73 protein-coding genes, 3 rRNA genes and 2 pseudogenes (1 of these 78 cut by a window edge) are annotated in these 82,500 nt (G+C 51.2%); 57 read left to right on the top strand and 21 right to left on the bottom strand.

Features of this window, described 5'->3' with window-relative positions; all coding sequences use genetic code 11:
* Positions 1 to 536 precede the first annotated feature (536 nt).
* The 7 genes from rpmH to RIN67_RS12630 all read left to right on the top strand — a co-directional run bounded on the left by rpmH (position 537) and on the right by RIN67_RS12630 (position 7,812).
* Complete coding sequence (gene rpmH, locus RIN67_RS12660; RefSeq protein WP_081624573.1) at positions 537 to 671, top strand: 50S ribosomal protein L34; 135 nt, start codon at positions 537 to 539, stop codon at positions 669 to 671.
* 134 nt (positions 672 to 805) lie between these two features.
* Entirely contained in the window at positions 806 to 1,162 is a 357-nt protein-coding gene (rnpA, locus tag RIN67_RS12655) for a ribonuclease P protein component (protein ID WP_024747843.1), read from the top strand.
* 2 nt (positions 1,163 to 1,164) lie between these two features.
* Complete coding sequence (gene yidC, locus RIN67_RS12650; protein WP_024747844.1) at positions 1,165 to 1,998, top strand: membrane protein insertase YidC; 834 nt, start codon at positions 1,165 to 1,167, stop codon at positions 1,996 to 1,998.
* A 789-nt stretch (positions 1,999 to 2,787) separates the two neighbouring features.
* Positions 2,788 to 3,576, top strand: coding sequence for an RNA-binding cell elongation regulator Jag/EloR (gene jag, locus RIN67_RS12645; RefSeq protein ID WP_265000031.1), 789 nt, complete (start codon positions 2,788 to 2,790; stop codon positions 3,574 to 3,576).
* A 239-nt stretch (positions 3,577 to 3,815) separates the two neighbouring features.
* On the top strand, positions 3,816 to 5,207 hold the full coding sequence (gene mnmE / locus RIN67_RS12640; RefSeq protein ID WP_265000030.1) for a tRNA uridine-5-carboxymethylaminomethyl(34) synthesis GTPase MnmE: 1,392 nt from the start codon (positions 3,816 to 3,818) through the stop codon (positions 5,205 to 5,207).
* A gap of 137 nt (positions 5,208 to 5,344) precedes the next feature.
* Positions 5,345 to 7,255, top strand: a complete 1,911-nt coding sequence (gene mnmG / locus RIN67_RS12635; RefSeq protein ID WP_313826118.1) for a tRNA uridine-5-carboxymethylaminomethyl(34) synthesis enzyme MnmG — start codon at positions 5,345 to 5,347, stop codon at positions 7,253 to 7,255.
* A 134-nt stretch (positions 7,256 to 7,389) separates the two neighbouring features.
* Entirely contained in the window at positions 7,390 to 7,812 is a 423-nt protein-coding gene (locus RIN67_RS12630; protein ID WP_265000028.1) for a hypothetical protein, read from the top strand.
* 224 nt (positions 7,813 to 8,036) lie between these two features.
* Here the strand turns inward: RIN67_RS12630 and brnQ are convergent, their stop codons facing one another.
* The 3 genes from brnQ to RIN67_RS12615 form a co-directional block, all read right to left on the bottom strand.
* The gene (gene brnQ / locus RIN67_RS12625; protein WP_265000027.1) at positions 8,037 to 9,383 is read right to left on the bottom strand and encodes a branched-chain amino acid transport system II carrier protein; all 1,347 of its coding nucleotides are present in this window, start codon (positions 9,381 to 9,383) and stop codon (positions 8,037 to 8,039) included.
* 133 nt (positions 9,384 to 9,516) lie between these two features.
* Entirely contained in the window at positions 9,517 to 10,164 is a 648-nt protein-coding gene (locus RIN67_RS12620; RefSeq protein WP_265000026.1) for an NAD(P)-dependent oxidoreductase, read from the bottom strand.
* A gap of 664 nt (positions 10,165 to 10,828) precedes the next feature.
* The gene (locus RIN67_RS12615) at positions 10,829 to 11,365 is read right to left on the bottom strand and encodes an acyl-CoA thioesterase (protein ID WP_024747853.1); all 537 of its coding nucleotides are present in this window, start codon (positions 11,363 to 11,365) and stop codon (positions 10,829 to 10,831) included.
* Between the two features lie 178 nt (positions 11,366 to 11,543).
* On the opposite strand from RIN67_RS12615, the gene RIN67_RS12610 reads away from it, so the two are divergent.
* From RIN67_RS12610 to RIN67_RS12550, 14 genes are all read left to right on the top strand, one after another.
* On the top strand, positions 11,544 to 12,752 hold the full coding sequence (locus RIN67_RS12610) for a phthiocerol/phthiodiolone dimycocerosyl transferase family protein (RefSeq protein ID WP_265000025.1): 1,209 nt from the start codon (positions 11,544 to 11,546) through the stop codon (positions 12,750 to 12,752).
* A gap of 227 nt (positions 12,753 to 12,979) precedes the next feature.
* Complete coding sequence (locus RIN67_RS12605) at positions 12,980 to 13,231, top strand: hypothetical protein (protein ID WP_024747855.1); 252 nt, start codon at positions 12,980 to 12,982, stop codon at positions 13,229 to 13,231.
* 95 nt (positions 13,232 to 13,326) lie between these two features.
* Complete coding sequence (locus tag RIN67_RS13415; RefSeq protein WP_390894522.1) at positions 13,327 to 13,527, top strand: zinc-ribbon domain-containing protein; 201 nt, start codon at positions 13,327 to 13,329, stop codon at positions 13,525 to 13,527.
* A complete protein-coding gene (locus tag RIN67_RS12600; RefSeq protein WP_313826120.1) occupies positions 13,524 to 13,958 on the top strand; it encodes a hypothetical protein in 435 nt (144 codons plus the stop codon). Before RIN67_RS13415 ends, RIN67_RS12600 begins: the two co-directional genes overlap by 4 nt.
* 495 nt (positions 13,959 to 14,453) lie before the next feature.
* Positions 14,454 to 14,984, top strand: a complete 531-nt coding sequence (locus RIN67_RS12595; protein ID WP_265000023.1) for a restriction endonuclease subunit S — start codon at positions 14,454 to 14,456, stop codon at positions 14,982 to 14,984.
* Positions 14,985 to 15,182: 198 nt separating this feature from the next.
* Entirely contained in the window at positions 15,183 to 16,331 is a 1,149-nt protein-coding gene (locus tag RIN67_RS12590; RefSeq protein ID WP_265000038.1) for an MFS transporter, read from the top strand.
* A 95-nt stretch (positions 16,332 to 16,426) separates the two neighbouring features.
* A complete protein-coding gene (locus tag RIN67_RS12585) occupies positions 16,427 to 17,251 on the top strand; it encodes a Cof-type HAD-IIB family hydrolase (RefSeq protein WP_024747876.1) in 825 nt (274 codons plus the stop codon).
* A gap of 91 nt (positions 17,252 to 17,342) precedes the next feature.
* Positions 17,343 to 18,143, top strand: coding sequence for an SLC13 family permease (locus RIN67_RS12580; RefSeq protein ID WP_265000022.1), 801 nt, complete (start codon positions 17,343 to 17,345; stop codon positions 18,141 to 18,143).
* A gap of 6 nt (positions 18,144 to 18,149) precedes the next feature.
* Complete coding sequence (locus tag RIN67_RS12575) at positions 18,150 to 18,446, top strand: hypothetical protein (protein ID WP_265000021.1); 297 nt, start codon at positions 18,150 to 18,152, stop codon at positions 18,444 to 18,446.
* Positions 18,447 to 19,226: 780 nt separating this feature from the next.
* On the top strand, positions 19,227 to 19,868 hold the full coding sequence (locus tag RIN67_RS12570) for a nitroreductase (RefSeq protein WP_265000020.1): 642 nt from the start codon (positions 19,227 to 19,229) through the stop codon (positions 19,866 to 19,868).
* A 19-nt stretch (positions 19,869 to 19,887) separates the two neighbouring features.
* Positions 19,888 to 20,292 (top strand): hypothetical protein, encoded by a 405-nt coding sequence (locus tag RIN67_RS12565; protein ID WP_265000019.1) that lies wholly within the window; start codon positions 19,888 to 19,890, stop codon positions 20,290 to 20,292.
* Between the two features lie 41 nt (positions 20,293 to 20,333).
* On the top strand, positions 20,334 to 20,978 hold the full coding sequence (locus RIN67_RS12560; protein WP_265000018.1) for an NAD(P)H-binding protein: 645 nt from the start codon (positions 20,334 to 20,336) through the stop codon (positions 20,976 to 20,978).
* Between the two features lie 28 nt (positions 20,979 to 21,006).
* A complete protein-coding gene (locus tag RIN67_RS12555; protein ID WP_265000017.1) occupies positions 21,007 to 21,660 on the top strand; it encodes an NAD(P)H-binding protein in 654 nt (217 codons plus the stop codon).
* Positions 21,661 to 21,831: 171 nt separating this feature from the next.
* Positions 21,832 to 22,206: a MarR family winged helix-turn-helix transcriptional regulator gene (locus RIN67_RS12550; protein ID WP_265000037.1), complete on the top strand. Its 375-nt coding sequence runs from the start codon at positions 21,832 to 21,834 to the stop codon at positions 22,204 to 22,206.
* A gap of 242 nt (positions 22,207 to 22,448) precedes the next feature.
* On the opposite strand, the gene asnA is transcribed toward RIN67_RS12550, so the two are convergent.
* On the bottom strand, positions 22,449 to 23,456 hold the full coding sequence (asnA, locus tag RIN67_RS12545; protein ID WP_265000016.1) for an aspartate--ammonia ligase: 1,008 nt from the start codon (positions 23,454 to 23,456) through the stop codon (positions 22,449 to 22,451).
* 544 nt (positions 23,457 to 24,000) lie between these two features.
* Positions 24,001 to 24,624: a hypothetical protein gene (locus tag RIN67_RS12540; RefSeq protein WP_265000015.1), complete on the bottom strand. Its 624-nt coding sequence runs from the start codon at positions 24,622 to 24,624 to the stop codon at positions 24,001 to 24,003.
* Positions 24,625 to 24,780: 156 nt separating this feature from the next.
* Between RIN67_RS12540 and RIN67_RS12535 the strand changes: the two genes are divergently transcribed.
* Both RIN67_RS12535 and RIN67_RS12530 read left to right on the top strand, forming a co-directional pair.
* Positions 24,781 to 24,909 carry a hypothetical protein gene (locus RIN67_RS12535; protein WP_265000014.1) on the top strand — a complete coding sequence of 43 codons (129 nt, stop codon included), beginning with the start codon at positions 24,781 to 24,783 and terminating at the stop codon, positions 24,907 to 24,909.
* Positions 24,910 to 24,990: 81 nt separating this feature from the next.
* Complete coding sequence (locus RIN67_RS12530; protein ID WP_024747880.1) at positions 24,991 to 25,311, top strand: hypothetical protein; 321 nt, start codon at positions 24,991 to 24,993, stop codon at positions 25,309 to 25,311.
* A gap of 133 nt (positions 25,312 to 25,444) precedes the next feature.
* On the opposite strand, the gene RIN67_RS12525 is transcribed toward RIN67_RS12530, so the two are convergent.
* Positions 25,445 to 26,617, bottom strand: a complete 1,173-nt coding sequence (locus RIN67_RS12525) for an iron-containing alcohol dehydrogenase (RefSeq protein ID WP_265000013.1) — start codon at positions 26,615 to 26,617, stop codon at positions 25,445 to 25,447.
* 375 nt (positions 26,618 to 26,992) lie between these two features.
* On the opposite strand from RIN67_RS12525, the gene RIN67_RS12520 reads away from it, so the two are divergent.
* Together RIN67_RS12520 and RIN67_RS12515 are read left to right on the top strand one after the other, a co-directional pair.
* Positions 26,993 to 27,754 (top strand): hypothetical protein, encoded by a 762-nt coding sequence (locus RIN67_RS12520; protein ID WP_265000012.1) that lies wholly within the window; start codon positions 26,993 to 26,995, stop codon positions 27,752 to 27,754.
* Positions 27,755 to 27,786: 32 nt separating this feature from the next.
* On the top strand, positions 27,787 to 28,773 hold the full coding sequence (locus tag RIN67_RS12515; RefSeq protein WP_265000011.1) for a cation diffusion facilitator family transporter: 987 nt from the start codon (positions 27,787 to 27,789) through the stop codon (positions 28,771 to 28,773).
* Between the two features lie 69 nt (positions 28,774 to 28,842).
* On the opposite strand, the gene RIN67_RS12510 is transcribed toward RIN67_RS12515, so the two are convergent.
* Positions 28,843 to 29,484: an FMN-dependent NADH-azoreductase gene (locus tag RIN67_RS12510; protein WP_024747884.1), complete on the bottom strand. Its 642-nt coding sequence runs from the start codon at positions 29,482 to 29,484 to the stop codon at positions 28,843 to 28,845.
* 188 nt (positions 29,485 to 29,672) lie between these two features.
* Complete coding sequence (locus RIN67_RS12505; protein WP_265000010.1) at positions 29,673 to 30,761, bottom strand: S66 family peptidase; 1,089 nt, start codon at positions 30,759 to 30,761, stop codon at positions 29,673 to 29,675.
* A gap of 143 nt (positions 30,762 to 30,904) precedes the next feature.
* On the opposite strand from RIN67_RS12505, the gene RIN67_RS12500 reads away from it, so the two are divergent.
* The 4 genes from RIN67_RS12500 (at position 30,905) to RIN67_RS12485 (ending at position 34,146) form a co-directional block, all read left to right on the top strand.
* Complete coding sequence (locus RIN67_RS12500) at positions 30,905 to 31,297, top strand: winged helix-turn-helix transcriptional regulator (protein ID WP_024747885.1); 393 nt, start codon at positions 30,905 to 30,907, stop codon at positions 31,295 to 31,297.
* A 149-nt stretch (positions 31,298 to 31,446) separates the two neighbouring features.
* A complete protein-coding gene (locus RIN67_RS12495) occupies positions 31,447 to 31,752 on the top strand; it encodes a hypothetical protein (RefSeq protein WP_265000009.1) in 306 nt (101 codons plus the stop codon).
* Positions 31,749 to 32,936: an NADH-dependent flavin oxidoreductase gene (locus tag RIN67_RS12490; protein WP_265000008.1), complete on the top strand. Its 1,188-nt coding sequence runs from the start codon at positions 31,749 to 31,751 to the stop codon at positions 32,934 to 32,936. The genes RIN67_RS12495 and RIN67_RS12490 overlap by 4 nt, the downstream gene beginning before the upstream one ends.
* A gap of 193 nt (positions 32,937 to 33,129) precedes the next feature.
* A complete protein-coding gene (locus RIN67_RS12485; protein ID WP_313826121.1) occupies positions 33,130 to 34,146 on the top strand; it encodes an aldo/keto reductase in 1,017 nt (338 codons plus the stop codon).
* An 87-nt stretch (positions 34,147 to 34,233) separates the two neighbouring features.
* Here RIN67_RS12485 and RIN67_RS12480 read toward each other — a convergent pair whose 3' ends face one another.
* Positions 34,234 to 34,650 carry a MerR family transcriptional regulator gene (locus RIN67_RS12480; RefSeq protein ID WP_024747892.1) on the bottom strand — a complete coding sequence of 139 codons (417 nt, stop codon included), beginning with the start codon at positions 34,648 to 34,650 and terminating at the stop codon, positions 34,234 to 34,236.
* Positions 34,651 to 34,933: 283 nt separating this feature from the next.
* On the opposite strand from RIN67_RS12480, the gene RIN67_RS12475 reads away from it, so the two are divergent.
* The 6 genes from RIN67_RS12475 (at position 34,934) to rrf (ending at position 43,066) form a co-directional block, all read left to right on the top strand.
* Complete coding sequence (locus RIN67_RS12475; protein WP_265000006.1) at positions 34,934 to 36,265, top strand: dihydrolipoyl dehydrogenase family protein; 1,332 nt, start codon at positions 34,934 to 34,936, stop codon at positions 36,263 to 36,265.
* Positions 36,266 to 36,424: 159 nt separating this feature from the next.
* On the top strand, positions 36,425 to 37,024 hold the full coding sequence (locus tag RIN67_RS12470) for a MarR family winged helix-turn-helix transcriptional regulator (RefSeq protein ID WP_265000005.1): 600 nt from the start codon (positions 36,425 to 36,427) through the stop codon (positions 37,022 to 37,024).
* Between the two features lie 113 nt (positions 37,025 to 37,137).
* Entirely contained in the window at positions 37,138 to 37,374 is a 237-nt protein-coding gene (locus RIN67_RS12465; RefSeq protein ID WP_265000004.1) for a cytochrome b5 domain-containing protein, read from the top strand.
* A gap of 815 nt (positions 37,375 to 38,189) precedes the next feature.
* A 16S ribosomal RNA gene (locus RIN67_RS12460) occupies positions 38,190 to 39,755 on the top strand.
* 215 nt (positions 39,756 to 39,970) lie between these two features.
* Positions 39,971 to 42,886 (top strand): 23S ribosomal RNA (locus RIN67_RS12455).
* A gap of 63 nt (positions 42,887 to 42,949) precedes the next feature.
* A 5S ribosomal RNA gene (gene rrf, locus RIN67_RS12450) occupies positions 42,950 to 43,066 on the top strand.
* Together the 16S, 23S and 5S rRNA genes form the textbook arrangement of a ribosomal RNA operon.
* A gap of 186 nt (positions 43,067 to 43,252) precedes the next feature.
* Here rrf and RIN67_RS12445 read toward each other — a convergent pair.
* On the bottom strand, positions 43,253 to 44,929 hold the full coding sequence (locus tag RIN67_RS12445) for a glycoside hydrolase family 13 protein (RefSeq protein WP_265000097.1): 1,677 nt from the start codon (positions 44,927 to 44,929) through the stop codon (positions 43,253 to 43,255).
* Positions 44,930 to 45,158: 229 nt separating this feature from the next.
* Here RIN67_RS12445 and RIN67_RS12440 point away from each other — a divergent pair, with 229 nt between their 5' ends.
* The 3 genes from RIN67_RS12440 to RIN67_RS12430 all read left to right on the top strand — a co-directional run bounded on the left by RIN67_RS12440 (position 45,159) and on the right by RIN67_RS12430 (position 49,536).
* On the top strand, positions 45,159 to 46,166 hold the full coding sequence (locus RIN67_RS12440) for a LacI family DNA-binding transcriptional regulator (protein WP_024747300.1): 1,008 nt from the start codon (positions 45,159 to 45,161) through the stop codon (positions 46,164 to 46,166).
* A 257-nt stretch (positions 46,167 to 46,423) separates the two neighbouring features.
* Entirely contained in the window at positions 46,424 to 47,827 is a 1,404-nt protein-coding gene (locus RIN67_RS12435; RefSeq protein ID WP_390894529.1) for an SLC45 family MFS transporter, read from the top strand.
* 38 nt (positions 47,828 to 47,865) lie between these two features.
* The gene (locus tag RIN67_RS12430; RefSeq protein ID WP_265000098.1) at positions 47,866 to 49,536 is read left to right on the top strand and encodes a glycoside hydrolase family 13 protein; all 1,671 of its coding nucleotides are present in this window, start codon (positions 47,866 to 47,868) and stop codon (positions 49,534 to 49,536) included.
* A 63-nt stretch (positions 49,537 to 49,599) separates the two neighbouring features.
* On the opposite strand, the gene RIN67_RS12425 is transcribed toward RIN67_RS12430, so the two are convergent.
* On the bottom strand, positions 49,600 to 51,252 hold the full coding sequence (locus RIN67_RS12425) for a peptide ABC transporter substrate-binding protein (protein ID WP_265000099.1): 1,653 nt from the start codon (positions 51,250 to 51,252) through the stop codon (positions 49,600 to 49,602).
* A gap of 528 nt (positions 51,253 to 51,780) precedes the next feature.
* A complete protein-coding gene (locus RIN67_RS12420; protein WP_265000100.1) occupies positions 51,781 to 53,427 on the bottom strand; it encodes a peptide ABC transporter substrate-binding protein in 1,647 nt (548 codons plus the stop codon).
* Between the two features lie 632 nt (positions 53,428 to 54,059).
* Between RIN67_RS12420 and RIN67_RS12415 the strand changes: the two genes are divergently transcribed.
* The 7 genes from RIN67_RS12415 (at position 54,060) to RIN67_RS12385 (ending at position 62,891) form a co-directional block, all read left to right on the top strand.
* Positions 54,060 to 54,524, top strand: a complete 465-nt coding sequence (locus RIN67_RS12415; RefSeq protein WP_265000101.1) for a hypothetical protein — start codon at positions 54,060 to 54,062, stop codon at positions 54,522 to 54,524.
* Between the two features lie 199 nt (positions 54,525 to 54,723).
* Entirely contained in the window at positions 54,724 to 55,173 is a 450-nt protein-coding gene (locus RIN67_RS12410) for a PTS sugar transporter subunit IIA (RefSeq protein ID WP_265000102.1), read from the top strand.
* The gene (locus RIN67_RS12405; protein WP_265000103.1) at positions 55,173 to 55,472 is read left to right on the top strand and encodes a PTS sugar transporter subunit IIB; all 300 of its coding nucleotides are present in this window, start codon (positions 55,173 to 55,175) and stop codon (positions 55,470 to 55,472) included. Before RIN67_RS12410 ends, RIN67_RS12405 begins: the two co-directional genes overlap by 1 nt.
* Before the next feature lie 30 nt (positions 55,473 to 55,502).
* Positions 55,503 to 56,870, top strand: coding sequence for a PTS ascorbate transporter subunit IIC (locus RIN67_RS12400; RefSeq protein WP_313826122.1), 1,368 nt, complete (start codon positions 55,503 to 55,505; stop codon positions 56,868 to 56,870).
* A gap of 39 nt (positions 56,871 to 56,909) precedes the next feature.
* The gene (gene tkt / locus RIN67_RS12395) at positions 56,910 to 58,934 is read left to right on the top strand and encodes a transketolase (protein WP_265000105.1); all 2,025 of its coding nucleotides are present in this window, start codon (positions 56,910 to 56,912) and stop codon (positions 58,932 to 58,934) included.
* A gap of 24 nt (positions 58,935 to 58,958) precedes the next feature.
* The gene (gene ptsP, locus RIN67_RS12390; RefSeq protein ID WP_313826123.1) at positions 58,959 to 60,683 is read left to right on the top strand and encodes a phosphoenolpyruvate--protein phosphotransferase; all 1,725 of its coding nucleotides are present in this window, start codon (positions 58,959 to 58,961) and stop codon (positions 60,681 to 60,683) included.
* 165 nt (positions 60,684 to 60,848) lie between these two features.
* Entirely contained in the window at positions 60,849 to 62,891 is a 2,043-nt protein-coding gene (locus tag RIN67_RS12385; protein WP_265000107.1) for a BglG family transcription antiterminator, read from the top strand.
* Positions 62,892 to 62,992: 101 nt separating this feature from the next.
* Here the strand turns inward: RIN67_RS12385 and rpiA are convergent, their stop codons facing one another.
* The gene (gene rpiA / locus RIN67_RS12380) at positions 62,993 to 63,679 is read right to left on the bottom strand and encodes a ribose-5-phosphate isomerase RpiA (protein ID WP_265000108.1); all 687 of its coding nucleotides are present in this window, start codon (positions 63,677 to 63,679) and stop codon (positions 62,993 to 62,995) included.
* 794 nt (positions 63,680 to 64,473) lie between these two features.
* On the opposite strand from rpiA, the gene RIN67_RS12375 reads away from it, so the two are divergent.
* The 7 genes and pseudogenes from RIN67_RS12375 to RIN67_RS13410 all read left to right on the top strand — a co-directional run bounded on the left by RIN67_RS12375 (position 64,474) and on the right by RIN67_RS13410 (position 69,924).
* The gene (locus RIN67_RS12375) at positions 64,474 to 65,976 is read left to right on the top strand and encodes a BglG family transcription antiterminator (protein ID WP_265000109.1); all 1,503 of its coding nucleotides are present in this window, start codon (positions 64,474 to 64,476) and stop codon (positions 65,974 to 65,976) included.
* Positions 65,964 to 66,389 carry a PTS sugar transporter subunit IIA gene (locus tag RIN67_RS12370; RefSeq protein WP_265000110.1) on the top strand — a complete coding sequence of 142 codons (426 nt, stop codon included), beginning with the start codon at positions 65,964 to 65,966 and terminating at the stop codon, positions 66,387 to 66,389. The genes RIN67_RS12375 and RIN67_RS12370 overlap by 13 nt, the downstream gene beginning before the upstream one ends.
* A gap of 15 nt (positions 66,390 to 66,404) precedes the next feature.
* A complete protein-coding gene (locus tag RIN67_RS12365; protein WP_265000111.1) occupies positions 66,405 to 66,857 on the top strand; it encodes a PTS sugar transporter subunit IIA in 453 nt (150 codons plus the stop codon).
* 16 nt (positions 66,858 to 66,873) lie between these two features.
* Positions 66,874 to 67,203, top strand: coding sequence for a PTS fructose transporter subunit IIB (locus RIN67_RS12360; protein WP_265000112.1), 330 nt, complete (start codon positions 66,874 to 66,876; stop codon positions 67,201 to 67,203).
* Positions 67,204 to 67,224: 21 nt separating this feature from the next.
* Positions 67,225 to 68,331 carry a PTS fructose transporter subunit IIC gene (locus RIN67_RS12355; RefSeq protein WP_265000113.1) on the top strand — a complete coding sequence of 369 codons (1,107 nt, stop codon included), beginning with the start codon at positions 67,225 to 67,227 and terminating at the stop codon, positions 68,329 to 68,331.
* 18 nt (positions 68,332 to 68,349) lie between these two features.
* A complete protein-coding gene (gene alsE / locus RIN67_RS12350) occupies positions 68,350 to 69,039 on the top strand; it encodes a D-allulose 6-phosphate 3-epimerase (RefSeq protein WP_265000114.1) in 690 nt (229 codons plus the stop codon).
* Positions 69,040 to 69,660: 621 nt separating this feature from the next.
* Positions 69,661 to 69,924, top strand: a pseudogene (locus RIN67_RS13410) (IS3 family transposase).
* 67 nt (positions 69,925 to 69,991) lie between these two features.
* Here RIN67_RS13410 and RIN67_RS12345 read toward each other — a convergent pair.
* Positions 69,992 to 70,648: an EAL domain-containing protein gene (locus RIN67_RS12345; RefSeq protein ID WP_107738204.1), complete on the bottom strand. Its 657-nt coding sequence runs from the start codon at positions 70,646 to 70,648 to the stop codon at positions 69,992 to 69,994.
* Positions 70,649 to 71,020: 372 nt separating this feature from the next.
* Between RIN67_RS12345 and RIN67_RS12340 the strand changes: the two genes are divergently transcribed.
* Positions 71,021 to 72,031, top strand: a complete 1,011-nt coding sequence (locus RIN67_RS12340; protein ID WP_265000115.1) for an NAD(P)-dependent oxidoreductase — start codon at positions 71,021 to 71,023, stop codon at positions 72,029 to 72,031.
* A 30-nt stretch (positions 72,032 to 72,061) separates the two neighbouring features.
* Positions 72,062 to 73,312 (top strand): annotated as a pseudogene (locus tag RIN67_RS12335) (chloride channel protein).
* 139 nt (positions 73,313 to 73,451) lie between these two features.
* On the opposite strand, the gene RIN67_RS12330 reads toward RIN67_RS12335, so the two are convergent.
* From RIN67_RS12330 to RIN67_RS12300, 7 genes are all read right to left on the bottom strand, one after another.
* On the bottom strand, positions 73,452 to 73,985 hold the full coding sequence (locus tag RIN67_RS12330; RefSeq protein ID WP_265000117.1) for a GNAT family N-acetyltransferase: 534 nt from the start codon (positions 73,983 to 73,985) through the stop codon (positions 73,452 to 73,454).
* 101 nt (positions 73,986 to 74,086) lie between these two features.
* Complete coding sequence (locus RIN67_RS12325) at positions 74,087 to 74,998, bottom strand: zinc-ribbon domain-containing protein (RefSeq protein WP_265000118.1); 912 nt, start codon at positions 74,996 to 74,998, stop codon at positions 74,087 to 74,089.
* Positions 74,999 to 75,012: 14 nt separating this feature from the next.
* Entirely contained in the window at positions 75,013 to 76,530 is a 1,518-nt protein-coding gene (locus RIN67_RS12320; protein ID WP_265000119.1) for a zinc ribbon domain-containing protein, read from the bottom strand.
* Between the two features lie 11 nt (positions 76,531 to 76,541).
* A complete protein-coding gene (locus RIN67_RS12315) occupies positions 76,542 to 76,982 on the bottom strand; it encodes a zinc ribbon domain-containing protein (RefSeq protein ID WP_024747312.1) in 441 nt (146 codons plus the stop codon).
* A 355-nt stretch (positions 76,983 to 77,337) separates the two neighbouring features.
* Positions 77,338 to 78,423, bottom strand: a complete 1,086-nt coding sequence (locus RIN67_RS12310; protein WP_265000120.1) for a TcaA second domain-containing protein — start codon at positions 78,421 to 78,423, stop codon at positions 77,338 to 77,340.
* A 247-nt stretch (positions 78,424 to 78,670) separates the two neighbouring features.
* Positions 78,671 to 79,135: an NUDIX hydrolase gene (locus RIN67_RS12305; RefSeq protein ID WP_056944501.1), complete on the bottom strand. Its 465-nt coding sequence runs from the start codon at positions 79,133 to 79,135 to the stop codon at positions 78,671 to 78,673.
* A 53-nt stretch (positions 79,136 to 79,188) separates the two neighbouring features.
* A complete protein-coding gene (locus RIN67_RS12300; RefSeq protein ID WP_265000121.1) occupies positions 79,189 to 79,731 on the bottom strand; it encodes a phenolic acid decarboxylase in 543 nt (180 codons plus the stop codon).
* Positions 79,732 to 79,905: 174 nt separating this feature from the next.
* Between RIN67_RS12300 and RIN67_RS12295 the strand changes: the two genes are divergently transcribed.
* The 3 genes from RIN67_RS12295 to RIN67_RS12285 all read left to right on the top strand — a co-directional run.
* On the top strand, positions 79,906 to 80,433 hold the full coding sequence (locus RIN67_RS12295) for a PadR family transcriptional regulator (RefSeq protein WP_265000127.1): 528 nt from the start codon (positions 79,906 to 79,908) through the stop codon (positions 80,431 to 80,433).
* Positions 80,434 to 80,622: 189 nt separating this feature from the next.
* Complete coding sequence (locus RIN67_RS12290; RefSeq protein WP_265000122.1) at positions 80,623 to 82,353, top strand: DUF5776 domain-containing protein; 1,731 nt, start codon at positions 80,623 to 80,625, stop codon at positions 82,351 to 82,353.
* A gap of 77 nt (positions 82,354 to 82,430) precedes the next feature.
* Positions 82,431 to 82,500, top strand: the beginning of a protein-coding gene (locus tag RIN67_RS12285; protein WP_265000123.1) for a nucleoside 2-deoxyribosyltransferase. Its footprint extends 398 nt past the window's final position; the window shows 70 of its 468 coding nt (coding positions 1–70); it begins with the start codon at positions 82,431 to 82,433; its stop codon lies beyond the right edge, outside the window.

Genomic DNA, 82,500 nt, shown 5'->3' with positions numbered 1-82,500 from the left:
TAGTGTATCCCCCTATTCGTTGTGATGAACTTACGCGTCAGAAAAAAATGACGTTCTGACGGAAAACGTAGTTTCAGTGTAGCATGAAGAAAAAAAGTTTTCCACAGGGTGTTGAGGAGTCAATTCGATTGTTTCACAACCAGTTAATTAAGTTATCCACAGGATGTTCAAAAAGTGTGGATAAAAATATTTAAATACAGTTATCAACAGGAGCTTGTTGACTAGAAACGGCTTAATATCAAGTGTTTCACAAGTTATCCACAATTTGAACAGGAAATAAAAAAGCCAAATTAACACCCTGTGGAACAGTGGATAAGTCGGCGGAAAAGTCCGGGATAACTTTTTCTGGGATTCTCAGTTATCCACAGGCTCTGGGTATGAAACAAATTTTGTTGGGGAGAAGTTTTTGACGTAAATTCGAAGTTCTGGTTTTCATTGGCGGGATTTTATGCTAATATATTCTAGAAATGCATTTAGTCTGTCCGAGTTTCTCGGATAACCAAGTCAAATACCAATTTTAAGGAGGTGTTTCTGACATGAAACGCACTTTCCAACCAAAGAAACGTCACCGTTCACGCGTCCACGGCTTCCGTAAGCGCATGAGCACGAGCAATGGCCGTCAAGTATTGGCACGTCGTCGCCAAAAGGGACGTAAAGTATTGTCTGCATAGGCCGCTGATGGTTCAGTGGTCTTTTTATTTTATCTGAGTCGGTACTGGGACCCCAATGCCCCTCGGACTGTCGCACCAGTCAGCCGACTGGTAGCATGTTGATCATAGCGATCGTTAAATTTTGGAGATGCTCCATGCGAAAATCTTACCGCATTAAGAAAGAAGCGGAATTTCAGCAAGTCTTTGAAACCAGAAATTCAGTGGCTAACCGCCAATTTGTGGTGTATTCAATGGCTAAGCCGGGGCAACCGCATTTTCGGGTCGGGATTTCTGTCGGCAAGAAGATCGGTAACGCGGTTCACCGGAATTGGGTGAAACGGCGGATCCGGCAAAGTTTACTCGAATTAAAGCCTTACCTGAAACAGGACGTGGACTTCCTGGTCATCGCGCGGCCCCGTGCCGATCAAATCTCGATGGCCGATGCCAAAAGCAGTCTGATCCACGTCTTAAAACTGGCAAAGTTGTTAGATTCCAACTATAGCGAGGAATAACCGTGAAAAAGTACAAACGTACCCTAATGATGTTGGGCATTGTGAGTCTGGTGTTTATCCTTTCCGCTTGTAGTAATAAACCAATCACCAATCAAAGTACGGGGATTTGGGACGGCCTGATCGTCTTGAACTTCTCGCGGGCGATTATCTGGTTGGCGCATTTCTTCGGCAATAGTTATGGTGCCGGGATTATCATGTTTACGATTATCATCCGGATTATCCTGATGCCATTGATGATCTTCCAAACGCGCAGCATGCGGAAGACTCAAGAGGTTCAACCCCAACTCAAAGCCTTACAAAAGAAATACTCGTCCCGTGACCGCGAGACGATGCAGAAGTTGCAAGCCGAACAGCAAAAGCTGTATTCGGAAGCTGGCATTAACCCAATGATGGGATGCCTGCCAGCCATCGTTCAATTACCAATTATCTGGGCGCTCTATCAAGCCATCTGGCGGACGGAGATCCTACGTTCTGGTTCGTTCCTGTGGCTCCAATTGGGGCACAAGGACCCGTACTTCATCCTGCCAATCCTGGCGGCTGTTGCGACCATGGCCAGTTCGTGGTTGACCACCAAGTCAGCCCCAGAAACCAGTTCGATGAACACGATGATGGTCTTCGGGATGCCGTTAGTGGTCTTCTTTACGGCCCTGAACGTGCCATCGTCACTGTCGTTGTACTGGACGATCTCCTATGTGTTCCAAGTGGGCCAGACCCTCTTGATTCAAAACCCATGGAAGATCAACGCCGAACGGGCAGCTAAGGAACAGGAAAAGGCCAACCATGACCGTTCCATCCGTAACGCGATCCGCAAAGCTAAGAAGAGTCGTCGGAAGTAATTCCGGTTATAAATGCATTTTGAGAAAAAGCCGCTGGGTGCAAGTCACCTCAGCGGCTTTTTTAATGGTCACTGCCGGGGGGGCGGGGGTCATTCACCTTACCGGACGGCCAGACAAGGCTGGAACGCCGTGTTAGTTAGGAGTAAACTGGTCGCCCTCCGGCGCTCAGAAGCTGGAACGCTTGCGGGCACGATTTTGAACTTCGCCAAGACCGCGAATTTCAAAACTCGGCCTGATGGTAAGCCAGCAAAAAACGCTGACTAACCATCATTTCGCTAGCTGAGCTTCTGCTCGCCTCCGGGCTGTCAACTAGCGAACAATCTAACGCTAAAATTACTGGCAACCATCCGCTAACCAGACCGTCCTCGACCATGATTGAGCCAGAATATCAACTATCTGCCTACTAGGCACACGACTATTCGCAACTCCAGGTGACCCTAGCAGCCAATTAGAGACTGTCTAAAAAGTTGTCATCACTCGAAACTTAGGGGACCTCCGGAATAGCCAACTATCGTTAAGCTTACGCGATTGTAAGCCGTGAGGGCGGTCAGACAGGGCTCAGCCGTGAAATTTGACTTGGGGAGCGTTCTTTGCTGCCCTAGTCAAAGGCCCAGCTTCGAGACCGCTTTTTGGCTCGAAGTGGTGCCCACGGCGTTCCAGCCCTGTCTGACTGCCCGGTAAGGCGACTGATTCCCAGTAAGGTGACTGTAGGGATTTTTTGCGTCGGATTTTGGTGGGCATGGTATACTTACAACTGACTGAAAACGGAACAAACGGGAGGAATTTGCGATGACGATCTTTACGGGGAAAACGGAAGAAGCTGCGATTGCGGCTGGGGTGGCGGCCCTGAACAGTACCCGCGCGCAGGTGACGACTAAGGTGATCAAGCCGGCGCGGAAAGGGTGGTTCGGCCTGGGTCATCGTGACGCTGCTGTGGACGTGGTCTTAAAGGCCGTTGCGGCGCCCGCCGCGCAACCAGTAGCGCCAGCCCAGCCGACAGCGTCTACTTCCAAGTCGACGGCAGCTGAGCCGGCCCCCCAGTCGACCCCAACCACGCCGACCCCGGCACCGGCCAAAGCAGCGGCACCCCGGCCACAACGGACGCCAGCTCAAAACCGGGCCCACCGGGAAGCGGCCATCGAAGCCGTTCAGGATTACGTCTTAGAGATTGTGACCCAGTTAGGCATCGACGCCACGGTTTCGGCGGAATCACTGGGACACCGGCAGGTCCGACTGGCCTTTGAGACGGAAAAGGAAGGCCTGCTGATCGGGAAACACGGTCGGACCATTAACGCCCTGCAGAGCCTGGCCCAACTGTTCTTGAACCATCATGGCGCCGCCCACGTGGTGGTGGAACTAGACGTGGCCAACTACCGGGAACGCCGGCAAGCCACGCTGGCCCGCTTAGCGGATAATACTGCGCGCGAAGTCGTGGCCACGGGTAAGCCCATCTATTTGGACCCCATGCCGTCCTTTGAACGCAAGCAGATTCACGCGGCGCTGGCGCAGAACCATTACGTCACCACCTACTCGGCGGGGAAGGAACCGCACCGGGCCGTGGTGATCGAACCGGTTTGACCCTGAGGTTTGACAAATGGGACCAAGCACCTTATAGTAAAGACAATCATTCTTATCATGTTTACGATAAAGTAGTGAAAGTACTTTATCCGCGTCTGTTAGGTGGCGTGGAGTGGGTGCTTTTTTTTATGGCGTTAAATGACACGCCCGGGTCTTTTGCGGCCCACTACCGACCGTCACGCAGATAGGAACTGTGGAAACAGAGAAACCGTTAGACAACCTTTTAGAGGAGGATCAGCATGGCGACAACGACAGAGTTTGATACGATTGCAGCAATTTCGACGCCACCTGGTGAGGGTGGTATCGCCATTATTCGGATGAGTGGTGAGGACGTTTTCGCCGTGATTGCGAAGTTATTCAAGGGCAAGGACCTGACCAAAGTCCCTAGTCACACCATTAACTACGGCCACATCATCGACCCGGAGACGCACGAAGAAGTTGATGAAGTCATGGTTTCCGTGATGCGGGCCCCTAAGACCTACACCAAGGAAGACATTATCGAGATCAACTGTCACGGGGGCATCGTGGCCACGAACCGAATCTTGCAGTTATGCTTGAGCTACGGCGCGCGGCTGGCGGAACCCGGGGAGTACACCAAGCGGGCCTTTCTCAACGGCCGAATCGACCTCTCCCAGGCCGAAGCCGTGATGGACCTGATCCGGGCTAAGACCGATAAGTCCATGAAGGTCGCCTTGGACCAGTTGGACGGGGACCTGTCCAAGTTGATTCGCCACTTGCGCCAAGACATTCTGGATGCGTTGGCCCAGGTCGAGGTCAACATTGATTACCCCGAATACGACGACGTCGAGACCATGACCACTAAGATGCTGTTGGAGAAGGCTCAGGAAGTCCAAAAGCAGATTAAGGTCCTCCTGCAGACGGCTAAACAGGGAAAGGTCTTGCGCGACGGGCTAGCCACCGCCATCGTGGGCCGGCCGAACGTGGGGAAGAGTAGCCTCTTGAACCACCTGTTACACGAAGACAAGGCCATCGTGACCGACGTGGCGGGAACCACCCGGGACGTGATCGAAGAGTACGTGAACGTTAAGGGGGTCCCGTTGAAGCTGATTGATACCGCGGGGATTCGCGACACCACCGATAAGGTTGAAAAGATCGGGGTCGAACGCTCACGCAAGGCCATCGATACGGCCGACTTGGTGATGCTGGTCTTGAACGCCAGCGAACCGTTGACCGCCGAGGATCAGGAGCTGTTAGCGGCCACCAGCCACACGCAGCGAATCCTGATTCTAAACAAGACCGACCTGCCACAGAAGCTGGACCTGAAAGCCGTTCAGGCGGTGGCTGGCGACAGTCCGTTGATCCAGACGTCGATCCTGCAACAGACGGGGATGGACCAGTTGGAAAGCACGATCGCCCACCTGTTCTTCGATGAGGGCATCGAGTCCAGCCAGAAGACGGTCATGGTCACCAACGCTCGGCACATCGGGTTGTTGCATCAGGCTAGTGCGGCGTTGGACGACGTGATGCACGGCATCGCGATGGGGATGCCGGTGGACTTGGTCCAGATCGACATGACCCGCGCCTGGGACCTCTTAGGCGAAATCACCGGTGACAGCTACCAAGACGAATTACTGGACCAGCTGTTCAGTCAGTTCTGTTTAGGGAAGTAATCAGACTAGCCATTTTTAATTATTAATACTTAATTGTTATTAATAATTAAAATAGATGGCTTAAATTTAGGAATTCAATTTAAAAATAACCATTAGGCCCCGGACAACTGGGACCGGGCATGGAGGGAATCAGTAGTATGACGGAAGTAAAGCAATACCCCGGCGACGACTATGACGTCATCGTGGTGGGGGCCGGCCACGCGGGTAGTGAAGCGGCGTTGGCTGCAGCCCGGATGGGGAACAAGACCCTGTTAATGACGATCAACTTGGACATGGTGTCCTTTATGCCATGTAACCCTTCCGTGGGGGGGCCAGCTAAGGGCATCGTGGTTCGTGAAATCGACGCCTTGGGCGGTGAAATGGGTAAGAACATCGACAAGACGTACGTCCAGATGCGGATGCTCAACACTGGGAAGGGCCCCGCTGTGCGGGCCTTACGGGCGCAAGCGGATAAGCACGCCTACCACGCCGAGATGAAGCACACCATCGAACGCGAACCCAACCTGACGTTACGCCAGGGCATCGTGGACGACCTGATTGTTGAAGGCGACGAGTGTCGCGGGGTCATCACCAATACCGGAGCTCAGTACCGGGCTAAGGCCGTGGTCATCGCGGCCGGCACCGCGGCCCGGGGGAAGATCATCATCGGTGAACTGATGTATTCGTCCGGTCCCAACAACTCCCAACCCGCCAACAAGTTGACGGCGAACCTGCCGAAGTACGGGTTCGAGTTGGAACGGTTCAAGACTGGGACGCCACCGCGGGTCGATGGCAACACCATCCACTACGATGAGACCGAAGAACAGGCGGGGGATGAACAGCCGAACCACTTTAGCTTCACCACGCCCGACAGCGCCTACCTGGACTTGAAGAACCAACTCTCCTGCTGGTTGACCTACACCAACGCCAAGACGCACGAGATCATCCGGGAAAACTTGGACCGCGCGCCCATGTTTACCGGGGTGATCGAAGGGGTCGGTCCACGGTACTGCCCATCCATCGAAGACAAGATCGTCCGGTTCGCCGACAAGCCACGCCACCAGCTCTTCTTGGAACCAGAAGGCCGGAAGACTGACGAGTGGTACGTCCAGGGGTTGTCGACCTCGATGCCCGAAGAAGTGCAACAGAAGATTCTGCACTCCATCAAGGGGCTGGAAGACGCGCAAATGATGCGGCCCGGTTACGCCATCGAATACGATGTCGTGGCGCCGTACCAGTTGCGGCCGACCCTGGAGACCAAGCTCTTGAAGAACCTCTTCACGGCGGGGCAAACTAACGGGACTTCCGGGTACGAAGAAGCCGCAGGCCAAGGCCTATTAGCCGGTATTAACGCCGGGTTGCGTGCTTTAGGGAAGCCGGGCTTTACCCTGAAGCGCTCCGACGCCTACATCGGGGTCATGGTCGACGATCTGGTCACCAAGGGCACCAAGGAGCCCTACCGTCTGCTGACTAGCCGGGCCGAGTACCGGTTGATTCTCCGGCACGATAACGCTGACTTGCGGTTAACGGAAAAGGGCCACGAGTTGGGCCTAATCAGCGATGAGCGCTACCAAGCCTTCCTCGACAAGAAGGCGGCTATCAAGGCGGAAACCGACCGGTTGAACAGCATCCGGATCAAGCCAACCGACGCCATCAACGACTTCATTACCAGCCACGGGGATAAGCCGCTCCAAGACGGCATCTTAGCGGCCGTCTTCTTACGCCGGCCTTACGTGGACTACCAGACTCTACTGGACTTCATCCCCGCCCCAGACCTGCCGTTAGACCGCCACATCATTGAAGAAATCGAGATTTCGTTGAAGTACGCGGGCTACATCAAGAAGGCCGAGGAGAACGTGGCGAAGTTGAAGCGGATGGAAGCCAAGGCGATCCCCGAAAAAATCGACTACGACGCCATCGACGGTTTGGCTACGGAAGCGCACCAGAAGCTGAAGAAGATCCAACCGGAGACTTTAGCGCAAGCTAGCCGGATCAGCGGGGTCAACCCAGCCGATATTGCCATCTTGAGTGTCTACATTGAACAAGGTAAGATTGCGAAAACGAAATAACCACCCGGGTGCCTAGCGGAGGGTTAGGCGCGGTGGTTCAGTGAAACGGGGACGGTCGTCGTATCTTCGACGACCGTCCCCGTTTTGTGGTATAAAGGATGTAACTTAATTTTGATGTAAAGCGAGGTTTTACCATGCAACGAAAGTACCGTGATTATTTTGCTTACCTGAAGTCGGTCAACCCCGACCCGAACGCGTCCTTCATCGCTGTGAACCCGGCTAGTGCGCAGAAGACGGACGCGGAAAAGTTCGCGTCGTTAACGGAGCGGGCCGGTCGGCGCTGGGGTGTGATCCTCTTTCACGCCCTGTACAGCAATAAGACCACTAAGAAGACCCACGTCCCTTACGCGGTGGTGCACGATGACACCTTCGCCCACGATTGGGACAACACCGACCGGGATGAGTTCGACCAAGACGTCGCAATTCTGGTCCAGTGCCAGATGCTCCAGGTCAAGGAAGTCCAAGGCCTAACGCGGTTGATTATGCGTTACCCCGAACCCCTGGCGAGCCTGGCGGACTTGCGGATCAAGGGCATTGACCAGATCAACCCGGGGTAGGGGAAATCTAGCTTAGGCGATGTTTTTGACGAACCGCTTAACCGTTATCGTGGCTTAATTGGCGTCATTGAAAAAGGGCCGGTTTCCAGATGCTTTCTGGAAGCCGGTCCTTTAAAAGTCTTAGGACTTGATTTCGCAATTCAGGGTTAGCAACTGGTGCTAGGACGTGGTTACGGCATCAATTCAACGTCATCGTCAGGCGAGAGGGTGGTGACTAACACCAGCTAAACTTGTGGCTGTGGATCGCGCCACTTACCCAGTAACCAGCCGGCCACGATTCCCACGAGTGCGGGCACTAACCAACTGAAGCCCCCCGCCGCGAAGGGTAACCAAGCGTTGGCGTGCAGGACGGCTTGGAAGAAGCCGGTCTGTTGCCAACTGGTGGGTAAGCCGCTGGCTGCCGACCCGAAGGCGGGTAACAGCGTTAACAGAATCGCCGTACCGAAGAGCCACCGGGACATCCCCAGTAACGGGGAGAGCACGGCCAGCACGATCAGGACGATCGCCAGCGGGTACAAGAAGAGCAGGATTGGGGTTGAGTAGGCGATTAGCCGGGTCAGTCCGGCGTTGGCGAAGAGGCAGGGCAGAATCGCCGCGAAAGCCGTGACCACCGGGTACGAGAACTTGGGGAAGAGCACGCTGAGGGTGTCCCCGAAGGCTGAAATCAGGCCGATGGCGGTCTTGAGACACGCGATAATTACCAACACGGCCAGTAACAGGGTCCCCCAAACGCCGAAGTAGTAGTCGGCGATTTGAGCTAAGGTCACGCCACCGTTGGCTGCGGTCGAGAAGTGGCCCAGACTCATGGTCCCAATCAAGGCTAAGAGGGTGTAGATGACGGCCATCAAGGACATACTGATAGCCCCCGTTTTAATGGTGTAGCGGGCAATGTCACGAGAGTCTGTGACGCCTAGGTCGCGGATGCTGTCGATGACGATGACCCCAAAGGCTAGGGCTGCCAAGGCATCCAGGGTGTTGTACCCTTCGGTGAACCCGCTCAGGACGGGATGCGCGACGTAGCCGCCCCGGCTCACGGCGTCCAGACCACCCAGGGGATGCAGTAGAGCCGCCCCCATGATGATGGCCAAAAGAATTAAGAAGAACGGCGTGAGCCATTTACCGATATAGGTCATCAGCTTCCCGGGATGCCGGGCTAATAGCCACGCAATCAGGAAGAAGGCCACCGAGAAGCCAGCCAGAACGCCGGTCTGCAGGTGTGGCGCCACGAACGGCGCTAGGCCGATCTGAAACGAGGTCGTGGCCAGTCGGGGCAGGGCCGAAAAGGGGCCCAAGGTCAGATAGAGCAGGACCGTGAACGCGTAAGCGAAGGGCCGGTTGACCTTACTCGCCAGGTCGAAGACCCCGGTACTGCGAGTCAGTCCCATCCCGGTCACCCCCAGCAGGGGCAGACCGATCCCACTAATTAACAGGCCGCCGATTGCCGCCCAAACGTGGCTACCGGCTTGTTGTCCCAGAAAGATTGGGAAGATCAAGTTGCCGGCGCCGAAAAATAGCCCGAACAGCATGGTGCCAATGAAGCCCAGCTCTCGCCAGGTAAGACGCTTTTTCAATTTAATCGCAACTTTCTATACTAAGGTTTGCGTTCTAAAGTTTGCCAAGTGGCCCGTGGGCGCCGGAAATTTAGAACTCCCCTATAGTAGCAAAAAACGCCGGCCAGGGAAATGGCCGACGCTGAATCGGTGCTTATTTATCTGCGACCGTGAAGCGGGTCTGGTGATGTTGCGGTGTTGTGAGTTCGTCGAGAATCGTGACGGCCATGGTTCCGGCCGAAGTCGCGGAGACCTGTTGCGCATTGTGTAACAACTCATCGGTACCCAGAATGGCGGGAACGGCGGGACCCGCGTGGAAGTCGGCGGCTGGCGACACGCCGAACCAGTTGACGTTATCGACGTCGCGCAGGAAGTTGAGTTCCTTGAGCTGGTTCTGCGGGACGCTGAGGAAGGCCGCCGCTTGGGGATCCTTGGCGATATCGTGGACGAACAGGTGGTGGTCTTCACCGGTCTGGAGGCTACCGGCCCCTAAGATGAAGGCGACGCGTGGCGTGGTGGTCTCGCGCAATTCACTGACCAGGTGCGTGGCCAAATCCACGTGGCGGTAAGCCTGGGCGGGAGCGGTGGCGAAGGCGTCGATGACGGCATCAACGGCCTGTAAGTCTTCACGTGTCAGGGTAAGGGCGTCCTGGGCTTTGGTGGTCAGGTTCGGGTTAGTTGGGAGTTGCGCCAACTTATCGGCAGAACGGCCTAACGCAACGACTTGGTGTCCGCGCTGTAGGGCTTCGGTAACTAAGGCGGAGCCGGCCATCCCGGTGGCGCCGATGATCATAATTTTCATGGTAAATTCCTCCCCAAATTAGGTATTGGGATTTGTATACGAGTTTTATGCACCAAATGCTAACTATAAGTTAGTGAATTGGTCAGAATGTTTCATGTGGAACAAACCATACTAAGAAAATCTCTGTAAGACCAAGATGGTTTTACAGAGATTTCGTGGCTTATATGGCGCTGAAGATTGAACATAGGCTCATGAGCGCAATTAGGACCGGTCTTAAAACGATGGTCATCCGCCTTACCGGACGGCTTATAGTCGTGTAACCATAGCGGAACACGATTTGCCAATAGACCGTGGTCCCCAAGTGTATTGTTGATTCGAAACCCAATCGGGCTTGCCTGATTATTTGGTTTTAACAGTCCCACACGTGATATTTCTAATTTCAGGCATTGAGAAACACTGTCTTGGATACACTCAATTTAGCCGTGAGGTTGGGCCTGAAGAGGCTCAGTGGTGTCGTTTGGGTTAGTCAGCGTTTTTCAGCTGGCTTACCCAAAGGCCGAGCTTGAAGACCTGGGGCTTTCAGGGCTCCAAGTCATGCCCACCACGCTCCAGTCTCTTCAGGGCCAACCGGTAAGGCGGGGGGGATTGTGACCATCTGCTCCTTGTCTATATCTTTAATGATACGGTGCCGAAGCGTGTGAGCGGAAGTTGGCCCGCTCAAGGCTTAGTCTTGGGGCAGCTGGGTCGACCACGGCAGGGTGATCGAGGTGTGGGCAATTAATTGTTCCTGTTCCTCGCGGTTATTCTTCCGGGCTTGGTACCGTTGGAGGTAACCGGAACAGATGTAGCGTTGCTCTTCGGTTTGGGGAACCACGATGGGCAGCGGCGTCTGGGGCTTTTCAGCCATGACGAAAGTGATAAAGCTGGTGAAACCTAAGAACCGTTCGCCGGTAGTCAGGTTCTCCCCGACAATCTTGGCGAAGACTTCCAACGAACGGTGGCCAGTCCCACTGACGTAGGCTTCCATGCACATGGAGTCCTGCAGGTGGAACGGCTTTAAGAAGTTGACGTGGTCGAAGGTCGCGGTGACCACGGTGCTCCGCGTCAGACGCATGGCTGCGATGGAAGCGCTGTCATCTACCAGTGATAAGATTTTACCGCCGAAGACGGTCTGGTGTTCGTTTAGGTCGGGTTGGAAGACCCGGTGGTTGGCGACGATTAGGGTTTGATTACAAGAAATTGGTGCGGGTTCGTTTGACAAAACAATCACCTCATTAGATTTGAATACTCTGTCTTCATTCTACCAGAGCCCGTGACGCTGGTAAATCGGGAAGCTAGGTTACAGGATTATTAATTTTTAGCAATAACTCGGCGGTATTGCGGGGTTTTTCGTAGGGGCTTTGCTATACTAAAGCCAAAGATAGGATAGGGGTGGTTGTGTGTATTATCGTGGTGAACCGTTGGATCTGATGCCAACATTAAATTTAACCCGGATTCGGCCGTTGCTTGAGTGCACGCTGAGTCTGCAGCACCCCATTGATGTCCACCGCCTAAAGCAGGCCGTCACCACCACGCAGACCGTGGTGCCCCAGATCCTGGGGAGTTACGACTACCGCTGGAACCGGTTCAACGTGGTCGGCGCCACAGTGGATGACGTGGTCGAGGAGCATTCGGCGGGGCACGACCCCGGCCGGGTGCGGCTGGACGTGTTGGTGGGGCCACAGGTCAAGATTCAAATCATCCATCATCGCGATTATGACCAGTTACGCATCGCGATGAGTCGCCTTTTGACCGATGGGGAAGGGTTTAAGCATTACCTGTACCTGTTGGCGGCGGCCTACGACGGGCAGGATCTGACCAGCTTCACTAATGAACGGAGCGGGCGGAAGATTCTGGCCCACCTGCGGCATCCGCACCGGCCCTTACCGCCGATGCAAGTGTTGACCACCCAGGCGCCATTTCCAGAGCTCCGGGGGGATGTCCACCATCATCAAGGGGAAGCCACCATTTCCAAAGCGGAGAGCCGTCGCTTACAGCGCCAAGCCCGGTCGGCGGGCGTCACGCTGAACACGGTGCTCTTGGGGGCCTACGCGTTGGCCGTTTACACCCTGACGGGCCAGCAACACCTGATGATTCCCTGTCAGGTGGATCTGCGGTTGCACGGGCCAGTGACGGCTGCTAACGTGGTCCAGGTGGCTAACTTAAGCAGTGAGTTGCCCGTTCCCATCACGGTCCACGACCGCGATAGCTTAGAGGACGTGGTGCACCGGATTCAAGAGACGGTCACCCAACTGCACGCGGATCTCGCATACCTGACGCCGTTGGTGGAACTAAAGCGCATGAGTCGGGCATTGCCCCCGCAGTGGGTGCGGCGGTTGGCCGGCAAGTATCACGCAACCGCGGCGGTGTCGTTTGCGAACTTCGGGCGGGTCGACCAGTCGCGCTTACAGTTTGACGGGAGTGCCGTCGCCCAGGTCACGTTTGCGGGCGCGTACCACACCATGCCGTACTTCCAGCTGACCGTGAGCGGCTACCGGGATGCCTGGACCCTGGCTTTTCGGATGTTGGGGTCGGAACCCGATTATCAGCTGGGCATTAAAATTTTAAAGAACGTCGTGACCCAACTCAACCAGTGGGAGCGGCATTAAGACGTTAAACGGTGACCAGGAGTCGCCGTTTTTTATTAACTATTATTTTTGTAATTTTATAGAATTACATTGACAAATTCTGAAATTGGTGTAAGGTAAGCTTGTAGTTAAGTAATTGTTTAAAATTACATTGAATTCTTCGGCGAACTTTCCCGGGAAAAGTTCCCTTACAAAGTGCCGCTGAATTCCGCATAATTTGGGTAATGCAGTGAAAGGATGGGAGAAGTATGGAACAATTCGATGAACATTTACTAGCGCCGGTGTATTTGGAATTCTATCAAGTCTTAGGGGCCAAGGCGGTTCAACTGGTTCACGACAACTATGGCGGTAACACGGTCAGCTTTCCGGATCACTATAATGACCGGGAAAAAGCGGCGGCGTATGTGCGGGAACACGCCACGGAAAAGGCCCAGACACTTTCCCAGGAAACCGGGTATAACATTCGCACGATTCGAAAGTGGAAGAAGACGGCGGACTGAGCCGGGGCGGGGGTCGTTGACGGTCTGCGAAATCCGGCGTATCTTAAAATAGGTGTTAAAAATTTTTAGTTTTAATCATAAAGCGGGGTTAAATAATGAGTGACGGTAAATTTTGTCCACAGTGTGGAACGCAGGTTAATCAGGATGCACTGTTCTGTCCGAAGTGTGGGTATCAGTTTGCGCCGACTGACGGGCAGGAAACGCCGACAGCGACGCCCACCGGGAGCAAGCAGCCGCTCAGCCGTCACCGACCCCCACGCCACAGGGACCAGCACCGCAACGGAGCCATTGGTTGACCATCATTTTAGGGGTGATTGCCGTGGCTGTGGTGGTCGTGGTGGCCAGCAACGTGGTGATCAATCACAAGGAACAGGCCCATCAAGCGGCCCTCCAAGCCTCTGAATCACGGGTTCAGTCGTCGAAAAAGGCGAAGGAATCGCGGGAAGAATCCCGAGAAGCAGGTTTGGCGAAGGATGCCAAGGGCGTGGTGAACGATATGATCCAAAACGATGATAACCTAGATGCAAAGTGTACGGATGTGACCATCGAAAGTCACGACGGGGGCAACCAGTATTCGGGTTACGCTAGTGTGGAGGACGACTACGACGACAGTACCACCATTGACATCACCGTTACGGATGTCACCTATGAAGACAACGTGAGCGTCGAAATTTCCGGGGACCAGGAAGACAAACTGTCCGAGACCTTCTATTCTAATGATGATTAGGCGGACTAACGTTGATGGGATCATCCGCCTTACCGGGCGACCAGACAGGGCTGGAACGCCGTGGGCACCACTTCGAGCCAAAGAGCGGTCTCGAAGCTGGGCCTTTGACTAGGGCAGCAAAGAACGCTCCCCAAGTCAAATTTCACGGCTGAGCCCTGTCTGCTCGCCCTCACGGCTCACGAAAACGTTTGGCTTATTAAGCAATAGCGCCGGATTTTAGGTGGCTGTTGGCACCTAGCAGAGCTTAAGGCCGACTGATTTTTCTCAGTGGGGGATAAGGGCGCGGTTTAAGGTTCGTAAAATCGTGGCGTAGACGTTGGGGTTTTGGTACCTGCCAAAGCCGGGTTAGCGTTAGCCACAGCCTCTACGTAAACGCGATAGGCATTTAGTAGCGCTACTGGCGGGGGTCAGAGCGCTTTTTTGATTTGACGGTCATGAACCGGCATGCTACATTGAAAATAGGAAATTAACGAAGCAATACGAGGGGGTGCCGGCATGCAGCTGGATGATTTAGTGACCATGAAGACGGGAGTAAACCAGTTGCGGCTGAAGGACTCCACGGCGGACCTGTACGGATATCAAGACTTAGTGGCCGACCTAGGGCGCTTGGTGGCCCAACCGACGCAAGAGCGTGCTGACGAGCAGAGTTACCAGGTCGTGGTGGGCGACATTGTCTTCAGCACCCTGCAGAACACGGCCAGTATCGTGACCGCGGAGACGGCGGGGAAGGTCTTGACCCAGAACTTTGTTCGTTGGCGGATCAAGCACCACCAGATTGACCCGCGGTATCTGTGCTACTGTGTCAACCAGACAGACGCCGTTAAGCGTCAGCTGGCCCGCTTCCTAGAAGGCAGCCACGTGGCCAACAAGTTGTCGTTGAAGACGTTACGGACCCTGGAGATTCCCGTTCCCCCGCGCGAAGAGCAGGACCTTTGGGGCCGTCTCTACTTCAACTTGCAGCGACAAGCCACCTTACAGGAGCGACTAGTGGCGCTGCAGACGCAGTTGTTGCGGGGGTTGGAGTAAGCGTTGACTTAACGGCTAGTTCTCATTTGGGGAACTAGCCTTTTTTGAACAGCCGGCTAATGACTGGGCCATGTAGGCCGAATCCATTAGCCGGTTTTCTTTTCCGCCCCAAACGCCTAAACTAATAATTGGGAGGTTTTGTGTGTGAAAGAGAAAGAGACGACAACGCCAACGTTGTCACGGAAAACGATTCTGTTAATGGCGGTGGTCACGGGAGTCATCGTGGCCAACCTGAACTTCATTCAACCTATCGAAAACCTGATTGCCACGGACTTTGGTTTAGCGAAGTCCGTGGTGGAAGCCTTGGCCATGGTCACCCAGTTAGGGTATGCGTTCGGCCTGCTGCTGATCGTTCCCCTAGGGGATATCTTCGACCGGTACCACCTGATTCAGTTCATGATGGTGCTCTCAATTGGATCACTTCTGTTGGCCTTTTGGGCTCCGAATGCCGGCGTCTTTGCGGTGGCAACGACCCTAGTCGGCATTACGTCGGTCGCCCCGCAGATTATCATCCCCTATGCGGGCTACCTAGCACCTAGTCTCCAGCGGGGGAAAGTGTTGGGAATCGTCTTGAGTGGCTTGTTGACGGGAATCCTGTTATCGCGGTCGTTTAGTGGCTTACTGGGGAGCATCATGCCCTGGCAGGACATTTACCTGATTGCGGCGGTCATTGACCTGGTCTTCTTGATCATCGTGCACGCGTACTTACCGCACGATGCACGGGGCCATCAAGAATTGCGGTATTGGCCGGTGATTCAGACGTTGCCCCGGTTGTTTGCCCGGCAACGCGCCCTGCGAGGAGCAGCCATCAATGGCTTCTGCATGTTTGGGATGTCGAACGTCCTGTGGTCCACGCTGGCCTTCTACCTGGCGACGCAATACCACTTGGGCAGTAACGTGGCCGGCCTGTTAGGCTTGCTGGGGATTGCCGGGGTCTTGGCAGCGCCGTGGATTGGTAACCTAGTTGATCAGCGGTCGCCACGACTGACGGTGGGCCTGAGCATGGTCTTCTCCGGAGTGGCCTTCGTGATTTTCTGGTTGATTGGCTTTTGGCTGGTGGGCCTCATCGTGGGGATTGTCCTGCTTGACCTGGGGACCCAGTTCAGCCAGGTCTCTAACCAGGCCATCGTCCAGTCTTTGAACCGCAAAGAAAGCAGCCGGAACAACTCCGTTTTCATGTTTAGCTACTTCTTAGGCGGGTCGCTAGGAACCCTGTCAGCGACTTGGGCCTGGAGCCATGCCGGTTGGACCGGCGTTTGCGGGGTGGCGTTAGCCTTCCTGATACTTGCACTGGTCAGCCATTGGGTGCTGGGCGAGCCGGAGAGTATTCATCAAGATGCAGCGTAAATTAACGGGACACCGCAGAAATTGTGGGGTCCCGTTACGTTTTATGGATGATTTGTGGTATGCTAAGTTGACTTTACTGAAGGAGGAACTGCTTAATGACGATTAAACTCGTGGCGTTTGACATGGACGGCACCTTTCTGAATGACCAAAACACCTATAACCATGCCCGGTTTGCGGAATTATTGACGAAACTGCGGGCGAAGGGGATTCACGTGGTCGCGGCCAGCGGCTCACAGTACCAACGACTCCAGACCCAGTTCGAGCAGTTCCAAGATCAGATGGACTTTGTCTCGCAAAACGGGGCCGTGGTCCACAGTAACGGGGACCTGTTGTCGGTCACGGCCATGCCCGCTGAAGCGGTCGCGGCGACCCTAGACGTGATTCATCAGCAATTCGCGCCTAGCGACATCGCCGAACACCTGGTGGCTGGCCTCAAGTCCGCTTACGTGGATGACCAGATCACACCGGCTGCTTACGAGCTGACCCACCGGTACTATGACCACCTGTTGAAGGTACCTAGCTTAGCCACCATCACGCCCGAGCGGCTCCAGGACCAAGTGACTAGCATCGGCGTCACCTTCCAACCAGGCGTTGATTTCGGGGCCGCGTTACAAACGTTGCGGCAGGCCCTGCCGGCGGGCCTGGGCAGTCAGACCTCCGGGTACAACACGGAACTGATCAGCGAGGGTAGCGTCAACAAGGCCGCCGGATTGCGCCACTTACAGGCCCGGTACGACGTTGCGGACGACGAACTCATGACCTTCGGAGATAATGAAAACGACTTAAGTATGTTGACTCTGACGCCGCACGGCTACGCGATGGCTAACGCCACGGACCACGTGAAGGCGCAGGTCGCGCACCATGCCGGCACCAACAACGCGGAGGGCGTCTTGGACGTTCTGGCGACCTTAGTCGCTTAAGTGTCACCAGCGCATACGTAAAAAAAGCCGATAACCGCGGCGGGGTTATCGGCTTTTACTTTGGGGACTTCAAGGAGGAAGGATTGATGACATGCAAGACATCGGGCAGCGCTTGCTGCATGACAAAATTCTGGGGATTGCTTTAGGGGCGGCCCTGTTGAGCCTATTCGTGGGCCGACCCACGGCGGACGCGGTGGATTGGTCGACCATACTGGCCCTGCTGGCGCTGATGATCTGCGTGCAACTGTTGAATCGGCTGCAGGTCTTAGACGCCCTCAGCAATCGCTTGTTGGCCGTGACCAGCACGCAACGCCAGGTGGTACAACTGTTCACCGGACTGGCTTTTACGGGGGCGATGGTCCTGACCAACGACGTGACAATCTTAACGTTACTGCCCATGCTGGTCTTGGTGGCTCGCCAACAGAAAATGGCGTTGGCGTTACCTGCCGTGCTGGTGGTCATGGCAGCCAACCTGGGCAGCGCCTTTACCCCGTTCGGCAACCCCCAGAACTTATACCTGTTCGCCCACTACCAGTTATCGGCGGGTGCGTTCTTTCGCTTATCTAGTCCGTTACTGGTCGGGGGCGTTCTGGTCATGTTAGGTCTGACCTATCTGGCGCGTCCGCGGCCAATCGTGACGCCGCCGGTCCGTCAGATTCCGGACCATCCGGTGGCCATCAGCCTGGCGTTGGGCCTGTTTGGCCTGGTCCTCCTAGGGGTCTTTCGGGTCCTACCGCTGGGGTGGGTGACGCTGGTCGCCGTCATCGGCGGCCTCTTACTGGATCGCCGGGCCGTCCAGCGGGTGGATTACGGTCTCCTGTTGACCTTCATCTGCTTCTTTATTCTGGTCAGCGCCATCAGTCATAACCCGCAGGTGATTGCGGGGATGTAGCGACTGATGCGGACGCCGCACATGGTGTACCTGACCAGCTTGGTCGCCAGTCAATTCATCAGTAACGTCCCGGCGACCGTCCTACTCGCGCCGTTTACGTCCCACGCGACGGCCCTGTTCTGGGGCGTAAACGTTGGCGGTCTGGGGACCCTGGTCGCGTCACTGGCGAATCTGTTGACCCTAAAGCAACTCCTAGCCTTAGGCGAGCGGGATGCCGTCCGGCCGTTTTTCAAACTGTTTACGGTGCTCAATGCGCTGGGCCTCTTGCTACTGGGAAGCTTAGGGTGGTTCTGGTTACGCTAGGGCGTAATCGGTTCCATAATAAACAAAATGTTTCATTGGCGAAATCATTACCAAAAGTTTATCGATAATCTACATCGGTTAGGTAAACTGGCCTTAGAGTTAAGCCTGAACGGTCCCATTAGCTTTAGCCCAGTCGGGTGATTTTGGCGTCCCTCCTAGTCGGTGCCTGAACCCCAATTCAGCGCACCAACCAAAGTTGCGGAAACGGCGAGGCTGACGGGCTGATGGGTCGACCAGCTTGATTCAAGTCCTAAGTCACGATGAACTCCCCAATTGGTAGATGAGACTTAGGGTGATTTCCAGGAGGTGACCGGTGACCGTCTGAACAGCGGTCTCCTCTCTGGGCGTCAATCTTTTAACGAATAGACAAAAATCCCGTCCAAGCGGTTCTTCAAAACCGGTCGGACGGGATTTTTGATTGAGGCTGAAAATTAAATAACGGGGAAATCTAGTAAAATCTCTAAGGAATAAGAGGTTCTTTATTTGACAATACATGTATGCACATGTATCATTGCAAACATTCCCGGTTGGTCGCGTTCTGCAATCGCTAGTTAAGCGATATTGCCGAATCGAGATTGGCTGATGAAGCAGATAAGACTTTAAAGGGATACGTTGTTTTCTAATGATACGTGCATGTGCGCAGTTGTTCTAAGATGCTAGCGTTCTATAAGGGCTAATGCGATTTGGCTTAATTCAACGAGTAGTGAGTTACTAAAGAACATGCATGCACATGCATTATGTCTGCTAATGAAATTATTGCTAAAACGGAGGGTTAATTTAATGACAAAAATTGTTAGGCGTTCTATTCGTAATTTTAGGGAGAAGCCACTCGACAAGGGAACCTTGACTCAAATTATTCAAAATGCAGCTAATGCGACACCTTCCTGGGCTAATTCACAACCATGGCGAGTTTTTATCGCTACAGGTGAAACACTTGAGCAGATTCGATTTAATCACCATAAAAAGGCCCAACGGCGGATTCCCGGTCATGCGGACCTGAATGCTAGACACCGTGATCAATGGTCACCTCGGCCACAACAAAACATTAACCATTGGATAACGGATTTTTCCACTTATGCGATGGTTGAGAAACTTTCCGACCAAGATAATGCGCAGACAACATTGTACAATGCGCCAGCAGTGGTTTACTTAACGCTGGATCAGGTTGCTCCGGTATGGTCAGTCTATGATATTGGCGCCTTTAGTCAGGCCATTATGACGACGGCTGCGGAGATGGGTATCGATTCAATGCCAGCATATGAAATCATTAAGTATCCAGATGACATTCGTCGATTCATGCCAATTCCAGATTCTCAAATGATTGTGATGGGGATTGGCCTAGGCTACCGTGCTGACAACAAGATTAATGAATTCACGAGTGATCGGAATGATTCTGAGAGCTTTTTAACGATTCAAGATTAGGATTAAAGGGGGACCTTATATGTCATTGATACCGGAGTGGTTGGATTTGGCAGACCGTTATCAAAGAATTTCGACAGCTCTGACGCAAAGTTTGGCGGGCTCCGCTTATACGGTTAAGGATTACTGTGTCCTCTATTTTTTAAGTCAGGCGAAAAATCAGCAGTTACGGTTGACTGACTTGCAAATGCGGGTGGGGGTGAGTGCAAGTACCCTGTTACACCTTATTCGGCAGTTGAAGGCTCGGTCGCCGGATGTCATTCAATCGGTGACTAATGAGCAACAAGAGGCGAGTGTCCAGTTGACCGTAGCTGGGCAAGCCGTTTTGAAAACTTTAACGCAACAGGTTGAGCGGACTTTAACGCCCTATCTTGAATCGGCTGGACAATCGAATTTGGTTTTAGCAGAAGCCTTGATGCTAGATTAACCAAACGTAAAAGTGACAATTCAAGGAAGAAGGTAAAAGTTATGACGAAAAAGGTATTTATTGCGGGTGGTAATGGTCGAGTGGCGACTGAACTAATTAAGGACCTTGTTAGAAATAATTTTGATGTGGTCGCGGGAGCGAGATCTCCGGAAAAGATTATTAAAATGAACGGAGTGACGCCAATTAAGTTAGACTTGCACGCTTCAGTGGCAGAGATTGCCACAGCGCTTGGTCAAGATCTTGCGGCTATTTACTTTGTTGCTGGATCACGTGGGCAAGATTTATTGCAGACGGATGCGTTAGGTGCGGTTAAAATGATGCAGGCGGCTAAGGTAAATAAGATTGACCGATTCATTATGCTTAGTTCTATTTTCACTCTGCAACCGGAGAAATGGCACCATATTAATTTGCCGAATCACGATGATTATAATGCAGCTAAGTTTTTTGCCGATAATTATCTCGTTGCGCAATCGGGTTTGGATTACACAATCCTACAGCCGACGATTTTAACGGAGGAGTCTGGAACCGGGCGAGTATCGTTTGATGTGGATGTAGAGGCTAGTAATCCAATTGCTGACGTTGCGGCGACGTTGACTGAAATCTTACAACATGACAACACAATTCATCAGGTCATCATGATGAAATCGGGAGATGTACCAATCAAAACCGCAGTAGCTAACGTTTAATCATGAAAGATAAGGGAGGAAAATATTAATGAAAGTATTGATTTTGGGTGCCAATGGGCGCATTGCACGGCTGGTTGAGAATCGGGTTTTAACGGAAGATGCATTTCAGGATGTGGAATTGACCTTGTACCTCCGCAATAAGCAGCGGTTACAAGACCTTGCAGAAAATCCCCGAGTATCTTTAATTGAGGGCGATATTGAAGACCAAGAGCGACTTGTTCAGGCAATGACTGGAGTAGACTTAGTCTTTGTAGCGACAATCGATAATGTCGTTGAAAACGTGATGACCAAGACAATTATGCGGGCAATGCATTTGGCCGGTGTTTCTAGAGTGGTAACGTCTAGTTCCATTGGGATTAACCATGAGGGGCCCAATCCAGTGTTTATTAAGTGGAATGAGCAGATGATTGGCTCACAACTTCGCGGGATGCATGGGGCAGACCAATTGTGGAAGCAATCGGATTTGGATTATACTACGGCGCGGTTTGCATGGTTAAATGACCGAGATAATCTGGATTATGTTGTGAATCATGAGAATCAGCCCTTTGCCGGTGGATCAGGCTCACGAAAGAGCATGGCCGACGTTATCTTAAAGATTATTCACCAACCTAAGTTGTATGTTCGAGAAACGATTGGAGTTAGTGATCCTTCAACTAAGGATGCGACGTCAGTTGTTTATTAAACTGGTTGGTGTCCGCGCGTTAGGCGCAAGAAACTTTTAAATTGACAATGTATGTACATGCATGTATTGTAGGATGTGCCTAATTAACCAGATTGTTTGAAGCATAATCGGAAGTACTCTGGAGAAAATTGTTGGGCAGAATTAGATGAGGATGCGATAATTTTGACACCAATGATGAATTGGTTAGCGTTGACTAAACGCTATCAAAAAATTGAAACGGACTTAGTTCAGTGTTTAGCTGATTCGCCGTATACTCTTAAGGACTTTTACGTGCTGTACTTTTTGGGTCAGGCGGCTGATCATAAATTACGTTTAAGTGATTTACAGGTTGGAGTCGGACTAAGTCAAAGTGCAATGTCTCGGTTGATTCAGCGACTTGAGGCAAGCGGGTGTGGTGCTATTCAGCGGACAGCTTGCGCGCAGGATAAACGGGGCGTGTATATCCAACTGACTTCTATTGGTGAAGCGGCTTTACGTGACTTGACGCAGCAGAGTAATCAAGCTTTAGCACCTTACTTTAAGGCGGAAATCTCGGCCAATGATTAGGCTGGGATGTTGCGATTGTGCTTAGGAACCTTGGATGTTGGAATAGACAAGCGCTTCGATTTAAGGCGTTGTTTAGTAGTGCTTTTATAGACTTCTAAAAGGATCATCAAGCGCGTTAATCTTTCAATGAACATCAAAAAATCCCGTTCAGCCGGCCAACGTCGGTGATACGGGATTTTTTGATTGGACTTCAGCTTTTTCAGGAAGGTCTGCCTAACCAGTGTCACCGTTAGGCAAGGGGCCTAGAGAATCTGAATCCGGTGTTGGTAGCACTTGTCGATCATCTCTTGGGGCCAGACGCTGGCTTGAACTTCGCCCACGTGCGCCTTGCCTAGTAATAACATGCAGAGCCGGGATTGGCCGATTCCGCCCCCGATGGTGTAAGGCAGTTCGCCGTTCAGTAACATCTGGTGGAACGGTAATTTGGCTCGGTCTTCGGCGTTGGCGTCCTTTAATTGGGCCTTCATGGATTCTTCACTGACCCGGATCCCCATGCTGGAGATTTCCAGAGCGTGTTGGAGGGGCTCGTACCAAAAGAGGATGTCCCCGTTGAGTTGCCAGTCATCGTAGTCGGGGGCCCGGCCGTCGTGGCGCTTGCCGCTCTTGAGCTTACCACCGATCTGCATCAAGAAGACGGCGCCGTAACGCTTGGTGATGGCGTCTTCCCGTTCCTTAGGGGTCAACGTTGGGAATTCGTCTTCGAGTTCTTGGGTGGTGACGAAGTGAATTTCATCTGGTAAGTGGTGAACAGCTTCGGGGAACTTGTACCAGACTTCGTGTTCCATGTGCTTGATGACCTTGAAGATGGTCCGAACGGTATCCTCAAGGGTCTGCGTGGTCCGTTCATCCTTGGCGATGATCTTTTCCCAGTCCCATTGGTCGACGTAGATGGAGTGGATGTTGTCCAGGTCTTCGTCTTTCCGGATGGCGTTCATGTTGGTGTACAACCCCGTGTGCATGGCGAACCCGTAACGCTTCAGGGCCAGCCGTTTCCACTTGGCCAGGGAGTGCACGATTTCGATCGTCTTGCCGGGCATGTCCTTCATGGTGAAGGAGACGGGCTTTTCGATGCCGTTCAGATTATCGTTGAGACCCGTCCCTTTTTCGACAAACATCGGGGCGGACAGCCGTGACAGGTTCAGTTCTTTGCCGAACTCTTCTTGAAAGGTTTCCCGAATGTAGCGAATCGCCTGTTGCGTTTGAATCACGTCTAATTTTGGATCGTAGTCCTTAGGGATAATTAACTTCATACACCAACACTCCTTTAGTCTTTTCTTCAGTCATTTACACAAAATAAAAAAGTCTTCCGTCCCAATACAGGGACGAAAGACTTTTCGCGGTACCACCCAGATTGCCTACGTGACGTAGGCCTCCTCAAAAGAGCACTAACATGCTCCACCGCTGGTAACGTACCGGTCAACGTCTAAACCTACTCTGAACGCGAGGCGTGTCATTTCAGCCAGAAACTTAAGAAAGGGTTATTCGGCATCATCCACATCTGGGGCGGGTTTCCACTATCCCCGCTTCACTGGCAGCTGGATGAAACTTACTCTGCTTTCTTGTCGCTTTTATCTTGTTGCCAATAGAATAGCACTAAAAATCAGTTTGTAAAAGAAAAATTTGAAAATGATGAGTTTCAAGGCCGGTTTCACCATGGGATTTTAATCTGAAAAAGCCCGGTAGACGGGGCTTGGGCGTTCGGTTAGCCCGCCATCAAAAAAATTTCGGCATTCTAGATGCGGGGCCTTGGATGTTTTACCGGCGGCGACCGATGCACAACGGCTGGTATTCTCCCTAGTGCGCGCCGCGTTCTTCGTGTTCCGAGATGTGCTTATAGGTCTTTTTGCCGAAGAGTACCATCTTGGCCATGGGCGACTTATGGGCCAGGAAGAGGGTGTAGCTGAGACTGGAGAAGGCCGTTAGCCCCCAAAGAATCCAACTGCTGTGGCGGGCGCCAGTGAGCCGGTAGAAGATCAACACGTCGGCGGCGACTTCCTTATAGGCCGCTTCAAAGAGGTGGTCGACGCTGGTGAGTTCGTGAAGGTACAACCCTTCGATCACCAGTTGTAAGCCAAGAATCATCAACCAGCCGTAGAGGTAGTGGCGTCCGCCCTGGGCCGTGACCACTTTCTTGTAGACCGGGACTTCTTGACCATTAGCGTCCCGGAAGTACCGGTTCCCTGTCTCTTCCAGGCGAATCTTGGTGTGGGCGGTCTGATAGTGACCAACTAGGGTGGCGACGATGATCAGGCCCACCGTGATCACCGCGTTGAGCGGCGACCAGACGAAGGTCCGCATGAACTGATAGAGGCAGAAGATGGGGATGAACCAGTAACTCAGCCAACCAATGGCGCTGAATTCAAACTGGTCCTTGATGAAGATAATGAAGATGACGGCGACGACTGCGGGTAAAAACATGTTGAGACTTCCTTCTCGTGGTTTTTCTTGAGTGTACCACACCCCTGACGATTCAGGGGTCCCGATGTTTCACATGAAACACCGGGGTCCTGACAGCTGGCGTAGATTCAGGTAAACTGGAGGAGAACAGAACCGGACGTTAGTGGGGTGATGATGGTGAAGAAAGTTGGCAGAATCTTAGGCGGTATCTGGGAGAGCAGCACGTTGGCTATGCTACTGGAGCTGGTGGTCGGGTTCTTCGCGGAAGGCATCCTGCGCCACGGGTCTGGTAGGCGGAAGAAGTGATTGGCAACGGCCCCAGCGGCCAAGCGCCAATCGATTGTGGTAGACTAGGGTATCAAAACACGGAAATTGGAGGCACCCCTCATGGCAGAGTCATCAGATAGAGCCGCTATTCGGCGGAAGAAGCTCAAGGAAAAGGTTGGACCGGAGATTTGGCAGAAGTATATGACCAGCGTAGAACGCGGCCTGTTGAACCAAAAGGAAGCTGACGCGGCCATGTTGGTCGAACACAAAAAGGCAGTGACTACGCGGAACCGGGTCCGTAAGGCGAAGGGACCGCGGCCCAAGAGTAACCGCACCAAGCGCCGCGAACACGCGGAAAAGGTGGCCGCTCAGGAATGGGCGAGTCGCAAGCACGCCACGGGGCACCGCGCACGGCGTGGTCAACGGGACGATTGGAACTAACTTCAGACGACGCTTTCACCAACCAACCTGGGTGGTGAAAGCGTCGTTTTTTAGTCACTAAGACTCTAAAAACCCCCGGCAGTCGGCTGACTGCCAGGGGTTTTGTAAGACCAATCAATTTAAAATTTTAAGCTTATTTTGCGTCGTAAGCAGCTTGGAATATCTTGATGATGTCTTCCTTAGTCCCCTTACGAGGGTTGGAGAAGGCGTTCCCGTCCTTCAAGGCGTTTTCAGCCATCAGTTCGAAGTCTTCTGGCTTGGCACCGATTTCCTTGATGGAAGCTGGGATACCAACGTCTTGAGACATTTGCTTCATGGCCTTGATGGACAATTCAGCAGCGTCACGAGTGGACAGACCGTCCGTGTTTTCACCCATGATCTTTGCTAATTCAGCAAAGCGTTCTGGGCAAGCGATGATGTTGTATTCTTCAACGTAAGGCAGAAGCAAGGCACAGCAGACACCATGAGGGGCATCGTATTGGCCACCTAATTGGTGCGCCATGGCGTGAACGTAACCCAAGTTGGCGTTGTTGAAGGCCATCCCGGCTAACATTTCAGCTTCGACCATCTTGGTCCGAGCTTCCAGGTTATGGCCGTTCGCAACGGCTTCCCGTAAGGAAGTTTCAATTAACTTAATGGCTTCGATACATTGTGAGTCGGTGATGGGGTTGTGGTCAACGGAAACGTATGGTTCGATGGATTGAACGAAGGCATCCATCCCAGTCGCAGCCGTCAAGCCCTTAGGCACATCGAGCATCAGAGTTGGGTCGTTGAAGGAAACCAACGGAATGTTCCGCCAGGAAACCACGACGAACTTCAAGTGAGTCTCTTCGTTGGTGATTACCGCGTGACGGGTCAGTTCGGAACCGGTCCCGGCAGTGGTGTTTACGGCGATCAGTGGTGGTAAAGCCTTGTCGAGCGTTTCGATGCCGGCCAACTTGGTGATGTCGTCACCGTTGGTCAGGATGATACCGGCACCCTTACCCGTATCGTGCGCTGAACCCCCACCAATGGTAATGATGGAGTCCGCACCAGAGTCTTCATAGAGCTTCTTAACTTCCTTGATGTTACGAATCTTAGGGTTTGGTTCCACGTTGTTGTAGATCACGTAATCCACACCAGCGGCGTCCAGAGACTTCAGGCTTTGTTGAACGGCACCGTCTTGCATGCCTTCCAAGAATTTGTCCGTCACGATAACGGGCTTCTTCATACCTAACATCTTGGCACGGTCACCAAGCTTGCTAATAACGCCAGGGCCAAAAAAGTTGACACTGGGCATCAGAAAATCATAACTACGTTCAGCCATAATATAAAATGCCTTCTTTCAGAAGTTTTGAAAATCTTTAATACCTTATTCACAAGTGAATTATAACTTAGAAACTTACAGTATGCAACCGTTTTCGACAAAAAGTTTGTTAGTCGACCGTTAAAATCCCGGTATGTCAGGCGTCGTTACCGATGAATAATTTAAAAAGAAACCGGAACGGTCGTTTTCAAAAGGCAATTTTAAATGATGAAAAACTAAACAAAGTTTTCGCTGCCGAGCGCTTAATTTAAACCCGACTGGGGTGAGATTCAGAAATCGGGGGGAAGGATTGAGGTCCCGCTACGATTGACCTAAAATAATTAATGAACTATACATATTCAAATCGAAACAAAATGAACCTAGGAGGGGTTTCACATGCAGAGACAGCACACATGGGCAATGGGGGCATTACTGGTTGCCATGACGGTCGGCTTATCTGGTTGTTCGTTATTCGGTTCGCCCAAGAACGTGACGCATCAAGCGCGTCAGTCCCAGACGTCCACCAAATCAGGTAAGTTAGCCAAGGACGAGTCGATCATCCAAACGGCCCGTAAGGCCAACGCAACGGGGCATTACCAAGCATCGAACAAGGCGCTCAGTCAAATTAATGTCGCCGAACTTAACGGTAAAGGATTTGGCACTTTGAAGACGGAATTCTTTGATTTGCAAAAGAGTAATGATAAGTTCTTGTTGAAGGATGATAAGACTTCCAAGTCGGTCACCACCACCGGCGGATCCACCACGCAGCGGACCACCGGCACCAATGATAGCTTTGACGGCTATTCGAAGTTCACCGGGGACTATGCCTTCTATAACGATGACGATGGGGACCGGATTCAAGCTGACCTCGACATCGATAGTGATGGGACGGTCATCCAGAACAATAACGACGGCACGGCCTTTCACGGCTACGCGACCATCAAGGATTCGGGGGCCAAGGGCGTCCTGTCTTACGATGTGTCGTCGGGGACCAACGATACCAAGACCATCGACGCCAACGTGGAGATTGACGTGACTTGGAGTAACGGGGAGAACGAGACCTATTACGGCTACACGGCCTATGACGGGAGTACCGTCTTGACCGATGGCCAATCGTATCACCACGACTTAGTTAATGAAGTTTGGACGCAGGGGTAACCCGGGCGTCCTTAAGGTGAAGAGGCGGTTGCATGCAAGAATTTCATGAACACCATGTTGCGGAAGCTGCGCAGTGGCGGGCGACCCAGGCGGGCGAACTACAGAAGTTACGCCGGGCGCAGAACCATCTCTGGCTCAACGTGGCGGCGTACCTGGCAATTTCCGTAATTGAGTTTTACCTAGCCGTTGTGGGGCATTCGCAGACCTTACGCGCGGATGCGTTGAACAACTTATCCGGAATCATTTCGGCGGCCTTACTGCTGGTGGGCATCTTTATCGCCCGCGACGTGGACGATGACGACCTATTGGGGCAACCCTTACCGGAAGACAGTCCGCAGGCGGGACAGCGCCTCCAGCTGACCCGGTTTCACTACGAAACGGTCTTTACGCTGATTACCGGCATCGTCATGGTAGGGATCTCCTTCAGCGTCCTCTTTAGCGGGCTCAAGAGTCTGATTCATCCGGAGGAACAGGAGATTCCACGGCCGATTACCTTAGTCGGGGCCGCGGTTGCGCTGGTCATCATGCTGGGCGTCTGGTGGTTGAACCGTCGCGCCGGGCGCCGGTTGAACAACGCCGCGTTGAGTGCGGCCGCGCAGGATAGTCTGAGCGATGCGCTGACCAGTCTGGGCACGTTGGTCGCCATTGGCGGGGCACTGTGGTTCCAGTTCAAGTGGCTTGACGGGGTCGCGAGCCTGGTGGTCGGGATGTTTATCCTGACGGCGGGCGTGAAGATCTTCCGCGAGAGCAGCCTGAACTTAGCGGATTATTTCGATCCGCAAGAAGAGGCGACGTTCAAGCAGGTCATTGCGCAGTGGCCGGGAGTCCGGGACGTGACCGCCATTAAGGCCCACTATAACGGCAACATGGTCACGCTAGACGTGATCATCGCGGTCGCCCCAGAGATGCGGGTTCAGGACAGCTACCGGTTAGGTGAAGCAATTGAGGAACGGATGCGCCGTCAGTTTGGCATCGTTGATACCGACGTGATGGCGGTACCGTATATCAAAAAATCATAACAATTGAAAAAGAGCTCCGGAAATCGTAACATTTCCGAAGCCCTTTGTGTGTCGTCAATGGTGTCAAGATTAGAAGGTACGCCCCGCCTGTTCGGCCCGGTCAAAGGCCGCGGCCATGATCTCGGGAGCGTGCGCGGGCGACTGGTCCATGCCCTCGGCGTAGAGACCGGTAAAGTCGTCCACGCCCATCACGTGGAGCACGGCCCCAATGTACTGGTGTCCCAGGTCCAACTGACTCAGGTCGGGACCGCCCGTGGAGCCGTGGTAATCGCCCCCGGCCGTCTGCAGGTGAATGGCTTTCTTCCCGTGCAACAGGCCTTCCATGATTCCTTGATCGGTGTAGTGGAAGGTCTGGGAGACCTGCATCACGATGTCGAGGTAGCTCTTCATTTCACTGGGGATGAAGAGGTTGTACATCGGGTTGACGAAGACGTACTTGTCGGCCGCGATGAACTCGTCGATCCACTTCTGCCGAGCATCGTTGAACCGAGACTCATCGGGGTTCAGCGGTTGGTTGACCAGGGCCTTGTTGTAGATGGAGACAGCGATCTTGTTCAGGGGGAACGGCATGTATTCGGAGACGTTGTGTTCGATGATGGTGTCTTCCGGATGTGTTTCGCGGTAGGACGTGATGAACTGTTGGTAGAACTTATCCGTGGTGGAGTAAGTTTTCGTTTCAGGGTGAGCGTAAATTACTAAGACTTTAGCCATTATAACTCCTCTTTTCTTAACGATAAGTTCAGTATATCAGAAAGCGCTTTCATTTAAAAGATAGCGGGCTGTTTTCGGGATGAAAGAGGGGACCAAAAACGTGACCGGCCTGGCCCTTGAGCGTGGGGGAAAGTCGGTCACGTTAAGCGGCGCATGGCACCGCAACGGAAGCTAGAAATTAGCGCGAGTTAGTCAAAGACGGGACCCGCAAAGTAGGGCTCGGTCACGGTCAACGTCGCGTGGTCCAGATCAAGCTGGGCGGTGACACCGTACGGTAAAGCCGTGCGCGGGTAGGCGTGACCGAAGTTCAGGTTCGCCATCAGAGGCGTTCCTAAGTCGGCCGTGACATCTTGTAGAATGGCGGCGTAGTCGGCCAGGTAGTGATTGTCCTGGGGTTTCCCCGTCAGAATGCCGGCCACGGCGGCCAGAATGCCCCGCGCCTTGAGGGCCTCCAACATGCGGCGGTAAGTCGCGGGTGTGGGTTGCTCCTCACTGGTCTCTAAGAAGAGGAGTTTTCCGGCAAAGTCGCGGGCGGTCGGTAACAGGTGGTAACGCTGACTCACCAGGGGTTCGTCGGGATAGCGGGTGTCCGTGATTAGGCTGTTCAGACTGTCCAGGCAACCACCTAAGAGGGGACCGCGAACCACACCGGTTCCCCGCAGGACTTGGTACCCCTGTGTTTCGGGGTGGCTGATCCGGGGCGTATCCAGGGCGGCCGCGGAAAAGTCCTGACGTTCCTGGTACCAGACGGGGCTACTGGTGATGGCCGTCGTGGCGGGGTTCGTGAAGTAGTGATGGATCGTCTGGGCCGTGTAGGGTAACAGCTCGGGACCTAACTCGGCAAAGTCGTTGAGCAGGCTGGGACCGTAGTAGGTGGTCAGGCCCAGCTGGTAAAGCATCAGGTGGTCTACGGTGGTGTCGGAGAACCCGGTGAATAGCTTAGGGTGTTGGTGCACAGCGGCCACAAACTCGGGGTCATCCAGCAGGTAGGGCGCTAGGCGGTAGGTCTCGATGCCCCCGATGGCGCAGATGATGCCCGTGATGCTGGGATCCAGAAAGGCCTGCTTGAGGTCGGCGGCCCGAGCTTCCGGGTGGGCCGCTAGGTAGGCGACGCCCTTGAGGCTGTTGGGCATGCAGACGGGAACCAGGTCGAGGGCCCGCAGCCGTTGGAGGCCGCGCTTAAGTTCGTGAGCGGCGAACGGTTCCCCCAAGGTCCCGGCTGAAAGACTGACGACGGCCACGTGGTCGCCGGGATGTAATGGTGCTGGTTTGAACATACCAATCCCTCCTCGATAGTGTAAGTTGGGGTCTAGTCTACGCTTGGACGGGGACTTTGCCAAGGGTTACCTGAAGGTACCTACTCGCCAAATGAGAGAAGAGCGGGTACAATAGAAAAAAACGACTTGAGGAGGCGCCGCAGATGGCAAAGAAGATGTATAACATGGGGGTCGAAGCGACCTTAGACGTGATCAGTGGGAAATGGAAACCGCAAATTCTTTGCCATCTGAGTATGCGGCCGCAACGGACCTGCGATTTGCGGAACGAACTCCCGCAGATCTCACAGAAGGTCTTGACGCAACAGTTACGGGAACTCGCCGCTGATGGCATCGTCGACCGCCAGGTGGCCGGAGACAAGGCGCCGTTTAAGGTGACCTACCGCCTGACCGAGATGGGACGTTCGCTAGGCACGGTCCTGGTACAGATGTCCGTCTGGGGCGAACACCACGTGGACGAGCTGCACCAGGCCGGCCAACTGGACGTTGGCATTCGCAATGACCATAAGGGGTTTGAACGGTTACTGCAACCCCGTTAGTATGACTAATCGGGCGACTGGGAAGAAACTCCCGGCCGCCTTTTTTTAATCCAATGGCAGTTGGTTTGGGTCCTCTAGGGGCACTAAAAAGTGCCTTCTTTTCTTGGCGTCAACGGGACGGTAGACTGTGAAGCATAGGGAGGTGACGTATGACGACAGAAGCCTTAGAAGGCCTACGGGTCGTGCAGACGTTGGTGGAAAACCCGCGACAATGGCGGATGCTCTTGTGCCTGATGAACGGCCCCCAAGCGACCACGGCGCTAGCCCCCGCTGGTACCGGTGATCGCTGGTGGCTGACTTTAGGGGCCCTCTGGGGACTCTGGCGGCATCGCCTGATTGTGTTTCACGTGAAACAGCGGGTTTGGACGCTCTCGCCTACCGGACAGAGCTTGCGCCCCGTCTTCACCGCAATTTTAGCCTGTACCCATACAGAAAATGGAGGTCAATACAGATGAGTTATCAATTTATGGCACCTTTTACCTTTAAGAAGGGCATCACCCTCAAGAACCGGATGGTGATGGCCCCGACCACGACCATGTCGAGCTTCTACGATGGTCAGGTGACGAACGACGAGATCAACTTTTACGGTGCCCGCTCGGGTGGCCTGGGACTGATCATCGGGGAAGTCGCCAACGTGATTGCCAGTGGCAAAGGCTTCGAGGGGGAATTGTCGATTGCTAGCGACGATGATATCCCGGGACTGAGTGCCTTGGCGGACGCCATGAAGCACAACGGGACCAAAGCAGTCCTGCAGATCTTCCACGCGGGTCGGAAGTCCAACGACCAGATTCTGCGGGGTCAGCAACCAGTTAGTGCGAGTGCCGTACGGGCCGTTTTCCCGGAAGATTCTCAGGAACCCCGGGCGTTGACGGCTGATGAGATCGACGACATCATCACGGCGTTTGGCGCGGCCACGCGGCGGGCGATTGCGGCCGGGTTTGACGGCGTTGAGTTGCACGGGGCCAACACGTACCTGTTACAACAGTTCTTCTCCCCGAACTCGAACCAACGGACGGACAAGTGGGGTGGCGACCAGCAGGCACGGATGGGCTTTGCTAAGGCCGTCATCGCCAGTGCCCAAGCGGCCATCGACCAGTATGCGGACCGGCCGTTCCTGTTAGGCTACCGGATCTCACCCGAGGAGATTGAGACGCCAGGAATCCGACTGGCGGATTCACTGGCCTTCGTCGATATGTTAGGCGATTCCGTGGTGGATTACGTCCACGTTTCCATGGGGTCCGCTCACCGGACGTCGTTGAACGATAAGACGGATAAGACACCGATTCTGACCCGGATCAAGGACCAGTTGGCGGGGCGTAAGCCGTTGATCGGCGTGGGTTCCGTAGAGACTCCCCAGGATGCCGAGGACGTTTTGGCCTTGGGCACGGACTTAGTGGCCATGGGGCGCGAGATGATCCGCGAACCCCGGTGGATCCAGAAGGTCGCCGACCACGACGAGGCCAGCATCCGTTACCAGCTTTCCCCGTCCGACATGGATGAACTGCAGATTCCGCGGGCCATGCAGGATTACCTGAATGGGGCCTTCTATTCCGTGATGCACTTCACCACGGACCCGAATGCAGCAGCCGATTACCAGAATCAGGCGGCGCCGATGGAAGGATTCGAGAAGAAAATGTAAGACACTTCACGGCCACTAGCCGATGTTGAATGGGTTAAGTAGCAGGCGTCTGGGATACATGTCCAGACGCTTTTTTGCGTTTAGTCAAGGGACGGTGGCAGTCAGCTGTCCCACCCCTGTGGTCAGAAATACCTGTTAGCCGGGCGATGAAAGCGATATCCTAAAGCTAAACGGTTTTTCGAGGGGGATTTACATGTATCAAGCAAACGAACAGCGTTACGCGACCATGCCCTACCGGCGAGTCGGCGACAGTGGCTTAAAACTTTCAGCGTTGGGCTTAGGACTCTGGAACAACTTCGGCAGTGTCGACGCCTTGGCGACCCAAAAGGCGATTATCCACCAGGCCTTTGACCTGGGAATCACCTACTACGATCTAGCCAACAACTACGGACCGGTTCCCGGTAGCGCCGAGGAGAACTTCGGGCGCATCTTGGCAGACGATCTGCGCCCGTACCGGGATGAACTGGTCATCGCCAGTAAAGCGGGCTATTCGATGTGGCCGGGCCCGTACGGTGACTGGGGGTCGCGCAAGAGCATCATTGCCAGTGCCGACCAGAGTCTGCGCCGGACGGGATTAGAGTATTTCGATATCTTCTACTCGCACCGACCTGATCCCCACACTAACATTGAAGAGACTGCGGGGGCTTTGGACCAATTGGTGCGGGAAGGCAAGGCGCTCTACGTGGGCATCTCGAACTATAACGGTGCGCAGACCCAAGCCATCACGCAGGTCTTCCAAGATTTAGGGACGCCGTTTATCATTCACCAGCCACGCTACAACCTCTTTAACCGGGACGTGGAACAGGACTTGTTCCCGGTCTTGCGAGCAGTGCATAAGTCGGCGGTGGGGTTCAGTGCGTTGTCGCAGGGACTCTTAACGGATAAATACTTGCACGGCATTCCGGCTGATTCGCGGGCGCGCAAGGCCACGATTCCGTTCTTACACCCCGAACAGGTTGACCAGACCCTAACCACGGTCAAACGGCTCAATGCGGTGGCGGCTAACCGGCACCAAAGCTTGGCGCAGATGGCGTTGGCCTGGAACCTGCGGGAGCCAGCCATTGCCTGTGTCTTGATTGGTGCGAGCCGCCCCGAACAGGTTGTAGCCAACGTGGCGGCCTTGAAGAACCTGACGTTTACGCCGGCTGAGCTGCACGAAATCGACCAGATTTTAGCGGACCAGGGGCCCATTGCCTGGGGAGCTCATTAGAAATTAAAACGCCTGCGTTCAACTGGAATTAACCGGTTGAACGAAGGCGTTTTTAAGCTGATCCGTTAAGACTCAGGATGGATGGGGTTAGGACTGAGCAGTGGGCTGCGTGGGTCGCCGGGGTGCGAATTTGTCCGGTGCACCGGTCGCGAGGATCTCGGCGTAACCGTCGACCTTGCAGTTAATGGTGGTCAGGTGATCCTGCAGGTCCTGAATCTCGCTTAACGTGCGGTCCTGTTGGGCTTTCATCATCTGATAACGTTCGGGGATGGTGGCGTCGCCTTCCTGGACTAAGTCAAGGTAGTGGCAGATCCGTTCGACAGGCATCCCCGTCGCCCGAAGACAGATGATGATCCGCAGCCAGTCGATGTCGCTGTCGTCAAAGATGCGATTGTTATGTGCATCGCGTTTGACATACGGTAGCATACCGTGATCGTGGTAGTAGCGAATTCGATAGGTTGAGATGCCAAGTAAGTCGGCAACTTGGTGAATACTGTAGGTCAAAGGCTAAGCCTCCTTAGAATGAGTGTGGCGGCCAACGGATGGTTGACCGGTAACTAGCGTTAGTTTACGCGTGATACCGGGGCACGACAAGTTAAATGTTTGGTGGGTGATGGGATCAATCGTGGAAAGTAGTGGCTGCTAATTGGTCAAGTGAGTAAATCAACCAGCCCCTAGTGACGGAAATGGAGGCCCTTGACTTGCAAGTTCCGGGGGGAGTCCGTAGAATACTAAGTGTTGAACGCAATTTAGTTGTAAGCAATTGACTTTTGGGAGGCGGCAATTCATGACGTATCAGTATGATGTCTTGTATTTGGGAAGCGGTCACGGCACATTTGACGGGGCCATTCCGTTAGCCAGTAAAGGGGTTAAAGTCGGAGTCATTGAAGAAGGCTTGATCGGGGGAACCTGTCCGAACCGGGGGTGTAACGCTAAAATCGCGCTAGACGCCCCCGTTGCCGTGCAACGGCAGTTGGCAGCGTTGAACCCGGTCTTAACGGGGCAGACTCAGTTACATTGGGACGCCAGTCTGGCGCATAAGAATGCCGTGATCGATGGGTTGCCCGCGATGATTGGCGGCCTATTGAAGAGCGTGGGCGTAGACGTGATCAACGGTCGCGGTCGGTTGGTCGATGCGCACACGATTGCGGTGGGGGAGACCACTTACACCACCGATAAAATCGTGTTGGCGACCGGCCTGCACCCACACCGGTTAGCAATTCCGGGGCAGGAATTACTCCACGACAGTACGGACTTTCTGGCGTTGCCGGAGATGCCCAAGCACTTAGTTGTGATTGGTGGGGGCTACATCGCCTTAGAATTCGCCACCATCGCCAACGCGGCGGGTAGTACCGTGACGGTCGTGCTTCACGGGGACCAAGCGTTACGGTCCTTCCACCAACCGTTTGTTGAACAGGTCTTGCGCGAGTTGTCGGCCCAAGGGGTAACGCTCCTGCGGAACACCAGCGTGGAAGCCGCCACGGCCACCGCCACCGGGGTGCAATTGACCACCAATACAGGCACGACCTTAGACGCAGACTGGGTCTTGGATGCGACGGGCCGGTTGCCGAATACGGCGAACTTGGGCTTAGAAGACCTGGGTGTGGCGTATACGGCCAACGGAATCACGGTCAACGATCATTTGCAGACCAGTGTGCCGAACATCTACGCTTCGGGGGATGTGATCGATAAGACCCAACCGCGGTTAACGCCCACGGCCATCTTTGAATCGACCTACCTGATGCACCTGTTTGCCAACGAAACCACGGCGCCCATCGACTACCCGGCCATTCCGACCACGACCTTTACGTCGCCACGGCTGGCCCAAGTCGGGGTCACGGTCGCCGAAGCTCAGGCCCATCCCGACCAATACACGGTAGAAACGCACCATATTCCGGATGATTGGTACCGGCAGGTGGGGCAAGAGACGGGGGGCGACAACGCCCTGATCTTTGACCGCGACCACCGCCTGGTTGGGGCCACTGAGGTCAGTGACCAAGCGCCGGACGTGATCAACACGTTACTGCCGGCCATCGTCTTCCACTACGGCCCAGCTGAACTGGAACGTCTAGTGTACTTGTTCCCAACGATCGGCGCTTCGGCGTGGGGTCAACTTTAAATGAATGATGACAACCGTGCGGCTAAGGATGCGCACGGTTGTTTTTTGATTAATTAGTTAGTTTTATTTGACATATACTAACTAATGGTTTAGACTGCATTTAGTTAGTTTTTATGTATTTTAGCTAACTAAATAAGCAGAAAGCGGAAGTGATTCTAGATGACTTACGATTCACAACAATTACTGACTCTATTTGGCCGACTTCTTCAGCAACGGGAATTCGTTGCGGCGGCAATGCGGAGCACCCGGATCAACGATCAGGAGCCGGAACGCAATTCGAATCAATTACGCGTCTTACAGCGGCTAACTCAAGAAGCCCATTTGACGAACTCCGATATTGTAGAGGAGCTGGACATCCGACCAAGTTCCGCGAGTGCTTTGGTGGCTAAGCTGGAAGGGGCGGGCTTGGTGGACCGCCAACCGTCGCCGGATGATAAGCGGGTGACCCTCATCTCCCTGACGGATGCCGGGCGAAAATTTCTGGCAACGGCGCACAAAGCGAAGGATGAATTGTCTGAATCCCTCTTTGCCACGTTGAGCGACTCGGAACAGGCTCAATTACGGGATATCTTGCAGAAGCTCTTGCAGGACCTGGAAGCCAAGCAGCCACGTGACTGGGAACAATCAGCAGATTTTCGGACGTTGATGGAACAAGCGCACAAGATGCATCGCGGCTGCGGCATGGGCATGCGTGGTGGCATCGGGCCCAATATGCGGGGGATGTTCCGTGAGGGTCACCGGCCAGGGGATGGCGACTAGGCGAAAGACTGATTGTGGCGTCTATGGCGTTATCAACTGATAAGGCAGATTGATTGCTTGCGCCCCGTAAGTAAGCTAAACTGAAAGCAACTTAACGAACGGGGTGTTGACGAATGGCAGAAAAAAACTTTACGATCGCAGAACTCAGTCAGTTTGATGGGCAGAATGGGCACCCGGCCTACGTGGCGGTAGACGGCACGGTCTATGACGTCTCTAACGTGGATGCATGGGCTGGTGGTCAACATCACGGCAACGTTGCCGGAAAGAACTTATCCGCAGCGATTTTAAAGTCGCCCCATGGTAAGGGCGTCTTACAGAAGCTGCCAGTTATGGGAACCTTAACAGAATAGATCAAGTGATTAGGGGAGGCGTTCTGCAGGAACGCTTCTTTTTTTGTGATTGGCTGGTTGTCGCTAGTTAAGACGTTGGTAGGGGATGGTGTTAATGGACGAGTGATCGTTGGTTCTTAACAGGGGTGCAAGAGCTGCTATATGGGGCTTTTTGTGGGGAGCGTGGGGGAATTACAGGTGGCTTTCTACTATAATAATGACTAACGAATCAATTCCGTGGGTTCTAAGGGGGGCTGAATAGGGGCGAGGAGCGAAAAAAGGAGAAAATGTTGCGAGCGGGAGAGACTGGATATCGATGGTCAAAAAAATAACCCGAACGGTTTTTGGTGATTGTCCAGGAAACGCACGGCCGATTTATAACGTTGACGAACGCCGGTACGATAAGATTTGTCTTTGAAAAAAGTCGCAATTTATTTGCGGTTTTTAGTTGACGTGGGCCGCTGTGGTTGGTATTCTTATATACGTCGTCACGACGAGTTACCAACTAGACCAATTCGAAAGATTGAAATTAGTTGTTGACAGAGATGACAACGAAATGTTATATTAATTAAGTTGTCGCTTAGCGATGACGGTTCAGCAAGAAACGTTGTTAAATCAAACTTCTTGTTGACATCATAGCTTCAAAATGTTATGATGATTAAGTTGTTGACGAGAGTTAACAACTTGGTAGACCTTTGAAAACTGAACATTGTTTCGACAAACCAAATATGTGTAGGGCGGTTTGGATTTATATTCAAACCCAAAGCAATATTTGCGAAGTCAATTCGCTTTAAAAATGTAACAACAATCGATGAGCTATTCGAGCTTATCATCTTTAAGATGAGAGTTTGATCCTGGCTCAGGACGAACGCTGGCGGCATGCCTAATACATGCAAGTCGAACGAGTTCCCGTTGATTGACGTGCTTGCACTGATTTCAACATTGGAACGAGTGGCGAACTGGTGAGTAACACGTGGAAAACCTGCCCAGAAGCAGGGGATAACACTTGGAAACAGGTGCTAATACCGTATAACAACAAAAACCGCATGGTTTTTGTTTGAAAGGTGGCTTCGGCTATCACTTCTGGATGGTTCCGCGGCGCATTAGCTTGTTGGTGGGGTAACGGCTCACCAAGGCGATGATGCGTAGCCGACCTGAGAGGGTAATCGGCCACATTGGGACTGAGACACGGCCCAGACTCCTACGGGAGGCAGCAGTAGGGAATCTTCCACAATGGACGCAAGTCTGATGGAGCAATGCCGCGTGAGTGAAGAAGGGTTTCGGCTCGTAAAACTCTGTTGTTGAAGAAGAACGGGTGTCAGAGTAACTGTTGACATCGTGACGGTATTCAACCAGAAAGCCACGGCTAACTACGTGCCAGCAGCCGCGGTAATACGTAGGTGGCAAGCGTTGTCCGGATTTATTGGGCGTAAAGCGAGCGCAGGCGGTTTCTTAAGTCTGATGTGAAAGCCTTCGGCTTAACCGAAGAAGTGCATCGGAAACTGGGGAACTTGAGTGCAGAAGAGGACAGTGGAACTCCATGTGTAGCGGTGGAATGCGTAGATATATGGAAGAACACCAGTGGCGAAGGCGGCTGTCTAGTCTGCAACTGACGCTGAGGCTCGAAAGCATGGGTAGCGAACAGGATTAGATACCCTGGTAGTCCATGCCGTAAACGATGAGTGCTAGGTGTTGGAGGGTTTCCGCCCTTCAGTGCCGCAGCTAACGCATTAAGCACTCCGCCTGGGGAGTACGACCGCAAGGTTGAAACTCAAAGGAATTGACGGGGGCCCGCACAAGCGGTGGAGCATGTGGTTTAATTCGAAGCTACGCGAAGAACCTTACCAGGTCTTGACATCTTCTGCCAATCTTAGAGATAAGACGTTCCCTTCGGGGACAGAATGACAGGTGGTGCATGGTTGTCGTCAGCTCGTGTCGTGAGATGTTGGGTTAAGTCCCGCAACGAGCGCAACCCTTATTATCAGTTGCCAGCATTCAGTTGGGCACTCTGGTGAGACTGCCGGTGACAAACCGGAGGAAGGTGGGGATGACGTCAAATCATCATGCCCCTTATGACCTGGGCTACACACGTGCTACAATGGACGGTACAACGAGTCGCAAAGTCGCGAGGCTAAGCTAATCTCTTAAAGCCGTTCTCAGTTCGGATTGCAGGCTGCAACTCGCCTACATGAAGTTGGAATCGCTAGTAATCGCGGATCAGCATGCCGCGGTGAATACGTTCCCGGGCCTTGTACACACCGCCCGTCACACCATGAGAGTTTGTAACACCCAAAGCCGGTGAGGTAACCTTTTGGAGCCAGCCGTCTAAGGTGGGACAGATGATTAGGGTGAAGTCGTAACAAGGTAGCCGTAGGAGAACCTGCGGCTGGATCACCTCCTTTCTAAGGAATATACGGAGGCTACACATACTTTGTTGAAACAATGGTCAGTTTTGAGGGGTCTACCCTCAAACTTGTTCTTTGAAAACTAGATACTATCAATTATTTTCCTTTAATTATTAAGATAATTAAACCGAGAACACCGCGTTTATTTTGAGTTTTTTAATTAGTTTAAATCGCTAATACTCGATTAATCGTTTATCACGTCGTGATAAATAGGTTAAGTTATGAAGGGCGCATGGTGAATGCCTTGGTACTAGGAGCCGATGAAGGACGGGACTAACACCGATATGCTTCGGGGAGCTGTACGTAAGCTTTGATCCGGAGATTTCCGAATGGGGAAACCCAATCATCTTTACCGATGATTACAACTTGACGAATACATACTCAAGTTGTGGCAGACGTGGGGAACTGAAACATCTAAGTACCCACAGGAAGAGAAAGAAAATTCGATTCCCTAAGTAGCGGCGAGCGAACGGGGAACAGCCCAAACCAATGTGCTTGCACATTGGGGTTGTAGGACTGAACATTTGAGTTACCAAAGTCAATGATAATCGAAGTGTCTGGGAAGGCACGGCAGAGAGGGTGATACCCCCGTAGATGAAATCGTTGACCCTCAGTTCAGGATCCTGAGTACGGCCAGACACGTGAAACCTGGTCGGAATCCGGGAGGACCATCTCCCAAGGCTAAATACTCCCTAGTGACCGATAGTGAACCAGTACCGTGAGGGAAAGGTGAAAAGCACCCCGGAAGGGGAGTGAAATAGTTCCTGAAACCATGTGCCTACAATTAGTTAGAGCCCGTTAATGGGTGATAGCGTGCCTTTTGTAGAATGAACCGGCGAGTTACGTTAATTTGCAAGGTTAAGGTGTAAAGACCGGAGCCGCAGCGAAAGCGAGTCTGAAACGGGCGTTTCAGTAAATTGACGTAGACCCGAAACCAGGTGACCTATCCATGTCCAGGCTGAAGGTGCGGTAAAACGCACTGGAGGGCCGAACCCGTGTATGTTGAAAAATGCTGGGATGAGGTGTGGATAGCGGTGAAATTCCAAACGAACTTGGAGATAGCTGGTTCTCTCCGAAATAGCTTTAGGGTTAGCCTCGGAGTCAAGAATCGTGGAGGTAGAGCCACTGTTTGGACTAGGGGCCCGTCATGGGTTACTGAATTCAGATAAACTCCGAATGCCACAGATTTATATCCGGGAGTCAGACGATGAGTGATAAGATCCACCGTCGAAAGGGGAACAGCCCAGACCACCAATTAAGGTCCCTAAATATGTGCTAAGTGGAAAAGGATGTGGAATTGCATAGACAGCTAGGATGTTGGCTCAGAAGCAGCCACCATTTAAAGAGTGCGTAATAGCTCACTAGCCGAGTGACTCTGCGCCGAAAATATACCGGGGCTAAGCACATTACCGAAATTGTGGACGCAACTATGTTGCGTGATAGGAGAGCGTTCTAAGGGCGACGAAGTTAGACCGCAAGGACTAGTGGAGCGCTTAGAAGTGAGAATGCCGGTATGAGTAGCGAAAGATCAGTGAGAATCTGATCCACCGAATGACTAAGGTTTCCTGGGGAAGGCTCGTCCTCCCAGGGTTAGTCGGGACCTAAGCCGAGGCCGAGAGGCGTAGGCGATGGATAACAGGTTGATATTCCTGTACTAGTTAATGTTGTTTGAACGATGGAGGGACGCAGGAGGCTAAAGCATGCGCACGATTGGAAATGTGCGTCCAAGCGTTAAGTCTGGTGATGAGTCAAATGCTTATCACTAAGGACAAGACGTGACGGGGACCGAATTTTAGTAGGGAAGTGCTCCACGTCACACTGCCGAGAAAAGCTTCTAGTTAGACATTAATTACCCGTACCGCAAACCGACACAGGTAGTCGAGGAGAGTATCCTAAGGTGAGCGAGTGAACTCTTGTTAAGGAACTCGGCAAAATGACCCCGTAACTTCGGGAGAAGGGGTGCTACACGCAAGTGTAGCCGCAGTGAAAAGGCCCAGGCGACTGTTTATCAAAAACACAGGTTTCTGCAAAATCGTAAGATGACGTATAGGGGCTGACGCCTGCCCGGTGCTGGAAGGTTAAGTGGATGAGTTAGCTTCGGCGAAGCCCAGAAATGAAGCCCCAGTAAACGGCGGCCGTAACTATAACGGTCCTAAGGTAGCGAAATTCCTTGTCGGGTAAGTTCCGACCCGCACGAAAGGCGTAACGATCTGGGCACTGTCTCAACAAGAGACTCGGTGAAATTATAGTACCTGTGAAGATGCAGGTTACCCGCGACAGGACGGAAAGACCCCATGGAGCTTTACTGTAGCTTGATATTGGGTGTTGACACAGCTTGTACAGGATAGGTCGGAGCCGTAGATATCGGAACGCTAGTTTCGATGGAGGCGCTGGTGGGATACGACCCTCGCTGTGTGAACACTCTAACCCGCACCACTTATCGTGGTGGGAGACAGTGTCAGGTGGGCAGTTTGACTGGGGCGGTCGCCTCCTAAAAAGTAACGGAGGCGCCCAAAGGTTCTCTCAGAATGGTTGGAAATCATTCGTCGAGTGTAAAGGCAGAAGAGAGCTTGACTGCGAGACAGACAGGTCGAGCAGGGACGAAAGTCGGGCTTAGTGATCCGGTGGTACCGTATGGAAGGGCCATCGCTCAACGGATAAAAGCTACCCTGGGGATAACAGGCTTATCTCCCCCAAGAGTCCACATCGACGGGGAGGTTTGGCACCTCGATGTCGGCTCATCGCATCCTGGGGCTGTAGTCGGTCCCAAGGGTTGGGCTGTTCGCCCATTAAAGCGGTACGCGAGCTGGGTTCAGAACGTCGTGAGACAGTTCGGTCCCTATCCGTCGCGGGCGTAGGAAATTTGAGAGGAGCTGTCCTTAGTACGAGAGGACCGGGATGGACATACCGCTGGTGTACCAGTTGTGCCGCCAGGCGCATCGCTGGGTAGCTATGTATGGATGAGATAAACGCTGAAAGCATCTAAGTGTGAAACTCGCCTCGAGATGAGATTTCCCATTCCTATATGGAAGTAAGACCCCTGAGAGATGATCAGGTAGATAGGCTGGAAGTAGCAGCACCGTGAGGTGTGGAGCGGACCAGTACTAATCGGTCGAGGACTTAACCAAGTAATGGTGTTCTCAAGAAGATAATTGGTAGTAGCTAGTTTTGAGAGAACAAGCTCTCAATAGTGTGGTGGCGATAGCCTGAAGGATACACCTGTTCCCATGCCGAACACAGAAGTTAAGCTTCAGCACGCCAAAAGTAGTTGGGGGATCGCCCCCTGCAAGGATAGGACGTTGCCACGCGACGTGAAGAACCCAGTGATTGGGTTCTTTTTTTATACCCAAAATTCGCAGTACTGGTCCCGAGCCTAACGGCGGGGGACCTTCGTTAACAGCGGCCCCAACGCGCCCCACCGCCAGGTCAATCACCAGAATAATCTAAAAAAGCCAGCCCTCACGAGGAGAGCGGGCTTCTTTGAGACCTAAGACTTAGGCGTTAAATTGGTAAACCTTCGTTTCGTATGGCCGTAACGTGGTCCCGGCGTCGTCAGCGTAGTTGCCAATCAATCGTTGACTAGCCTGAGCTTGGCCGTAATCACGGGTCACGGATTCCGCCGTGAAGTTACTGATGACCAATAACGTCTGGCCCTGGTAGTGCCGCTTGTAAGCAAAGACTTGGTTGTCTTCTGGGTCCAGTGCTTGGTAACTGCCGTAGACGATTAGGTCGCTGTGGTGCCGCAATGCAATCAACTGGCGGTAGTAATTAAAGACGGATTGATCATCATCGACCTGGGATTTGGCGTTGATTTGCGGGTAGTTTGGATTCAGCGCAAACCACGGGTTACCGGTCGTAAACCCAGCGTTGGCGGTCGCGTCCCATTGCATCGGCGTCCGGGCGTTATCCCGAGAGATGTGGGCCAGATACTTCAGCATGGTCTGACTGTCGACCAAGTGATCCACTTCAACGTTTTGGTGGTAGGCGTTCAGGCTTTCCAGATCTTCGTAATCACTGAGCTTAGTGTAGTGGACGTTGGTCTCCCCCAGTTCCTCGCCTTCGTAGACGTACGGCGTCCCCTGTAACATGTGCAGGGTCGTCCCCAACATCTTGGCGGCCCGAACCCGGTATTGCGGATCATCGGTCGCAAAGCGGGAAACGGCGCGCGGCTGGTCGTGGTTGTTCCAATAGAGGCTGTTCCAGCCCTTACCGTCTAAGGCCGTTTGCCACCGGGATAAGGAGCGCTTGAGGTCGGTCAATTGAACGGGCTGGTCGTTCCACTTGCCCAACCGTTCATCAGGGTTTGCGGAGAGCCCCACGTGTTCGAATTGGAAGACCATGTTCAGTTCATTGGCATCCAGACCAGTGTATTGAATGGCGTCTTCGGGTGTAGACCCCGGCATTTCCCCGACCGTCATCACGTCGTAGTGAGACAACACTTCTCGGTTCATTTCTTGGAGATAGTCGTTGAGCTTAGGGCCATCGGACACTAGTGGTTCCGAGTTCCCGTACTGGGCTCCGGGAGCGACCGGGGCGTCTGGGAGGCCGGCGGGTTTGGAAATCAGGTTGATGACGTCCATCCGGAAACCGTCGACGCCTTTATCTAACCAAAAACGCATCAGGTTCCAGACTTCCTGGCGGACTTGGGGGTTCTCCCAGTTCAAATCCGGTTGGCCGGGGGCGAAGAGGTGGAGGTAGTACTGGCCCCGCTTAGGTTCGTAGGTCCAGACGCCGCCGCTAAAGTAGGACCCCCAGTTGTTCGGCGCATGGCCGTCGACCGGGTCGCGCCAGATGTAGTAGTCGGCATACGGGTTATCCTTGGACTGGCGACTCTCCTGGAACCACTTATGTTGGTCAGAAGTGTGGTTGACCACTAGGTCCATTAAGATCTTCAGGCCGGTCTGATGGGCCGTTGCCAACATCTGATCGAAGTCAGCCATCGAGCCGTAGACGGGTTGAATCGCTTGGTAGTCACTGATGTCATAGCCGTTATCCTTATCCGGTGATTGATAGATGGGGTTTAACCAGATGACGTCGGCCCCCAGCCGTTTGATATAGGGGAGCCGCTGGGTCAAACCGGCGAGATCACCGACCCCGTCGCCGTTAGAATCCTGATAGCTGCGGGGATAAACTTGGTACACCACAGCGTTTTGCCACCATTTCTTGGTCATGATAAATTTCCTCCTTATAAAATGAGTTACGGAGATTAATGTAAATTTCAGTTTAGTAATCGCTTACAAAACCGATTTTAGCAGTTTCCCCAAGTCCTCGCAATAGCGTGAAGGCAAAAAGACAAACGTTTGTGTTAATTTAGAGCGAGGTTAGCGAAAGCGGTAACACTTTTGACCAAAAACCGGTAGAATAGAAGGTAACCATTAAATAATCAGGGAGGTGACCATGATGGGCGTAACCATCAAAGACATCGCTAAACAAGCGGGGGTCTCGCCCGCGACGGTTTCCCGGGTGTTGGCCAACAAGGCGGGTTTCTTCGGCGCCCAGACGGCACAAAAGGTCCGACAGACGGCCAAGGAACTGGGCTACCGGAAGAACACGGCGGCGACCGAACTGGTCACGCAAAGAAGCCATGACTTGGCGGTCATCGTCAACACCACCAAGACCAACTTTGCGACGCAGATTATCGAGGGCATCCAGGCCACGGCGTTTCCCGCGGACCTCAACGTGATCATTCTGTACGCCGGTGATGGCGATGCAGAACGGCAACGCCGGGCATTGGAGACCGTGATTGAACGGTCGGTGCGGGGGATTCTCCTGCTCTCCGTAGACCTAGCGCCGGAAAACTTAGCGCTTTTACAATCCACGGAGATCCCGTACTGCTTCCTATCCATCTCGTTCGAGGGCCCCAAGATGCCATTCATCACGTCCGACGATTGGCAAGTGGGGTATCAGGCCACCAAGTACCTGCTGGAGCGGGGCCACCGCCGAATCGGACTGGCGGCTGTCGATACCCAGGTCTCCATCACCGGACAGCTCCGGGAAGCCGGGTACCGTCAGGCGCTGGCTGAAGCGGGAATCACCCCGCGACCGGCGTGGATTCACCCGGGAGATTACAGTTACCCGGCTGGTCAAGCGGCGATGCAGGCGTACGGGGCTCACCCGGACGTCACGGCGGTCTTGGCCGGCAGTGATCTGGCGGGAATCGGTGTGATGAATCAAGCCCGGATGCTGGGCCTGATGGTGCCCGTTGACCTGTCCGTGATGAGTATCGACGGAACGGACTTGTGTGACATCGTCCAACCGCAGCTGACCAGTCTGACCCAGAGCTTCTACGACATGGGTGTGGCGGGCGTTAAGCGGATGCTGGCGACCGAGACACCGCAACCACAGCGCTTTACCCCAATTCAGGTGGTGGCGCGGGATAGCGTGGTCGATTTTGTGACACGAACATAGCATTTGTTGAGACTGGTGGTCTCCCGTTAGTGGGGGACCACTTTTTGATGGGCCCGCTAAAAATTTTTTAATGGCGGGCGCCCCCGGCAACCCTTACGGCGCCCAGGACTCTCCGTAGCGTAGAGGGTCAATCATTTACACAAACGTTTGAGTTTTTGATTTAACGCTATTGCAAACGTTTGTGTTCGGTGCTAGCATAAGTACTGTAGTAAGCGCTTACAATAACCGATATTATTTTGAAACCGGGAGGCAACAACATGAAAGTTAGCAGTATTTCGAACGCTTCTCAAGCGCACCCCGTTGCGACGCCCGTCAAACCGAAAGTCACTCATCATCTGCCATCATTGAAGTTAAGTACGATTTTTGCCATGACTTTTGGGTTTTTCGGGGTCAATATGGCCTTTTCCCTACAACAATCACAACTAGGTCGTATCTTTCAAACGATTGGGACCGACCCGAACAAGCTGGGGTTCTTCTTTATCCTGCCACCGTTGGCCGGGATGGTCATTCAACCCTTGATCGGAAAGTACTCCGATAAGACCTGGAATCGGTTTGGCCGCCGGATGCCGTACCTGTTGATCGGTGCACCGGCCGCCGCCATCGTCTTGGTCTTGCTTCCCAACGCTGGGTCGTTTGGCTTTGGTTACGGGTCCGCCGCGGCGCTGTGGTTTGCCGCAATCGCCACACTGTTTATGGACCTGACGTCTAACGTCTGCATGCAACCCTTCAAAATGGTGATTGGGGACATGGTCAACGAAGACCAAAAGGACTTGGCCTGGTCTTGGCAACAATCGTTTTCGAACTTAGGCGGTGTCGTTGCCACCATGGTACCCTTTATCCTGGCGGCCTTTGGGATCGCCAACGTGGCACCCAAAGGGGAAGTGCCGTTGACGGTTAAGATTGCCTTTTATCTGGCCGCCATCGCCTTACTGGCGACGTCCATCATCACGATTATCAAGGTGCATGAATATGATCCCACGACATATGCGGATTACCATAACCTAGACACCACCAAGAAGGCTAAGCAACCCAGTCTGTGGCAACTCCTCAAGACTGCACCAAAAGTCTTCTGGGAAATTTCCGTGGTCCAATTCTTTACCTGGTTCGCCATCCTCTACTCCTGGACCTACGCGACGGGAGCGATTTCGCTGAACGTCTGGAACACCAGTAACTCCGCCTCAGCGGGCTACCAAGCTGCTGGGAATTGGTTCGGGGTGCTGACCTGCATCCAATCCATCGCGGCGGTAGTCTGGGGCCTATTGGTTCAAGCCCACACTAAGCCGAGTCACCGGAAGTTTTGGTATCAGGTCGGCTTGTTAGCCGGCGCTGCGGGCTTCTTCGGCATCTTCTTTATTCACAATAAGTGGTTGTTGATTATTCCGTTTATCTTGATTGGGATTACTTACCTGACCATGAACACGCAGCCGTTTACCTTACTGACGGAAGCTCTGAATGGTGAGAACGAAGGGTCGTATCTGGGCCTGTTCAACTGCAGTATCTGCTTGCCACAGATCTGTGCTTCCATTGCCAGCTTCTGGATCTTCCCGTGGGTCGGCCATTCGATGCCCGCGATGTTCCTAGTTGGCGGGGGGTCTCTGATTTTAGCTGCGTTAAGTGTTCATTTGATTCATTCGAAATTTGATGATCAACCGACGGCTTAAAACGTAAGCGTCGCAGTTGGTTACGGGAGGTTTTTTAATTGGCAAATTCAAAGTGGTTTCAAGATTCAGTCGTCTATCAGATTTACCCACAAAGTTTTCAGGACAGCAATCATGATGGAATCGGGGACCTCAACGGCATTACCCAGCGCCTCGACTACTTGCAAAAGTTAGGCGTCGACGTGTTGTGGCTCAACCCCATCTACCAGTCACCGTGCAAGGATAATGGGTACGATATCGCCGATTATAAGGCGATTAATCCCCAGTATGGCACCATGGCCGACTTCGACCACTTACTGGCGGAAACGCACCAACACGGGATGAAGCTATTGATGGACCTGGTGGTTAACCACACGTCCGATCAAAACGCTTGGTTCCAGGAAAGTAAGTCATCACGGGACAACCCGTACGCCGACTACTACATCTGGCGCGATCCGGTCGACGGCCACGAACCCAATAATTGGGGAGCGGCCTTTGGCGGTTCGTCTTGGACCTACGTCCCGGAACGAGGACAGTATTACCTACACCTCTTCGCTCCCGGTCAACCCGACCTGAACTGGGAGAATCCCGATGTCCGCAATGCCGTGTGGGACATCATGCGTTTCTGGTTGGACAAGGGGGTCAATGGCTTCCGGATGGACGTCATCAACCTGATCTCGAAACCAGCCGGGTTGCCGGATGCACCAGCCCCCGCCAACTACGCGACCGTTGAGAAGATGGTCGCAGACGGGCCGAAGCTCAACGACTACCTGCACGAAATGAACCGGGAAGTGTTGTCCCACTACGACGTGATGACGGTTGGAGAAATGCCGAGTTCGACCCCCGAAGACGCCGTGAAGTATACGGGACTGAACAGCCATGAATTGAACATGGTCTTCCAGTTCCAACACGTGACGTTGAGTCCTAATCCGGATAAGCGCTTGGCCAAGTGGAACGACCAACCAGTGAAGTTAACGGAACTCAAGCAAGCTTTAGGGCGATGGCAAAAGGCCCTAGACGGGAAGGGCTGGAACAGCCTCTACTGGAATAATCACGACCAACCCCGCGCCCTTTCTCGTTTCGGCGATGACCGCCCCGAATACCGGGTTCGGTCGGCGAAGGCTTTGGGCACCACCTTACACATGCTCCAAGGTACGCCCTACGTCTACGAAGGTGAAGAGCTGGGGATGCCCAACGCACACTATACACAACTGAGTCAGTATGAAGACCTGGAGTCCATCAATTTCTATCACGAACTCGTTGAGCAAAAGAAGTTGGTTGACGGACCGACCATGCTGAAGTACTTGGCGCACATGTCACGGGATAACGCCCGGACGCCGATGCCATGGGATGTGACGGCCAATGCGGGCTTTACGGATGGTACGCCGTGGTTCGCGTTGAACCCGACCTACCCCACCATTAACGCCCAAGCGGCGTTGGCGGATCCTGACTCGGTCTTCTACTACTATCAGAAGCTGATCAAGCTCCGGCACCAGACGCCGATTATTCGCTACGGGACTTACCAAGAAGTGGACCCAGATGATGAGGCCGTCTTTACGTTCCGGCGGCATTACCAGGGGCAGACCTTGTTGGTCATGACCAACTTCACGGACCAGTCCGTAGAGCGGGATTACGGCCAAGCTCAGGCGACCCAGCGCTTAATTGGCAACTATGCCGATGACCAGGGCACCACTTTACGACCGTACGAAAGCAAGGTTTACCTGTTTGACTAAAACACACAAAAGCGCTGTAAAATCGGGTGATTTTACAGCGCTTTTTTCGGCCTAAAAGGCGGATTACTTCGCAATATAAGTGGTCTTAAAGTCGTAAGGCACACCTGCGGGATTGTAGATGATGTTCTTGACGTTGGTCCGTAAGAGCTGTGACTTGGCGGATTGGTACAGCGGAATCGTCCCCTGGTCCTTCAACAGGACCTTTTCGGCGGCGACTAACTTGGCCCAGCGCTTAGCAGGTTGGTTCCCGTACTGGTTTTCCGATTCGTCCAGCAGCTTGTCGAATTGGGCGTTCTTCCAGCTGGCGGTGTTGTAGCTGGAGTCGGCTTCGTAGACGTCCAAGAAGTTGATCGGGTCAGCGAAGACGGATTGCCAGCCGCTAAAGGTCAGGTCGTAGTTACCGTTGTGCTGCTGGGTGATCAGCTGAACGTAAGGCACCGTCTTGATCGTAATCTTGACCCCCGGCAATTTGTTTAAGGCGCTTTGGACAAATTCGGCGGCTTGCTTGGCGGCGTCAGTGTCGGCCACGGATAAGGTGGCGTTGATGGCCTTGGTGCCGGTCGCTTGGTAGCCCTGTGCCAGGAGCTTCTTGGCGCGCTTGAGGTCGTAGCTGGTGGCGGACTTCACGGCCGCTTCCTTACTGAAATCTTCTCCAGTCTTGGGGTTGTTGCCCATGCCGGCGGGCACGAAGCCCGTGGAAGCTACGGAGCCATCTTGCAGGACGTTCTTGACCAGCTGGTTCCGGTCGATGGCCGCGGAGAAGGCTTGGCGCACCTTGACGTTCTTGAAGGCCTTGACCGTCTTTTCGTTTAAGTCCAGGCGTTGGGTCCCCGTGGGGAGACGCTTGACGAAGTTTTCGTTGTTCAAATTGTTCTTGACCTGCTGACCACTCAACAGGGTTTCGTCGGTCTTCTTGGCGTTGAAGAGGTTGTAGCTGGTAGTGGTGCTGGTGGTGACCACTTCGTTGATCTTGGTCAGGTGCACGGCGGAACGGTCCCAGTAGTGGGCGTTCTTGGCCAGGGTCCAGGACTTGCTGGTCCCGTTCCACTTGGTCAACTTGAAGGGACCGTTATAGACGGTCTTGTCGGAGCGGGTCCCGTAAAGTTTGCCGTAGTGGTCAACGGCCTTTTGGTTCAACGGGTAGAAGAGTGGCCAGGCCAGTAGCTTCTTGAAGTAGGAGACCGGCTTGGTCAGGTTGACGGTCAGTTGGTACTTGCCGGTAGCTTTGATGCCCAGCGCGCTCAGCGGTTTCTTGCCGGCGTTGACGGCCTCGGCGTTCTTGACCTGGAACAGGTAGAACGCGTCTTGTGAAGCGGTCTTGGGGTTGACCGTGCGTTGCCACGAGTAGACAAAGTCTTTGGCGGTCACGGGTTGGCCGTTGGTCCACTTGGCGTTCTTGCGCAGGTTGAAGGTGTAGGTCTTACCGCCGTTGGTGACCTTGGTGCTGGTAGCCAGGGCGTTTTTGGGGGTCCCTGATTTGTCGAGTCGGTAGAGGCCTTCTTGGGTGTTTTGGAGGACCGTGAAACTCAGGGTGTCGGTGGCCTTAGAAAGGTCGGCCGTGGCAAGTTCCGAGGATTCGGTCCAGTTCAATTCTTGTTTAGCGGCGTACTTGGAATTGCCGGTAGCTTTGCTGGTGGTCTGGGTGCCGCAACCGGCGAGGGCCAGGAGGCTCAGGGCGGAAACGATTAAGTAAGTGGTGGTTTTACGATAGGACATGTCAGTCAGCTCCTTTAGAGAATCGGGGTCAAAAAAATCGCCCCTATGTCTTAGACATAAGGACGATTACTCGTGGTACCACCTTGATTTATGACCGGCTCACACCGATCACCTCCGTAACTTCTCCGCGTACGTCGGAAAAGTCGGTGGCGGTAACGGGCCACAAGTCGGACAATTAGCTTGCACTGATCATCAGCGAACCAGGCTCATCTTCATCTCATCGTTGTAAGCCACCTTCTCAGCTACCGGTGGTCTCTGGCACTTAGCGGATGCGATTACTCTTCCTGGCATTGCTTTGCAAATCTGTTAAATTTCTAATGTGATTCTAAGAATAATCACTTCAGCGCAATTTGTCAACGGAAAAATTGAAAATTGTTTTACCGAAGAACGGCACTTTTACCGGGCATACATAGAAGAAATGGGGCTGTTGGTGAGCTTAAAAAAATTAGGTTAGAACGGGCAAAACCGTCAGTGAGTCGATGGGCTCATTGGCGGTTTTGGGTGTCTGAGAGACTTGAAACGGGACGCTTAGTTATTCCCGATGTAAGCGTCAGTGAAGTCATAAGGCACACCGGCGGGGTTATAGATGATGCCCTTGACGTTGGTCCGTAATAGTTGCGATTGGGCCTGTTGATACAGTGGGACCGTGGCTTGGGTCTTCATCAAGACCTTTTCAGCGGCGACTAGCTTGGCCCAGCGCTTGGTGGGTTGGTTGCCATCCTGGTTCTCGGCCTGATTGAGAAGGTCGTAGAATTGGGCGTTCTTCCAGCCGGTGGTGTTAAAGCTCGAACCCTTGGCGAAGACGTTTAGGAACTCGATCGGGTCGGCAAAGACCGATTGCCACCCGCTGAAGGTCAGCTGGTAATTGCCGTTGGCCTGCTGGGTCATCAGTTGAACGTAGGGCACACTCTTGATGCTAATCTTCACGCCAGGCAGCTTTTGCAAGGAACTCTGGACGAACTCGGCGACCTTCTTAGCCCCGTCCGTATCGGAAACGGAAAGGGTGGCGTCGATCGACTTGGTCCCGGTCTCCTTGTAGCCCTTGGCCAGCAACTGTTTGGCACGCTTCAGGTCATACGTGGCGGCTGACGGTACTTCGGCTTCTTGGTCGAAGGCTTCCCCGGTCTTGGGGTTCTTGCCAATGCCGTGGGGCACGAAGCCGTTAGAAGCTACGGATCCGTCTTGAAGCACGTCGTTGACCAGTTGCTTGCGGTCGATGGCCGTGGAAATGGCTTGCCGGACGGCTAAACTCTTGAAGGCTTTGACCTTATTTTGGTTGAAGTCTAGGCGTTGCGTCCCCGTGGGGAGGCGCTTGACGAAGTTCGGGTTGTTCAAGCTGTTCTTGACTTGTTGGCCGTTGAGGCTGGTCTCGTCGAGCTTTTTGGCGGTGAACAGGTTAAAGCTGGTCGTGGTGCTCTGGTTGACCTGGTAATTGATGGCGGTCAGGTGCACGTTGGCGTGGTTCCAGTATTTCGGATTCTTAGCCAGCGTCCAGGTCTTACTGGTCCCGTTCCACTTGGTCAGCTTGTAAGGCCCGTCGGAAACGGTGGTGGCCGAAGTGGTCCCGAACCGTTTGCCGTATTGTTGAACAGCCTTTTGGTTCAGGGGGTAGAACAATGGCCAGGCGAGGAGCTTACTGAAGTACGACACGGGTTTGGTCAGATGGACTTCCAACCGGTAGTTGCCGTCAGCCTTGATGCCCAGGGTGCTGGGAGCCAGCTTCCCCTGGTTGATGGCCTTGGCGTTGCGGACGGCGTACATGTAGTAGGCGTCCTGGCACGCGGTCTTAGGATCTAGCGACCGTTGCCACGAGTAGACGAAGTCGTGAGCCGTGACCGGGTCGCCGTTGGACCACTTGGCGTTGTGCCGCAGGTTAAAGACGTAATCCTTCCCGCCGTTGGTGACCTTGGTGCTGGTGGCAATGGCGTTGGCGGGCTTACCAGTCTTATCTAGGCGGTAGAGCCCCTCTTGTGTGTTTTGAAGCATGGTGAAACTGACGGTATCCGTAACTTTGGAGAGGTCAGAAGTGGCGAGTTCCTGACTCTCCGACCAGTTTAGAACCTGGTTAGCGGCGTATTTCGAGTTGCCGGTGTTTCCCGCGGCTTTGGAGCCACAGCCCGCCAAGGCCAGTAAGCTGATGGCGGATAATGCGACGTAGATTCCCTTGTGTTGCATAGACCCATCTCCCATTTGGTATAAAAAAATCGTCCTCATGCAATTTGCATGAGGACGATCTCCCGTGGTGCCACCTCGTTTTGTGATGGGTTCACACCCACCAGCTCCGCAACTTCTCCGCGTACGTCGGAAAAGTCGGTGACGGTAACGGGTCACGAATCGAGCCAACAGCTTGCACTGCGGGCCAGCAATCAGGCTCATCTTCGTCGCAGGGTTGTAACCCACCTTTTCAGCTACCGGTGGTCTCTAGTGGTTAGCGGGAGCGATTACTCTTCCTGATATTGCGTTGCGTTAATCGGTTGTTGAATATGGCCTTACTTTAGTGCGGAACCGACGGGCTGTCAACAGGGGAAATTAGGTTGGGGGGTGATGGACTGGACGAGATTTGGGGTGGCTATATGGTAGGACTTTATATAAAAATATTTATATAAAATTTTGGTGGAACGTGGAAACAGCGGGAAAGGGGAGGAAAAATTAGGAGGTGATACCGAATAATCAATAATTAAATTTGTTATTAATAATAAAAGCGGTCATTAACACCTGAAGATGCCCGTCGCAACTGCCATTAGTCTGGACGTAAAATAGGTGTAGCTAAAACTAGCGAATTATTAAAGACAGGAGCTGTTTAGACCATGAAGAAGTTTCTTTTAGGACTGTTGATCCCGGTAGCTGTCGTGAGTGTTTCCTCCGTATCAGCGAACGCGGCTAAAGTTTACGACGGAACGCCCAGAGCCATTCGCGGCTACTACCGCACCAAGATGCACAAAACGTATTTTGGGCACCACAAATATTATTGGAATTTTCGAACCTTACATATCACGGGAAGTCAAATCAGTGAAGATTATGATGCCCAAACGGATCATGCGTTGGTGTACCGGCTAGCGCACAGCAATCTTAGTAAGCATGATTTTGTCCTGGCGGGGCGTTACGTGCCGATGGGCGGTGAATCCCCAGCTTATTTAGCATACATGCACAAGACCAAAAAAACGTTAAAAGTTGATTACTTTGATGAGTCCGGGTCTAAGGTAACTGGGCATGCCACCTATTATAAGTTTAGCGGTAAGACGTCTAAGGTTAGAAATTACCCTTACAAATAAAATTTAGAAATGGGTATCTTCAGATTATTGAGGGTGCCTTTTATATTTTAATTTAAGCGTTTTTTTGGAGGAATAGCGGGATGCTTAGTGAATTAATGAGCTAGTGAAGTTTTTGCACGTGACAAGGGTGCACTAGGTCGTCTTGTAACCGTTTTCTGGTGCCTCTAGAATAATAACTGTCGATTGGGAGGTCGTAGTTATGTTAGCAAGCCTATTAACAAAAGATACAATTCAGATTCAGAATAATACAAATTTTAATTGGAAGGAAGCGATTCGACAAGCTGCATCCCCATTGTTGGAGGCTGGTAAGGTTGAAGAGTCCTATGTTGATTCAATGATTGATGTTGTTGAGAAAAATGGTCCCTTTATTAATATTGGCCCCCATATTGCATTAGCTCATTCACGTCCTGAAAAGGGTGTAAATGAAATGGGAATGGCGCTTATGAAGGTTACACCCGCTATTAATTTAGTAAGTGATGATCATCCAATTACATTGTTTTTTGTTTTAGCCGCAAGTGACAATACGAAGCATTTAAAAGCACTTCAGGAATTGGCAACCATCTTACAAGATGATCAGCGCTTGAAGCGGTTGGAAAATGCAGAATCTGTTGATGATTTAGTCAATGAATTTAAAGGAGTGCAAGAATAATGAAAATTGCAGCGGTTTGTCAATCTGGTTTAGGTTCATCATTTATGATTCAAATGAATATTGACGCTGTTCTCAAAGATGAAAACGTTAACACTGATGATATCGAAGTTACCCACTTTGATACGGGTGGTTTGAACTCTAGTGCAGCGGACTACTTCTTCTTAGGCAGTGATTTGGCTGATCAGGCTTCGGATTTACCGCAAGAACGAGTTTATGTTTTAGATAGCATTATTGACAAAAAAGAACTCCGGGAAAAGCTTAACGCCTTACTTGATAAAGAAAGTATCAAGCACGATTAGTTAGTACTTATAAATTGTGGAGGAAAAATCATGCAAGCTGTTATTAATTTTATCGTATCAGTTGTTAGTACACCAGCGCTACTAGTTGGGTTAATTGCTTGTCTAGGCCTGGCATTACAAAAGAAGCCAGGTACTAAGACGCTGGAAGGTACGGTTAAAACCTTTGTTGGATTCTTAGTTTTAATTGGTGGTTCTGGAATTTTACAGGGCGCCTTGGCGCCATTTGCTTCAATGTTCAAGTTTGCTTTGCACGTTCAAGGGGTTGTTCCCTCCAACGAAGCCGTTGTGGCGATTGCTTTGCAGCAATATGGGACCACGACTGCTTTAATCATGTTCGTAGGGATGATTGTTAACGTCTTATTAGCCCGCTTTACGAACTTTAAGTACATTTTCTTAACGGGTCAAGCGATGTTGTACGTTTCTTGCTTAACTGCCGTCATTTTAATTTCCACTGGTATGAAGGCTAACTTCATGACTATCTTATTGGGCGGTTTGTTTGAAGGAACTTTGTTAACGATTACACCAGCCCTTTGCCAGCCATTCATGCGTAAGATTACGGGTGGCGATGCCGTTGCCATGGGGCATACCGGTAACATTGGCTACGCCACGGCTGGTTTGATGGGCAAGTGGTTTGGGAATGTTAAGCATTCTACTGAAGATGTTAAGTTCCCTAAGGGCTTGAGTTTTCTACGAGATTCAACGGTTTCCATCACGTTAGTTATGTCCATTGTTTACTTAGCATTAGCGATTATTACGGGGCCACATTTTATTGAAACAAAATTGAGTGATGGAACTAACTTCTTAGTTTACGCGATTACTCAGGCTGGGACCATTGCTGCCGGCTTCTATGTTGTCTTGGCAGGTGTTCGAATGATCTTAGGTGAAATTGTGCCAGCCTTTCAAGGAATCGCTACGAAACTGGTTCCAAATGCTAAACCAGCGTTGGATGTTCCAATCATTTTCCCTTATGGCAAGAATGCTCTGTTGATTGGTTTCTTCGTTAGTTTCATCGTCGGGACTTTAAGCATGTTCGTTATGATTGGTTTGAAGACGACCGTTATTATTCCAGGGGTTGTAGGTCACTTCTTCTGTGGTGGTGCCGCCGGAATCTATGGGAACGCTACTGGTGGTCGTCGGGGTGCTGTGATTGGATCAGCAGTCAACAGTTTGCTGATTAGCTGGTTACCACTCTTTATTCTGCCAGTCTTGGGGAACTTGAAGCTCGCTGCTTCAACGTTTGCCGATACCGACTACCTGGTACCTGGTATCTTACTTGGTAAGTTAGGTTCATTTGGACAGGTTGCTGTAATTAGCGGAATTATTGCCTTTGTTGTTATCGTTATCATTTGGTCATTCTTCTTAAAGAAGAATCATGAGGTTGAAGCTACGAAGGACTAAGTTTAGATATAGTTAAATTTACATCAGGAGGAATTATTAATGATCAATTATGAAACAACTGATGGACAAGTTACCTTTGATGATAAAGATGAATTAGCAGTAAATACGTTGCGTATGTTGAGCATTGATGCAATTGAAAAAGCTAAGTCTGGCCATCCGGGATTGTGTCTCGATGCAGCGCCAATGGCCTATGTTCTGTGGAACTACCATATGAACACGAACCCAAGTCGTCCCAACTGGATTAACCGTGATCGCTTTGTCTTGTCTGCTGGACATGGGTCAGCATTATTGTATAGCTTACTGCACATGAGTGGCTATGCTGTAAGCTTGGACGATTTGAAACAGTTCCGTCAGTTAGGATCGTTGACGCCAGGGCATCCTGAATTTGGGCATACTCCGGGTGTTGATGCGACAACGGGCCCCCTAGGCCAAGGGATTGGAATGGCCGTAGGAATGGCTTTAGCGGAAAAGCATTTAGCTGCAAAGTACAATACTTCTAAGTATTCATTAATTGATCACTGGACTTACTCTCTTGTTGGTGATGGTGACTTGATGGAAGGTATCAGTCAAGAAGCCATTAACATTGCTGCTAAGGAAAAGCTAAACAAGCTCATTGTTTTGTACGATTCCAATGACATAACGTTGGATGGCCCGTTGAGCAATGGTTCAATCGAGAGCGAAAAATTACGCTTTCAAGGTGCTGGTTGGAATTATCTTCGGGTTGAAGATGGTGAAGATTTGGACGATATTAATGCGGCTATTAATCGGGCAAAACATTCCAGTCAACCTACGATTATTGAAATTAAAACCCAAATTGGGTATGGGTCACCACAAGCCGGGACTAATGCTGTTCATGGAGCAGCGTTGGGGGCAGATAATTTAAAGAAGACTAAGGAATTCTTTAATTGGACGCAAACACCGTTTGCAGTTCAACAAGATGCCTATGCACAATTTAAGCAAGGAATTGAGAGACGTGGTGAAGATGCTCAACACGCTTGGCAGGAAATGTATAACGAGTATCAGCGTCATGAACCTGAACTGGCTGAACACTTTACGCAAGAAATTGGTCCTAAGCTGGATATGAGTCAGGTTAAGTTACCTGATCAGAAGATTGGTGAAGCTGTTGCAACGCGGGTAACGAGTTCGGCACTGTTACAAGAAATTTCTAAGTACAACCCTAATTTCTGGGGCGGTGCAGCTGATTTATCATCCAGTAATAAGACCCAATTAAAAGGCGCAGGTCGTTTCTCTCCGGAGACACCTGAAAACGATAATTTATGGTTCGGTGTTCGTGAATTTGGTGAAGCTGCCGCATTAAATGGGATTACGTTACATGGTGGTTCTCGTGTATTTGGAAGTACATTCTTCACGTTTTCCGACTACATGAAGGGAGCTATTCGGTTATCTGCATTGCAAAAGCTCCCAGTTACTTATATCTTCACCCATGACACTGTTGCTGTAGGTGAGGATGGGCCAACCCATGAGCCGATTGAGCAGTTAGCAGGGGTGCGGTCAATTCCAAATTTGAATGTTATTCGGCCGGCGGATGCTCACGAAACGTTGGGAGCATGGCAAACGATTGCCGAGACGACTGACAAGCCAACGGTCCTTGTTTTATCCCGTCAAGGGTTACCACTTCTTGATCAGACGAAGCCGGAAAATGTTTTGCGTGGTGGTTATGTTGTTTCGCCGGCTAAGAGTCAAGCACCAGATGGTATCTTGATTGCTAGCGGATCTGAGGTCCAATTGGCTATTGATGCGCAAAAGGCTTTACGTGAAAAACAATATGATTTATCGGTTGTGTCGATGCCTAGCTTCGAGTTATTTGATGCCCAAAGTCAAGAATACAAAGATTCTGTTTTACCACCACAAGTGGATAAGCGTATCTCTTTGGAAATGGACAGCACATTTGGTTGGGCAAAATATACCGGCCTTAATGGCGTAAATATGGGAATTGATACGTTTGGAGCAAGTGGTAAAGGTCCAGAAGTCATCAAACACTTTGGCTTCACTGTAGATAATGTGGTTGCTAAGTATGAGGAACTCTGGAAGAGAAATGAATAAGTCGGTTTGAGGTGAGTAAATAGTATGTCAGAGAGAATTACGGGAATTGCGGCTAGCGATGGCATTGGCATTGCTAAGGCTTATCGTTTAGTGCAACCGGATTTAACTTTTGAAAAGAAGACAGTTGATGATACTGAGCATGAAATTACCCGAGTTAAGCGGGCATTACAGGCATCCTCGAATGATGTACAGGCCATTCGAGACAGTGCAGAAAAGAGTTTAGGCAAAAAGGAAGCTGAAATCTTTGATGCTCATCTGGCAATTCTGGCTGATCCGGAGATGGTTTCACAAATTACTGATACCATTAAGCAGAAAAAGATTAATGCAGAAGAAGCCTTGTTTGAAGTCACGGATAATTTTGCGAAGACATTGCAAGCAATGGAAGATAATCCTTACATGCAAGAACGGGCGACGGACGTTAAAGATGTTTCTAAGCGAGTACTTAGTCATTTGTTAAACAAACCGTTACCTAACCCTGCTTTAATTCATGAGCCGGTCATTGTAGTTGCACATGATTTGACCCCTTCTGATACAGCGCAAATGAATCGAAAATACGTTAAGGGCTTTTTAGTAGATTTGGGTGGTCGAACGAGCCATTCAGCGATTATGTCCCGGACATTGGAAATCCCAGCGGTTGTAGGTTCTGAGAAGGCAACTCAAGTTGTGAAAAATGATGATGAAGTTATTCTTAATGGATTAGACGGTTTTGCGGTTGTTGCCCCTGATGACCAAGAGCAGCAACAGTATGCCGCTGAAGCACAGCATTTTGAGCAAGAACGTGCTGAGTGGCGAAAGCTTAGGAATCAACCGAGCGTTTCGGCGGATGGTCAGCACTTTGAAGTAGCTGCCAACATTGGAACGCCGAATGATGTGACAGCGGCAACGTCAGCTGGTGCTGAAGCCGTTGGACTGTTCCGGACGGAATTCTTGTACATGAATAGTGATGAATTGCCTACGGAGGACGCTCAGTTTGAAGCCTACAAGCGGGTTCTAGAGGCCATGAAGGGGAAGCCGGTGGTTATTCGAACGATGGATATCGGTGGAGACAAACATTTGCCTTACTTACCACTACCGGAAGAAATGAATCCCTTCTTAGGGTATCGGGCTATTCGAATCTCCTTGGATCGCCAAGAGATCTTCAGAACACAGTTGCGGGCTCTACTTCGAGCATCACACTATGGGCAATTGCGAATTATGTTTCCAATGATTGCAACCCTTGATGAATTTCAATCGGCTAAGCAAATTTTTACCGAAGAAAAGCAAAAATTGATTGATCAGGGTACTGCAGTAGCAGATGATATTAAATTAGGTATTATGGTTGAAATTCCAGCAACCGCAGCTTTTGCCGACCAATTTGCTAAGGAAGTCGATTTCTTTAGCATTGGGACCAATGACCTGATTCAATATACCTTTGCTGCTGATCGTGGAAACGATCGAGTTTCATACTTATATCAACCGTACAACCCAGCATTATTGCGGATGATAAATCGCGTTATTTCTGCCGCACACAAAGAAGGAAAAACTGCTGCAATGTGTGGTGAAATGGCAGGTGATAAAGTTGCTGTTCCGTTATTAATGGCTATGGGATTGGATGAGTATTCGATGAGTGCTACTTCAATTTTACGAGTTCGTAGTCAAATGAAGCACTTGAATGTGGCTGACTTGAAGAAACTTTTGCCTGAAATCTTGGAAAATTGCAAGACGAATGCTGAAGTAAAACAATTAGTTGAGCAAAAAGTAAACATTTAGTTTTCTGGATTTAGAGAAATTTTCCACTAGAAGTAACAAAGAACGATTAAATCGCATGATTGCCATCTGGATGGTTAATCATGCGTTTGGTCGTTTCTTAGATAAATTCTTAGTATTAAAAACTTGGTGGGTAATGATACTACTATAGTTGGTGAGGTAATTAGAGTGTTGAATATTAGCGAAAAGGGGAAAGTTAATTTAATAGCCACTACGTTGTTGGACGGAAAAAAGTATAAAACAGTGTCTGATCTACAAGCAACATTGGGCATTTCTCGGCGAAGCGTTTTTTACTGGCTTAAGCAATTAAATGTGACGCTGCAAGAGATGGGATTAGATAGTACTCAGCATTTACCACGGGGAGGTTATTTCTTAACGCAACCGACTATTGATGAATTACAAAAGTACATACAGAAAGATGCGTATCCCGAACTGAGCGTTGGTGATCGGCGGCACGTTTTGGTTTGGCTGTTGATACAGCGTGAAGACCATTTATCTCTGAATAAATTAGCCAACAAACTACATGTTTCAAAGAAAACAATTATCAAAGATTTTAAAGAGCTGGGCGAGAATCTGCCATTAGATACTGAAATTGTTAATACGAGTCACGGCAAAGAGCTCGTAGGGAGTGAATTATCTCAGAGAAGGTGGGTTTATCAATATTTAGAACAGAGAGATCCTATTATCCTTGAGGAAACCGGTAAGCTCCCTCTAGTTAAAAGTATTAAACAACGGATTATTGATTTTCAAGTGTCGATTGGAAATTATTATAGTGGAGATGCTGCACAGACCCTTATTCTCTATATTTCCTGGTTAATTGACCGTTTAAAGCATCATAAAAAATATCTTCATCAAGAAAATGAATTTCCAATGGATGATGTGGCAGTAGGGACCCAAAAATTGTTAACTACGTACGTTACTGTTAATTCCTCAGAAATTGGTAGCTTACGAAAACTCTTATTAGCAGGACAGCTTCAACACGTCAATCCAGGAGGGACTATTGCTAAGCAATTGTTAGAAATCACTAAAAAAATTGCTCGAAGGTTTAGTTCCGTTTCTGGTGTTGATATTGTGACGAAGCCGTTTCTAGAAGCGTTAACCACGCATTTATATTCAACATATTACCGTATTAAATACAATATTCAGTATCATAATAATACCTTGGATAGCGTGAGAGTAGAATACAGTTATCTTATGAATCTCACTAAATATGCTTTAAAACCATTTGAAAAGTTTATGGGGGTACCCGTATCTAGTGATGAATTGGCATTGATTGTGGTTTATTTTGGCGGGGAAGTAAAACGAATCTCTCCGGAGTGGATGTCTTCTAAGCAACAGCCAGATGTAGTCTTAGTTTGTACCAGTGGGATAGGGACTAGTTTGCTTTTGTTTCAGCAACTAGTCTCCCGTTACCCCGGAGTACGTTTCTCTCAGCCAATTAGTTTGTACGAGTTTCGTGAATATAATTTATCACGTAATCGGCCCAAACTAGTATTAACAACTACTAAGATTCAAGAACATTTAAGTGTTCCAATGTTGGCGGTTCGGGCCATACCGAGTCAGACAGATTTTCAACGACTTGATCATACTTTACAAAGTTTAGGCCTCGTTGGCTTATCTAAAGAAACCAGGACAGTGCATGCAGTTTTGGATATAATTACAGATTATGCTCGAGTTGACGATTTTAGTGGGCTATCGAATAGCCTAGCTGATTATTTTGAAAAAAAGCCAGAAACAGTTGAAACGGTGCGCCCATCATTAATGGAATTATTACCCTTAAATCATATTCAGGTTGTCAATCGTTTTGATAATTGGCAACGAGCAGTTACCGCAGCGTTGGCCCCCCTGTCAGAAGATGGGTCAATTGAACCAGGATATGTAAAAAGTATTATTGATATTACAGATGATAAAGGACCGTATATGGTTGTTAAGGATGGCGTAATGTTAGCGCATGCTACGCCAGAGGATGGTGCTAATACGCTATCAATGTCATTGTTATTGCTTAAACAGCCGGTTGATTTAATTGCACAGTCAGAAGTGCGTCCTTTAAAAATAATTTTAGGATTGGCACCAATCGATAGAGATTCCCATGTGCATGCGTTAAGCCAATTACTAACATTACTCCAAGATAAAACCTTGTATACGCAGTTAACACAATGTTCAACGCCGGAGGATATTTTGAATGTTATTGAAAAAACGAGTAATCAATAATAACCGGTATATGGGAAGCACGGAATACTAAAAAGTCCGCAAATTAGCGTTAATTGACGCATGTTTGCGGACTTTGTGTTAAATTTTTCAACTAATTATGATTAGTCTCGGGCGTGCAGAACCTCGGGGCCGTCTTGATGACCGACAATAACGGTATTGACGATGTTTAAAAATAACCCGTGCTCTACAATACCTACGATACCATTTAAGGTTTGTGCAAGTTGTTGAGGATGGTCAATGCGGCCAAGATGAAGGTCAATAATATAATTTTTAGAATCCGTTAAAACGTGATGACCATCTGGTGTTAAGCGGAAGGCAGGGTGAAGCCCCATTTTATCTAACTTTTGTAAAACGTGAGTGGAACCGAATGGGATAACTTCTAAAGGTAATGGGAACTTACCTAAGTGTTCAACCATCTTACTTTCGTCGACAATCCACATGTTTTTTCGAGAATTAATGGCTACGATTTTTTCCCATAAATGAGCTGCACCGCCACCCTTGATTCCTTGGAAGTTAGAGTCGATTTCATCGGCACCATCGATTGTTAAATCAAGATGATCGACGTCATCCAATTGCTTAATTTGGATACCCAGGGATTCTGCTTGCTGAGCAGAACGATCGGAGGTTGCCACACCAACAATTTTAAGTCCTTCTTTAGCGACTCTTTGTCCCAGAGCATCAATCATGTAACGGACTGTTGAGCCTGTTCCGATTCCTAAGGTCATACCATCTTGAACGTGTTTAACGGCTTCCTTACCGACCAACGCTTTTAGTTCGTTTTGATTCATAATAAAATCTCCTCAGTTTAGTAGTGAAAGTTCAATCCTCCACCAGAAAAAGTGGGGGTCAACTGAGGAATGATTCCCCGCATCCATAGCTTCGAAGAAGATTGGGAGATCTATTCGAATGAATTGTCATGTTAGTCAACTAAGTGGAACTAAGCCTATTGGGGATAATGACTTAGTTGACAATCATAATTCTAATGAGAGGATTGAACACTTTGATTTTGCCTCTTTCCAAAGTAGTTGTCAATATGGAAAGAAGGTATGAGTGTTGAAGAAGAGAATGAAAATTAGAGAATTTTTTAATGGTGCCGATAATGAACGTGAATAATTATTACTATATAAAAAGGCCTAGAGGTAATCTAGGCCCGCTGGAAAGATGGTTGTGCTTTCCTAATGAAGAAGTATGACGTAAATTCAGTCTACCATTAAATACTTAGAAATAGGAAAAATTATTTGGCCATTGCAGTGGTCAAATAATAAATGGAAATATTTTAGCCATGCTAATTAGTTGATTGTTTACTTTTGGGGAAGAGACGAAATGACGATTAGGGATAAATTCAAAGGACATTATTGAACGATGTGATTAGGGTTAGGCGACTTAGTGGTAATCAAGTGATAGTTAATAGTACAAGTCAATGATTTTCAATGACCGAGGAAAGGTGGACAACAGTGGATTATCTAAAGTAGTGGTTTTGGAGATTGGCAATGGACAAAGTGACCAAAGCAATGGACAAAGATATAGAAAGCGCTTTCTTAAAAGGATGATATTCTAGGTTATGTAGAAAGGAGTGAGCTGAATGGTTAAAGCAGATGTAAATCGTGAGCTAGTGAACTTACTTTATCAGCAAGATTCATATATAACGGCTTCAAAACTTTCCATTCAACTTAATGTTTCGCCAAAGACAGTATATCGGGCAATTAACCAAATTAATGATCGCGTAGGAAAACCGAAACTGATTGTTACAGCGAAAGGAAAGGGAGTAGAAATAAATCGCCAAAGGACTATGACGGATGAGGTACCATATAGTAACGTTGTAGATATTTCTAACGGTGATGGTTTTTCACCCAGTAAGCGACGTAAGCAAATAATGTTACGGCTGTTGTATATGTCGCCTCAGGGAATGGATGTTCGTAGTCTTTATAAGAATTTTTATGTAAGCGATTCTGTAATCAATAACGATGAAAAAGTTATTGGGACATGGCTAGAACGGTATGGTTTGCGAATGCATCGTAGTCATTGGAAACTGGCAATTGTGGGAGAAGAGTTGGTTGTTCGACGAGCAATCTCTGTATTAACCGATTTGACGGGAATTATTGATTTTAATAATATCTTCAAATTCTCCAAGGTAGCCTTGAATCAAATGGATGTAAACTTTGTAATTGATTTGATTCGTGATGCGGAAAAGGATTTGAGAATTGAAATTCCATATCCATATGATATTAATTTGTTTTCCCATGTTTATATTCTGATTAATCGGTATCGTAATGTTGGAAATCGAGGCTTCATCGGTGTCCATCCAGTTGCCGAAAGTAAGATGCCTAACCGGAAATTACTGGAGTGTACGCAGATTATGGGCCGGCGCATTGAAAAGTATGCTCACATAAAATTACCGGCAACTGAGATTACTTATATCTACGAGTACTTAAATGCCTCGCGAATTACGGGTGATGATCAACGTGCAGATATTCTTCCGCAAAGAGCGATTCAAGTAGCTCAGGACTATGTGTATATGGTTGGCGAAATACTCCACATGACGATTCACGCAGATGACATCATTGAAGATCTTAGTAATCATATTCGGCCAATGTTGAATAGGCTAGCTAATGGAATTCAGGCGAAGAATGAGTTGTTAGATCAGGTCAAACGTGAATATCCGCAAATCTTAGATGCTGTAGTACAAGCTTCTAAAAAGATTTCTGTCAAGTATCAATTGGAAAATATCTCTCTAGATGAAAGTGCCTTTATTGCTATTTATATTGCACGAGTAGTAGAGCAAACTAAACGTCCGTTGCATATTGTAATTGCGTGCACTACAGGTATTGGAACAGCTGAGCTTATACGCGTTAAAGTTCATAAGACGCTGCCTAATTTGGTCGTTGATGATGTCATTTCATTGAATCAATATATGACGAACCGACAGAAATATCGGGATATAGATTTTATTATTTCGACAATTCCGTTAAAAGCAGAGCGTGATGTTCCAGTGATTGTGGTGAGTGCATTATTTAGCCAACGTGATCAAAATGCTATTCGTAAGATTATTAATCAGTTGTCTGGAGGTGCCGCATGGAAAAAGTAGAAGGAATGCAACGTTTTGTGTTACATGAACCAATAGAAAAAGATGCGCTCTTTGAACGAGTATGTTCTAACTTACAGGATGAGGGCGTTATTACATCATCGGTTTTAGTTGAAGCTGCTTTGAGAAAAAGGGAACGGCTTTCGAGTACTTTGATTGATGAGCAAACTGCAATGCCACATTGTCAGGAGACTGCGGTACACGAGGCTAAAATTGTTTTAGTGGATTGTCACCAGTTTCCGGTGAAATGGACGGAAGAGGGCATATGGGTTACTGGAGTTGTTTTTCTATTCTTAAGTGAACAAACTTCGCAAGAGCAACTGTTAGCTATGAGATCATTTGTCCGTGGATTAGCTGACCATCAGGTTGTTCAAGCGTTGTTTCAAACTAAATCAGTTAATAATATGACATCATAAAAGGAGTTGTTAGGAATGGCAGTTGTTCAAGAAACATTAAATCCGAAAGCAATTATTGTGAATAGCATGGCAACATCAAAGGATGAAGTATTAAAAGAAATGATTCATCAACTTAATTTAATCGGTGCAGTTGATGATGAAGAAGAATTTTTGAAAGATGTTTATGTACGTGAATCACAAGGAATGACAGGAATTGGTAACGGTGTGGCAATCCCACATGGTAAAAGTGTTAGTGTCAAAGATCCAGCTGTAGCGATTGCTACACTGGATGATCCCATTGAATGGGAAAGCTTAGATGATCAAAAGATTCAAATCGTTGTGTTATTTGCCGTTACGGATAGTCCAGATGGAGCACAGGTTCATCTTAAAATGTTATCTGAGTTTGCAAAAAAATTGGGTGATGATGATGTTCTGGATGCGCTTAAGGGCGCAAATAATATTGATGAAATTGTTGCGGCATTTGATTAATTAGGAGGAATTTATCATGAAAATTGTTGGAGTATGTGCTTGCACCGTTGGTATCGCCCACACTTATATTGCTCAAGAGAAGTTAGAAAAAGCGGCGGCTAAAAAGGAATTTGATATTCATTTGGAAACGCAGGGGACGATTGGAACCCAGGATGCATTAACGCCAGAAGATATTGAAAGCGCTGACATCGCTATTCTTGCAGTTGATGTAAAGATTAAAGGAATGGATCGGTTCGCCAACATCACTAAAATTACGGTACCTACTGACATTGCCATTAAGTCGCCAAATAAATTGTTGGACAAGGCGGCTGAAATCGCTAGCAAAAAGCAAAAAGCTCATGCTTAATTAGGTTAGGGGACGAAAATCATGAAAGATGCGTTAAAAAGTTTACGTCTTAAGAATCATCTATTAACAGCAATTTCGTATTTGATTCCGGTTGTTTGTGGCGCTGGATTCATGATTGCTATCGGTTTGGCTTTTGGTGGAAGTTCATCAGCTGATTTAACTAAAAGCTTTTCTTTCTGGGACGCTTTAGCCGTTATGGGAAGTACCGGTTTAGGAATGCTGCCGATGATTATTTCGACTGGAATTGCCTTTTCCATTGCCGATAAACCGGGTATCGCACCCGGGATAGTCATTGGATTAGCTGCTCAGCAAATTGGTGCTGGATTCATTGGTGGTTTAATTGGTGGATTTATGGCCGGCTGGTTAGTTCTAGCTACTATCAAGTATGTTAAGTTACCTGGTTGGGCTAGTGGACTTATGCCGATGTTGGTTGTTCCTTTTATTGCTTCGTTGCTAGGATCGCTGATCATGATTTACGTAATTGGGGGACCTATCAGTTGGTTGACCACTTGGTTAACACATTACTTAGCTTCCTTAGGGACATCATCCAAGATTTTCTATGGCTTGATGATTGGAATCTTAGCCAGTGTTGATTATGGTGGACCAATTAATAAGACGGTGTTTGCTTTTGTTTTAACGATGCAGGCATCTGGTGTAAATGAACCAATTACGGCTTTGATTTTAGTTAATATGGCCACACCATTAGGATTTACAGCTGCTTACTTCTTCGGTAAATTATTCCGTAAGAATATTTACTCTAAGGTTGAAGTTGAAACGATTAAAACGGCATTCCCTATGGGAATTTTTGAAATTGTTGAAGGTGTCTTACCTATTGTCTTAAATGATATTGTTCGGTGTGTTGTGGCAACAGGAATTGGTGGCGCTGTCGGTGGAGCCATTTCCATGTACTTCAGTTCCAACAGTAAGGTACCATTTGGTGGTCTGTTGGCAATTCCGACAATGACTCGTCCGTTAGGCTTTATTTTAGGATTAGTAGCCAACGTCGTTGTTACTGGAATGACATTAGCTATCCTCAAAAAGTCAGTGGTTACAGAAGATGAGGATGAAGAGGCTGATGATGAATCTATCGAAGCTGATTTAAATATGGATGATATTCAGATTTCTTAATAGTTGGAGGAATAATTTATGAATGTAAAATTTTCACCATCGTTGATGACTATGGATTTAAAGAATTTTAAAGAGGAAATTTCCTTCTTAAGTGATAAAGTTGATTCATTTCATATCGATATTATGGACGGTCACTTTGTTCCTAATTTGACGTTATCGCCATGGTTTATTGATCAAGTAAGAACAGTGACTAATACCCCAGTTTCATCGCATTTAATGGTTGAAGATCCTACTTTCTGGGTTGATGAATTGATTAAGTCACGGAGCGATTACATTTGTTTCCCTGCGGAACGGGCAAATGGAACTGCCTACCGCATGATTAATAAAATTCATGCTGCAGGTCTTAAAGCGGGGGTAGTTCTTAATCCTGAGACACCCGTAAACTCTATTGCATCATACTTGGACGATTTGGATAAAGTCACGATTATGACCGTTGATCCGGGATTTGCCGGTGAGAAGTTTGTAGAATCGGCATTGGATAAAATTGTACAGCTACGTGATATTCGCGACGAGAACCAATATCATTATCTTATTGAAATGGATGGTTCTTCAAATCGTAAGTCGTTCAAACGAATCCATGATGCCAACCCGGACATTTATATTATTGGACGCAGTGGGTTGTTTGGATTGGATGATGATATTGAGGTAGCCTGGAATCAAATGGTTCATAATTTCTATGATGCAACTGGTGTGGCGGTAGCCCAATAAATTTAAAATGACATTATAAAAAATACAGAAGGTGAAAGTACTCTACAATTGTTAGACAAAGTGGGGTACTTTTCTTATAAAGTCATGATTGGCAAAATCGCGCCTAGTTTTCCTAAGCAAAAGTTCACCGCAACTAAGCCCTTAACAATTCTGCATACTGATGTCACGCAGGTCGTCTTATATAACGGTAAATAGCTACATCTCAGTGTCATCAACAAGGCAATTAAAGAGGTTATGTAAGCAGTAAATAACCGACCGAATTTAAAGCCAGCTCAATGTGTTCTATGATTACCTCATCATAATTAAATGGTGAGGTATTTTTGATGAGTGAAAAAACAGATATTGTTCAAACTTGAACGGACCATACCAATCTAGTTTTGAATATGCGTTCAACTAAAGCACTACAACTTAAAGTAGACGACAATAAATCAACGATTTTTTACAACCGGGTTAATGGATATATTTTGGATACCCTATTTTACTGCTTACGAGGTTCTTGCGGCAGTAGCGAGTTATTTTCTCAATAAAAAACTAATCAAAGATAAATTAGATGAGGCCCAAAATCATCTTATCGGAGGTATTCAGCCGACCCTTCATTCCGATTAAGGATGGCAATACCAAATTCCTAGTTATCAGTCACAGCTCAAAAAGATAGGAATCGTTCAAGACATGTCTTGTAAAGGTAATTGTCATGATAACGCGCTAGTAGAGAGTTTCTTTAGCCTTCTAAAACATGAGTGTTTGAATCAATACAGGATTCAAAACCTTACCGAGTTAAGAGGTATTTTGAAGCTCTATATCAAGTAGTTCAATAATGAACGCATCTCAGTGAAAACAAAAGGCTTGAGCCCTGTAAGATACAGGAATCAAGTCTTAGCAGCATAAATCAAATTACCATCTAACTTTTCTATTGCACTTCAAAGCCTGTCAGCGTTAAGGAAGGCCATTACTTTTAGCCACAATAGGGTACGGGCTTGCTGTAGTAGTAGCCTTGCGTGGTTTGCGCGCGGTATTTTTCGGCCAAGGCCACGTCGGATTGATCCTCGATGCCTTCAACGGTGAGGCCCAGGTGATACAGGTCCGCAACGTCGCGCCAAGTCTGCAGACTGTTGTGAATCTCGGACTGCCGGTGTTGCCGACGGAAATTCTGGAGGGCGAACTTAATCGTGTCCATAAACGGGAGAATCTCACGAACTGCCGACGTCCAAGGGTTATCGGTCCCGACATCGTCCAGACTCAATTCAATGTCGTAGGCCTTGTACAGTGCGGCGAAACGGTGCACTTCGCTTAAGGACGGCGCTTCAGTCAGTTCAATGATCAGGTGCAGGCCCGGGACGGACTTTTTCAGACTAATCAGATGACCAATCGTTTCTTGGTCGTTGAATTGTTCGCGGTTCAGGTTAAAGGAAATCTGGGGATTGTTCGGATGGTCACGAAGAATGTTCGTGATTTCCCGATGCGACAGGACCATCTGTTGGGCCATAGAGACGGCCGTAAAATTGGTCGGCGTTACCCAGTAATCGTGGTGCGAAGAGCGTAATAACAATTCATAACCAGCTAACTTTTGGGTAGCCACGTTGATTTGTGGTTGAACAAAGAAACGATACATCGGGATTAAAATCCCCTTTCCATAAACTCGATGGGTTTCATACTACCCGCAATTATACAGCCTATGTCGTAAAATAGCGACTAAAAGACGCTATCCAATATCAAAAACCAGTAACATTTCAACCGCGCATACCGTTATTCTTTCGGATTTATTTTTATGATCTTGGGGGTGTTTGTCCGCGTGAATCCCACGGGGCCCTAGGGGTTAGCGCAAGTGTTTACTTGCGAATATCCGGGGGTTCGGGGATGGTGCAACGCCTTTATTGTGATTCGCAGGTGGCCACATTTAGGACTTATTTAAAGGTCCCAGCGCTAAAAATGGGGGTTAATCGGTGGTATAGTAAATCTATCGAACAGGAAAGTAGGGGGTATCATGGCTAAGATTACGGCGTACGGGGTGCGGCCCAACGAGCGGCCGTACTTCGACCGGTTAAATCATGACCACTTCGAGATGACCTATGTGGCGGATTTATTGACTCACGCCAACGCCGACCAAGCCCGCGGCGCGGACGGGGTCCTGGTCCGCGGGAACTGCGTGGTGGACCGGGAAAACCTGCGCCAATTCGCCAAGTGGGGGATTCGGGCAGTCTTCACGCGTTCTGTGGGCGTTAACCATATCGATCTAGTGGCGGCCGCGGAATTCGGTATCCAGATTGCCCGGGTACCGGGCTACTCCCCGTATGCGGTGGCGGAACTGGCGTTGACCTTGGGGCTCAGCCTCTTTCGCCACGTCGATGCAGCAGTTCAGCGGACGCGTCAGGGGGACTTTCGGGTACCCGCCAGTTACTTTAGCCGGGAACTCCATACGGCGACGGTGGGCATCATCGGTGCTGGACGCATCGGGATGGCGGAGGCCCGCCTCTACCGGGGACTGGGCGCACAGGTCATGGCCTACACCCCTCACCCTAAGGTTGCCGACCGGCAAGTGGTGACGTTCGGCGACCGCGCCACGGTATTGGGCCACAGTGACATCGTCTCGGTTCATGTCCCGTATATTCCGGGGGAGAACGACCAGTCTTTGGACCAGCAGTTCTTAGCACAAATGAAACCCCAGGCCGTTCTAGTCAACACGGCGCGTGGCGAATTAGCGGACCCGGCGGCGATTCTACACGCCCTAGATGCCGGCCAACTTGGCGGGTACGGGGCGGACGTGGTGACCAACGAGACCCAGTTGATCGGCCAGGACTTTGGCCAAGTCGCCGCGGTTCCGGATGCAGCCGTGCGGCAGTTGTTAGCCCACCCGCGCGTGATGGTGACCCCGCACATGGGGTCCTTCACCGAGCCGGCCTTAGAAGACATGATCAAAGTTAGCTACCAGAACTTTCGGGAATGGTGGGCGACTGGTCGGGTGACGAATGGGGTTTCGGTGAGAACCCATGGATAATCTTAAAATTAATCACAAAGGACGTTTGATATGTTAAAGAGTAAAGAAAACAGAGTGCTCGCAATCTCCACCATCATCATTGGGGTGCTTGCGGGAATGGGGTCGCTGGCGTTGAGCCTCTTTTATGACGTGATTGAGCACCTCTTCTTACGCTACAACGAAACCACTTGGTCGCCAGTGGCCTGGGCCGCGGGCGGTAAAATTCGGCTGATTTCGTTAGTGGTAGGGGGCATCCTAGCGGCCCTTTCGTGGTGGTTCATGCGAACCAAGATGAAGCCCACGGTCTCCATTAATCAGGGATTAGATGGTAAAAAGATGCCCGTGGGCACCACGGCGCTACACGTCTTCACCCAAATCTTCTTCGTGGGTGTCGGAGGGTCCGTCGGGAAAGAATTGGCGCCCCGGGAACTGGGGGCTATGCTCTCCCAGACCTGGCAACGGTTCATGAGTAAGTTCACGCCGGTCCAGTTGTCGGCGGAAGACCGCAAGTTGCTGGTGGCCGCCGCGGCCGGTGCCGGATTCGCCGGCGTCTACATTGCGCCGATTACCGGGACCATGTTTAGCCTCGAGCTGTTGTTGAAACGCATTGATCAACGGTCGATTCTGGTTAGTCTGACGATGTCCATTGAGGCCATGTTGGTGGGGTCGCTCCTCAAGGGGTTCCATCCCTATTACGGCGTCGGCAACGGTAAGTTTTCACTGATCAGTACCTTGGTGGTCTTGGTTGTGGGTCCGGTTTGTGGTATCTTAGGTTCCCTGTTCCGCAAGCTGTTTAAATGGGCGAACGCTCACCAGACCCGGGACAACAAGCTACTTTGGTAACTGCCGTTGGTGGCGTTGTTGACGGGGCTCATCGCCTTTTACTTCCCAGAAATCATGAGTAACGGGCGGCCTTTGGCCCAGACCGCGTTTGCGACCACTAACGCCGGGTTTATCTTGAAGGTCTTGTTAATCGGAGCGGTCTTAAAGGCCCTGGTGACGGTACTTTCCCTGCGCGCGGGGGCCTCTGGGGGAACCTTGACGCCGTCGATTGCGATTGGCGCGGTAGTTGGTGTGACCTTTGGAATCGTGGTCAATCACTTTTTCCCCGCAGTCCCGATTTGGGAGATCGGGTTACTCGGTGCGTCCTCATTATTAGCGGCTTCGCAACAGGCGCCGTTGATGGCACTATTTATGATCTTTGAGGTCTGTCATTTGAACTACTCGGCCCTGTTACCGCTGGGGTTGGGCGTTTGCTTGGCAGTGATTACGTCTAAGTATATTTTGAAAAAAGCACACTAAATTGACATGGAGCGTAAAGAAATGGCACGACTTCGGAATTTTCCGGAAGTCGTGCCATTTTGTGGTTTGATGGTTCTAGTCCAAGTGGTGGTCAAGTCTTGTCTGGGCACTTGGTAAGGCCGATGACCACCTGCTAATCTTACAAATTCAACTCATAAGCCCGTCGCGCATTGTCCTCAGGATTCTCGGCGGGTTCGTCCACGTAGATCTTCCCCCGGAAGGCGTACCCGAAGCTGGTCACGATGGCCTGCATCCGCTTATTTAAGTCGTGGGTGTCGATGCGGAAGTTGCGGATGCCGTCGCGGTACGCCGCACTGATCAGGTTGGAGAAGAAGTAGTGACTCAGGTGCTGACCGCCAAAGCCGGCACCAATTGCAATCCGGTGAATCGTGGCGTAAGGGTCCGTGGTGTTTTGCCAAGCCCCATTATAGATCTGGTGATAGTTGGGGTCGTCGGCCACCACCATGGTTGCCGTCCCCGCAATCTTTCCGTCCACCATCAACAACCAGCATTGCTGCGCAGCAATGTCGCGTTTCAACGTGTCGGTATCCGGGTATCCGTCCTGCCACTGCGGGCTACCGTCGGCCTTTAATAAGGCCTTAGCGCTATCGATGATGGCCATGATGTCTGGCAAAGCTGCCAGGGTTGCGCGTTCGATATAAATTAAGCTCATAACAGAGCCCCCTTCGAGAATGTCTAAGTCTTAGAATACCACGGTTAGGCTACAAAGGGCAGACAAAATCCGCCGTCCCAGAAGACCGCGGATTTTAAAAGTTACCAGATACTAGAAGTGCTGCCGTAACTATCGAAGATTTGCGAGAAGGTGTTCTCCAGTGAACTGCCAATCACGCCGCCGACCAAGCCGCTAAAGATTCCTAGGGCTAAGGAGAGGGCGATGATGGCGACCACTAACAGGTAGAAAGTGTCCCACCGCGGTTGCGGCGTGTCACTGACCACGCTGTAGACGAAGGCCATGTTTAAAATCAGCATGGCCGCCCCAATCAGGAGGAACAAGAAACCCCAGCTGACCAGACCCGTTGCGGAGTCGACCGGCGTGAACAGACTGACGATGACGCCCAGCGCCTCGATGGCGAGCCCCAAGTTTAACAGGCCCGCAAAGCTGGTGGCGTAAGCCTTGAACGTCAGCTGACCGGTGGTGTCGTTGAGCCGGCGGAAGCCGTAGCCCACGCCCGCGTAAATGGCCAGCGTCAGCAGTAAGACAATTAAAACGGCAACGCTAACGCGCCAGATGATGCCCGTCAGGTTGAGCTCCAGGTTCGTGGCCTGGTTGGCCGCGGATGCGGCCCGAAAGCCCAGTAACATCAGTCCCAACGTTGGGAATAGGGCCGCCAGCAGGTAGGTCACCCCGCCGAAGAGGGCCGGGGTCTGCTCGACGGTTCGGGTAGGGTGCTTGACGGTCGCCAGCCACCAGGCAAAGTAGTTGCCCGAGAAGCGCTTGACCCGTTGAACGTCGTCGCGGCGCTGGTTAGGGGCCGCTGGGTCGGCGTTTTCAGCCTGGGAATGGGTCGTGGCTTGGCGCTGATCCGACGCAGTGTTCGTGGCTTGGTCCGGTGCGGCCGTAGCCGCCGGTGTCTTGAGTTGGTACCCGCAGTGGGTACAGAACTTAGCCCCCGCTGCGAGGGGTTGCCCGCATTGCGGACAGAATTTCGAGGTGGTCTTTTCCATATTAAAGTCCTCCGTTAGTCATCATTATCGTGGTAGTCGTTGATCTTTTGCGCGGGTGTGATCTTTACAATCTGGTTGTTGAGACTCGCATCGCTATCGTGGCTGGTATCCTTAACCGTTGCCGTGTACTGGAAGGTCTGGATGTGGTCGTAGTCGTCGAGCATGAAGTCGTACTTGACCGTGTAGGTGACCAGACTGGTCCGGTCGGGGCCGGGCTGGATGTCCTTGATGGTGGTGGTAATCGTGGTTCCGTCGATGTTGTCATCCTTATAGTAGCCTTGGCCCATGGACTTAAACTGCTGGTACTCGGTGTTACTACTGCCGTTTTCGAAGAAGGCGTCTAAGTCGTCGTCTTCGTCGTCCGTGGCGTCATCCATGTCACCGCCGTTCGACAGGTTCTCGATGGCCGTGAAGAGGTTACTAATGAAGTCGTCCGCATCGCTTTCGTCAATCACGCCCGGATACTTGAGGTCGACGGTGTCCCCGTCGGCGTTTTTATCCAGCATCACGGTGTTCGACTTAGCCGTGCCGTTGGTCGACCCATACTGGGCGTAAACGCTCATGTTGGCGGACCAAGGTTCGTCTTTGAGCGTAAAGGCCCCCGTGTTATCGGCCGTTCCCACCTTCTTGCCGTTGAGGTAAATGGTGGACGCCGGGACCGTATTAAAGGTCGCCGAAATGGTCCGCAACTCGAGGTCGTAGGTCGCATCGCTGGTGATGTGGTAGTCACTGCTGTTGGTCAGCTGGTGGCTGCCGACCTTACCGCTGGCCTGTAAGTGGTATTCGCCGGGGACTAAGGCCCCCAGCTTCTTGGTATATGTATCGCTGTTCGCCGTGGCGACCGTGTGGTGATCCAGGGAAATTACTGTCTTGGCGTGGTTGGTGGTGACCGTCGGATAGACCGGCGTGACGTTGATCTGGTACTTAGGGAAGAGCAGGAAACGTCGTCCCGTAGACCGGTAGGTGAAGTGGCCGTCGGTGCTCCGACCTCCGGCTGCCAGTTGCGCTTTTAAGCTGGCCAGCTGTTGGGGATGATCGCGGTAGTAGCGGTTGACCGGGACCAGCTTAGCGGTGGTCAGTTTCAAATCAGCGCTACTGCTGGCAAAGTCGTGAGTTAGGTGTTTCCCGCTCCGGATGTCGCTGGTGATGCGGTCTAGCGTGGTGGCTTTCGAGTAGTAGTGGCCACCCCAGCCAATCAGGCCGATGAGGACCACCCCAACCAGTCCCAGGCCCCACCACTTGGCCTTTTGGGACTTGGTCAGGGGTGTGCGCGGGCGCCGTTGGGGCGTCGGAGCTGGTTGCGGCGTCGTGGTCTGCGAAGCCGTCGGTTGCGGGTTGGGCTGTGCGGAGGTCGTCGGCTGTGGCGCCTCGGGCGTCTGGTCGTTGGTCACTTGGTCGGTGACCAAGTTGTACCCACAATTTTGACAGAAAGTGTCAGTCGGGGCGACGGGTTGGCCACAGTGGGGACAGAAGTTGGGCCGGTCGCCACCGGCCTGGTCGTCAGCGGGCGCGTAAAACGGACGTTGGTTCATAACGCGCCTCCTTAGACTTGCGGCTGAGCCACGAGGGCTTCGCCGTAGAGACAGAGTTGACTAGGGTTGGTGGGTTGCGGTTGAAGGACGATGTGGGCGCAACCGTCGTAGTGCTTGGCCAACAGAAGGGCCATCAGATGCTTCATCAGGTCCTCCCAAGCGGCCTTTTGCCCGGCTTGCGGAGCGACGTCGCTTTCCGCGAAGACCAGGCCAGCGCTACGGTAACCCGCCGGAATCGTGGTGGCTTGGGTGATCACGAAGCGCTTAGTTTGGGCGATTTCGTCGTCCGTTAGGTCCAGCCCGGTCAGGGGGAAGGACAGGTCGCTACTGTGGGGCACCATGATGTAGTCGTCGGCCGCGGAGAGCTTAGCGCCACACTTCAGGCAGAAGTTAGCGTCGCCGGCGTTCTGGTACCCACATTGGGAACAGATACGGCTAGTGGTTTGTTTCATATTAAAGACTTCCTTTCGTTTACATCTGAGATAAAGCCATTCGCCCGCCTATGCTCAGAGGCTGGAACGCCTGCGGGCACGATTTTGAACTTCGCTAAAGGCGCGAATTTCAAAACTCGGCCTGATGGTAAGCCAGCAAGAATCGCTGACTAACCATCACTTCGCTGGCTAAGCCTCTGCTCGCCTCCGGGCTGTCAATTGGCGGTGAAAATGACATGGCATTAGCTGACAATTACGGATGATGAATGACTTTGAAACTAGCGTTGAACCCAGAAATCAACTAGGGCCCGTTTAGACTTAGCAGTTGTCTGGTAAGACGAATTAGGACAACGGCTGGGCGCTAAACCAGTTTCAATTAATCATCGTCGTCATCATTGGTTTCGAACTTACCGGTGCTGGCGTTGTACAGGCTGACGATCGAGTGGACTTGGTCGTAGCGGTAAGTCCCGTCTGACACGCCGGTATCCCGGTCGTAGGTCTTGATTTCGAGAACTTGCGGATGGGGTTCAGAGACCGTGTAGCGCTCGTCGTCGGGGTCGAAATCGTAGTCGTCACTGGCCGCGTCGATGGCTTCCTGGGCGTCCGAAGACATGTCGGCTTCCAATTGCCCCCGCGTGGCACTGCTGGATTGGTCGTTGGGGTGTGGTTGCTCGCCGGTCCCGGAATTGCTGGTGGTCGTGGTGGTCGAACTGCTAGTGGTCTTCGCCGCCTTGGCGGTCAGCGCGATGGCCTGGTTACGGTCCTGACTTCCCAGCAGATCTGTGGTGACGCTGGCCTTATCGCGGGTCCCCGAGAGTTTGAACGTGTAGTGCCCAGGGAACAGGGGGCCGGCGGTGTAGGTGAAGTGGTCGTTCTTGGCCGTGATCACCGCATCGTTGTTCGCCAGGATGGTGGCGTTGGCGGCGTTGGTACTGAGGTGGGGATGCATGGTCGCCACCTGCAACTTATACACGGGCAGGACGCCTAGGGTGTGGCCAGCTGTGACCAGTTTAAAGGTGTGGTCGCGGGTCTCACCGGAATCCAGCAGGTCGGCACGCATGTTCTTGACGTACTGGGGATGCTTGCGGGTGTAGTCCAAGAACGGCTGGACCGTGTCGCCCGTGATCTTGAGGCTAGGGTCGTCACTGGTCAGGTGCTTGGCTAGATCATTGCTTTGGTTGGCCGTGATGGCGTCGGTGATCGTGGTGATCTGCTTGGGCTTTCCGGCTTGCCGGTGGTAAAAGCCGACGCCTAAGAAGGCGACCACGATGACGGCCAGGGCAATCACGCCGCCCAAGACTTTGCCCAGCCAATGGTGGTGGGACCGGGGCGACGGGGAGTTGGCCCGCCGGCGACCAGCGGTGGCGGCCGGGGCCTGGGTCTGGGTCAGGTCGTAGCCGCAGTGTTCACAGAAGCGACTGCCAGCGGTGACGGGTTGATGACAATGCGGACAGGTTTGCATAGGGACGAAGCTCCTTTTTGAGAAAATAGATGGCTGCTCTAATCATACAAGTTATAAATCACGCAGAACTAGGGTGGTTTTTCGGCTAAAAAGGCAGGACCCTCAAGTGTTCTGACCTGACATTATTATACGCTAAACCGGGAAAGGACGACGACCCGTTTTGCTAAATTAAGCCGTGAATTGCGGACAGAATCTTGTGAGATCGCAAAAGGCGCCCAGAAGTCGGAACTTCTGAGCGCCTAAGGTTTTAGTGTTCATGGGATTGACAATAGGTCTGGGCTGCGGCGAGCATATCGGCCGTCTGTTGGTTCAACAGGGGCGGTAGGTCGTCGAAGCTGAAGTACTGGAGGTCTAAAGTCTCGTCGGTGGCCTGCTGGAGGGCCTGGCCACCCACGGCGCGGACCAGATATAAGCGTGTGATCACTTGGGCTTGGTCGCCGTTGGGGTAGGTGGTGAATCCTTGGTCGAACAGCCCGATGGGGGCCACCAGCGCTACGTCGATGCCACTGTCTTCGCGGTATTCGCGGATGCAGGCGGCGTCAAAGGTCTCGCCGTACTCCAGGTAGCCGCCGGGCAGGCTCCAGTTGTGGGTGTCCGTCCGCAGGTTGAGTAAGACTTGGCCCTGGTCATTGAGCAGGATGCCCCCGCTCGCGTTTAACAGAATCGGTTTGTGCCCCACTAGGGCGCGGATTTCTTGGATATAGTTTGCCATCGAATCGACCTACTTTCCTTGAGGATTAGCCCTAGTGTACCGCAAACGCGAGATTATTTCTGGTTCGGGTGCCGGTAGTTTGTGTCGTAGAACTTGCCGGCGCGGATGTCGTCGGTCATCCCCGCGTAAGGTGCCTGGTTGATCACGTCGTTATTGTTCTGGCCAGCATCGCCAATGTAGGTAATCTGGGCGAATTCGGGAACCACCAACTTAGGGTAGGTATCGTACTTTTCGCGAGAAGCTTCCATTAAGTCAATGTGGTCGTTTTGGTAGGTCACCGTGATCTCGGGGTGCTCTTCGACCCACTTGGGGAAGAAGATGGTCCCGTTTAACTTCTTGTCGTTGGGCACGAAGTCGAGGGCCACGTCGGTCCCAGTGGGTTCCGTCCAAGCCACCTTGTAGATGCCGGGAACCAGCATTACGATGTGGGCTTCTTGGTCGGTGACCCAGCGGCCGGCGACCATCCCGCCGTGAATCCGGTAATCGACGGTGTGGTCGTTCTTGGCGTACCATTCGTATTCCCAACCGTTGTCGTAGGTGTAGATGAAGTGGGTACCTAGGAAGTCGTCGAGGGTTTTAAAGGTTTTTTCAGTCATGTGCTGCGCGTCCTTTCTGTGTCTTCATTATGTCAATATTTACATGTTTTAAATAACTTGATTAGGATACGGGGATTGAGCGGTGAAGTCAAGGCCCAGCTTGAACTTTTTTTCAAAAACTGGTTCAATAAGGACAGGAAACCCCGACAGACCGGGCAGAAAGGACTGAGCATCATCGGCCAGCGAAATCGACTGCAATACATTATTTTAGGGTTATTGAACCAGCGTTCCCAGACGGGCTATGATCTGACTAAGGCGTTTGATCACGAAATCGGAGAGTTCTGGCAGGCGCAACACAGCCAGATCTATCCCATGCTCAAGCGGATGGAGACCGATGGCGAGATCACCCATCAAGATGCGGTGACTGGTGAAAAGCTGGCCAAGAAGGTTTACCAGCTGACGCATAAAGGCCGCCAAAAGTTGGAGGCCTGGATCAGCGAACCGTCGCCGGAACTGACGGCGACCAAGGACGAATTCATCCTTAAGCTGTACTTTATTCGGTCGGCGGATGACCCCCGAATCCCGGCGATGATTCACGAGCAGGTGGCGTTACACCAAGCGCAGCTGGACCACCTCCACCTGCGGATGGCGACGGTCTTCCCGGACCAGGCCGCCATCGACGCCGCCTACGGGCACTACTTGATTCTAGAGCACGCGATTGAACGCGAGACCCAGTACTTAGCGTGGTTAAACCGCCATTAATGGCAGATTGGCACATCGGAACCCCTGAATGGGGCGCCGGTGTGCTTTTGCTTTAGGAAGCAGTTATATTCGTAAATGAGCGGTTTTTATAGTTTATGATCAAGGGGAGACATAACCTTAGGTGTTAGCTAAAGCCTATGCTATACTCCAAGGGAAAACGCCCGAAGGATGATGAAGGAGGAACAACCTATGCGACACCGCGCAAGCCGCTGGGTGGCCCTAGGGGTCGCCGTTTTGGCGGGAAGTTTATGGACCACAAATGTAACCGCTTCAACTACGAATTCAGCCTCGACCACTGGTCCGCAAGTCACCCAGACGGCGGCCCAGGAGTACCCGATTGGTGAGGTCGAGATGCCCTACGCCTTGCTGTACCGGGACGGCCAACTGGATAAAAGCTACTTAGTACCCCAGGCGCCTAAGTCGCTAACGGTGGCTCAACTGGCCGACCAGGACTATCTTGACCAGATTACGGCTGGGTTACCAGCGGATCAGGCGGAAATGTTTGAGTCGCTACCGAGTAGTTTACGGGATTTTCTGGAAGACCCCGTCGTCCTCAAACCTGGGGAGCGGGCCGTGGACTTTTTAGTTTCGCGTGAAGCGGACAGCGAGGAGATGATCTGGACTGCGGATGAAATGAAGGAGTTAATGGGCCTCCAGACATTCCAAGACGCGTGGTTCCTGAGCCAGATTGCCCAGTATCAGGTTAAGGGGATGACGGAGGCCGCCCACGCGGACCTAGTCGCTAATTATCAGCAGAACTTACGACCGCGATTAAGTCGTCTCTGGGAACTAGCGCAACCCGAGGGGATGAGTGAAGATAAGTACATTGATGCGATGGACACCGTGATTATGTACAAAAAGATGTTTGATGACGTTACTATTCCAGGGATGGGGGATCCCCTGATGCTCAAATACGGAGTCACCAACGATTCACCGGAGACGCTGAGTCAGTGGAATCCCGCCCGTTCGGAGAAGCTCATGCTGGAACGGATGGAGGCGCCCATGACGGACTACCTGACTAAGGATGCCGCGGGGACCTACCGGATCGATGGGTTTATCTTGGCCATGGCGGCCGGCGTTTTGGGGGACGTGGACCCCATCATTCCACCAGATCCCGGTGAACCGGAGCCGACTCCAGAGCCGACCCCCGAACCCGCGCCGGAACCTGACCCGGATCCCGACCCTGACCCCGATCCGGACGGCAACGGCAACGCTGGCGGTGGGGATGGTGTTGCGGCTAAGGGGACCGTCGTGACGGCCACCCGCAAGATTGGCCTGTACCGGACCAAGAACTTTACCACCCAGACACGGCGCCAATGGTACGCCAAGAAAGCCCGCCCGGACCGACCGATGTTCGTGGTCACGGGCTACGCGCGGACGGCTAAGGGGACGTTGCGGTACCAGGTCCGGGATGTGAACCATCAGAGTAAGACCCGGGGGTTGACCGGTTACGTGACCGCTAAGGCGGCCTACGTCACGCCGACCTATTACCAGGGACGCCACGCGGTGGTCACGGTGATCAACCCGCAAGGCGCTAACGCTTACCGGCAGAAGAACTTGACTCAAAAGGTCCCGCATTTCCGGCAGGGTCAGGTGGTTAAGGTGAAGCGAATTGTCCACCACCGGCTGACCACCCGGTTCGTGCTCACCGACGGGACCTACCTCACGGCGAATAAGAAATTGGTTCAGGCGGGGAAACGCCAGTCGGTTCAAAAGATTCGGGTCCGGCGGGCGATCTACCGGTACCAAACGGCCGACTTCACCCAGCGTAAACAGCGGTACACCGCCGGTCAGACCCTCAAAGTGGTGGGCTGGGCGTACAGTCACCCGACCGACCTGACACAGGGGAGCACGTTGCGTTACCGGGTTGCCGGGGGCTACGTGACCGCCAATGCCAAGTACGTGCAGGTGATCAAGTAGGTTCGGCGGTCATCCCGGATTGTCCCTAGTCAGGGAACCGGATTTCCGGTAAACTCAACGGTAACCAACGAAAGAGAGTGATTGTATTGGCAGAACGGGTACACGCAGAACACCCCCAAGTTTATCTCGCCGGTCCTTGGTTCGCCC

Source organism: Levilactobacillus namurensis, assembly GCF_032197885.1.
Lineage (GTDB): Bacteria > Bacillota > Bacilli > Lactobacillales > Lactobacillaceae > Levilactobacillus > Levilactobacillus namurensis_A.
Note: the sequence above shows the minus strand (reverse complement) of the source record. Positions and strands in the feature narration are given on the sequence as shown.

Coding starts and splice junctions, on each gene's coding strand:
- jag (WP_265000031.1), top strand. CDS start 2,788: ATGACGATCTTTACGGGGAAAACGGAAGAAGCTGCGATTGCGGCTGGG.
- RIN67_RS12400 (WP_313826122.1), top strand. CDS start 55,503: ATGCAAGCTGTTATTAATTTTATCGTATCAGTTGTTAGTACACCAGCG.
- RIN67_RS12585 (WP_024747876.1), top strand. CDS start 16,427: ATGACGATTAAACTCGTGGCGTTTGACATGGACGGCACCTTTCTGAAT.
- RIN67_RS12325 (WP_265000118.1), bottom strand. CDS start 74,998: ATGGAAAAGACCACCTCGAAATTCTGTCCGCAATGCGGGCAACCCCTC.
- RIN67_RS12530 (WP_024747880.1), top strand. CDS start 24,991: ATGGCAGAGTCATCAGATAGAGCCGCTATTCGGCGGAAGAAGCTCAAG.
- mnmE (WP_265000030.1), top strand. CDS start 3,816: ATGGCGACAACGACAGAGTTTGATACGATTGCAGCAATTTCGACGCCA.
- RIN67_RS12415 (WP_265000101.1), top strand. CDS start 54,060: ATGAAGAAGTTTCTTTTAGGACTGTTGATCCCGGTAGCTGTCGTGAGT.
- RIN67_RS12370 (WP_265000110.1), top strand. CDS start 65,964: ATGGAAAAAGTAGAAGGAATGCAACGTTTTGTGTTACATGAACCAATA.
- RIN67_RS12620 (WP_265000026.1), bottom strand. CDS start 10,164: ATGAAAATTATGATCATCGGCGCCACCGGGATGGCCGGCTCCGCCTTA.
- RIN67_RS12575 (WP_265000021.1), top strand. CDS start 18,150: ATGCGGACGCCGCACATGGTGTACCTGACCAGCTTGGTCGCCAGTCAA.
- RIN67_RS12590 (WP_265000038.1), top strand. CDS start 15,183: ATGGCGGTGGTCACGGGAGTCATCGTGGCCAACCTGAACTTCATTCAA.
- mnmG (WP_313826118.1), top strand. CDS start 5,345: ATGACGGAAGTAAAGCAATACCCCGGCGACGACTATGACGTCATCGTG.
- RIN67_RS12520 (WP_265000012.1), top strand. CDS start 26,993: ATGCAGAGACAGCACACATGGGCAATGGGGGCATTACTGGTTGCCATG.
- RIN67_RS12410 (WP_265000102.1), top strand. CDS start 54,724: ATGTTAGCAAGCCTATTAACAAAAGATACAATTCAGATTCAGAATAAT.
- RIN67_RS12310 (WP_265000120.1), bottom strand. CDS start 78,423: ATGCAAACCTGTCCGCATTGTCATCAACCCGTCACCGCTGGCAGTCGC.
- RIN67_RS12465 (WP_265000004.1), top strand. CDS start 37,138: ATGGCAGAAAAAAACTTTACGATCGCAGAACTCAGTCAGTTTGATGGG.
- RIN67_RS12425 (WP_265000099.1), bottom strand. CDS start 51,252: ATGTCCTATCGTAAAACCACCACTTACTTAATCGTTTCCGCCCTGAGC.
- RIN67_RS12595 (WP_265000023.1), top strand. CDS start 14,454: ATGCAGCTGGATGATTTAGTGACCATGAAGACGGGAGTAAACCAGTTG.
- RIN67_RS12330 (WP_265000117.1), bottom strand. CDS start 73,985: ATGAGCTTAATTTATATCGAACGCGCAACCCTGGCAGCTTTGCCAGAC.
- tkt (WP_265000105.1), top strand. CDS start 56,910: ATGATCAATTATGAAACAACTGATGGACAAGTTACCTTTGATGATAAA.
- RIN67_RS12515 (WP_265000011.1), top strand. CDS start 27,787: ATGCAAGAATTTCATGAACACCATGTTGCGGAAGCTGCGCAGTGGCGG.
- rpmH (WP_081624573.1), top strand. CDS start 537: ATGAAACGCACTTTCCAACCAAAGAAACGTCACCGTTCACGCGTCCAC.
- asnA (WP_265000016.1), bottom strand. CDS start 23,456: ATGAAGTTAATTATCCCTAAGGACTACGATCCAAAATTAGACGTGATT.
- RIN67_RS13415 (WP_390894522.1), top strand. CDS start 13,327: ATGAGTGACGGTAAATTTTGTCCACAGTGTGGAACGCAGGTTAATCAG.
- RIN67_RS12420 (WP_265000100.1), bottom strand. CDS start 53,427: ATGCAACACAAGGGAATCTACGTCGCATTATCCGCCATCAGCTTACTG.
- RIN67_RS12485 (WP_313826121.1), top strand. CDS start 33,130: ATGTATCAAGCAAACGAACAGCGTTACGCGACCATGCCCTACCGGCGA.
- RIN67_RS12560 (WP_265000018.1), top strand. CDS start 20,334: ATGACGAAAAAGGTATTTATTGCGGGTGGTAATGGTCGAGTGGCGACT.
- RIN67_RS12365 (WP_265000111.1), top strand. CDS start 66,405: ATGGCAGTTGTTCAAGAAACATTAAATCCGAAAGCAATTATTGTGAAT.
- RIN67_RS12540 (WP_265000015.1), bottom strand. CDS start 24,624: ATGTTTTTACCCGCAGTCGTCGCCGTCATCTTCATTATCTTCATCAAG.
- RIN67_RS12555 (WP_265000017.1), top strand. CDS start 21,007: ATGAAAGTATTGATTTTGGGTGCCAATGGGCGCATTGCACGGCTGGTT.
- RIN67_RS12405 (WP_265000103.1), top strand. CDS start 55,173: ATGAAAATTGCAGCGGTTTGTCAATCTGGTTTAGGTTCATCATTTATG.
- alsE (WP_265000114.1), top strand. CDS start 68,350: ATGAATGTAAAATTTTCACCATCGTTGATGACTATGGATTTAAAGAAT.
- RIN67_RS12305 (WP_056944501.1), bottom strand. CDS start 79,135: ATGGCAAACTATATCCAAGAAATCCGCGCCCTAGTGGGGCACAAACCG.
- RIN67_RS12445 (WP_265000097.1), bottom strand. CDS start 44,929: ATGACCAAGAAATGGTGGCAAAACGCTGTGGTGTACCAAGTTTATCCC.
- RIN67_RS12565 (WP_265000019.1), top strand. CDS start 19,888: ATGTCATTGATACCGGAGTGGTTGGATTTGGCAGACCGTTATCAAAGA.
- RIN67_RS12525 (WP_265000013.1), bottom strand. CDS start 26,617: ATGGCTGAACGTAGTTATGATTTTCTGATGCCCAGTGTCAACTTTTTT.
- RIN67_RS12500 (WP_024747885.1), top strand. CDS start 30,905: ATGGCAAAGAAGATGTATAACATGGGGGTCGAAGCGACCTTAGACGTG.
- RIN67_RS12490 (WP_265000008.1), top strand. CDS start 31,749: ATGAGTTATCAATTTATGGCACCTTTTACCTTTAAGAAGGGCATCACC.
- ptsP (WP_313826123.1), top strand. CDS start 58,959: ATGTCAGAGAGAATTACGGGAATTGCGGCTAGCGATGGCATTGGCATT.
- RIN67_RS12580 (WP_265000022.1), top strand. CDS start 17,343: ATGCAAGACATCGGGCAGCGCTTGCTGCATGACAAAATTCTGGGGATT.
- rnpA (WP_024747843.1), top strand. CDS start 806: ATGCGAAAATCTTACCGCATTAAGAAAGAAGCGGAATTTCAGCAAGTC.
- RIN67_RS12630 (WP_265000028.1), top strand. CDS start 7,390: ATGCAACGAAAGTACCGTGATTATTTTGCTTACCTGAAGTCGGTCAAC.
- RIN67_RS12550 (WP_265000037.1), top strand. CDS start 21,832: ATGATGAATTGGTTAGCGTTGACTAAACGCTATCAAAAAATTGAAACG.
- RIN67_RS12355 (WP_265000113.1), top strand. CDS start 67,225: ATGAAAGATGCGTTAAAAAGTTTACGTCTTAAGAATCATCTATTAACA.
- RIN67_RS12435 (WP_390894529.1), top strand. CDS start 46,424: ATGAAAGTTAGCAGTATTTCGAACGCTTCTCAAGCGCACCCCGTTGCG.
- RIN67_RS12495 (WP_265000009.1), top strand. CDS start 31,447: ATGACGACAGAAGCCTTAGAAGGCCTACGGGTCGTGCAGACGTTGGTG.
- RIN67_RS12475 (WP_265000006.1), top strand. CDS start 34,934: ATGACGTATCAGTATGATGTCTTGTATTTGGGAAGCGGTCACGGCACA.
- RIN67_RS12345 (WP_107738204.1), bottom strand. CDS start 70,648: ATGTATCGTTTCTTTGTTCAACCACAAATCAACGTGGCTACCCAAAAG.
- RIN67_RS12320 (WP_265000119.1), bottom strand. CDS start 76,530: ATGAACCAACGTCCGTTTTACGCGCCCGCTGACGACCAGGCCGGTGGC.
- RIN67_RS12505 (WP_265000010.1), bottom strand. CDS start 30,761: ATGTTCAAACCAGCACCATTACATCCCGGCGACCACGTGGCCGTCGTC.
- RIN67_RS12605 (WP_024747855.1), top strand. CDS start 12,980: ATGGAACAATTCGATGAACATTTACTAGCGCCGGTGTATTTGGAATTC.
- RIN67_RS12510 (WP_024747884.1), bottom strand. CDS start 29,484: ATGGCTAAAGTCTTAGTAATTTACGCTCACCCTGAAACGAAAACTTAC.
- RIN67_RS12570 (WP_265000020.1), top strand. CDS start 19,227: ATGACAAAAATTGTTAGGCGTTCTATTCGTAATTTTAGGGAGAAGCCA.
- rpiA (WP_265000108.1), bottom strand. CDS start 63,679: ATGAATCAAAACGAACTAAAAGCGTTGGTCGGTAAGGAAGCCGTTAAA.
- RIN67_RS12315 (WP_024747312.1), bottom strand. CDS start 76,982: ATGAAACAAACCACTAGCCGTATCTGTTCCCAATGTGGGTACCAGAAC.
- RIN67_RS12470 (WP_265000005.1), top strand. CDS start 36,425: ATGACTTACGATTCACAACAATTACTGACTCTATTTGGCCGACTTCTT.
- RIN67_RS12440 (WP_024747300.1), top strand. CDS start 45,159: ATGGGCGTAACCATCAAAGACATCGCTAAACAAGCGGGGGTCTCGCCC.
- RIN67_RS12290 (WP_265000122.1), top strand. CDS start 80,623: ATGCGACACCGCGCAAGCCGCTGGGTGGCCCTAGGGGTCGCCGTTTTG.
- RIN67_RS12375 (WP_265000109.1), top strand. CDS start 64,474: ATGGTTAAAGCAGATGTAAATCGTGAGCTAGTGAACTTACTTTATCAG.
- RIN67_RS12300 (WP_265000121.1), bottom strand. CDS start 79,731: ATGACTGAAAAAACCTTTAAAACCCTCGACGACTTCCTAGGTACCCAC.
- RIN67_RS12360 (WP_265000112.1), top strand. CDS start 66,874: ATGAAAATTGTTGGAGTATGTGCTTGCACCGTTGGTATCGCCCACACT.
- RIN67_RS12340 (WP_265000115.1), top strand. CDS start 71,021: ATGGCTAAGATTACGGCGTACGGGGTGCGGCCCAACGAGCGGCCGTAC.